General features: G+C 53.4%; 79 protein-coding genes (1 of these 79 running past the window's edge). 38 read left to right on the top strand and 41 right to left on the bottom strand.

Features of this window, described 5'->3' with window-relative positions; translation table 11 throughout:
- From J2I47_RS23230 to J2I47_RS23220, 3 genes are all read left to right on the top strand, one after another.
- A partial coding sequence (locus J2I47_RS23230; protein ID WP_207367007.1) for a hypothetical protein occupies positions 1–1,090 on the top strand: 1,090 nt, incomplete at its 5' end.
- A gap of 97 nt (positions 1,091–1,187) precedes the next feature.
- Positions 1,188–2,144 carry a hypothetical protein gene (locus J2I47_RS23225; protein ID WP_207367006.1) on the top strand — a complete coding sequence of 319 codons (957 nt, stop codon included), beginning with the start codon at positions 1,188–1,190 and terminating at the stop codon, positions 2,142–2,144.
- A gap of 12 nt (positions 2,145–2,156) precedes the next feature.
- Entirely contained in the window at positions 2,157–2,483 is a 327-nt protein-coding gene (locus J2I47_RS23220; RefSeq protein ID WP_207367005.1) for a hypothetical protein, read from the top strand.
- Between the two features lie 22 nt (positions 2,484–2,505).
- On the opposite strand, the gene J2I47_RS23215 is transcribed toward J2I47_RS23220, so the two are convergent.
- Positions 2,506–2,832, bottom strand: coding sequence for an SRPBCC family protein (locus tag J2I47_RS23215; protein ID WP_207367004.1), 327 nt, complete (start codon positions 2,830–2,832; stop codon positions 2,506–2,508).
- Between the two features lie 167 nt (positions 2,833–2,999).
- The gene (metH, locus tag J2I47_RS23210) at positions 3,000–6,806 is read right to left on the bottom strand and encodes a methionine synthase (protein WP_374759927.1); all 3,807 of its coding nucleotides are present in this window, start codon (positions 6,804–6,806) and stop codon (positions 3,000–3,002) included.
- Between the two features lie 274 nt (positions 6,807–7,080).
- Between metH and J2I47_RS23205 the strand changes: the two genes are divergently transcribed.
- On the top strand, positions 7,081–7,953 hold the full coding sequence (locus tag J2I47_RS23205; RefSeq protein ID WP_207367002.1) for a Ppx/GppA phosphatase family protein: 873 nt from the start codon (positions 7,081–7,083) through the stop codon (positions 7,951–7,953).
- A gap of 24 nt (positions 7,954–7,977) precedes the next feature.
- Here the strand turns inward: J2I47_RS23205 and J2I47_RS23200 are convergent, their stop codons facing one another.
- From J2I47_RS23200 to J2I47_RS23190, 3 genes are all read right to left on the bottom strand, one after another.
- Positions 7,978–8,232, bottom strand: coding sequence for a DUF6582 domain-containing protein (locus J2I47_RS23200; RefSeq protein ID WP_207367001.1), 255 nt, complete (start codon positions 8,230–8,232; stop codon positions 7,978–7,980).
- Positions 8,233–8,429: 197 nt separating this feature from the next.
- Positions 8,430–17,342, bottom strand: coding sequence for a PKD domain-containing protein (locus tag J2I47_RS23195; protein ID WP_207367000.1), 8,913 nt, complete (start codon positions 17,340–17,342; stop codon positions 8,430–8,432).
- 443 nt (positions 17,343–17,785) lie between these two features.
- The gene (locus J2I47_RS23190) at positions 17,786–20,104 is read right to left on the bottom strand and encodes an SdrD B-like domain-containing protein (RefSeq protein WP_207366999.1); all 2,319 of its coding nucleotides are present in this window, start codon (positions 20,102–20,104) and stop codon (positions 17,786–17,788) included.
- 243 nt (positions 20,105–20,347) lie between these two features.
- On the opposite strand from J2I47_RS23190, the gene J2I47_RS23185 reads away from it, so the two are divergent.
- Entirely contained in the window at positions 20,348–21,313 is a 966-nt protein-coding gene (locus tag J2I47_RS23185; RefSeq protein ID WP_207366998.1) for a GNAT family N-acetyltransferase, read from the top strand.
- A gap of 48 nt (positions 21,314–21,361) precedes the next feature.
- The gene (locus J2I47_RS23180) at positions 21,362–22,252 is read left to right on the top strand and encodes an NAD-dependent epimerase/dehydratase family protein (RefSeq protein ID WP_207366997.1); all 891 of its coding nucleotides are present in this window, start codon (positions 21,362–21,364) and stop codon (positions 22,250–22,252) included.
- Between the two features lie 12 nt (positions 22,253–22,264).
- Here J2I47_RS23180 and J2I47_RS23175 read toward each other — a convergent pair whose 3' ends face one another.
- Together J2I47_RS23175 and prmC are read right to left on the bottom strand one after the other, a co-directional pair.
- Entirely contained in the window at positions 22,265–23,233 is a 969-nt protein-coding gene (locus J2I47_RS23175; protein WP_374759926.1) for an AAA family ATPase, read from the bottom strand.
- A complete protein-coding gene (gene prmC, locus J2I47_RS23170; protein ID WP_207366996.1) occupies positions 23,230–24,084 on the bottom strand; it encodes a peptide chain release factor N(5)-glutamine methyltransferase in 855 nt (284 codons plus the stop codon). Before prmC ends, J2I47_RS23175 begins: the two co-directional genes overlap by 4 nt.
- Before the next feature lie 329 nt (positions 24,085–24,413).
- Here prmC and J2I47_RS23165 point away from each other — a divergent pair, with 329 nt between their 5' ends.
- Positions 24,414–26,105, top strand: coding sequence for an AMP-binding protein (locus J2I47_RS23165; RefSeq protein ID WP_207366995.1), 1,692 nt, complete (start codon positions 24,414–24,416; stop codon positions 26,103–26,105).
- Positions 26,106–26,195: 90 nt separating this feature from the next.
- On the opposite strand, the gene J2I47_RS23160 is transcribed toward J2I47_RS23165, so the two are convergent.
- The 3 genes from J2I47_RS23160 to J2I47_RS23150 form a co-directional block, all read right to left on the bottom strand.
- Positions 26,196–26,621 (bottom strand): LytR/AlgR family response regulator transcription factor, encoded by a 426-nt coding sequence (locus J2I47_RS23160; RefSeq protein WP_207366994.1) that lies wholly within the window; start codon positions 26,619–26,621, stop codon positions 26,196–26,198.
- A 487-nt stretch (positions 26,622–27,108) separates the two neighbouring features.
- Positions 27,109–27,474, bottom strand: coding sequence for a hypothetical protein (locus J2I47_RS23155; protein WP_207366993.1), 366 nt, complete (start codon positions 27,472–27,474; stop codon positions 27,109–27,111).
- A 3-nt stretch (positions 27,475–27,477) separates the two neighbouring features.
- Positions 27,478–27,705 (bottom strand): HI_0983 family protein, encoded by a 228-nt coding sequence (locus J2I47_RS23150; protein ID WP_207366992.1) that lies wholly within the window; start codon positions 27,703–27,705, stop codon positions 27,478–27,480.
- A gap of 213 nt (positions 27,706–27,918) precedes the next feature.
- Between J2I47_RS23150 and J2I47_RS23145 the strand changes: the two genes are divergently transcribed.
- Positions 27,919–28,413 (top strand): GAF domain-containing protein, encoded by a 495-nt coding sequence (locus tag J2I47_RS23145; RefSeq protein ID WP_207366991.1) that lies wholly within the window; start codon positions 27,919–27,921, stop codon positions 28,411–28,413.
- 272 nt (positions 28,414–28,685) lie between these two features.
- On the opposite strand, the gene J2I47_RS23140 is transcribed toward J2I47_RS23145, so the two are convergent.
- Complete coding sequence (locus J2I47_RS23140; RefSeq protein WP_207366990.1) at positions 28,686–29,378, bottom strand: sulfite oxidase-like oxidoreductase; 693 nt, start codon at positions 29,376–29,378, stop codon at positions 28,686–28,688.
- Positions 29,379–29,536: 158 nt separating this feature from the next.
- Between J2I47_RS23140 and surE the strand changes: the two genes are divergently transcribed.
- Both surE and J2I47_RS23130 read left to right on the top strand, forming a co-directional pair.
- A complete protein-coding gene (surE, locus tag J2I47_RS23135) occupies positions 29,537–30,310 on the top strand; it encodes a 5'/3'-nucleotidase SurE (protein WP_207366989.1) in 774 nt (257 codons plus the stop codon).
- Positions 30,311–30,432: 122 nt separating this feature from the next.
- Complete coding sequence (locus J2I47_RS23130) at positions 30,433–31,989, top strand: GH3 family acyl-acid amido synthetase (protein ID WP_207366988.1); 1,557 nt, start codon at positions 30,433–30,435, stop codon at positions 31,987–31,989.
- An 83-nt stretch (positions 31,990–32,072) separates the two neighbouring features.
- On the opposite strand, the gene J2I47_RS23125 is transcribed toward J2I47_RS23130, so the two are convergent.
- On the bottom strand, positions 32,073–33,656 hold the full coding sequence (locus J2I47_RS23125; RefSeq protein ID WP_207366987.1) for a DHA2 family efflux MFS transporter permease subunit: 1,584 nt from the start codon (positions 33,654–33,656) through the stop codon (positions 32,073–32,075).
- 195 nt (positions 33,657–33,851) lie between these two features.
- Between J2I47_RS23125 and J2I47_RS23120 the strand changes: the two genes are divergently transcribed.
- Positions 33,852–36,353: a family 20 glycosylhydrolase gene (locus J2I47_RS23120; RefSeq protein ID WP_207366986.1), complete on the top strand. Its 2,502-nt coding sequence runs from the start codon at positions 33,852–33,854 to the stop codon at positions 36,351–36,353.
- Positions 36,354–36,448: 95 nt separating this feature from the next.
- Here J2I47_RS23120 and J2I47_RS23115 read toward each other — a convergent pair whose 3' ends face one another.
- The 7 genes from J2I47_RS23115 to J2I47_RS23085 all read right to left on the bottom strand — a co-directional run bounded on the left by J2I47_RS23115 (position 36,449) and on the right by J2I47_RS23085 (position 41,753).
- Positions 36,449–36,850, bottom strand: coding sequence for a hypothetical protein (locus J2I47_RS23115; protein WP_207366985.1), 402 nt, complete (start codon positions 36,848–36,850; stop codon positions 36,449–36,451).
- Positions 36,834–37,601, bottom strand: a complete 768-nt coding sequence (locus tag J2I47_RS23110) for a class I SAM-dependent methyltransferase (RefSeq protein WP_207366984.1) — start codon at positions 37,599–37,601, stop codon at positions 36,834–36,836. The genes J2I47_RS23115 and J2I47_RS23110 overlap by 17 nt, the downstream gene beginning before the upstream one ends.
- Positions 37,589–38,341: a DUF2071 domain-containing protein gene (locus J2I47_RS23105; protein WP_207366983.1), complete on the bottom strand. Its 753-nt coding sequence runs from the start codon at positions 38,339–38,341 to the stop codon at positions 37,589–37,591. The genes J2I47_RS23110 and J2I47_RS23105 overlap by 13 nt, the downstream gene beginning before the upstream one ends.
- Positions 38,342–38,352: 11 nt before the next feature.
- Complete coding sequence (locus J2I47_RS23100) at positions 38,353–38,736, bottom strand: DoxX-like family protein (protein ID WP_207366982.1); 384 nt, start codon at positions 38,734–38,736, stop codon at positions 38,353–38,355.
- Between the two features lie 3 nt (positions 38,737–38,739).
- The gene (locus J2I47_RS23095) at positions 38,740–39,996 is read right to left on the bottom strand and encodes an isochorismate synthase (protein ID WP_207366981.1); all 1,257 of its coding nucleotides are present in this window, start codon (positions 39,994–39,996) and stop codon (positions 38,740–38,742) included.
- 245 nt (positions 39,997–40,241) lie between these two features.
- The gene (locus tag J2I47_RS23090; RefSeq protein WP_207366980.1) at positions 40,242–41,225 is read right to left on the bottom strand and encodes a DUF4349 domain-containing protein; all 984 of its coding nucleotides are present in this window, start codon (positions 41,223–41,225) and stop codon (positions 40,242–40,244) included.
- A gap of 123 nt (positions 41,226–41,348) precedes the next feature.
- On the bottom strand, positions 41,349–41,753 hold the full coding sequence (locus J2I47_RS23085) for a DUF1573 domain-containing protein (protein ID WP_207366979.1): 405 nt from the start codon (positions 41,751–41,753) through the stop codon (positions 41,349–41,351).
- Between the two features lie 293 nt (positions 41,754–42,046).
- On the opposite strand from J2I47_RS23085, the gene J2I47_RS23080 reads away from it, so the two are divergent.
- The 6 genes from J2I47_RS23080 to J2I47_RS23055 all read left to right on the top strand — a co-directional run bounded on the left by J2I47_RS23080 (position 42,047) and on the right by J2I47_RS23055 (position 47,161).
- Positions 42,047–43,357 (top strand): sensor histidine kinase, encoded by a 1,311-nt coding sequence (locus J2I47_RS23080; protein WP_207366978.1) that lies wholly within the window; start codon positions 42,047–42,049, stop codon positions 43,355–43,357.
- A gap of 203 nt (positions 43,358–43,560) precedes the next feature.
- Positions 43,561–44,268: a response regulator transcription factor gene (locus tag J2I47_RS23075; protein WP_207366977.1), complete on the top strand. Its 708-nt coding sequence runs from the start codon at positions 43,561–43,563 to the stop codon at positions 44,266–44,268.
- A 125-nt stretch (positions 44,269–44,393) separates the two neighbouring features.
- On the top strand, positions 44,394–45,668 hold the full coding sequence (locus tag J2I47_RS23070) for a WD40 repeat domain-containing protein (RefSeq protein WP_207366976.1): 1,275 nt from the start codon (positions 44,394–44,396) through the stop codon (positions 45,666–45,668).
- Between the two features lie 198 nt (positions 45,669–45,866).
- The gene (locus J2I47_RS23065) at positions 45,867–46,592 is read left to right on the top strand and encodes a hypothetical protein (protein WP_207366975.1); all 726 of its coding nucleotides are present in this window, start codon (positions 45,867–45,869) and stop codon (positions 46,590–46,592) included.
- Positions 46,593–46,746: 154 nt separating this feature from the next.
- Positions 46,747–46,971 carry a type II toxin-antitoxin system HicB family antitoxin gene (locus J2I47_RS23060; protein WP_207366974.1) on the top strand — a complete coding sequence of 75 codons (225 nt, stop codon included), beginning with the start codon at positions 46,747–46,749 and terminating at the stop codon, positions 46,969–46,971.
- A 10-nt stretch (positions 46,972–46,981) separates the two neighbouring features.
- Positions 46,982–47,161, top strand: a complete 180-nt coding sequence (locus J2I47_RS23055) for a type II toxin-antitoxin system HicA family toxin (protein ID WP_207366973.1) — start codon at positions 46,982–46,984, stop codon at positions 47,159–47,161.
- Between the two features lie 89 nt (positions 47,162–47,250).
- Here the strand turns inward: J2I47_RS23055 and J2I47_RS23050 are convergent, their stop codons facing one another.
- From J2I47_RS23050 to J2I47_RS23040, 3 genes are all read right to left on the bottom strand, one after another.
- The gene (locus J2I47_RS23050) at positions 47,251–49,212 is read right to left on the bottom strand and encodes a glucosamine-6-phosphate deaminase (RefSeq protein WP_207366972.1); all 1,962 of its coding nucleotides are present in this window, start codon (positions 49,210–49,212) and stop codon (positions 47,251–47,253) included.
- A gap of 159 nt (positions 49,213–49,371) precedes the next feature.
- Positions 49,372–50,496: a Gfo/Idh/MocA family protein gene (locus J2I47_RS23045; protein ID WP_207366971.1), complete on the bottom strand. Its 1,125-nt coding sequence runs from the start codon at positions 50,494–50,496 to the stop codon at positions 49,372–49,374.
- Positions 50,497–50,624: 128 nt separating this feature from the next.
- The gene (locus J2I47_RS23040) at positions 50,625–51,164 is read right to left on the bottom strand and encodes a 3'-5' exonuclease (protein WP_207366970.1); all 540 of its coding nucleotides are present in this window, start codon (positions 51,162–51,164) and stop codon (positions 50,625–50,627) included.
- A 110-nt stretch (positions 51,165–51,274) separates the two neighbouring features.
- Here J2I47_RS23040 and J2I47_RS23035 point away from each other — a divergent pair, with 110 nt between their 5' ends.
- The 3 genes from J2I47_RS23035 (at position 51,275) to J2I47_RS23025 (ending at position 54,021) form a co-directional block, all read left to right on the top strand.
- On the top strand, positions 51,275–52,030 hold the full coding sequence (locus tag J2I47_RS23035) for a shikimate dehydrogenase family protein (RefSeq protein ID WP_207366969.1): 756 nt from the start codon (positions 51,275–51,277) through the stop codon (positions 52,028–52,030).
- Between the two features lie 125 nt (positions 52,031–52,155).
- Positions 52,156–53,376, top strand: coding sequence for an N-acetylglucosamine-6-phosphate deacetylase (gene nagA, locus J2I47_RS23030; RefSeq protein WP_207366968.1), 1,221 nt, complete (start codon positions 52,156–52,158; stop codon positions 53,374–53,376).
- A 150-nt stretch (positions 53,377–53,526) separates the two neighbouring features.
- The gene (locus J2I47_RS23025) at positions 53,527–54,021 is read left to right on the top strand and encodes a hypothetical protein (protein WP_207366967.1); all 495 of its coding nucleotides are present in this window, start codon (positions 53,527–53,529) and stop codon (positions 54,019–54,021) included.
- A gap of 171 nt (positions 54,022–54,192) precedes the next feature.
- Here J2I47_RS23025 and ribD read toward each other — a convergent pair whose 3' ends face one another.
- The 3 genes from ribD to J2I47_RS23010 all read right to left on the bottom strand — a co-directional run bounded on the left by ribD (position 54,193) and on the right by J2I47_RS23010 (position 60,422).
- Positions 54,193–55,332, bottom strand: coding sequence for a bifunctional diaminohydroxyphosphoribosylaminopyrimidine deaminase/5-amino-6-(5-phosphoribosylamino)uracil reductase RibD (gene ribD, locus J2I47_RS23020; protein ID WP_207366966.1), 1,140 nt, complete (start codon positions 55,330–55,332; stop codon positions 54,193–54,195).
- Positions 55,329–57,917: a TonB-dependent receptor gene (locus J2I47_RS23015; RefSeq protein ID WP_207366965.1), complete on the bottom strand. Its 2,589-nt coding sequence runs from the start codon at positions 57,915–57,917 to the stop codon at positions 55,329–55,331. Before J2I47_RS23015 ends, ribD begins: the two co-directional genes overlap by 4 nt.
- A 69-nt stretch (positions 57,918–57,986) precedes the next feature.
- Complete coding sequence (locus tag J2I47_RS23010; protein WP_207366964.1) at positions 57,987–60,422, bottom strand: TonB-dependent receptor; 2,436 nt, start codon at positions 60,420–60,422, stop codon at positions 57,987–57,989.
- A 305-nt stretch (positions 60,423–60,727) separates the two neighbouring features.
- On the opposite strand from J2I47_RS23010, the gene J2I47_RS23005 reads away from it, so the two are divergent.
- Entirely contained in the window at positions 60,728–61,549 is an 822-nt protein-coding gene (locus J2I47_RS23005; protein ID WP_207366963.1) for a CHRD domain-containing protein, read from the top strand.
- Positions 61,550–61,641: 92 nt separating this feature from the next.
- Here J2I47_RS23005 and J2I47_RS23000 read toward each other — a convergent pair whose 3' ends face one another.
- From J2I47_RS23000 to atpD, 4 genes are all read right to left on the bottom strand, one after another.
- Positions 61,642–66,816, bottom strand: a complete 5,175-nt coding sequence (locus J2I47_RS23000) for a hypothetical protein (protein WP_207366962.1) — start codon at positions 66,814–66,816, stop codon at positions 61,642–61,644.
- Positions 66,817–66,842: 26 nt separating this feature from the next.
- The gene (gene prmA / locus J2I47_RS22995) at positions 66,843–67,682 is read right to left on the bottom strand and encodes a 50S ribosomal protein L11 methyltransferase (protein ID WP_207366961.1); all 840 of its coding nucleotides are present in this window, start codon (positions 67,680–67,682) and stop codon (positions 66,843–66,845) included.
- A 136-nt stretch (positions 67,683–67,818) separates the two neighbouring features.
- Positions 67,819–68,067: an ATP synthase F1 subunit epsilon gene (gene atpC, locus J2I47_RS22990; RefSeq protein WP_207366960.1), complete on the bottom strand. Its 249-nt coding sequence runs from the start codon at positions 68,065–68,067 to the stop codon at positions 67,819–67,821.
- Positions 68,068–68,167: 100 nt separating this feature from the next.
- Positions 68,168–69,697 (bottom strand): F0F1 ATP synthase subunit beta, encoded by a 1,530-nt coding sequence (gene atpD / locus J2I47_RS22985; RefSeq protein WP_207366959.1) that lies wholly within the window; start codon positions 69,695–69,697, stop codon positions 68,168–68,170.
- Positions 69,698–70,293: 596 nt separating this feature from the next.
- Here atpD and J2I47_RS22980 point away from each other — a divergent pair.
- The 17 genes from J2I47_RS22980 (at position 70,294) to lon (ending at position 86,279) form a co-directional block, all read left to right on the top strand.
- Positions 70,294–71,433, top strand: a complete 1,140-nt coding sequence (locus tag J2I47_RS22980) for a class I SAM-dependent methyltransferase (protein ID WP_207366958.1) — start codon at positions 70,294–70,296, stop codon at positions 71,431–71,433.
- Positions 71,434–71,444: 11 nt separating this feature from the next.
- A complete protein-coding gene (locus J2I47_RS22975; RefSeq protein ID WP_207366957.1) occupies positions 71,445–72,068 on the top strand; it encodes a hypothetical protein in 624 nt (207 codons plus the stop codon).
- A gap of 98 nt (positions 72,069–72,166) precedes the next feature.
- A complete protein-coding gene (locus tag J2I47_RS22970; protein WP_207366956.1) occupies positions 72,167–72,463 on the top strand; it encodes a hypothetical protein in 297 nt (98 codons plus the stop codon).
- Positions 72,460–73,221: an ImmA/IrrE family metallo-endopeptidase gene (locus J2I47_RS22965; protein WP_207366955.1), complete on the top strand. Its 762-nt coding sequence runs from the start codon at positions 72,460–72,462 to the stop codon at positions 73,219–73,221. The genes J2I47_RS22970 and J2I47_RS22965 overlap by 4 nt, the downstream gene beginning before the upstream one ends.
- 82 nt (positions 73,222–73,303) lie before the next feature.
- Positions 73,304–74,491, top strand: coding sequence for a hypothetical protein (locus J2I47_RS22960; RefSeq protein ID WP_207366954.1), 1,188 nt, complete (start codon positions 73,304–73,306; stop codon positions 74,489–74,491).
- 47 nt (positions 74,492–74,538) lie between these two features.
- Complete coding sequence (locus J2I47_RS22955; protein ID WP_207366953.1) at positions 74,539–75,789, top strand: helicase HerA domain-containing protein; 1,251 nt, start codon at positions 74,539–74,541, stop codon at positions 75,787–75,789.
- Entirely contained in the window at positions 75,790–76,380 is a 591-nt protein-coding gene (locus J2I47_RS22950; RefSeq protein WP_207366952.1) for an ATP-binding protein, read from the top strand.
- Between the two features lie 699 nt (positions 76,381–77,079).
- Positions 77,080–77,337 (top strand): hypothetical protein, encoded by a 258-nt coding sequence (locus tag J2I47_RS22945; protein WP_207366951.1) that lies wholly within the window; start codon positions 77,080–77,082, stop codon positions 77,335–77,337.
- Positions 77,334–77,603, top strand: a complete 270-nt coding sequence (locus J2I47_RS22940; protein ID WP_207366950.1) for a hypothetical protein — start codon at positions 77,334–77,336, stop codon at positions 77,601–77,603. The genes J2I47_RS22945 and J2I47_RS22940 overlap by 4 nt, the downstream gene beginning before the upstream one ends.
- Complete coding sequence (locus J2I47_RS22935) at positions 77,594–77,971, top strand: hypothetical protein (RefSeq protein ID WP_207366949.1); 378 nt, start codon at positions 77,594–77,596, stop codon at positions 77,969–77,971. The genes J2I47_RS22940 and J2I47_RS22935 overlap by 10 nt, the downstream gene beginning before the upstream one ends.
- Positions 77,972–78,038: 67 nt before the next feature.
- A complete protein-coding gene (locus tag J2I47_RS22930; RefSeq protein WP_207366948.1) occupies positions 78,039–79,535 on the top strand; it encodes a GH3 auxin-responsive promoter family protein in 1,497 nt (498 codons plus the stop codon).
- Between the two features lie 36 nt (positions 79,536–79,571).
- Positions 79,572–79,886 (top strand): nucleotidyltransferase family protein, encoded by a 315-nt coding sequence (locus J2I47_RS22925; RefSeq protein WP_207366947.1) that lies wholly within the window; start codon positions 79,572–79,574, stop codon positions 79,884–79,886.
- Complete coding sequence (locus J2I47_RS22920; RefSeq protein WP_207366946.1) at positions 79,876–80,313, top strand: HepT-like ribonuclease domain-containing protein; 438 nt, start codon at positions 79,876–79,878, stop codon at positions 80,311–80,313. The genes J2I47_RS22925 and J2I47_RS22920 overlap by 11 nt, the downstream gene beginning before the upstream one ends.
- The gene (locus J2I47_RS22915) at positions 80,303–81,481 is read left to right on the top strand and encodes a 1-deoxy-D-xylulose-5-phosphate reductoisomerase (RefSeq protein ID WP_207366945.1); all 1,179 of its coding nucleotides are present in this window, start codon (positions 80,303–80,305) and stop codon (positions 81,479–81,481) included. Before J2I47_RS22920 ends, J2I47_RS22915 begins: the two co-directional genes overlap by 11 nt.
- 93 nt (positions 81,482–81,574) lie before the next feature.
- The gene (rseP, locus tag J2I47_RS22910; RefSeq protein ID WP_207366944.1) at positions 81,575–82,897 is read left to right on the top strand and encodes an RIP metalloprotease RseP; all 1,323 of its coding nucleotides are present in this window, start codon (positions 81,575–81,577) and stop codon (positions 82,895–82,897) included.
- An 8-nt stretch (positions 82,898–82,905) separates the two neighbouring features.
- A complete protein-coding gene (locus J2I47_RS22905) occupies positions 82,906–83,514 on the top strand; it encodes a DUF6702 family protein (protein WP_229374892.1) in 609 nt (202 codons plus the stop codon).
- A 170-nt stretch (positions 83,515–83,684) separates the two neighbouring features.
- On the top strand, positions 83,685–86,279 hold the full coding sequence (gene lon / locus J2I47_RS22900) for an endopeptidase La (RefSeq protein WP_207366943.1): 2,595 nt from the start codon (positions 83,685–83,687) through the stop codon (positions 86,277–86,279).
- Positions 86,280–86,439: 160 nt separating this feature from the next.
- On the opposite strand, the gene J2I47_RS22895 is transcribed toward lon, so the two are convergent.
- The 12 genes from J2I47_RS22895 to pseB form a co-directional block, all read right to left on the bottom strand.
- Complete coding sequence (locus J2I47_RS22895; protein ID WP_310587718.1) at positions 86,440–88,083, bottom strand: DUF4394 domain-containing protein; 1,644 nt, start codon at positions 88,081–88,083, stop codon at positions 86,440–86,442.
- Positions 88,084–88,258: 175 nt separating this feature from the next.
- Entirely contained in the window at positions 88,259–89,017 is a 759-nt protein-coding gene (locus tag J2I47_RS22890) for a glycosyltransferase family 2 protein (protein ID WP_207366942.1), read from the bottom strand.
- Positions 89,014–90,303 (bottom strand): glycosyltransferase family 4 protein, encoded by a 1,290-nt coding sequence (locus J2I47_RS22885; protein WP_207366941.1) that lies wholly within the window; start codon positions 90,301–90,303, stop codon positions 89,014–89,016. The genes J2I47_RS22890 and J2I47_RS22885 overlap by 4 nt, the downstream gene beginning before the upstream one ends.
- A gap of 52 nt (positions 90,304–90,355) precedes the next feature.
- Positions 90,356–91,834, bottom strand: a complete 1,479-nt coding sequence (locus tag J2I47_RS22880) for a lipopolysaccharide biosynthesis protein (protein WP_207366940.1) — start codon at positions 91,832–91,834, stop codon at positions 90,356–90,358.
- Between the two features lie 112 nt (positions 91,835–91,946).
- Positions 91,947–93,002: a pseudaminic acid synthase gene (gene pseI / locus J2I47_RS22875; RefSeq protein ID WP_207366939.1), complete on the bottom strand. Its 1,056-nt coding sequence runs from the start codon at positions 93,000–93,002 to the stop codon at positions 91,947–91,949.
- Positions 93,003–93,008: 6 nt separating this feature from the next.
- A complete protein-coding gene (locus J2I47_RS22870; RefSeq protein WP_207366938.1) occupies positions 93,009–94,373 on the bottom strand; it encodes a GNAT family N-acetyltransferase in 1,365 nt (454 codons plus the stop codon).
- Positions 94,336–94,683, bottom strand: a complete 348-nt coding sequence (locus tag J2I47_RS22865) for a hypothetical protein (RefSeq protein WP_207366937.1) — start codon at positions 94,681–94,683, stop codon at positions 94,336–94,338. Before J2I47_RS22865 ends, J2I47_RS22870 begins: the two co-directional genes overlap by 38 nt.
- Positions 94,684–94,733: 50 nt before the next feature.
- Positions 94,734–95,708 (bottom strand): UDP-2,4-diacetamido-2,4,6-trideoxy-beta-L-altropyranose hydrolase, encoded by a 975-nt coding sequence (gene pseG, locus J2I47_RS22860; protein ID WP_207366936.1) that lies wholly within the window; start codon positions 95,706–95,708, stop codon positions 94,734–94,736.
- Between the two features lie 103 nt (positions 95,709–95,811).
- Positions 95,812–96,513, bottom strand: a complete 702-nt coding sequence (gene pseF / locus J2I47_RS22855; protein ID WP_207366935.1) for a pseudaminic acid cytidylyltransferase — start codon at positions 96,511–96,513, stop codon at positions 95,812–95,814.
- A gap of 155 nt (positions 96,514–96,668) precedes the next feature.
- On the bottom strand, positions 96,669–98,372 hold the full coding sequence (locus J2I47_RS22850; protein ID WP_229374891.1) for a hypothetical protein: 1,704 nt from the start codon (positions 98,370–98,372) through the stop codon (positions 96,669–96,671).
- Positions 98,369–99,544, bottom strand: coding sequence for a UDP-4-amino-4,6-dideoxy-N-acetyl-beta-L-altrosamine transaminase (gene pseC / locus J2I47_RS22845; protein WP_207366934.1), 1,176 nt, complete (start codon positions 99,542–99,544; stop codon positions 98,369–98,371). The genes J2I47_RS22850 and pseC overlap by 4 nt, the downstream gene beginning before the upstream one ends.
- Positions 99,545–99,627: 83 nt before the next feature.
- Positions 99,628–100,513, bottom strand: partial view of a UDP-N-acetylglucosamine 4,6-dehydratase (inverting) gene (gene pseB, locus J2I47_RS22840; RefSeq protein WP_207366933.1) — the 3' portion only. It continues 131 nt past the right edge of the window; the window shows 886 of its 1,017 coding nt (coding positions 132–1,017); its start codon lies beyond the right edge, outside the window; the stop codon is at positions 99,628–99,630.

Raw genomic sequence — 100,513 nt, 5'->3', positions numbered from 1 at the left:
GTTATTAGATCATCGATATTATAATGGCGCTTTCAGAATTACTATCCTTAAGGCCCTTGATCGACTTAGTAAGCCTGATAATATTAAAGATTTTAGAAAGGAAAATGAGCATTTTAAACATGATATTGATAGCCTAAGCCGAATAAATACGCAAAATAAATCCCTCCTCAGTTCATTTAATGACGACGTTTCAGATGACTTACAAAAGTCGCTTCTTAGTAAAACAGTTTCCGCCTCTGGTACTACGACTGACAAAGACCTCTGCGCTGCATTTATCACTTATTCACAGATTGTATTTAAGCGATTCATTCGAGCTAGTCTTGACGGTCAGCGACGTCGCGACCAAGTACTCGAACTAGCCTATCAATTGTCTGATGAAATCAAAAATGTCGAACATGACGTTGATCAGACCTTTGGCGATGCCGACGGAGGGTATCATGCTCAAAATGCCATTATTTTAGGTCGATACCGAATTACTGATGAGCATATGCACAGTGTCGGCATATTGATCCGGAAACGTGCGTTTAATTTTGAAAATGACCCGCCCACACTTGTCGACACCGACAACCGTATCTATGGTAAAATAAACATTCGCAGTTCCCAGACGTTCATTCCAGAGTTTTCATTAGGTGTGTATTTTACCAATTTCTTTTACCCCATCTTTGGCACAAAAACGCTGACTGCTGAGCAAGCTAACATACTAAATGCGGTGCCCACCACGCCTAAATCAGTTTCGTATATAGCTGGGCAAACCGTGGTTGATGACGTTGTAAATCAGCAGGTGCCTGTTGTGGCTGCCGGTATGCTGAACCTAACCTTGAACGCATTCAATGGACTGGCGCACCCTTTTTTGCAGGTAGGCGTTGGCACGGGGAAAGCGTTGCCCTCCTTTTTGGCAGGCGGTGGCATCCGGCTGCGGTCGAAGGTGCCAATCATGTTGTCGCTAGGTGCAATCTGGAATTGGAAGAAGCAGTTCACTACGTTGGCCGTTAATCAAATCATTGCTGGACAAGCCGAACTGGAACGCGATTTACAAACTATTCTCGACCCAAAGCCCCGCTTCTATATTGGCATACAGATGCACTTATGAGACTAAGTTAAGGCCCCAAATAGTGTCACGCTTACGATAGATAACCGAGACTTTAGAACACTATCTTGTATGGTCAGCAAAATTGGTATCTTGCTTTATGCACCAATCAATATGTTCCTTCCGATTTTTACTGATCTGCCTCCTCCTGTTGTCCATTGCGGCCTGCCAACGGGCATACAAAGCCCCAATCGAGCAACTCCAAAAAAGTACCGCTGCGGCTACCACAGCTATTAGTACGTACTACAATGCGTTGAATCAGCAGGAGCGCGATTTGTATTTTTTAACCTTGCTGCTCAACCCTGGTCAGCGGGTGGAGGAGGTAAATGCGCAGGGAAAGGAAACGCCGCTGATGGCCGATGCCTTCGACCCCGCCGCTGTGCAGGCGCGCATTGCTTTGCTGGCACAGCTGTCCCTCTATGCTGATAACCTCTCGGCCTTGGCTGGCAACGAAGCACCCAAGCAACTCCGTACGAATATGGCCGCGCTGGGTAGCAGTTTGGGGGCTATCCAGACCACCTTTGCCGACTTGCAACGCCAACGCGCCGACGAGCAGGCCGCCGCCTATGTTTCACCTATCGGCACGTTGATTGGTATTGTTGGCGAAGCCGCCCTGGCCAATCAGCGTGATAAGGCTGTACGGCAAGCCATTTTGCAGGGTGAAGCACCCATTAACCAGCTCCTTGACTTTCTGACGAAAGATCTGGATCGCTACGTATTTCTGGCTCAGAAAACCGGCGACGACCAAAAACTGACGCAGCTGATGGTGGCCTACAACAACCTGGCCAACCGTAAAGCTATGCCCCACGAAGAGCTAAAGAAACGCCTTGCAGAGATTCAGCGCGCCGCCGAGCAACTGCGCCTCACCCGCACTAACCACCCCTCTGACGTGCTGCGTGCTCTGAAAAAAGCGCATGTCGCTCTGATCGGCGTGGCCAAGCAGACCAGCACGTTCGAGCAGTTTCAATCTACAGTATTCGCTTACGAAGCGCAGGTTGACACTTTTTTGAAAGCCGCCCAGCGCATCAACGAACTCCGCAAAGCTGATCACCCTTAAGGCCCTTTCCACATGAAAAAAATTGATACCGAGCAGTTAGCCGGGGCAGCGCAAAAGAGCTTTTCAATGGCCCGCGACGGGCGCCTCACGACGGTTCAGCAGACCAACATGCTCACACAGGGCATGCGACTGCGGGCGTCGCTCATTAGCGCCCTCTCGGCTGAATTTGCGGATAGTGTGAAGCAGGTAGATGAAGCCAATCAACAGTTGGCCGACCTCAACACCTGGCTCACCGAAACTAACACCGCCATTACCAAAATCGCCGACACAATAAAGCAAGCCACCACAACCGCTTCGCTGGTCGAGAAGTTATTGAAGAAAGCAGTATCGGTGTTGTAGTAACCCCAAGCGCGGTGTCGACCTAAAGACCTTGTGCGTTCTCGGCAACTTGCTTAATAAGGGAATTACGTTGGCGCAACAGGTTGGTCATGTACCGCTTCAGAAATAGCCAGTCGGCCAATAAGCCCAGAGGACCCAAAGGGGAGGTATAATCGAACATATCAATCATACGGGTGCCAGCACTGTGCGGCTCGAACAGATGCGTATGGTGCATACTGGCAAACGCCCCGCTAAGCATTTGATCTACAAACCGAACGGGTGATTCTATTGCCGTGATCTGCACCGTAAGGGTCTGATAAATACCAAAATACCTAGCCCGCCACGTTACGGTTTCTCCCAAGCTAATCAAACCCGACGTTCGCCCGGCAATCGCTTTCTCGTTCGTATAATGGTATAAGTACCCATCGCCACGCCCCCCGAAAGCATATAAGGAATACCATGCCGCTCCAATGAAGAACAGACATAGGCAAGCAAATCGCCAACACGCATTCTCTGGTCTTCCATTTTTCAAAAGTGTCAATACGCCAGCACCGGGGCGAGCCAGCGTTCGGCATCTTCGAGGGACATGTCTTTGCGGTGGGCGTAGTCGATGAGTTGGTCCTTGTTGAGCTTGCCCGTGGCGAAATACTTGGCTTCGGGGTGACTGAAATAGAACCCACTCACCGACGAAGCCGGGTACATCGCGAAGCTCTCCGTCAGCACAATACCCGCCCGGCCCGCGTCTAGCAGGTCAAAGAGCGTGGCTTTTTCGGTGTGGTCGGGGCAGGCGGGGTAGCCCGGCGCGGGACGGATGCCCTGGTACTTCTCACGGATCAATTCGTCGTTGCTCAGTTGCTCAGACGGCGCGTAGGGCCAGAACTCGGTTCGTACCCGTTTGTGCATCAGTTCGGTAAACGCCTCGGCTAGCCTATCAGCTAAGGCCTTGACCATGATGCTGTTATAGTCGTCATGATCCCGGTCAAACTTCTCCACTAAGGATTCGATGCCGATACCCGCCGTGACGGCAAATGCGCCAATGTAGTCTTCGCGGCCACTCTCCAGCGGGGCTACAAAGTCGGCGAGGCAGAGATTGGGCAGGCCCGCCGCCTTCATGTTTTGCTGCCGTAGGAAGTGGAGCACCGTCTTCGTGTCAAACAGCAACTCCCCCGCGGGCGTCACTGACGATTGCGATTGCGCTCTACTGATCTTGTATTCCGTGTGCAAGTGACTGCCGTGGCGTTCGCAGGGAATCTCACGCGCGAGTTCTTCGTATTCGTGAATGAGTACGTCGTCGTCGGTGGCGTTGGCGGGGAAGAAACCAATGACGGCCTTTGCACCCAGCGACTTGTCGCGGATGATTTCCTGTAAGAGCACGTTGGCATCGTCGTAGAGTTTTTTGGCCTCACTGCCCACCGTGGCATCCTCGAATATGGTGGGGTACTTGCCGCTTAGTTGCCATGTCTGGAAAAACGGTGTCCAGTCAATGAACTTCGCGATCTCATCCAGTGGGTAATCGTCGAAAACCCGGGTGCCGAGGAACGTTGGCCTGGTGGCCTCAAACGCCGACCAGTCGATGGCGACGCGGTTCTTGCGGGCCTGCTCAATTGTCAAGAGGTTTTTCTCTTTCTGCCGCTTGGCGTGGTCGTCGCGGAGCTTGGCGTACTCGGTTTTGATTTCCCCAAAAATCAGGTCGCGCGTTTCAACTTCGTTGCTCGTCAGTCGACCGGCCACAGGTACGCTCCGGCTGGCGTCGAGCACGTGAATCACTGGTCCCGAGTAATGCGGGTCGATCTTCACAGCGGTGTGAATGCGTGAGGTGGTGGCCCCGCCAATCAGCAGCGGAATGGTGAAGCCCTGCCGTTCCATCTCTTTTGCCACACCCACCATTTCATCCAGCGACGGCGTAATCAGGCCGCTGAGGCCAATAATGTCTACGTTGTGTTCGCGGGCGGCGTCCAGGATTTTCTGGGTGGGCACCATCACGCCGAGGTCAATGATCTCGTAGTTGTTGCAACCCAGTACCACACCCACTATGTTTTTGCCAATGTCGTGCACATCGCCTTTCACTGTCGCCAGCAGGATCTTCCCCGCCCCGGCGGCTTCGCCGACGGCCTTTTCAGCCTCAATGTATGGCGTCAGAATAGCGACGGCTTTCTTCATGACCCGCGCCGATTTTACCACCTGGGGCAGAAACATTTTGCCTTCGCCAAAGAGGTCACCCACCACGTTCATGCCATCCATGAGCGGGCCTTCAATCACGTGCAGGGGGCGCTCTACCTGTTGGCGGGCTTCTTCTACGTCCTCGTCAATGAACTCAGTAATGCCTTTGATCAGAGCGTGTTTCAGGCGTTCGCCCACGGTGCCACTGCGCCAGGCGTCGTCCACAACCACTTCCTTTCCTTTGCTTTTCACCGTTTCGGCAAAAGCCACCATGCGTTCGGTGGCGTCGTCGCGGCGGTTCAGCAGCACGTCTTCCACGTGTTCGAGCAGATCTTTCGGAATATCGTCGTAAATGGCGAGTTGACCCGCGTTCACGATACCCATGTCCATGCCGGCACGGATGGCGTGGTACAAAAACGCCGAATGAAACGCCTCGCGCACAGGTTCATTACCCCGAAACGAGAATGACACGTTACTCACGCCCCCGCTTACTTTTGCCAGCGGCAGGTTTTCCTTGATCCAGCGCGTAGCGTTGATGAAGTCGACCGCGTAATTGTTGTGCTCGTCAATACCGGTGGCAACGGTCAGAATATTCGGGTCGAAAATGATATCCTGCGGGTTGAACTGGACCTTATCGACCAGAATCCGGTAAGCGCGTTCACAGATTTCGATGCGCCGTTCGAACGAGTCGGCTTGCCCGACTTCGTCAAACGCCATTACCACCGTAGCCGCGCCGTAGCGTTTCACCAGGTTGGCCCGCTCGATGAAAGCGTCCTCCCCTTCTTTGAGCGAAATCGAGTTCACGATGGCCTTGCCCTGTACGCATTTAAGGCCTGCCTCGATCACCTCCCACTTCGAGGAGTCGATCATGACGGGCACGCGGGCAATGTCGGGTTCGGCAGCAATCAGGTTCAGGAAGGTGGTCATCACCTCCGCCGAATCAAGCATACCCTCGTCGAGGTTGACGTCGATGATTTGCGCACCGTTTTCCACCTGCTGACGTGCCACGGCCAGGGCCGCCTCGTAATCACCCGATTTAATCAGCCGGGCAAAGGCTTTTGAGCCGGTCACGTTGGTCCGTTCACCCACGTTTACGAAGTTGGTTAACTCCGTGATTTTCAACGGCTCCAGCCCGCTTAACTTCTGGTAGGGTTCCTGCTTTGGCTTAGGCCGGGGCTTATACTGCTTCGCCTTCTGGGCAATAGCGCGGATGTGGTCAGGTGTGGAGCCACAACAGCCGCCGATGATGTTGATGAAGCCGTCACGCATAAACCCGTCCACCTGGGCGGCCATCATTTCGGGCGTTTCATCATATTCACCAAATTCGTTGGGCAGGCCCGCGTTGGGGTAGGCCGACACAAAAAACGGAGCTTCCTTCGCTAATGTCTGAATGTAGGGCCGCATGGGTTCTGCGCCCAGAGCGCAGTTCAGGCCTACGCTCAGCAGCGGCAGGTGCGACACCGAATACAAAAACGCCTCGGTCGTTTGCCCCGACAATGTCCGCCCCGACGCATCGGTGATGGTGCCGGAGATCATTATAGGCAAGGAGGAAGGGGGGAAAGAAGGAACGGAGGAAAGGGTAATCGGCTGGTCAGCTCCTGTGGAGCTACCCGTTCCTCCGTTCCTTCTTTCCCCCCTTCCTCCTTCCTTAAAATACTTATCAATAGCAAACAGGGCCGCCTTCGCGTTCAGCGTGTCAAAAATCGTTTCGACCAGCAGAATATCCGAGCCACCATCAACGAGGCCCTCAATCTGTTCGTAGTAGGCATCCACAAGTTCGTCGAAGGTGACGGCGCGGTAGCCAGGGTTGTTCACATCGGGGCTGAGGCTTGCGGTACGGTTGGTGGGTCCCATTGCGCCGGCCACAAACCGGGGCTTGTCGGGGTTGGCACGCGTAAACTCATCGGCCACCTCGCGGGCAATCCGGGCCGACTCGTAATTAAGCTCATACACCAGGTCCTCCATGTGGTAATCGGCCATGGCGATGCGCGTACCGCTAAAGGTATTCGTCTCCACGATGTCGGAACCAGCCTCGAAATATTGCCGGTGAATGTCGGCGATAATGTCGGGGCGGGTCAGCGACAGCAGGTCGTTGTTGCCTTTTACGTCGTGCGGAAAATCGCGGAAGCGCTCGCCCCGGTAATCATCCTCGGTGAGGTTATACCGTTGGATCATGGTGCCCATGGCCCCGTCGAGGACAAGGATGCGCTGCTGGAGAAGGTCGGTGAGCTGTTGCAAAACGAGCCAATTTTTTCGTGGAAAAAGCTAATGACAAAAGGCCATCAACCCGGAAAAATACAAATTTAACGGTTAGCTGGTTGAATAGCTACCAACGCGCAGCCAGTGAGGAAGAATAAGCGTTTCGCTGTAGTTTTGCGCCTTGTTTAACGGAACGTTGCTGTTGCTCCGTTCCGATTTTAACCTCGCTTAGAACGAAGCAACGCTTCGTTGACCATTTATGAAACTTGCCGCTATCGACATCGGTTCCAACGCCGCCCGCCTGCAAATTTCGACTGTGCTGACCAACGACAGTGTGGTGAGTTTCAAGCGCGTAGAATACGTCCGGTTTCCGCTTCGGCTGGGACACGATGTCTTTACGCATGGTGCTTTAACTACCGAAAGTGTGCAGCGGACGGTGAAATTAATGCAGGCCTACAAGTTGCTGATGGAACTGCATGAGGTAGAAGGCTTTATGGCCTGCGCTACCTCTGCCATGCGCGAAGCTACCAACGGCCGCGAAGTAGTTGAATTGGTAAAGGCGCGTTCAGGTATACCGATTCAGATCATCGACGGGCAAAAAGAGGCTCAACTCATCAACAACGTGGTAGTTTTGGCCCTCGATGAGCGGCAAACCATCCACATTGACGTAGGAGGCGGCAGCACCGAACTGAACCTCTACAAGAACCGTATCAAGCTGAATTCCAGATCGTTCAAAATTGGATCGGTACGGCTATTGGAAGGAAAAGAGACCAGGGGAGCCTGGAAGAAAATGGAAGATTGGGTCGAAGAAAACGTCGATCCGTCGCAGCCGATTGTAGCCGTAGGCACAGGCGGCAACATTAGCAAGCTCTTTAACCTGGTGGCCAAAACGTCGGATACCACCACCACGCTGGCCGAAATTCAGCGAATGCACGACTACATTGCGGGTTTCAGCCTCGAGGACCGAATCAACAAACTTCGCCTCAACGCCGACCGTGCCGACGTGATCGTGCCCGCCGCTGAAATCTATCTTTCCGTGATGCACTGGGCGGGTGCCACCGAGATCGCCGTACCCGACCTGGGCCTCAAAGACGGCATCCTGCAAACGGTGTATCAGCAACTAAAAAAATAGCCACCAGAGGGTGGCTATTTCGGGCTAGTCCTGAATGTCGACGTCGTGTTTTTTCGCTGCTTTCCGAATGCGGTCTTTAATGACATCCACTTCGTCGGCGTCGTATTTGGCCGCGTTGTCTTTGTGATTGATATAACTCCACGCGGCCCGAACGTGCTCTGGCGTATCAATCGGGTACTTCTTGTTGGTGGGGTCGGCAAATTCTACATTGCCATATTTATGTTCACCCTCGGCGGGGGTCACGTCGTCGCGCTGGTCAATTTTTGGGTCCGTTTTCATGGTCTTTGAGTAGGTATAACGTGTATACTATTCGATTGGATAACGACTAACCGTAGGTAAGGTTTTCTCCTGTCTAGGCAGCGGGTCAAGGTGTTTTACTGCCTGCTTCCAGGGTTGATTGCCACCTGAAATGCGACGTGCCAATAACCATAAAGAAGCCCCAGCAGCGCTGCTGGGGCTTCTTTATGGTTTATCATTTACCGTTTCCGTCTAAGCACCAAAATTGGCACGCACTTGGGCGGTGGGCATACGCAGGGCGCGTTGGTGAACGAGATTACCTTATCGGCAAAACACCCCGACGCGTTGAATACCCGCACGACGTACGTTTTGGCCGCCCCACGGTCGATGTTCTGGATGATCTTGAGCAGGCCACCGCTGGCAGGTGGTAAAGGCGAGGCGGTCGCATAGCTGAGTGCGCCGGCGTAGATGGCTCCTTCTGTGTAATCGTACCGGTCCGTTAGTGCCACGCCAGCAATGCTCACAAAGCCATTTCCCTGCGAGACGATGCCGACACATTGCGCTTCCTGCACTGATAATGTCCAGGCGTTGGGTAAGGCATATACCGTTCCCTGCACCGAAGTGGTACTGTAGCAGCCTGTTTTGGTGTTGGTGACAGTTACGCTGTAAACGCCGCCGTTGGCCGTTACTGCGGCCGGCATAGTAACCGTTGCCTGCGTACTGGTGAACCCCTGCGGGCCGCTCCAGGCGTAGGTAACCGAACCGGTTTGTGAGTTGGCAATCAACGTCAGGGTTTGCCCCACGCAGGCACTACCCGACTGCGTCATAACGTCGGGCGGGGTAGTGTCGAGCAGCACTTCTGTGGTGGCGACCGATGAGCAGCTATTGCCCTGACTGGTAACGATCAGGGTATAAATGCCTGGCAGACTGACCACTGGATTCTGCTGATTTTTGCTACCCCCGGCAATGCCTGGACCCGACCACGTAAAGGCTACATTGGCGGAGGTCGACGCGCCCAGTAGCGTAACGGTTGGTTGCGAACAGGTAAGGGTGCCCCCAATGGCCGAAGCTCCCGGCAGCCCCTGGTCCTGCGAAACAGCCGCTATGGCCGTGGCCAGACAGCCATTATCATCATTCGTTAGCACCACTGTATACGCACCCGCCAGACCCACCGTTGGGCTGTTTTCGGTTGAACTGTAGTTGTTTGGACCCGTCCACAAGGCCGAATAGGCACCGGCTAAGCTGGGAGTAGCGGTCAGTTTTACGCTCCCGCTGGCGCAGGAAATGGTACCGCCCGTGGCTGTAACCGAAAACGAAGTAACGGTTTGTTGCACCAGCGCCGTAGCCGACTGTACACATCCGTTCGCCGCCGTGATACTCAGCACGTAGGAACCCGGCCCGTTGCTGGGGAAGGTCTGCGTAGCAGCACTCGTCGTGGCTGACTGCGGCCCACCGTTCAGGGCATAGCGATAGGAAGCACCAAACGCTGTCACCGTAGCCGTGAGCATAGCCGCTGGCTGCAGGCAGGTGATCGGTCCGCTATTAGTCAGCGTGACCTGTGGGGCAGCCGTGTTGGTTTCTACCACCGCGCTGGCAATGGCCGAACAGCCCGGTGGCGCATTGAATATATTGACTGTAAGGCTGTATATACCCGCCACCGAGGCGGAAAACGGAATGCTCAACTGCGACGATTTGCCAACTTCGCCCGTACTCCACTGGTAACTATAGGCAGCATTCACGTTGCTGAGCGATGCCGTCAGGCTCACCGTTGGGTCGCTGCAAGTGATAGGGCCGCTGGCTGAAACCGAAATAACAGGAGCCGTAAGCGTTTGCGACACTATGGTTGAGGCCGTAGCAGAGCAACCGTTGGGGGCCGTGACCGTGAGGCTGTAAGGGCCTGGTGTCAGCACCGATTTATAGAAGATACTGGATTCTGTCGTACCAGTCTCACCCGTGCTCCACCGATACTCGTGCATCATGTTCAAATGGCTGTTAATCGTAGCCGTAATCGTGACAAACGTTTGGTCGCAGGTGATGGGCCCGTCGTTGTCGAGCAAGAGTCCGGGAGCCATGGTATCATTTTCCAGCAGGGTAGCGGCCACAGCTGAACAACCGTTGGGGGCCACAATGGTGAGGCTGTACAGCCCCGCCGTGGTCGCAGGCAAGGTCAGCGCCGTAGCCGACGCCGTACCCGTGGTTGCCGTACCCACGGGACTGGTCCACTGGTACGCATAGCTGCCCACAGTACCCACCGTGGCCGACACTACCGCCGACAGCTTCACACAGGTAAGCGGCCCGTTGTTGGCCAGCAGCGCAGTGGGCGTAGTCAGATCATTTGTTACCGTGACCGCGGCCGTGGCCGTACAGCCATTGAGCGAGGTTACCACTACCGAATAGGTCCCTATGGTGCCTACGCTGAGGGTTGACCCAGTTGCGCCCGTACCTGTCGGGCCAGTCCAGCGGTAGGTTGTGCCGGCAGGGCTGGCCGTAGCCGTAAGCGTCGCCTGTGGGCGAGCGCAGGTAATTGGCCCGTTTAGGCTAACTGAAACCGTTGGAGCCACTGTGTTACTGAGTACTGACGTTGTGGCGGTGGCATAGCATCCATTGCTGTTCGTCACTGTGACAGAGTACGTGCCGGCAGCATCAACGGCTGTTGCCTGGGTTGGCGCGCTGCTGTTTCCGGCAAAGCCTGTGCTCCAGCGGTAGCTATAATTGCTTCCCGATATGTTGGTTGGTGCAGCCATCAGGGTCACCATTGTTTTGGTACACGTCAGCGGCCCGTCGCTGCTCAGGCTTACCGTAGGCGTGGTGGTATTGCTCAGCACCGTCGTGACACCGGTGGTTGAGCAACCATTGCTGCCCGTCACAGTGAGTGAATACGTCCCTGCCGCCGCCGTGAACGAGGCAACCGTTTGGCCGCTCGACCAGCGGAAGGTCACCGCCGTTGAGCTGGCCGCTGCCGAAATCAGCACAACTGGGTCGGCACAGCTAACAGGACCGTCGTTGTTGATTGTGATTTGAGGCACATTGGTATCCTGTATAACCGTGGCAGCATCCAATGCCGTACAGCCATTGGGCGCTGTGGCGGTCAGAATATAGGTACCTGCGGCACTTACCGTAGCCGTGGCCGTGTTGGCACCCGATACAATAATACCCCCGTTGTTGGCGGTCCACAAGTAGGTTACGCCTGGTGTACTGCTAGTACCTGTTAACGCGACGGTTGCCAGCGTACAGCTTAGCACTTTGTCAATACTGGCGCTAACATTCGGTATTGCATTATTCAGCGAAACACTCACCACATCCGTGGCTGTGCAGCCGTTGGGCGCTGTCACCGTCAGCAGGTAGGTACCTCCCGCGCTCACAGTGGGACTAGCCGTGTTGCCGCCCGACACAATGACCCCTCCACTGGTAGCACTCCACAGGTAGGTGGCACCGGGGGTGGTGCTACTGCCGTTGAGCTCCACGCTCGTCAGCGTGCAGTTGAGCACCTTGTCAGGGCCGGCATTGGCGTTGGGTAGGGTCAGGTCGCTGTCCACCACCACACTCGCTACCGCCACGCAGCCATTGGGGGCGGTTACACTCACACTGTAGCTCCCCGCCACGCTCACCGACAGGGGCACACTGCCCGGCTGCCCGGCGTTTAGGTTCACTGTGCCGCTGGCCCCGCCCGTCCAGGTATAGCCATAACTGCCCGTGCCGCTGCTGGCCGTGAGGCTGGCCGTCACTGTAGCCGTGGGGCTGGCGCAGCTAATGAGCCGATCGACTGAAGCGGTTGCCACGGGTACCAGCGTGTTGCTGTTGAGGGTTGCTGAGCCTACCACTGAACAGCCATTAGGCCCCGTCACGGTCAGCTGATAAGTACCCGACACGCTCACCACCTGACTCACCACCTGCGAGCCGGCCACACCCAAAGCCAGCGCAGATGTTGAGGTCAGGTTACTCCATTGGTAGACGTAACTGCCGCCCGCTGCCCCCGCCGTAACCGTGGCAGACAGAATAGCCGTGGCTTTGGCGCAAGTTAACGGGCCCGCTTGGCTCATGGTTACTGCAGGCAAACTCAGGTCCTGGCCTACGCTGGTACTAGCCGTGGTCACACACCCATTAGGAGCCGTGACCGTGACGCTAAACGTTCCCGCCGACTGTACAGTCAAACTCAGGCTGGTTACCTGGCTCGCCGTGAGCACTGTGTTTCCGGTGGTGCCAGTGCTCCACTGATACGTATACGTACCTGCCCCACTGCTGCCGGTCAGACTGGCGGCCAAAGTTGCGCTGCCACGGCTACACGTCAGGTCTCCGTTGTTGGTCAAAGACAAGACGGGGGCAACAATACGCTGGTCTACCACCACTGATGCACTGCTGCTGCAGCCATTAGCCGCCGTGATGGTCAGACTGTACGTACCTGAAGCGCTGACGGGGAGCGTCAATGTGCTGGCATTACCGGTACCCGTAACACCCGTGCTCCACCTGTATGTGTAGCTGCCTACATAGCTACTCACTAACGCCGACAAGATCACGCTGGTGCGCGAGCAACTCAGTGGACTGTTGCTCGACAGCGACAAAGCAGGCGTCAGTATGTCCTGGCCGACGGGGGTGCTGGCCTGAGCCGTACAGCCGTTGGGTGCCGTAACAACCAGCGTATAGGTTCCCGGCGTGGTCACACTCAGCGTAGCGCTGCTCGCCCCCCCACTCCAGCGGTAACTCACCGAGCCGGGGCTGGTTGTAGCACTCAACAACACACTGGTCCTGGCACATGTCAGCGGCCCGTCGTTGCTGACCGTCACCGTGGGCAAGCTGTTATCCAGGGTGACCAGGGCCGCATCCGTGGCCACACAGCCGTTAGGACCCGTTACTGTCAGCAGATAGGTACCCTCCGCGCTCACAGTGGGGCTGGGGGTGCCTCCGCCAGAAAGGATCACCCCGTTGGCTGTGCTCCACAGGTAGGTGGCACCGGGGGTAGTACTGCTGCCGTTGAGCACCACACTCGTCAACGTGCAGCTAAGCACTTTATCTACTCCCGCGTTGGCATTAGGGGGGGTGTTATTTAGTGTCACCACCATCACGTCCGTAGCGACACAACCGTTGGCGGCCGTCACCTGAAGCGTATACGTACCCGCCGCGTTGATGGTGGGCGTGGCTGTATTGGCGCCGTTCACAATGATACCCCCGTTGGAGGCCGTCCATGAATACGACACGTTGGACGTGGTGCTGCCACCCGCCAGTTGAATCAGCGTGATGGCGCAGGTCAGTTCACGGTCCGGCCCGGCATTGGCATTGGGTGGGGTATTGTCGGCCTGTATCGTGGTGGTGGTCACTGCGGTACAGCCATTGCTGGCCGCTGTAACCGTCAGGGTGTATATGCCCGCCGTAGTGGTTGTAAAATTCGACGCATTAGAAACGAACCCACCCGGTCCCGTCCAGGTCCAGCTTTGTAGCACCGGCACTGTTTTCGACACCGTCACGGCAGGTTTTAAGCAGGTAATTGGCCCGTCGTTTTGGGCCGAAATAACGGGGGTGATCGTATTTGCATTCACCGACGCCGTAACCCCCAGACTCAAACAACCATTGGCAGTAACCACCAGGGTATACGTACCCGGCGTGCTCACGGCAGGGTTTGCACCCGTCAGCACATTACCACCGGGCGCCGTCCAGCTATAGGTTGGGGTAGGCGAGGTTACTGACGAGGTACCCGTGAGCGATACCGTTGGCGAGGCACAGGTGATGGTTGCACCGGTAGCCGTGGCCACCGGAATGGGCTTCACCGTGACCTGATACACCACCGACGGGCGGCACGATGGGTCAGCAGCCGCGGGGTTCAGTAGCGCATAGATATAATATGTAGTGGGTGTCGTGCCCGCGTTAACTGGTAGCGAATAGCTGCCACCTGCCACAGTAAGGCTGTTGCTCGTGGGCGTACCGGTGCCAACGAGTGTCGTTGTGCCTGTGGGTGCATATGGATTGACCTGCACCACGTCAGACCGGTAAAACGTGATAGACGAAGTGCCGTTAGACGTTAAAGACAAGGTAGGTGTAAGCTGTCCCGAGCAGATCGAGAGGGATGTATTGCTGGTTTGCACCAGCGTGGGGCAGAATGTAAAGCCCACATCAAACGTGTGGTTATTCTGCCCGTATGCACCTGTAGTCAGGTTAATGATGGCATTGCCGCCCGAAATAGTGGCGTCAGAATCGATGTTATCAGTACCGTTGCTGCTCACGTTGGCCGTCGTCAGCGTCAGGTTTGTCAGGCCGGTTTGTACTATCGGAATACGAATCTGGTAGGCTGTAGCTGATGATAGCGGCAGCGTATATTGCGCACTGGGCGACGAATCACGAACCAGCGAACTAAAATAATATTGGCCGTTGGCATTGGTGGTTGCGGTAGCCACCAGGGTACTGCCCTGAAAGAGTTGTACCGTTATACCCGACAGAGCTGGTTCGCAGGGGTCCTGCCTGCCGTTGCCGTTGGTGTCGCGCCAAAGGTAGTTACCAATCTCAATAGGCGGAATAGCACAGAATAACTCCATGTCGCCCAGTCCCGTAGCCTTACCCGACGTGCCTTCCGACTGGCTATATATCTGAAATACACCCGTTTGCCCACCCGTGGTATTGCTCAGGTAAAGCATACCGTTGTTGAAGCAACACTGATACGAGTCCGTTGCTACCGTAATCACATTGCCCGAACCCGGTAGCAAGGCCAATGCACCCTGCGTGGCCTGGTCGTGGTCAATGGTTACGTCGCCCAGGTAGTATTCACCACCACCCGGCCCCTGCGTATTGCTGGCCCCCGCCGTTGTAATCAGTCCCGACGTGCCGTTGTTTTCCAGGGTCCAGTTGGTGAAACTGGCGTTAGGTGCCGACCGCAGAATGTCGCCGTTGGCGTAGCCATTGAAGAGGTCGTTATACCGGGCACCGTAGGTAGCATTGGCGGGGTTGGAGAAATAATAGTTCTGGTATCCCGACTGAAACCCGTTTCGGTCAATGAAGCCCATCAGCAGCGACCCGTCAACGTCGAACTCAATATCACCCAAAATGGGCTGCGACATAATCACTTGATTATTAGCCGCGTTGATCAGGAAATTTTGTTCAGGTGTTGTTTTCCACGAGTACCAGTCGGCCACTTCCGTGGGGTCGCTGTTGCTGCGCCCCCGGGTAAACGTTAAGCTGAACGGTTGCACCACCAGTGTTGGGTTCCCGCCAGCCACCGCCGGGTCGAGGGCATACACGAAGGCCCGTAGGTTAACCCGACTCTGCGACGCCTGCGCGTCACAAACCCAGCCTGAATACAACTTACCCCGCCAGCTTTTCAGACCCCACGGGCGGGCCACCCCCGTTCCGGCGGGGCAGTTGGCATCGGCGTTGATCGAAAACGACTGGTAATTGGCCGACGTAGGATTGATGGTCGGAATCGAATAGATCTTCCGGTCGAAAAGGTTGGTCACAAACAGCCGCGACCCATCGTCGGAAATATCAATATCGCCAAACGACGTTTTGCCGACAGCATCAAAGGCTGTTTCGTCGCGGTAGGTAAGGGTTTTACTGGCCGGGGCACTCGCCGCGTGCGGGTCGGTGCCCACGCTGATGCCAAGGTTGGCAAACTCAACAAACGTCGCGGTAGGGGTAGCTGCACTGGCAAAGTCAGTGACGTAGATGCCGTCAATACCCGCCGGGCCATAGGTAGAATGCCGTTTGGTAACCGACGCCGTGTACAGCTTTTTGCTAAACTTATTATAAGCCACGCCCCATGTTGCCCCAATCTGACTGGCCACGGCAATTTTGGTGGGGCCCGTGTCGGCGTTTCGGGCCAGGGCAGGAAACGTAACCAGGGCAGGTTCGGTACCGGCGGTGCCTCCACCCAGCGCATCGCCGTTTACGTAGCACGGGATAGCCATAATGGGGTTGGGACCACAGTATTCACCAGGGTCGTTCAGCGCCAGATTGGCACAATTGCCCGGCGTTATAAACTGCACCGTGGTACCATTATCGGCCCCCACCACACTAGGCGAGAGGTAAGCAGGAATGCTCGAAAACTCAATCCGGTATTGGGTGCCCGTGGTAAGGCCCGTCAATGTATACGACCCTACGTCAGTGGTGCTGGTGGTGGCTACGGCGGTGCCGTTACAGTCATAGGCCGTTACGGTAACACCCGCTATTCCCACTTCGCCAATGCTCACATTGGCTCCCGAACTGTTGCGCAGCCCGTCTTCACTAAAGTCACGGTACACCTGCCCCGATACCTGCCCGGCGGCCACGGCAGCACAAAGCGGCTGCACGATAGCGCATTTGCCGGCGTTGAAATTCTGACTTACCTCTGCGGCCGAAATGCCCCGGTTGTAGATCGCTGCCAGATAGAGCGTTCCCGACCAGGGGCGGTCATACGATACTTCATTACCAATTGTGAGCAGGTCATCTTCCCAGTTGCTGAATGAGCCGGGGCGTGTACCCGTATAGACCGACACCCCATTCAGGTAAACGGCTTCATTACCCGCCGCATCGCGCGTGAACACCAGGTGCTGCGGCGACGTTGTTGATGCCCCACCCACGTTGATTTGCGGCGAGGTGCCGTTCAGGTCCGGTGACGTGGTGTTAGGGGCAGCATCGGTACGGACCCGGACCACATAGTTACCGTCTTCCTGCGCCAGCATGAAATCACGAACGCCCACGCTCGACGACATGGTCATGATGCGGGCCGGCAGCCCCGGACCTACGTTGGTGATAGCGGCGGGCTGCAGCCAGGCTTCGAGGGTCAGGCCGGTACCCAGCACTGTCGATTTGGTTGCCAGTGCTTTGGCCGTTGATTGAATCGCCACACCCGAAAAATTCTGCACGTTGGTGGCTGTATTGTTGATCGTTAAACCGCACCCCGACGGTACCCAGCTTGTCAGGCCAGGGTTATAAATCTTCAGGTCAAGTGGCTGGCCTGCCCGCGATACATCATAAACCGTATTACCGCTGCCTTCCTGAAAATTGTACAACATAACCTGCCCCGACGTGACCCGTTGCTGCGCCTGAACAGCCACAACAACTAATACAACAGGCAGTATTGCCAGCAGAAAGCGCCGTTTTAATGCCTTCCACGCCAATGAGGTACTGGCATAGTTATTGTCACGCAGAAGGCAACACTTGTCATTATAGTTGGCGAGGAGAGGTATTATCATGGCTGGGCGGGTGTGCGGTTATTTTTACTCAATTCAGCGCCTGTATCTACTCAACTTTTCGGCGCAAAAGGAACACGCTCATACACGGCGATTGCGTTTCCATCAAAGGCAACGAAAATAAACAAATGACTGACGGTCAATGGCTTATCCAGAGAGTGTGTGTAGCTATAGCATAGCCTGTACTAAGCTATGCGTACTGACCAGCCATCAACGTAGTTTACTTACTGTCGTTTGTGTTTATTTGCTCCTTTTTATGGTCTGCTCGAGTGTTTCAGTTAATACTTAGGCAACGGCAAAATTTGTACCCGTTTTTGTACTCATACATTTAACTCAGTCTATTCTCATGGTATGAGCTAATTTTTTGGTGTTTACGAACTACCCCTAACGCAGCAAGGCCCGATGGTTTTCCATCGGGCCTTGCTGCGTTAGGGGTAGTGAAGCTATTATTTAATTCGTCGGCTGCTGATTGGCAGACAGGCAGTACTCTCCCAGCATGGCCCGGTGTCCTGCGCGCCAATGTCGAGCGTGTTGATGATCTGACCGGGTACAGTAAGCACAAAGGGCATCACCGCCAGCCCGTCGAGCGGGGTATTTGTGCCCGACAACAAGAAAGCATCTGAGTCATTGGCAGTTGCATTAGGACCTACACCCAGATTCCAGCCGGTGAGGCCATACATTCGGGCACCCACAACGAGGGACTTCCTGGCTAGCTGAAATTGCAGATTGGCCTGGCCATAACCCGCCACAATGTAGTAGGGCGTATTAAGGGCCAGCGAAAGGCCGTTGCCCGTCTTGAACCGATAAAGGCCATTTTGATCGGTGGTGGTGCTCGCCACCCACTGTCCGCCAGCGGTGTAGATTGCCACCGCCAATCCCGGCAGCGGAGCTTCGCTGGGATCCTGAACACCGTTGCCGTTGGCATCGGTCCAGGCCCGATTACCAATCTCCGACGACGGCGCATCGCACAGAGGTGTCAGCTGACCGGTGCCATTGGCCGTGCCAAACGTAGACCGTGGATGGGTGTACTGCGGCGAATCGGTGGTGGAGGTAGGGTCACTGTATACTTCATAACGGCGGGTACCCTGGCCCGTGTACAGGTCGAAAACAGCCGTCCCCCCCGACCAGGTTGCCAGTGGATTATAGAGCGTCACATAGAGATCGCCCAGGCTGGCGTTACTCATGAGTGAGCCGGTAAATGTCTCTTCGTTCTGCGTCGAATAATTGTCATTGCCGTAGAATTCGCCGCCCATGTCGGCCGGAAAAGCGGGGTCACCAGGGCCTTGTCCGTTCATGCTGCCAGAGCCGGTATTGGCACCTGCCGAACCGTCCATTTCCAGATAATACGTGTCGTTGACCAAAGCAGCCCGCAACAGATCGCCACCGGGGTAGCCGCTGTATACGGTCAACGGCGTGGGTGCAGTCTCGGTGGGTGCGGGCTGGTTACGGCCGGTCTGGTGCCCGGTGCGGTCCATAAAACCCAGGATCATGGCTCCTTCGGCATCGAAACTGATCGACGACAGCATGGGCTGCGGACGAGCCACCCGATGCAGGGCCGGGGTTGTGTTGACATTTAGGGAATTGGTAGCAAAATCGGCCCAATTGTCGCTCCACGGTTCCCAATATTCGCCCAGCGACGGAGTCCCCACTGTAGCCCAGCCTTTGCGATAGGTAAGCGGCACGGTGATAACCGGCGTTGGATCGAAGCTGTTGGTGGTCAGATCAAAAGCATACACGCAGGCCTGAAGATCGGCCCGGAGGTGGCTTTTCGAGGCGTCGTTGACTATACCTACATACAGTTTGCCCTGGTGATAAGTCACAGCCCAGGGCCTGTTTTCGCCTTTGTCGGTGTTTGTTTGAGGTATGGGATAGCTGGTAAATAAGGCCGGCGTAATCAGTGCCGCCGACTTTAGCGGCGAACCCACCGCGATGCTCACCAGCGTTTTTTCGTAGGCGTTGATCACCCAAAGTCGGTCTTCGCGCGGGGTGAATGTGGCCCCACCAAAACCAACTTTGCCCACGCGCGAAAACGCCGCGGCATCTACGCTCGTGGTGCTGTAGGATTGCGGCAACGTGCGTCCCGACAGTATCGACAGATCGGCCGGTGACGCCAGGGTAAGGTATTGCCCCGCGTCGAAGTAAGCGGTTGACGTGGCCGTGCTGGGGTTGGTCAGATAAACACCTCCCAAACCAAGTGGTCCCAGGGCGGCGTGGCGTTTCAGCAGCGAAAACGAAATGAGCTGACTCGACTGCCGCTGCCAGGCCGATCCCCAGACGGCTCCTATATCTGTACCTTTACCGATGGGCTTAGGCTGTTCGGCAGACAAAGTAGGTTGACCTGACGACGTTGCCGCAAATGTGACAAGGGCATTGCTGGTGGGTTGAACACTGCCCTGATAGTAGATGGGTAACGCGAGTTGAGGTACGGCCTGACAATAATCGGCGGGGTCGCTGACCCCGTATAGCACCGTGCTGGTAGGTGCCTGTACAAACTGCACCGACGAACCCGTTGTGGCGGAGGCGTCGTAGACAAATAGCGTAGTTTCAGGGGTAAATTCGAGGCGGACTTTTTTGCCGTAAGCAATTGTACTGGCGGCAAAAATGAAGTTACCATCCCCATCGGTGTTGGTTGACAGGGGCTGGCTCACGCCGTCTACATAAGCCAGCACAACCATGCCCGGCACGCCCGGTTCCTTAGCCGATCCGGTGGCCTGCTGACCGTCGCGGTTATAGTCACGAAAGACAGTACCACTTACCTGAGCCATTGACGCAGAGGCACTTAAGAGTAAGCACAAAATCAATGGATTTAGTAGCTTATGTACGCCGGGCAATGAATTTCCTGGCCGCCGGGTACACCTATACCGGGCAGAACCAACGGGGTCCTGAATCATGGGGATCACATTTACGGGGCTGCACTTGCCCTCAAACGAAAACCGTGCCAACTTGCTAACATATGGGCATTTACACATGTTAACTAATACTCTATCGACTTACCATTTTGAACCAGTATGCATCAATTCGTCACTTATCCATCGCCACTACCAGCATCGCTGCCGCCCTTCAGCGAAGCCGGTTTTTTGGTCAATCAGCCAGCGCAGTTGATGGCTCAGTCGAAGGAGGATTGCTGGCTGGTTTGTGCTGTAAATGAACAGGGTATGGCCGATATCCGTTGCGCCCTGTTTTCCGACAACAACCTGGCTATCAGCCCTTTGCGGCATTCATTCGGTTCTGTCGAATTCATCAATAACCTGCCCGACGACCTACTCACCGACTTTCTGGATGCCTTGGAGCAAGCCGTCAGGAGGGCTGGGCTAATGGGTTTACGGCTGGTGCATTATCCACGTGCCTATGCGCCCCGGCAAACCGATCAATTACTGAGGCAGCTTATTGACCGGGGGTACCGAGTCGTAGACGAACAATGTAATTTTCACCTAGAAATTTCCGGTAAATCGTTTCGCGAAGGACTGCACAGTTCGGCCCGTCGACGACTTGCCAAAAGTCAGCGAGCCGATTTGGTAGCCCGACACTGGCCTACGCCCGACATTGACAGGGTCGTTTCTTTCCTCGAAGCCAGCCGCCGGGCGCAGGGATACGCCCTTACAATGCCTACCGACGCGTTACGCCACTGGCTCAGCACGGCCCCCGAAGATTACCTGGTCTTCGGCGTTTTTGACCAGGACGATACCCCGGCTGCCCTGACGGTGGCCGTGCGCATGCGCACCGATATTCTTTATAATTTCCTCCCCGCCGACAACGCTGATTACCGCCCGCTGAGTCCCGCCATTCTGCTCACCGAGTGTCTCTATCATTACTGTCAGCAACACCAGTTTCGCCTTCTCGACCTCGGCATCTGCGTCGACGAAAACCGCAATCCCAAACCCGATCTCATGCGCTTCAAACGCAACCTCGGCGCCGAAGAATCGGAGAAGGTAACGCTGGAGAAGGTGGAGCAACGTACTAACGAGATAACTTAGCATCTTAAAAAGAAGCAACATCCTGTTCTGATCGTTTTACTGGTGCATATGCGAATCATTCTTACGGGCAGTTCTGGGCGGGTCGGTCGCGCTATTGTCAACGCGCTGGCTCCTCAACATGAGGTAATAGGTATTGATCGGTCACCTTTCTCAACCACCCGGATAACTGCCGATTTCGCCGATGTTGCGTTGCTAACCAAAGCGATGGATGGCGCAGACGCAGTGATACACACAGCAGCCCTTCATGCGCCTCATGTGGGCGTTGTACCAGATAGTGAGTTTAACAGAATCAATGTAGAAGGCACCCGACTGATTATCGAGGCGGCCCAGGCGGCAAAGGTTCGTCGCCTTGTTTTTACCAGCACAACGGCTCTTTTCGGTAAAAGTGTAGAGGACGGTACAGCTGCCTGGGTGACAGACGACACCGTTCCGCAGCCACGTAGTATTTATCACCACACCAAATTAGCCGCCGAAGCATTACTTCAGCAGGCAGCCAATGACGAGCTTGCGGTGCGCGTTATCCGTATGTCGCGCTGTTTTCCAGAAGAAGCAAACCTGATGGCACTTTATCGTATGGCGCGGGGCATAGACGTACGGGATGTGGCCAGCGCGCACATGGCTGCGCTGACCAACAGGGGGCCAGCCTACCAACGGTACATCATATCGGGAGTAACACCCTTTAAGCCCGACGATTGCCAACGCCTCGTCAGTGATCCTGGAGCCGTATTATGGGAGCGTGCGCCTACCTTGATGCGTGCTTTTCAAGATCGTGGCTGGCCGTTGCCGACGTCAATTGATCGGGTTTACGCTGGAACCGAAGCGAGAATACACCTCGGCTGGCAGCCTCATTACGGGTTTGAAGAAGTGTTGGCACAACTAGACCGTGGTAGCTTAGAGGTGCTTCCGGTTGGTGCAATAACCATGCAACGGAACGAATAACAGCTACTTCCCCTACCCTATCGCTACTTTTTTCAGGATCGAATCGATGATCTGGAGGGAAGAGATACCGTCGGCTTCGGCTTCGTAGTTGAGCAGTACGCGGTGATTGAACACATCGGGGGCCACTTCTTTGATGTCGTCGGGCAGGACATAATCGCGCTGATCGAAGTAGGCAATGGCTTTGGCAGCCAGATTCAAATGGATACTGGCCCGGGGCGACACGCCGTACTGAATGTAGCGGGCTTCGTCGCGGAGGCCGTAGTCGAGGGGGCGGCGCGTGGCAAAAACCAGCTCGATGATGTAGCGTTCGAGGCTTTCGGAAATGGCCACCTGGTTGATTTCGTTGCGGATATTGGCAATATCGTCCTTATCGAGCATGGGCTGCACCTCGTAGTCGAAGTTCAGGTTCGACATCCGCCGCATCACCTCCAGTTCTTCATCTTTGGTGAGGTAGTCCACGAACACCTTCATCATAAACCGGTCTACCTGCGCTTCGGGCAGCGGGTAGGTTCCCTCCTGTTCAACGGGGTTTTGGGTGGCTAGTACCAGAAAAGGCCTGTCGAGCACAAAGGTCTCTTCGCCAATGGTCACCTGCTTTTCCTGCATCGCCTCCAGCAACGCCGACTGCACCTTGGCCGGCGACCGGTTGATCTCGTCGGCCAGGATCAGGTTGGCGAAAACGGGGCCTTGTTTCACTTCAAAATCAGACGTGCGCTGATTGAAAATCATGGTCCCGATCAAGTCAGCGGGAAGCAGGTCGGGCGTGAACTGGATACGCTGAAAATCGAGTTGCAGGACCTTCGCCAGCGTATTGATGGTCAGTGTTTTGGCCAGACCGGGCACGCCTTCAAGCAGGATGTGACCACCCGTAAAGAGGCCAATCAGTAACCGGTTTAGCAGCCGGTCCTGCCCCACCACTACGTTGCCGATTTCGGCCCGTACCTGCTTTATCTGGGTATGATACATGGGTGACGTGATCATCGGCTGGCGCGAACGGTACGGTCTTTTCCGTGAATATCTTTATACACCTGCACCTGCGAAAAACCCCGTTCGCTGAACACCGCCTTGGTATCGTCGCCGAAGCGTTCGTTGATTTCTACGTAACACATTCCCTTGTCAGACAAGTGTTTAGCGGCAAAATCGGCCACGGCTTTATAGAAAATCAGCGGATCGGCATCGTCCACAAACAGGGCCATGTCGGGTTCGTAGTCCAGTACATTGCGGTCCATCTGGGCGGCTTCGGAGCGGGTTACGTAAGGGGGGTTGCTCACCACGCAGTCGAACTGCCCCACGCCCCCGGCAGGTACGTTGAGAATATCCTGAATCTGAAAATTCACGTCGGCATTAAGCTTATCGGCGTTGCGGCGAGCCAGGGTCAACGCCTCTTCCGACACGTCCCAGCCCGTCACATCCGACTGCGGCAGGAATCGCGCCAGGGTCACGGCCAGGCAACCGCTACCCGTACCGATGTCCAATACGCTGACGGGCCGTTCCATTTCGTCGCCAAAATCGTGCATGATCAGGCGGATGAGGTCTTCGGTTTCGGGGCGGGGAATGAGCACGTCGGGCGACACTTCAAATTCCAGTCCGCAAAAAATGGTGGTGCCAATGACATGCTGAATAGGCTCCTGCCGGTTCAGCCGTTCAATGACCCGAAACCAATCGGGTTCGGTGCGGTTGGCGGGCAGAGGTTTGTCGGAAAGCACGTCGGCTTTGCGGAGGCCGAAATAATGGTCAAGCAGCATAAAGGCCATTTCCCGCGCCTCTTCGGGCGGGTAGGCGGTGATGTTACGGCTGAGTTGCTGGTAAAGCGGTCGGGCGGTACTGGCCATACGACGAAAAGGAGTTTCGCCAAAAGTAGGGAAAATATGGGGGACGCTGGATGTTGGATGTTGGGTACTGGATGTTAGATATTGGACGCTGGCAAAGCTTGGAGCGAGAAGTCGGCATCCAACCAGCGTCCAGTATCCAGCATCCAACGTCCTTATTTAACCCACAAAAAAAACCTTTCTAGCTTAAATCGTATTTTTGCTGGATAACGTACACTGATTTGGGATTTAGGATTGCGGATTTGGGATTGGATGCTTAGGTCGGAGTACGTTTTCTTCAGCGTAAGCAACCAATCCCAAATCCGCAATCCCAAATCTCAAATCCCTTCTCCATGAACTCACCAACACAAACCCGCCCCTGGACCAAATTCTATCCACAGGGTGTACCTACCGAGATAAACCCCGACGCCTATCCGTCGCTGGCCGCGCTGATTGAAGACGGTTGCCGCCGGTTTGCCAGCCGCCCGGCCTACGCCTGTCTGGGGAAACAGATCACCTTCGCCGAACTTGATGAGCAGTCGAAGCAGTTCGCGTCGTTTTTGCAAAACGACCTCGGCATGCAACCCGGCGACCGGATCGTGATTCAGATGCCTAACCTGCTGCAATACCCCATTGCCATGTTTGGGGCCTTGCGGGCGGGCATGGTGGTGGTGAACACCAACCCACTCTACACGCCGCGCGAGATGCAGCATCAGTTTAAGGATTCGGGTGCGAAGGCCATCGTGATTCTGGCCAACTTCGCCCATAACCTTGAAAAAATCATTGCCCAAACCGACATCAAGCACGTCGTGGTGACAGAACTCGGCGACCGGCTGGGTTTTCCGAAGAAGCAGATCGTGAATGCGGTGGTGAAGTATGTGCGGAAGCTGGTGCCCGCCTACAGCCTGTTTGGCACCGTTTCGTTCAACGACGCCCTAAGCCGGGGCAGCCGCAAACCGATGAAGCCGGTGACGATAAAAAACACCGACCTGGCTTTTGTACAGTACACGGGGGGCACCACGGGGGTATCGAAAGGAGCCGCGTTGACACACCGGAATATCCTGGCCAACGTAGAAGGACAAAATGTCTGGATGGCCCCGGCGGGTGTACCGGCGGGCGAGGGCATCATTGTGGCGGCCCTGCCCCTGTATCACGTCTATGCACTGACAACCAACGCCATGGCCGCCCTGAAGAGTGGCGACATGAACCTGCTCATCACCAACCCCCGCGACCTTGACGCCTTCATTGACGATCTTAAAAAGTATAAGATTACGGCTTTCACGGGCCTCAACACGCTCTACAACGGCCTGCTGAATCATCCCCGCATTAATGAAGTGGACTGGAGTCATCTGAAAGTGACCTCGGCGGGGGGTATGGCGCTGCAAACAAGCGTGGCCGACCGCTGGCAGAAAATGACCGGTAACATCCCTGCTGAAGGCTACGGCCTGTCGGAAACCTCGCCCGTGCTGTGTTCAAATCCCGTTGACGGCACTTCCCGCGTGGGCACCATTGGCGTTCCCTGGCCCAGCACCGACATGAAGTGCATGCAGGAAGACGGCACGGAAGCCCCCATTGGTCAGCCCGGCGAAATCTGGGCGCGTGGCCCGCAGGTGTTCGGCGGCTATTACAATCGCCCCGACGAAACCGCCAACGTGATGGCAGGCGAGTGGTTCAAAACCGGCGACATTGGTGTGGAAGATGCCGACGGTTTCTTCAAAATCGTAGACCGCAAAAAGGACATGATCCTGGTCTCGGGCTTCAACGTGTACCCCAACGAAATTGAAGACGTGGTGTCGCAATGCCCCGGCGTGCTGGAGGTGGCCTGCGTTGGCGTACCGAACGAAAAATCGGGCGAGACGGTGAAAGTGTTCGTGGTCAAAAAAGACCCGTCGCTCACCGAGGAACAGATCCGGAATTACGCCAAGGAGAACCTGACCGCCTATAAAGTGCCCAAATTGGTCGAATTCCGCACCGAACTCCCCAAATCCAACGTCGGCAAAATTTTAAGAAAACCGTTGAGGGATGAGGGGTTGAAGAAAAGTTAATGTACAATGCATAATGGACAATGTACAATGGGCTGACGCGAAAGAGCCTGTGCGTCAGCCCATTGTACATTGTCCATTATGCATTGTACATTAATTCACCAGTTCCTGCACTTTTTGCTGGAAGCCTTCTACCTGCCGGAAGAAGTTGCTGGCTTTGCGGCGCGAGACGTCGATGCGGTCACCGTTGGCCAGCTGCACCGAAAGCTGATGGCGGCTGGGGTGCAGATCTTCCAGATAGAGCATGTTGACAATATTTTTCTTGTGGGGCCGCGCAAATACCGCCGCCGACAACCGGCTCTGCATGGTCTTCAGCGTGAGTGACACAATCAGGCGAGTGCCGTCGGCGAAGTGGAAAATGGTGTAGTTTCCCTCCCCTTCCAGGCGCACGATTTTGTGCATGGGCATGGCCTTCCGGTAGCCCCAGAAAGGCAGCGTCAGGTCCGACATATTGAAGCAGCGGGTAAGGTCTTCCGGTGCGATACCCGCACAGGGAAGAGCAAAGGCATTGGTAGCCATGATACGGTATGATTGATGTGGATGGATAGTTTACTGACCGCTAAGTTGGCGGATAATCAATCATGAGTCAATACCATGATTGCGGTATATTAACCGAATAAGAAAAATACAATGACTTGATAAACAGATAATTACTGGTTCATATGAGGAGACTAGAGCGTGGTAACTACTGTATAAGACGCGAATGCTCATCATAACACAACATACTCGTAGCCAGCCCACTTTTTTAAGATGCACCCCGCCAAGCAAACGCCTTACCACCTTTTACACCGGGCCTTCGTTGAGGTGCGTTATCACGCTCATCAGGCTGACCACCAAGCTGCTTTTGCTCACGCCATGCATAATCTACCCCTACGGTTGCTGTGTATCGAAGCCGATGCAGACTATGAGGCTCTCCTAGCGGAGATAGAGACTGACTGACGAGATGATGCTGGCCTGAGTCGGATGTTAGAGCATGTCAAAAAGAAGCATGGCTGTTAGTGAAGACTTATTGATTTACCTGTGCTATAGTCGGTGTTTTAAACAGCGATAGCGAACTGAGTATCTGTAGACGTTCGGTACAGAATGCACCCAAAAAGGGCACGATCTCATAGCCGTAGGTGCAGCGGCGGTTGCCTATCATCAATACGCCTTTTTGGCCCGCCGGGCTGGTGTATACCTCGAAGCGGTAAGCATTCCATTCAATGACCGGGTTAGTGTCGTCACTGTTGGCACGCCAGACAAAATCGAGGGTGCCGGTTAGGGTGTCTTTCCGCATGCGGTAGTGCACCGTCAGGTCATCCTGCTGAATAGCCATCAGGCGCTTCACCTGCGTCGTCATGGTCTCGTCAACGGATTGGCCGTTGACGATCACCGATCATACAAACAGATTATGGTACCCTTCTATGGGTTCGTCGGCGGGCAAATCCTCCTGCCGGCCGTAGGTGGGAGTGGGCTGTGCTGTGGTGCTAAGCCGAAATGTCTGTCCGTTGAACGCTATCGGACCGGGCAGATGCAGGTGATCAACTGGTTGCGCCGGTGGCACAATTTCGGGGAAATGACCGAAAATAAAGGGCAACAAGAGGCCGAAAAGGAGCGTTTTCATACGTGATTGTGTGCGTTGAGTGGTAACACGGCTCCGGCAAAAGGCCATCCGGACCAGACTCAACACGCAGCAAAGGGATTGCCTTACCAAGCTTATGGTCTGATAATGTGCCTGTTAGCTATTAACTGGCGGCACATGTAACACCCCCGCAAGCTCAGGATTAACGCCATCACCGCTTAATAAACACTACTTGATCTAAAGACTAACTAAATTATGAATACCATCGAAGCCAGAGCTACGGCGCAGATTGCCCTCCAGAAAGCCGTCGAAAAAATTGGTCGTTACCTCGGCGCTGACCGCTGCTTTCTCTACGTCCGTCAACCGAGCCTGCAACAGGGCCGCACGGCGTTTCAGTGGCGGCGCAACGAGACCATTCCCGACGTGATTCAGCCCGACTGGCAACCCGATACCATTAACCTACCTAAAGAAGATCCCCTCATTCGTGCGGGATTGGCCATGCAGCCATCTGTCTACATCTCGGACGTAAACACGGCCAGCCCCGACGTGCTGAACCGCGATTTCGAGCGCCGGACGTTCGGTCACAGCGCATTAGTCCACGCGCATGTCCAGGCCGACGGTGAGCTTTGGGGCATTCTGCAGCCCTGCGTCTTTGGCCGCCCCCGCCAATGGTCGCCCAGCGAGCGGGCCTACATCGAAAAGCAACTCCCCGGCCTGGTGGGACCAATCCGGGCATTTGTAGGGGAATGAAGGGGAGTCCAATGTTTAAAGTACAAGGTTTAACGATGCTTCGCTAGCTGGGCCGGACCGCTTTCGACAGGCTTAGGGTGACAGGCTCAGGATGTTTTTTGTCATCCCGACGACAGGATGGATCTAGCGTCCTAATAGAGAATTGAGTGCCAGGAAGGTAGATCCCTCCTGTCGTCGGGATGACAAAAAACACCCTGAGCCTGTCGAAGGGCACCACGCGCGAAGCCAATCAGCGCGAAGCAACGTTAAACATTGAACGTTAAACTTGAAACTCAACTGTACCGGTCATTGCGCCAGGGGTAGGCGGTGTCGGAGTAGCCGCGTTCTTCCCAGAAGCCCAGCCGGTTGCCCGCCATAAACTCAATCCGCTTGATCCATTTCGAGCCTTTCCAGGCGTAAAGCTGCGGCGTAATCATACGCAACGGACCACCGTGTTCACGGGTGAGTGGCTGACCGTCAGCGGTGTGTACCAACAGTACGTCGGGTTTCAGGGCTTCTTCCAGCGAAACGTTGGTGGCGTAGCCGTCGTAGCCGTAGCACATCACGTGGGTGGCCGTACCCTTGGGGTCGACCAGGGCAGCGAGGTCCATGAAGCGTACACCCACCCACGGCACGTCGAGGCGTGACCAGGTGGTAACGCAGTGAAAATCGCTGGTATCTTCTACCTGTGGCAGGGCCATGAGGTCTTCCCATTTCAGGCGCATGGGGTGGTTCACCTCACCGTCGATGTTTAGTTGCCACTTATCGAGCGGGATATCGGGCTGGTAGCCCAGGTCCAGCACCGGCCATTTGGTGGTAACGGTTTGTCCAATAGGCACCTGCGGCATACCATGGCGGTTGGCCGGGCCTTTGCCACGTGGTTTTTCGTCGGAAAGAGACGGGCTGCTGGCCATTTTTTCGTCGAAACGGCGTTTGAGCTTCATCCGCGCTTCTACGATCCGGTCGAGTTTATCGTTGGCTTCCATAAGGTTGTACTTTACTGACTAACCACATGGCTTCGCTGCTTGTTCAGTTGGGAGCATGCGTATAGTCAGGACAATGTAAAGGCATTGTTACGGGCCAAGGGAGCAAGCGTTCTGGTTGTACCTTTGCGGCCAGCAAAACGCCCCTTTATTACTCCTTTATGAGCGACCACAAACCGCTGATTTTAGTAACCAACGACGACGGCATCACTGCCCGCGGCATCGCTTTTCTGGTCGAATGCATGCAGGAAATTGGCCATGTGGTGGTGGTAGCCCCTAACAGTCCACAGTCGGGCATGGGGCACGCCATTACCATTTCAACGCCCCTGCGGCTTTACCCGACCACTATTTTCCCTGAACTACCGGCCTATGAATGCTCGGGTACTCCCGCCGACTGCGTGAAGCTGGGCAAGCACCACGTGCTGAAAGACCGCGCCCCTGACCTGGTGGTGAGCGGTGTCAACCACGGCAGCAACACGGCCATCAGCGTACTGTATTCGGGCACCATGTCGGCGGCTATCGAAGCAGCCATAGAAGGTATTCCGGCCATCGGTTTTTCGCTGGGCGATTTCAGCCGTGAACCCGATTTTTCGCACATCCGCGCCCATGTGCTCAGCATCACGCGCAATGTGCTGGAGCGGGGCATGCCGAAAGGCGTGGCCCTGAACGTAAACTTCCCCATAAAGGCCGCCGAACCGCTGAAAGGCATCAAAATCTGCCGACAGGCCAACGCCAAATGGCAGGAGATCTTCGACGAACGCCGCGACCCACACGGCCGCCGGTACTTTTGGCTCGACGGTGAATTTGTTAATAACGACGCTGGCACAGACACCGACGAGTATGCGCTTGCCCAAAATTATACTTCCATTGTCCCCTGCCAGTTCGACCTCACCGCGTACAAGGTGATGGACGAGATGGAAAGATGGAACCTTTAAACGTTTACGAATGACGATGTACGAATTACGATTTGTTGCTTGCGCATGAGCAGGCCAGAGTAAGCGTACTCATGCGTCAGCAACAAATCGTAATTCGTACATCGTCATTCGTAAATCAAACCATGGCAATCCTAGGCTCACTACTAAAAAGAGGTATCCGGCTGACGAATGCGGTGCAGCGGCGGAAGAAACTCAACCCGTTTAAGTCGCAGAAAAAGACGCTGCTGAAACTGATTGAAAAGGCTCGGTATACGCAGTTTGGGGTCAAATATGGCTTCGACGAGGTGCTGCGCGAAGGTCATTTTGGGGGTGAACGGGGTGTGTATGAAGCCTACAAACGCCATGTACCCATCTACGATTACAACAAGATCTTTGCCGAGTGGTGGCACCGGTCGCTGGAGGGCGAGAAGAACGTGACCTGGCCGGGGCGGGTAACGTATTTCGCCCTCAGTTCGGGCACCTCGGAGGCGGCGTCGAAGTACATTCCGGTGACGAAGGCTATGAGTAAGGCCATCCAGAAGACAAGCATCCGGCAGATCATCACGCTCGGCAAATACCGCCACCTGCCCGCGTCGCTCTACGAGAAAGGATACCTCATGCTGGGTGGCAGCACACAGCTCAACGCCCGCGAAGGCCATTTCGAGGGTGATTTAAGCGGGATTACGGCGAGTCAGATTCCGTTCTGGTTTCAGCGGTTCTATAAGCCCGGCCCCGAAATTGCCTCCGAGCGCGACTGGGGCACCAAACTCGACGAGATCACGCAGCAGGCCGCCGGCTGGGACATTGGTTACGTGGTGGGCGTACCGGCCTGGATTCAGTTGCTGATGGAAAAGATCATTGCCCACTATAAGGTCAAAACCATCCACGACATCTGGCCCAACCTGGCCGTTTTCTGCCACGGTGGCGTATCGTTCGAGCCCTATAAACACGGGTTTGAGAAACTGCTGGCCCACCCCATCACCTACATCGAAACGTACCTGGCGTCGGAGGGCTTCATTGCCTACCAGACCCACCCCGAAGCCGAGGGCATGCAACTGGTGCTCAACAACGGCATCTTCCACGAGTTTATCCCCTTTACCGAGGCCAATTTCGATGCCGACGGTGTGATGGCAGCCCAGCCCGAAACACTGATGATCGACGAAGTAGAGGAAGGCAAAGAGTACGCCCCGCTGCTCTCTACCTGCTCCGGCGCATGGCGGTACCTGATTGGCGACACGATCAAATTTGTCTCGAAGAAAAAAGCTGAAATTGTCATTACGGGCCGCACGAAGCACTTTTTGAGCCTCTGCGGCGAACACCTCTCCGTCGATAACATGAACAAAGCGGTGGAGCTGTCGGCGCGGGATCTGAACATCGACGTCCGCGAATTTACCGTGGCGGGCATCAACCACGACCCCCTGTTTGCGCACCACTGGTATATCGGCACCGACAACGAATCTGTTGACGCCGACAACCTCCGCGACCACATCGACGCTCATTTAAAAGAGCTAAATGACGACTACGCCACCGAACGTGCCCACGCTTTGAAGAACGTGTTTCTAACCGTACTTCCCGCCCAGCGCTTTTATGACTGGATGGCGGCTAAGGGTAAGATGGGTGGCCAGCATAAATTCCCCCGCGTGTTGAAAAAAGATCAGATTAAGGAATGGGAGGCGTTTGTAGGGGGAAGTCAGGTTTAAGGTTTAAAGTCTAATGTTGCTTCGCGTGCCACCCCACCGCACGCGAAGCAACATTAGACTTTAAACCTTAAACCTGACTTCCATCAGTGCGCTTCAGACATGGCTTTGGCGGCCAGGGCTACTTCTTCGGCTGATTTCTTTTTCGACCGCAAAAACCAGACAAGGGGCAGAATGACGAGGAAAAAGATTCCCACCAACCGAAACGTGTCCAGGTACGACAGCAGGTAAGCCTGTTTATCAACGCTCAGGTCGAGGAGCTTGTAGGCGCGGTCTGTAGCACCGCCCAACTGGTTGAGTCGCTCGGTCAAGAGCGGGTTTTCGGGGGTAAGGTTGCTCACGAGGTCATAGCGGTGCTGGGCATAATCGCGGGTAACAAACGTGTTGGCCAGGGCAATGCCAAACGCCCCGCCCAACTGCCGAATCATGTTATTGAGCGCAATGGCCGACGGAAAATCGTTGGGCGACAATCCTGCAACCGCCTGATTGATAAGGGGTAATTGCAACATCGTGACGCCGAAGACACGCATAATTTGTGCCCAGAAAAAATCCCACTGGTTGGCCTGCCCGTTGAGGGTGCCACTGTAAAAGCCAAATACCACAAACGTACACATGCCGATAATGATAAACGGCAGCGGCGAGGCACCCGCCGACAGGCGTCGGCCAATAAGCGGGAACAACGGAATACCAACCAGCGTGGGCCAGAGCAACGAAATACCCGTCATGGTGGGTGTGAAGCCGTTGATGCGCTGCACCAGTACGGGATACACAAACACCGACGTGAACAGCCCCACCCCCGCCACAAAGCTGAAAATGGTGGTTACGCCGAGTGTGCCCTTGCCCAGCACCCGTAGGTTCACCACGGGGTGGTCGGTGGTGAACTGCCGCCAGATGAAGCCCGCCAGTCCAGCCACTGCCGTGATGGTAAGAACCAGAATGATTTTTGATTCAAACCAATCGTCAGACTGGCCTTTTTCAAGCACGTATTGCAGCGACCCAACCCCCACGGCCAGCAGCCCAATGCCAGCATAATCAATCTTGATCTGGCTTTTACGGGTGCCTTCGCCCGGTTTTTTGGCGATATAGAGTATCGACAGTATCGTGGCCAGAATACCGATGGGCACGTTGACGTAGAAGATGTAGGACCAGTGGTAATTATCGACGATGACGCCACCCAAAAAGGGTCCCAGCGTGGGGCCGAGAATGATGCCCATACCAAAAATGCCGGAGGCAACACCCCGCTTGTCGGGCGGAAAAGCGTCGAAAATGATGCCCTGCGACGTAGACAGCAACGCCCCGCCGCCCATGCCCTGGATGAACCGCCAGAAAACCAGTTGCCACAAACTAGTGGAACTGGCGCAGAAGTAAGAAGCGACGGTGAACAGAATGATGGAAGCGACATAATACTTTTTCCGACCAAAATAATCGGCCAAAAAACCCGTCATGGGAATAATGATAACGTTGGCGATGGCGTAGGACGTAACTACCCAGGCTACGTCTTCGATGGTGGCACCGAGGGCACCGGCAATTTCGTTGAGCGCTACGTTGACGATAGTCACGTCGATCAGTTCCATCACGGCGGCTGAGATGGCCGTGACAACAATAATAGTGCGAATCAGCCCCGTGGGCGTGGGCACGGATACGGCACTGGCGGGAAGAGTAGCCTGCATGGATACGTTAACGGTGAGCAGAAAAGCAGTTGAGTTGATGGGAGAACCGGCAATTAGTCAAGTTAGTTTACTAGTTTCCGCTAAAACGGGAAAGTCGCCTGCCGACGGGGCGCAACTGTGGGGGCGGGGGGTTAAGTTTGCCCGTGGCTAGTCTTAGTACTTACAACATCTTGTCAACCCTTTACCAACCCCTCAATGCGCCCCGTAGTCCTGCTGCTGCTTTGCCTGTTTTCTCTAACCAGCCACGCCCAGAATGGGTCGAAACCGTTGACACTGACATGGGAACTGGTCGATAATAATCATCAGAATCAAGGGCGGTCGCGGTCGGTGCTCACGCTCACCAACACCGGCACTTCAGACCTACCCGCGTCGGGCTGGAAGCTTTTTTTCAACGGCGGTTCCTACGAAAGCGCCGATCCCGCCAAAGCGGGCGTAAACCACTACAACGGCGACTTGTGGTACCTCAGCCCCGGTACCGGTTTTGCGGCGGTGCCTGCCGGGCAATCAGCCCCCCTCACGGTGCTGTCGCGGCGGCTGCGCAACCGAACCGACTTTCCACGTGGCTTCTACATCGTGTTTGACAAAGACCCGGCACGGGCGTTTCCCGTGGCGGTGACTACCCGTTCCGGCACCCTCTTCGACAAATCGGACCGGGCGTTGGCCGAGCGTTTTTTCGTCGAAAATGAACGTATTAAACCCGTTGCGGCCAATGCATTGCCCGCCGTATTTCCTACGCCTGCTACGTACCGGGCCACCGGAAATTCGTTTGTGCTGGATGCCAGCGTCGTGATTGTGTCGCCGGGCGAGTTTGCCAACGAAGCCGGTCTGTTGTCGGCGGGGCTGATGCCGGTAGTGGGCAAAAAACTAACGGTGGCGGCGCAGCATTCGGGCAAAGCCATCACGCTCAAAAAGAACCCGGCCCTGGCGGCAGAGGGGTACGAGCTGGTGGTGAATCAAAACGGCATTCAAGTATCGGCGGCAACCGGGGCGGGTGTTTTTTACGGCATCCAGTCGTTACAAACCATGATTCCGGGGGCGGCGTTGGCGGGCAAAGCCGGGTCGGTGACCCTGCCGGGCGTGGTTGTAACGGACGCCCCCCGCTTTGGCTACCGGGCGTTTATGATGGACATGGCCCGGAATTTCCAGCCCAAGTCGGAAGTGCTTAAAGTGCTGGACGTGATGGCGTTATACAAGCTGAACACCTTTCATTTTCACTTCAGCGAAGACGAAGGCTGGCGGCTCGACATACCATCGCTGCCCGAACTGACCGAGGTGGGTGCCAAACGTGCTCATGCCGTTGATGAATCGAAAAACCTGGTGCCCGCCTACGGGTCCGGCCCCTCAACTGACAACCCCGCCGGTACGGGTTTCTACACCAAAGCCGACTTTATCGAAATCCTGAAATACGCCCACGACCGGCATATCGAGGTGATCCCGGAGATCGAATCGCCGGGGCACGCTCGTGCGGCCATCAAGGCCATGGACGCCCGCTATGCCCGCTTGCTGAAAGCCGGTAACAAGGCCGACGCCGAACGGTATTTGCTCCACGACCTGGCTGACAAGTCGGTCTACCGGTCGGTGCAGGGGTTCAATGACAACGTAATGGACGTGTCGATGCCGTCGGTTTACGCGTTCATGGAGCGCGTTGTCGACGACATTCGAGCAATGTATAAAGAGGCGGGAGTGCCCCTGAAAACGATTCATTTTGGGGGCGATGAAGTGCCCGGTGGTGTGTGGCAAAAATCGCCCTCGGTACAGCAGTTAATGGCGAAAGACCCGGCGGTAAAAACCATCGACGACCTTTGGCCCTATTATTTTGGCAAGGTCAACCAACTGCTGAAAACGCGTGGGCTGTTCCTATCGGCCTGGGAAGAAGTGGGCCAGCGAAAAGTAAAACGCGACGGTCGGTCGGTATGGGTGCCGAACGAACAGCTTGTGGCAGAAGGGTTCCGGCTCAACGTCTGGAACAACACCGCCGGGGCCGAAGACCTGGCTTATCGGCTGGCCAATGCGGGCTACAAGGTTATTTTCAGCGGCGTTACCCATCTGTATCTGGACCTTGCCTACACGCCCGAATACCAGGAACCTGGTCAGTATTGGGGGGGCTATATCGACACCGAAAAGCCGTTTTCGCTCATTCCCTACGACTTTCTGCGCAATATGAAAGACAACAATGGCCAACCCATTAGCCCGTCCATTGCCAAAAGCAAGGTCTCGCTAACTAGCAAAAGCCGGGCCAACATCGTGGGTATCGAGGGCCACCTCTGGTCAGAAACGAACCTGACTCCTACCGATTTCGAGTATAAAATGTTGCCCAAGCTGCTGGCTGTTGCTGAGCGGGCCTGGGCCAAAAGCCCCGCCTGGGCTACGGAAACCGACGCCGCCAAAAGCAATCAACTCTACAACGTGGCCCTGTCTGAGTTCATGAGCACCGTTGGCCGCGAACTACCCCGCCTCGACGTGCTGTCGGGTGGTTTTGCCTACCGGGTATCACCGCCGGGTGCCAAGGTGATCAGCGGCAAGGTAGCCGCCAATGTACCCTTGCCCGGCCTCACCATCCACTACACCACCGACGGCAGCGAACCCACTATCAACAGCCCGGTGTATACCGCCCCGGTTCCGGCGGCGGGTACGGTTAAATTGAAAACTTTCAACGCCACTGGTCGGTCAAGTCACACAATAACAATGGTGAACTGACAGGTTGGGAGGCTCTGCGCAATTTCTTGATTAGGTGAGTAGTTGAGCTACGCGCTTTAGGCCCTTCGACTCACCTAATTAAACAATAAATTGTCTTATCCATTACCCCAATAAATCATAAAAAAGATACAGGTTAAATAAGCCCAGTAACTGGCAAATACAATGTGCATGACTGTCTCAAATGGTTTGCCGCGCCAGAGAGCTGGCGAATAGACAACGAACTGAAAGACAAGGCGAACGCCCCAAAAAATGGCGAGTCCTAATGCCAGTTGTTTGCCGATGCGGGTATGGATAATATCATCCGTTGACGTCAGGCAGAAAATACCCATCAGCAGCACAGTAAATGCCACAAAAAACGTGTGTACGTGCATCATCTGGCGGTTTACCAAGCTCAGCGGTGCCAGATCAGTTTTCCAGTTGAAATAGCGCGGAAAAATGGCATGAACCAGCGCCAGAAGTACAAGCGTTGTGCCAATTAATTCAAGGTGTAATTCCATCATTTTGCAACACAAATACCGAAATAAAAGGCGTTAGTTTCTGCGCTGATTTTACCGAAAGACGAGCACGATTAAATGTACGCAGCCACGTCTTTTTGGCATGAAAATGCAGAAAACCAACCGTATATGCTCCGAAATTGGGCAGGTCGCGGAGTTGCTCAACCACTAGTACCCGGCCATCGGGTTTTAGCGTTCGGCGCACTTCGTTGAAGAACAAAATGCGCTCGGTTTCGTCGCGGATTTCGTGGGCGGCCAGGATCAGGAAAACCACGTCGGCCCAGCCGTCGGGTGTGGGGATATGAGCTGTGGTAATGGCCTCGGTGCCGGGGTAGGCCGGGTAGGCGTTACGGGCGCGTTCGATAGAGATTTCGGTATGTTTGGTGGGGTCGTAAAAGTCATACACGCGCAGGGTAGCCTGTGGAAAACGCCGGGCCAATAAACCACTCGTTTCGTCGAAGCCCGCGTGGATGGTCAGCAGATGCCCGTTTTCGGGAATAGCTAACGCTTCGAGCCAGTCGAGCGCGTACAGCGGCGAGTAATCATAGACGTAATACGATACCCCCAGCGAAATCAGTGTGGGCACCAGAATAGCCGCAACCGCCAGCAAGGCCAACGCGCCAAACGGGGCGGGGGCAAGTACGAAAACAAGCAGTAAGATCACTACCGATAGCCCCGCCAGCGCGTAGAAATGCCAGTTGAACCGCACGATATTGGTCACGCCCTGAAACGGCGTACGGCCTAGGGTTTCCACGGATCGAGACGGCCTTTTTTCCACGAGTAAGGGATGTTTTGCACGGTGAACGCACTGGCCAGGAGGGGCGTTTCTAGACCCGATTCAGCCCAAAAGCTGGTTTTGTGCTGTTGCACCACAACGGGATGGGGTGTCCAGTTTTCGCGCCGCCCTTCAATAATCAGCACCTCCTGGGTGGTGGGGTAATACGTGAATGTAAACGGCAGCGGACCAGCGTAGCGGCGGGCGGTTTTCCAATCGGTAAAGGTTGAACCGGCGGGCAACGGCACTTCGCCGATGGGTTGTTCAACGCTGATGTCGAGGCCAGACCGACGGGATACGATATGATGCGACGAACCGTTGTCACTTACCGATAGGTCGATGTGGGTATAGTTGTAGTGCGTAAAAATGTTGCCTAACAAACTCATTGTCAGCTTATCGGTTTCCGATTTCAGAATATACAGTCCCCGCAAACGCTTGCCCATGCTGGTGGTGTAGGTGACAAAAATGCGGTAGCCGACCAGGAAAAAATCGTTGCCCAGCCAGGCGGGAAAACCGGCTGGCCGGAGGTGGTTGGTCTGCACCATCGCCACCGCCACAAACGCCCAGTCGCGTCCCTGCGCATCACGAAACGTATCGAGCTGCAGACAGGGCGGAATGCGGTCGGCGAGTTGGTTTGCCGGGAAAGCGTAGGTCAGCACGGTTGACCGGCTGAAAAAAGCGGTAACGGCAAAAGGATGGTTTTTCAGGCTAAAGGCCATGCGGTTACACGCTAAAACGAAGGCAGGTAGGTCTTTGCCGGGATACGGTCGGCAAGGTAAACCACCGTCACGAATACCAGGGCAACCAGCAGATTGATTCGCCCAAAAAGCAGCAGGTCGGGGGTCAGCGTAAACTCGATCAGGTTCATCAGCAGCACCACACCAATCTGGCACCAGTCGCACCAGCGGGGTTTGATCCCGCTAATAATCCAGACAGCCATCCCAATTTCGGCCAGGCCAATTAGGGTCGTAAGGGAAGCGACGTGGGGCGCACCCAATATGCGGGCCACAATTTGGCGGTGGCGGGGTACACCGTTCAATACCTTGCAATACAGGCCATTGATTAGCCAAACCAGCGTAAATAGAACCGTGAAAATGGTTTTGGTCAGGCGCATAAATCACCCGTTCATACCGCGCAACAGGGTCTGGCATTTCATCTCGGTTTCGAGCCATTCTTTTTGCGGGTCCGAGTCTTCCGTAAGGCCCGCGCCGGCGTAGAGCGTGGCCCGCTGTCCTTCCAGTTTCAGGCAGCGGATATGCACAAACAGGCTACTGGCCGAGTCGATATTGACGGGGCCGAGGAAACCCGCATAGAACCCGCGATTGTGGCGCTCGTGGGTTTGAATAAACGACAGGGCTTCGGGGCGGGGCATGCCACACACCGCCGATGTAGGATGCAACAGCCGCAGCATAACCGTGCCCAACTGCGGGAAATTAACCGCCTTCGTGTCGACGCTATACTGCGTACAAAGGTGCATCAGATTGCCCGCCTGTGCCGTTTTTGGCCCTTCTTCGAGGTATTCGCGCAACCGGATTTTCTTGAAACAGCCAATGATATACCGGCTCACAATGGCCTGCTCTTCAATCTCTTTCTGCGACCAAAGCGCGTCGGCGGTGCGTTTCAGCGTGCCGTCGGGGTAATAGGCCGACTGGGTTCCGGCCAGTGCTACGGTCTTGAACAGGCCGTTGCCATCTACGCTCACGAGGCGTTCGGGCGTGGCCGACAGCCAGATTTGCGCGGGAGCATTGTTGGTACCTTCGGGCAAAAACACTGCCGACACAAACGCCGCCGGGTAAGCCGCGCAAAGCCGGTCGAAGAGAACGGTAACGTCGGGTTGTTGACTAAAGTCGAGGGTTTTTGTGCGCGAAATGACTACTTTCCAGAAGTTACCCGCCTGCATTTCTCTGGTAGCTTCGGCCACGGTTGCCTCAAAATTGGCCCGCGCATCGGGGTCGGGAACTTCGGTAAACGAAATAACCGCCGGGGTGGTCTGGCGCCGCTGCATCACCTGCTGCACGGCCTGTTCAAAGGCCTCATCCTGTACAGCATGACGAAGCTGTACCGCGTCTGATGCGTCGTCACCCTGTCCGAAAACATAATGCTGATCTGCCTGCAGGTAGTAGGCGCAGGCTTCATTATGGATAGCGCTGGCCGAATTAAACAGGCCAATAGCGAACCCAGGGGGACGCTCGTCGAGGTCGGTGGGTTGTTCAACGAGCGTATCGCCGAGGTGAACGATCAGGTGCTTTTCGGTTTGGTGGGGCAACCGCCACAGGGCCGCCGGATGGCCCGTTTCGTGGGCAGTCTGCCAAACCTGGCTGGGTGACGGAGCAAATAAACGGACAGCAGTGGTTAGTTCGGATGAAGCGGTCATGGCGGAAAGCACCTTGTTCATCTGAATAACATGGCTGGGGGGGTAAAGAGTTTTTTACTGGCAAATGGTCTCGTATACTTTCGTCAGACGCAGCCAGGTTTTTTGATTAGGACCAAAAGGATTTCGTTGTCGTTTGGCCGTCGTTGTGGCTTGGCTGGTGCTGTTGTCGTTGTCGCTTGGCTCCAGCCGAGTGACAACGACAACAGCACCAGCCAAGCCACAACGACGGCCAAACGACAACGGTTTTACGCCTTCGCCAGCCGCCACCGCCGAATGCCGAACTTGGCGAGAACAAACACCAGCAGGCTAAACAACAGCAAACCCCAGCCTCTGAGCAAAAACAGGACAAAGCCTTCCAGTACGCCGGCCCCGGCAGCAAGTGCATCAGCAGCCTGCGTGAAGAAACCCGGCTCATACACCCGCACGTCGGTAGTGTTGGGTAGCATCGTGCGCAGGATGGTCTGACGCTGGTAGAGATTCAACGTGACAGTGCTATACTGAATCTGGTCGGCCAGCGAGAAGTCGTTAATTTGGGCTTCGTCGCTTTCGCGCTGACCGTTGAGGCGCGATTCTTCCGCTTCGGTCGTCTCACCCAGCTTGCGGCCCCGCCCGTCGATGGCCCGGCGCAGGCGGGCATCGTGCGCGGCAATGCGGCGGCGGGCCTGGCCGGCGGCAAGGCGTTGCAGGGCCACGTCGTCGGACTTTATTTCGCGGATATCCAGGTAGTTACCCAGCGACGCAATAGCCTGGAGTGTGGTGTCGAGGCGGGCGTTGGGTACGCGCAGGGTCATGGTGTTGCTGACGGTGTAGCGCGTCGTTTCAAGCAGCGAGTCGGCGCTGATCGGCACCGTTTCTTTGTCGTCGATCTGGCTGTCGAGCTTCGTAAAGGTCACAAAACCAACCTGTTGCTTCGTAATTGTTTCAATCTGACTGGTGGCCTTAGCTACATTATCGACCTGGAATTTTACATTGGCAGTGCGGATAAACTGGCGGGCAGGCAGTGTGGCTTGCTCGTCGGGCGAAAACGAGGCTGGGGCAGCCTGGGGGGTTATTGCCTCGGCCTCCGATTGGTCAGCCGTTGCTATTGCCGTTGCGGCTGGTTGCGCCTGTTCTGATTGGGCATGTTCAGTCTGAATTTCGTCGGCTGAGGTTTGCTTTGCTTCGTGTCTGGCATCGCAGGCACCAAGCCAAAGAACAGATAGACAGAGGGCTACGCGGATAAGTTGCATGACGAATAGGGTTTTGGGCTGTTGATGACATGGACCTGGGGAATGCATAAAAGGACACTGGATACTGGACGCTGGCTATTGGACATTGGGTACAGGATGTCCAATAGCCAACGTCAAACATCCCTACCGCCCGTTTACGGCTGCTTTTTCGCCGGCCACAACTTCGCCTTTGAACACCAGCGACACCATACCGCCGTCGGCGTTAGATTCAACGGTTACGGTTTTGTTGAACGCCCCCAGGGCAGCGGCGTTGAACGTGGCTTTGATCTCGCCGGTGGCACCGGGCAGGATGGCTTCTTTGGGCCACTCAACGCCCGTGCAGCCACACGAACCTTTGGCGTAGGTCACCACCAGCGGGGTTTCGCCCTTGTTGGTAAAGGTGTAATGGATACTGACCGGCCTACCCTGCCGGATGCGGCCCAGGTCCTGAGTGGTGTTAGCCCAGCCAAACGCGGCGGCAAGGGCGTGGGCGAAAACAGTACCGGCCAGCAACAGCAGGGCCATGAGTGAAAGCAGTGTCCGTTTCATCGGAAACAAAGGATTTTGGTTTATTACGAACCCGACGGGCCTTCCGCCAGAAGTCGACACAAACGTACCCGCAGCCTTCGCCTACCCTTGTTAATGACTAGTTATCAGTTGTTAATGATATGTTAAAGAGGGGGAGTAACGGGGAAAGGGAAGAAAGAAGGAAAGGGAAAGGCCGTATTTTTAGACCAACAAAATGGTTGAATTGCTACCGTTATATCGATGCCATCACTTCGAGTGATGGCATCGCGACCCTTCTTTTCTCCATTCCTCCCTCCTCCTTTTCTCCTTTGAAAATGTCCCGCTCCCTTATTCGCGTCCTGGTCGTGCTCTCTGTTATTGCCATCGTGGGCATTCTCACGGTGCAGGCGGTATGGTTGCGGCGGGCCTATGCGCTGGGTGAACGGCAGTTTCGGCAAACGGCTTTCGTGGCCTTGCAGGAGGTGGCCGACGCGGTGGCGCGGCTGAACAAAATCAGGCAGACGCGCTCGGCCGTGACTCAGCTCTCGCCCGATTATTTCGTGGTCCGCACCGACGCGCCCATCGACCCAATTTTGCTGGAACACTACCTCCAGGATGCCTTCCGGCGACACCGACTACTAACCGATTTTGAGTACGGCATCTACAATTGCGACAACGAGCAAATGGTGTACGGGGCCTATGTAAGCACACAGGTGACGCAGCCGGGTAAGGCCACGGGCAAGCGGGTGAGTAAAGCGCGAACGCACCCCAAGTTTCCGGGCTATACGTATTACTTCGAAATACGCTTTCCGGGGCAGGGTAGCCTGGTGGCCGGGCAACTCGACGGCTGGATCGTGTCGACGGCGGCGGTGGGGCTGGTGGTGCTGCTTTTTGGCTACACACTCTGGGTCGTATTGCGGCAACGGCGACTCACCGAAATTCAGCGCGATTTTATCAATAACATCACCCACGAGCTGCAAACGCCCGTTTCTACCCTCCGCATTGCCGCCGACGTGCTGCAGCAACCCAACATCGGCGTGCAGCCCGACCGGCTACGGCAGTATGCCCGCGTGGTAGATGAAGAGAGCAAACGCCTGCAAAAGCAGGTCCAAAGCGTGTTGCAGGTGGCCCGCAATCCCCGCACCAGCCTTGCCAGCAACCGCACCGTGGTAGACCTCAACGCCATTATGACTGACCTTGCTGACGTGCATGCGCCGCACATTCGGCTGAATCTGCAAGCTGACCCTGCCTTACTGCTCGCAGATAAGTATGCGCTGGAAACGATGCTCAACAACCTCATCGACAATGCCCGGAAGTACTGCCAAACTACGCCCTGCATCACGCTAAGCACCCGTACCGAGGGTCAAAAGTTAATCTGGTCGGTAGCCGATAATGGCGTTGGCATGGCCCCTGAGCATCACAGGGTTATTTTTCGGCAGTTTTACCGCATCCCCACCGGCGACGTCCATAATGTGAAAGGCTTTGGCCTGGGACTGTATTACGTTGGGCAGGTGGTCTGCGCCCACGGCTGGAAAATCAAGCTGGCCAGTGCCGTTGGGGAAGGGAGTACATTTACGATAACGAGTGAAAGAGTGGCTTCTTGTATGGTCCCGGACGTGGGACTGCCTTCGGTAGGCTCAGGGTGACAGAAAACACCGTTGTCGCTTGGCTCCCGCCGAGTGACTAGTATTCAAAGGGCCTCCGGCCCGTACTCGAACTTGGCAGGAGTTAGTCATTTGTCTCAACGTCATGCTACGGGCCGGAGGCCCTTTGAATACTAGTCACTCGGCAGGAGCCAAGCGACAACGGCGGACCTTTTCGCTCTTTCACCCCACCCCACACCACACCTATGCCCACCCTTCTCTACGTCGAAGATGATATCAACCTGAGCTTCGTCACGCGCGACAACCTCAGCGCGGCAGGGTTTGCGGTGGTGCATTGTGCCTCAGGTGCCGAAGCGTGGACGTTGTTTCAAACACACAATCAGTCGTTTGATCTTTGTTTACTCGACGTCATGCTGCCCGAAACGGACGGTTTTACCCTGGCCCGAAACATCCGCGCTGCTGATCCCGACATTCCTATTCTCTTCCTAAGTGCCCGCGCCGACCATACCGACCGGCTTACGGGTCTGCGCCTCGGCGGCGACGATTACCTCACGAAGCCCTACCGTATGGATGAACTGCTGCTGAAAATTGAGGTGTTTCTAAAGCGCAGCAAAATCAACCGGCACGACCCGAAACTGCCTGTTTCAGCCCCAACCCGTTTCGTAATTGGTCACTATCAGTTCGACCCGGCCAACCTCAGTCTGCACTCGGCAAACCAAACGCATGCCCTCACCCAGCGCGAAGCTGACGTGCTGGCTTACCTGCTGACCCGCGCCAACACCGTGGTTCGCCGCGACGAGTTGCTCCGTAGTCTCTGGGGCGACGACGATTATTTCATGGGCCGCAGCCTCGACGTGTTTATTTCGCGCCTCCGCAAACGCCTGGCCGATGACCCGACCATTCGCATTGACGGGGTGCATGGCGTGGGGTTTCGGTTACAGCTTGAGCGCTAAAAAAGTGGCCGTATGCGCATTAAAGAGCGATACCACCTGCCCGGGTCGGTTCGTTAGGTTATCTGACCACGCGGTTTATCTTTGTGGAGTATCCCTAAAAAACCAATCCATTTTCCGCTTACCCCATGAAAAAAAGCACCTTTCTGGCCGCTTGGCTGATGCTGTCTGGCACTGCCTTCGCCCAGGCCCCAATTACCTTCAATGCCAAAGGTTTAGTAGCTATTTCTGACGCTGACCTGTCGGCCTCAGCCATGGTCGATGGCAACCGGTATACCACCCCCGGCACCCGTGACCAGCTTACCTACGTGATGTTCCCACTGAACCGTAACGGCCAAAGCATCGGCACCGCCAACCTGTCAAACTCGATGGCGCTGACCGACAAAGTACTGGCGGTCAACAACAACGGTCGACTGGGTTTTGTGATCGAAGGCCGCGGCCAGCTGTCAGACAGCCTCGGCACCATCAAAGGCATGGCTGATTTCCCCGTTACCAACACCATGTTCATTCTGGACATGAGCAACCCGCAAAAGCCCGCTGTGAAATACAAATTTCCAACCGGCACGGGTGGCCTTTCGGCTGTTACCATAGCCCCCAACGGCACCAGCCTGATTCTGGCTTCGAGCGAGGCGGGTAAGGAACTGAAACTGATTGACATCGACGCCACGGGCAAACCGACGCGTGTGCTGACAGCCGCTTCACCCGTGCCGGGCGTAGGCATTACCGACGTGACCTTCCACCCCGGCGGACAATTTGCCGCCTATACCACGGCGGCGGGTGAAGTGGGTTTGATGAAGTACGTGATCGACGAAAAATCGAAGAAGCCCTATGTCGTGGCGCACGGCAAGCCTGTGAAAGTAGGCACCATGCCCGGCTCAGGCAAGTTCACCGCAGACGGTAAGTACTATATCATTGCCGATGGCAAAAAGGCCCCCGGTACCGGGGGTGCGGGTGCCGGTGAGGTGTTTGTCATCCAGTTCAGCACGGACGACACCCCCGCCGACGCCAAAATTGTGTCGCAGCTAGCCACGGGCGAAAGCCCCGAAGCCGTGGCTATTAGCCCCGATGGGTCGATGGTGGCGGTGGTAAATGCCGGGCAGTCATACCAGCCGTTTACCAATGCGGCGGCTGGCAAAAGTGAGGTAGCCCTGTTTGGCCTGAAAGATGGTAAACTGACTGCTGGCGGCAAAGCCACGATCGACGGTATCGCCCCCCAGGCCGTTGAGTTCGACCGCACAGGCGATAACCTGGCCGTGGGTGTGGCCGAGTACCTCGACTATGGTATCCGCACGGGCGGTATCGAATTCTACAAAGTCACCAAAGGCGACCAGCCCAGCCTCGCCAAACAGCCGGGCCGCATCAGCGTTACGCGTGGCGTCCACGCTATGCGCGTTGTGAACTAATTGGTTTCGATCAACTTGTTTTCCACGAAAAAGGGGCAACGCCAATGGCGTTGCCCCTTTTTCGTATAGATTGATCTGGCCAGGTTATGAGGTTAGCTGTAAGCAGATATAGGTCAAGCGCTTTACTAGGATAACCGAACATTCGGACGGGGGAATGGTTCGGTGAGTAGTCAATCACGTACTCAACGAATCCCGATTATGGCACAGTCTTATCCGCAGACGATTCTGCAAAATACCCTCCACACACTGGCAAAAAGTGACGCGCAACCCAGCAGTGGGGCCGATTTAATCAAAGAATGGCAGTCAGCACTGAAAAACGCTGACGGTGCCGATGAGGTAAACAAGCAACTCGCCGACCTCTACGACGAACTGCTGAACCCCACGCCCGACGCCCATCGCGTGAAGAATTTCCTGAACCAGTTGGCGGGACAAACCCAGACCATTGCCCGCGGCGTGGAAGGCGAAACCGGCGAAAACCTCACCAAACTGGCTGACTCACTACGCTCGTTCGCTACAGATATCAACCGCGTTGGTGATGACAGCCAATTGGCCGAAAACCAACCCTCTGAAGGCACCATCTACGACCTTTATAACCCCGCCGATCGTGCCCAGATGATGTTTAACAACACGCTGGAAACGCTGGCCGGTGGTACCTCAGCCGCCTCACCCGAACAGGGTGCCGTAATGGTGGAAGACTGGATCACCGTGGTTCGTTCGGAGGTGAGCACGCAATGGCTCGAAGCCTCGCTGATGCAACTCCGCGACGCGCTCAACGAGGGCGACATGCGCACCACCGAGCGCCTCATGCGCGAACTGGCCGGCACCGTGCAGGACTACGCCAACAACACCCCCGACGGCCCCTTCAGCACCGACCTAACCAACCTCGCCACTGCCCTGACCAGCTTCGCCGGGCCATTGAGCTGAAGTTTGTTAAGGTAGTTTTTAGAACGTACTTATAGGAAGGGCGGGCCAATGTTAATCATTGATGCCCGCCCTTTTTAATGCATAATCATTCGTATATTCGTCTGACTTCAATAACCCTGTAGCGAGTATTTATAGTCCTCAATTAACTGAATGCATGACATACAACGTTAATGTGATTTACGAGAAAGACGAAAATGGCTATTATGTCTACTGTCCACAATTAAAAGGCTGTCAGTCGCAGGGCGACACCTTTGAAGAAGCTCGTGACAATATTCAGGAGGCGATTGAATTGTATTTAGAAACGATGCCACCCGATGACGTTGTTGAGCTGCTTGGACATGAGATTATCACCTCAACTATTGAAGTAGCCCTTGCCTAAGCTACCCGTCATGGAGGCCAAAGAAGCCGAGCGGCTTCTCCTCCAACATGGTTTCGTACTGATCCGTACTAAAGGAAGCCATCGCATCTACCTGAAAGATAAGACGAGAATTGTCATTCCATTTCACAGTGGTAAAAGCCTGCACCCCAAAGTTGTAAAAGAGGTGCTCGACGCCGTGGGACAACTATAAGCCGACAGATTTATCAAGGGCAACATCACAAAAATGGCTCCGCAAGATTAGTCTCGCGGAGCCATTCTTCATTTTACATTTTTCATTCTCTATCCCTTCCACCTCACAAACGCTTCCATGGCTTCGTATTCGGCCAGGCCGAGGCGGTTGTAGCGGCTGGCGGTGGTGCGGTTGCGCTCTTCGGCGCGTTGCCAGAACTCGCGGGCATCCGTACCCTGGTATACTACCCCGTCTTTCTGCGACTGGTGCTTGAAAATGCCCAGCCGCTTCTTCATCACCTGATCGGGCGACATCGGTACGGCCATCTCGATCTCGTGGATGTCCCACTCGGCCCAGGCACCCCGGTAGAGCCACACCCAGCAGTCATTCATGAAGTTGGCGGGCGTGGGGTCGGCGCGGCGCAGGCGTTTCACAGCCTCCAGAACAGCGTCCAGACACACTTTATGCGTACCGTGCGGATCAGCCAGATCGCCAGCAGCGTAGATCTGGTGCGGCTTGATTTTCTCGATTAGCTCCATCGTGATCCGGATATCGTCTTCGCCCAGCGGCTTCTTTTCCACCTTGCCTGTTTCATAGAACGGCAGGTTCATAAAGTGCGCGTTTTCCACGGGAATACCCACGAACCGGCAGGTTGACTTGGCCTCGCCCCGCCGAATTACGCCTTTCACGTAGCGTAGTTCGTCGATGTCCATATCCGAGTCTTTTTTGGTCCGCAAGAAGGCCGCTGCATCCTGGAAAACATGCGTGGCTTCGGGACTTTCGATGCCGAACTGTTTGTTGAAATCGACCACAAAGTCCGTGAAGCGTAGCGCTTCATCATCGGCCACGGCAATGTTGCCGGAAGTCTGATAGCCCACGTGCACGTCGTGTCCCTGATCAACAAGACGCTGGAACGTACCCCCCATCGAGATGATGTCATCATCGGGGTGGGGGCTAAAGATGAGTACCCGTTTCCGTTCGGGCAGGGCGCGTTCGGGACGGTTGGTGTCGTCGGCGTTGGGTTTGCCACCAGGCCAGCCCGTAATGGTGTGCTGAAGCTGGTTGAACACGTCGATATTGATATCGTAGGCCTGACCGTATTGCGCCAGTAAATCGCTGACACCGTTGTCGTTATAATCGCGGTCGGTCAGTTTCAGAATCGGCTTTTGTAACGTCATCGACAGGTACGTGACCGCCTTTTTCTTCATCGCATTGTCCCACGTCACCGAATCTACCAGCCAGGGCGTACGCATCCGGGTTAGGTCCGACGCCGCCGCTTCGTCGATCACGAACAGGGCGTTGGGGTGCGTTTGCAGATACGAGGCGGGGTTCGTCTCGGTTACGGTGCCTTCCACAGCACTGGCAATAACGGGGGCTTTGCGCTCACCCCATGCCAATAATACTATCCGTTTGGCCGCCAAAATACTGGCTACACCCATCGTGATCGCCTTGCGCGGGGTGCGGGGCAACCCACCAAAATCGACCGACGCGGCAGCCCGCGTCGAGTGGTCAAGCATCATCAGGCGCGTGTGGCTGTTGATAAGCGAACCCGGTTCGTTGAAACCGATATGACCGTTGCCGCCAATGCCTAATAGTTGAAAATCAAGCCCGCCTGCGTCAGTAATTTGCTGATCATATTGCTTGGCAAACTGAGCTACTTTGTCGGGCGGCAAAGTACCATCAGGTACATGATAATTACCCGCCGGAATATCGACGTGGTCAAACAGTTGCTCCCGCATGAACCGCCAATAGCTTTGCAGCGAGTCGGGTTCCATCGGGAAATATTCGTCGAGGTTGAACGACACCACGTTCCGAAAGCTCAGCCCCTCCTCGCGGTGCATCCTGATCAGTTCGGCATACACCGTTTTCGGCGACGACCCCGTGGCAAGGCCTAGGATGCAGGGTTTGCCTTCGCCCTGCTTCTGCCGGATAAGGTCAGCAATCTCGTGGGCTACTGCCCGTGATGCTGCCTTGGCGTCGGCGTAGATGTTGGTGGGAATTTTTTCATACGTTATTGCCGACTGGAGGGGGCCACTGAAGGGCGCGTCGGTATGAGCAGGCTCAGCAATCATACTGTGTTGGCGGTTGATTGAGCCGCAAAGGTAGATTGAAGGGAGGAAGGAGGAAAGGAAGAGTGGAGGAAAGGGGCGGTTTGTGAGGCAGTTATTACCTGTTTGTGCCAACGTTAGCGCAGTAGGGGCGGCCCATAACCGAATCGGTCGTGGCCGCCCCTACATGCGCGCCATCTGATCGGCAACAAACGCCGTTTCCAGGCTGCTGAGGCCGTTTTCCTCCGAAATAATGCGGTGCACGCCGGGTTGTTTGATGGCCGCTACCTGATCGCGGAACATAAGCCGGAGTAGTTCACTATAGCGGTGTTGCTTCTCCACATCGAAGCCAAATTTGATCTCAATTTGTTGGTAAACGGAGAACGTTTTGTGGCGTCCGCCAATGGGTTTCCTGGGGTCGATGTTGGCGGTCACGTTTAGTTGGGCATCGGGGAAAAGGTCCATTAGAGCGCGGGTGGTGGCCTCGTCGGCTACGCAGCGGAGCACCATACGGGTGGGTACCCATTCATAGAGCGTAATGTCGCCCCGCTCAAAAACGAGTCTCATTTCCTGCCGGTCCATGCGCCCGGTTTGGGTGAATCCGTGGTAGAAATTGACCAGTTTATGGCCCGTCTCTTCCGTGCCATACCGTACTGTGGCCTGCACCTGATCTTCTATATCCGCGCTGTTGGGACGCTTGATTACCTGTGCTGAAACAACCTCACCTTTGCCAAGCCACCCGGCAAAAAGGTCGAAAAAATGGACGCCGTGTTCAATGAAAATACCGCCCGACTGCTCCCTGTTCCAGAACCAGTGTTCCGGTTTCAGGCCCTCGTCGCCGGCGTAGTTTTCGAAGTAGCCGTGCAGAAAATCGCCCAGCAGGTTTTTGTCGATGAGCGTTTTGATTCGGGCAAAGAGGGGGTTGTAACGCTGCATCAGGTTCGTCACCATCAGTAAGCCTTTCTCTTCGGCTTTCGCCAGCATTTCGCGGCCCTGCTCGGGGTTCATGGCCAGCGGCTTTTCGCAGATAACGTGCTTCCCAGCCTCCAGAGCGAGCATTGCCTGTTCGTAATGCAAAAACGGCGGAGTAGCAATATAGACCAGGTCCACAGCGGGATGGGCTACCAATTCGTCGATGGTAGCCAGTTGATCGGCTCCAAAACGCTCGGCCGTACGGATGGCCTCTTCACGCCGTGACCCGGCAATGGCCACTAATCTGGTGTGGGGATGTTGCAAGAATTGCTGCACGGCAAACAGCCCGAAGCCGCCCATGCCAATCACGCCAATACCCAGTTCTTTATCTTCCATAACAGTTTACAGCGAGTATGCCCATTGATAAAACAGGCGGCTGTACGTGTTAGGATAACACCAAACGGAGGGCGATGTTAGAATCGACTAATGTGTCGGCTCACGTTAAGCTGACAGCATAGCAACCCTTAGACAGTCACCAATGCCGCCTTTGGCCTTGGAATATGACCGTGGCGGTCGTTTTGCAGGAGCAATTCAAATAGTTTCACGGTAGCAGCGGCATCGCCATAGGCGCGATGGCGGGCCGAGACGGGGATATCCAATGACCGGCAAAGCTTACCAAGGCTGTAGGACGGAAGACCTGGAATGATCTTGCGGCTGGAACGTACCGTACACAAGGTGCGCCGGTGAAAATCACGGTCGAGCCACCGCATCTCTTTTTGCAGGAAGCCAAAGTCGAACATCACGTTGTGGGCCACAAAAATGGCACCCTCGGTGATTTCATAAACCCGGTCGGCTACCTGATCGAAGGTAGGCGCACTGGCCACCATCGCATCGGTAATACGGGTGAGTTGGCTAATAAAAGGGGGAATGGGATGGCCCGGATTAAGCAGCGTCTGAAATTCGTCCACAATTTGATGGCCGTCATGACGAATCAGGGCAATTTCGGTAAGGCGGGCGGGACCTTTTACGCCCCCGGTCGTTTCAACATCGACGATACAATACACGCAGTCAATAGCAGTTGGATGGCAACCGAATTGGCTGCGATTATGGATAGATAAAGATACAACGTTTCGTGGAAGCGGCCAATTCCCGAAGCACCCGTACTTTTACATATATGACACGCTACGGACTCATTGGCCACCCACTCACGCATTCATTTTCTCAGAAATATTTCTCCGAAAAATTCGCCCGCGAAGGCATCACCAATGCCCGCTATGATTTGTTCGACATGCCCGACATTGCGCAGGCGCTACCTGCTCTGTTTACCCTGGCGGGATTGCAGGGATTGAACGTAACCATTCCCCACAAAACGGCAGTCCTGCCTTTCTTAGACCAGCTCGATAGTTCAGCCAAAAAAGTAGGTGCCGTCAACGTTATTCGGCTTGAAAAAGACGGCACCAAAACTGGATTTAATTCAGATTATTACGGTTTCCGGCAATCGTTGGAGGAGGCCTGGAGCAAAGCGCGAAGCCTAACAGATTTGGCAACGATGAAGGCGTTAGTACTGGGTACGGGCGGGGCCTCGAAAGCGGTGGTAGCCGCGCTGGATGACCTGGGCATTTCTTACAAAATAGTATCGCGCAAGCCCGATGCCAACGGAATTGTATACGCTGATATCTCCACGCTGATTTCTGACTATTATTTGGTTATCAATTGCTCACCAGTAGGTATGTATCCTGCTGTAAACGCTGCACCTGATCTACCCTACGAATTAATAACGGCCCACCACTTTTTGTATGACCTGATCTACAACCCCGCCGAGACCGAGTTTATGCGTCGCGGGCAGGCACAGGGAGCTACCGTTATGAATGGCTATCAAATGCTGGTTCTGCAAGCCGAAAAAGCCTGGGCTATCTGGCAGGAAAAATAAAGTCAAGGTCTAACGGTCAAGGTTTGACGTCATTTTGTCGTGATTTTTGCCTCAGTTAAGTAGCAAACTGGTTGTCTGGCATTAATCAGTAGCAACAGAAAACATTAAACGTTAACCATTGAACCTTGGACTCACATCAGCTTCTTTTCAAAAACGCTACGGTCTTCACCGGCGGTAGTCTCCAGCCCAATACCGATGTACTCGTCAACGAAGGGCTCATTTCGGCCGTTGGGCAGGGATTAGTGAATAATTCAGCCACGGTCATCGATTTTGGCGGCGACTACCTGATACCGGGTCTTATCGATCTCCAGCTATACGGAGGGGTACAGGAGTTTCTGAACGAAAACCCCACCCCTGAGGCTGTAAGGCACATCTGGCTTAGTCATGCCCGTCGCGGTAGCACAACCATATTGCCTACCATGCATTCCACATCGCTGGAGGAAATGCAGCGGGCAATGGCCGCGGTGAAAGTGGTTCGTGACGAACAACCGCTGCAGGTACCAGGCATTCATCTGGAAGGCCCGTATTTCAACCCAATCAAACGCGGGGCGCATCGGGCGGCTTTTGTGAGACCGCCTGCCGAGGGCGAACTGGAAGCCCTGTTTAGTACCAACGCCGACGTGATTTCAATTCTTACGCTGGCCCCCGAAATACTGTCTTCTGCACAGCGGGAAGCGCTTTACAGACTCAAACACCCTCGCACACGCCTGTCGCTTGGGCACAGCAATGCCACTTACGCCGAAGCGATGCAGGCTTTTGATGAAGCCGACGTTACGGGCGCAGGATTTCCACTGGCCACGCATCTGTATAACGCCATGCGAGGCTTTGAAAGCCGCGAACCCGGTATTGTAGGGGCTATTTTTGATCATGCCACTGCCATCACCAGTATGGTGGCCGACGGCTACCACTGCGACCCGGCCGCGATCCGGCTCGCGCATCGTGTGCTGGGGCCAGACCGCCTTTTTCTGATATCAGACGCGCTTTTTGTTCCTCCTGCGGGTGTTACAACGGGGCCACGGGCCAGGTTTGCACTCGGCGAATTTGTTGTCCAGTATTTGCGCGGTACGGGTGAACCGGGTCAGCCAGCGTATGGACGATACGGAAATGACGAAGGAAAATTGGCCGGCACAGCCATTTCCCTTTCCGACTGCCTTCAGTTTTGCGTAAAAACAGTGGGCTTACCATTGCTGGATGTATTACGAATGACAACCGAAATACCCGCAAAACAAATTGGTCTATCGCACGAGATTGGTAAAATTGACGTAGGATACACGGCTAATTTAGTACGACTTAATAGTCCATTAAGTGTGCAGAGTGTATGGGTAAATGGCAAGCCTTTGGTCTGATTAATAATTTATTTCAATTATTTCTATTGATAATTGACATGGAATATTCTCAAATTAATAGATTTGCAATATGTATATGATAAACCGGTATTTTTCACCTGTGTTCATCTGGTACATAAACACAAGACAGACCGCAAAACATTGAAGCACATGAAAGAGAAAAGCATTCGTTTTTTTACGTCTCAGGACAATCAGAAGGCCCGAAAGAAATCGGACAAGCCCAGAAAATCGAAAAAACAGCCTACGCTGACGGGTACTATCTCGGCTAAGGGAATCATTGTGTTCCCCGTAAAAACAGCGGCGGCTCTTGACCTGGGGTCTTCGCCAATGCGCTTTAAAGTAGGTGTTCAGGAAGGCAAGCGGAAGATATCTTCCCTATACTTGGTGCAAACAGATGCACAGGCCGATGGTTTTGATCTGGTAAAAGCCGGACGTAGCTATGGCATCGAATTAGCCGGTGTATTAACTAATAATGGCTTGGATTATAAAGGAGCCAAGCATGCTTTTGTTGTGAAAGAATTTAGCCAGGATGGAATGAATGGCTACGAGTTGCAACTGAAAGACAGCGAACCAAAAGTAAAGGCTGCCGTTTCAGCAACGGGTAAAAAACGTGGTCGGCCCAGAAAAACAGAAGTCGCCGCCTAATACATAACGCGGCAAGTCGAGTGCGAATAATTTATCTAGTAGTATTGTTCTAATCGACTTATTTTAAAAACCGGTTTATAGCTACCAAACATGTTTGGTAGCTATAAACCGGTTTTTTAGTGAAAAGCTCATGTTCACTAATCTAGTTTACGTGAAGTAAAAACAACTCACTTAAACTGGTCGATTATCGTGTAGACGGGACAGGTAGTAATAAAGTTGATCATTGCCAACCCAGTTGGTCGAATAATCAGACTGAATGTGGTTCGGCAACAACGGGGCAGTTGTACCAGTATTTACTAGTTGAGTGCTTTTAAATTGCCTTATTTCGTCCCATAATCCCTGATTTAAGAAGCTGGAATGCACCCGGTTACCTCCTTCAACCAGCACAGACTGTATGCTGCGCCCATGTAGATCGTGCAACATAGCCTGTATGCTCAGACCCGAAGAACAAGCTGTATTTTCAGTTGATTCTTCAGGCAGCGGGGCGAAGGTCAAGTTTGTCCCATCAGGAGGCGAAGGCATTGTGTTGGTGTGATACACAAGCGTAGGTTGTGATCCATCAAAGAGGTGCAAGTGCCGGGGCAGCGTCAGCATACGGTCCAGCACAATACGCAGGGGTTGTCGCACGAGCCGTTTTGCATCATGGTAGAGACGCACATTAAGTCGGGGGTTATCATGTCGGGCGGTACCGCTACCCACCAGAATTGCCGGTTCCTCGGCTCGCCAGCGGTGGACCAGTGCATTGGCCTCAGGACCGGTGATGGCCATTGGCGCTCCCGCCGGCCCACTGATGAAGCCATTGGCGGTTTCGGCCCATTTCAGTATGATATAGGGCCTTTTCTGTTCCATAAACGTAAAGAACCGTGCATTCAGCAAGCGGCCTTCCGGAGCCAGCACGCCCGTCTCTACCTGAATACCGGCTTCGCGAAGCATCTGGAAGCCCCGCCCCGACACCAGCGGATTAGGGTCATCATTGCAGCACACCACCCGGCCAATCTGCCGCTCAATCAGCAACTTGGCGCAGGGAGGTGTTTTACCCCAGTGTGAGCAAGGTTCCAGCGTCACATAGGCCGTAGACTGGGGCAGTAGCGCTTCATCGGCGGGGGCAACGGCGCGGATGGCGTTTACCTCAGCGTGGGGGCCGCCATATTGTTCGTGCCAGCCTTCGGCCAGTACGCGCCCGGTAGCATCTGGTCCCAGGTCATGGACAATTACGCAGCCCACCATGGGGTTGGGGCTAACATGCCCCCTCCCCCGTTCGGCCAGTTCCAACGCCCGGCGCATGTGATTTTCGGCGGGTGAGCTGTTCATTTCGTCAGTTCCCAAATCAAATTTGTGTAGTAGAAACCGCCCACTAGCGGGCCGCCAATGAAGCTGTAGTACGGACGGTTCAGCACGTTGGTACCGCCCAGCTTAAGTAGTAATCCCGCTTTTACAAAGCGGTAGCTCACCTGCGCATCGACGTTATTAATGGGCTGCACTGTGCCCGTAGCCAGTTCCGACTGCCACAGAAACGCACTCTGGTACTTGTAATTGACCGAAAAGCCAATGCCGTTCCAGACGTCAGCGTTTGATACGCTGGCGTTGGTAATCCAGGTTGGGGTATTGAAGGCACTCTCGAGGCCGTCACCGTTTTCGGCACGGTCCAGCCGGGCAAATGAGGCATTACCCCCCACCGACCAATGGCGCGTGAGACCGTAACGCAGGCCAAGGCTAGCTCCATAGTTGTACACGCGCGACTGTGAATTGGTCCAGAGCCGGTAGCGGTTTTGCCCGTTGCTGTTGGCAAAATAATAACCCAGCGAATCAGGATTGGTGCCTTTAGGCACGTTGGCGTTAACCTGCGCTATAAAGTTTCGGTAGGCTGTGTAATAAAAATCAACGTCGACGAAGAGCCGTTGTTGCACCAGCAACCCCTTATAACCCAACTCAATACTGTTTACCTGCTCTGGTTGCAGGTAGGTATAGGGGCTGGCTTTCAGGAGTCCTTTGTTCTTCTGAATGGCCTGATTGGTGGTGAGTTTATTAAGGTTTACGTCGACGTTGATAGCCGCCTGAAATGCGTCGATAGACGTGCGGAGGTAAGCCCGCTCGAAGATTCGCTGATTCTGCGACAATACCGGCAGCCCGCCCACCCGCTTTACCCCGCCCGAATTGACATTGGAAAACGCCTCGAACAACGACGGAAACCGGTAACCGTTCTGATAGGATAGCCGAAAATTATGCGCTTCGGTGGGCGAATACACCACCGCCAGCCGGGGATTCAGCCGGGCGGCGAAATAGTCGTTTTTGTCGAGTCGTAGTGAGCCGGTCAGTTTTAGTTTATCGTCGAAGAATTGGCGGGTAACCTGTAAAAAGCCTCCTATTTTGCCATAGATGAGGTTTTGGCCCGGTTCGGTGGGATTAACAAAGTAGTTGCCGTCGGGGAAAACCACGTACCGGCGCATGTCGAAACCAGCCAGGATATCAACGCCGGTACGCTGGCGAAACCCTGCCCACAGCGCCTTGGTGGGTTCTACCTGTGCCTCGGCATGATACAGCCACGATTGCACTCGCAGGGCCGCACCAATATCCCAGTTGTTAATGGCGCGGAGCTTCGCAACCTGCTCAGCAAAGGCTGCCGATCCCGGCACCGGGCGGCCCTTGTCGGCGGTAGCGCGGGCATCGCGGAGGGCGTCGGTTACAGAGCGACTGGCCTGTATATCGGCGTTAAACTGGTTCGTAAAATCACTGTACCACTGACTGTCCGACTTAAAACCCTTGTCTATGTTCTCGGCCATCGACCGGATGTTGTACGAATCGCCGGTGGTTTCGTGGGTACGGTAGGCCCGCGCCTGCACCGACGGTGAAGAAAACGAGAGGCTATGCTGATCGAGATAGTAATTGTCGAGCCGGAAGCGGTTGGTGCGCTGATACACATTGTCGAGCGTGGCCCCCTGGTAGGTATAAGCCAGTTCGGTGTTTGGGCGAAACCGGTAATGGACCGACAGGTCGCCACGCAGGTTCTGGAGGCGATAGTCGGTGGCGTCAGCTTCGTAATAACCCGTGCGGGCCACCACATAGTTGGAGCCGCCCAGCGTGAGGGTGCGGCGGTTGGCGGCTTCGTTACCATAGCCATTGACGGCGTCGATAGCGGGGTTTTCGGCCCCAAACAGGCCCAATGAAGCGTTGGCATTGGGTGTAAGATCGGTTCGGTTTCCAGCTATCCAATCATAGCCGCGCTGATAGACCACGTTGAGTTTAACGGCCCACCGCTGCCCCAGTCGCCGGGCGTAGCGCAGGCTGCTCTCGGAATACAGCCTGGGAGCAGCATTAGTCATGCCCACGTAATTAGTACCCTCTGCCAACGGTTGGGCCAGTGATCCCGGCCAGGTCAAACCCGTCTTTTGCCCAATGCTCAGGCCCGGCGAATCGAACGGGTTGCGGGTGATCAGGGTGACGAGGCCGTTGAGCGCATTGAGTCCGTAGAGTGCCGACGCCACACCAGGCACTACCTCAACGCGCTCGATATCAAGGTCTGAGGGGGCCAGCGCGTTGGCAATGGGGGCGCCAATATGGGGAGCCTGGTTGTCACGCCCATCTACCAGTTGCACAAACCGCACGTTGGTGGTATTGGCAAAACCCCGCGTGTTATAGACTTTAAACCCCAGGCTCGATGTAAGCAACTGCACTCCTTTGAGGTTCTCGATAGCATCGAAATAGGACGGTTGGGCCGACTGCCGAATACGTCTGGCGTCGATAACTTCCACGCTCACGGGCGATCGCAGCACCGATTCGGCCACCCGCGAAGCCGACACTACGATGCCCGGCAACTGTACGGCCCGGAGCGAATCGGGCCTGGGCAGGCTATCGGCACGGCAGGTTAACGTAGCTACTAGCAGGTACACATTGAGCATGGGACAAAAATAAGGGTTTCACGGGGAGCATAGCCCCATGAAACCCTATCCTTATACCCAGATTACCTCTTACCAATTCCACGACAACGTAGCCGATACCTGACGCGGTGCAATGGGGTTGATGCTGTTGTCGTCGTGAACATTGTAGCTCAGCACATCAAACAGGTTAGTCATATTAGCCCGAATGGCATACCGGGGTCGTACATACCCCACCGAGGCGTTTAATTGGGAATAGGCAGGCAGCGGGATCAGGCGAAACGCGTCGTTAGCCACGGTAGTACGGGTAGACCGCCCCGCCATGCGTTCGCCCATGTAGAAGGCGGTGAGGCCCAGTTGCACCCCCTGACCAAAGCCCGACCGCTGCACGGTGTAGAACACGCTGGCGTTGGCGGTATGGTTAGGGTTGTAGCGTAGCAGGCTACCTACTATATACGTGTTGCTTTGGGTATAGCGCGTTTCGTTGTAGCTGTAGCCCGCCAGAAACGAGATACCACGCATAGTCTTGCTTTTCACATCGACCTCCACACCCCGGCTGGTCACCTCTCCGGCCAGTTCCTTAATGTTTGTGTTGGTATTGCCGTTCTGGAGGCTGGTTTGAGCCAGATTGCTGTTTTTGATCTGGTAGACCGTGGCGTTGGCCGACAAAAAGCCGTTGAACAAATCGTTCTTGATACCGGCTTCATACTGGTTGATAAACGAAGGCGGCAGGGCATTACCCGCCACGTCGACACCCGTGTTGACAGCAAACGAGTTGGCGTAGCTCACAAACAGAGCCGTGGTCTGCCGGGGCTGATATACCAGTCCCAAACGCGGTGTGAAAGCGTCATCGAACGTAGTAACGGTGCTGGCCTTACTGTCGGCCAGGGTAGTGACGGTGCTGCCCGTTTGCTGGTAGCTCCAGCGCAGGCCGGCCAGCACTTTCCATTTTTCAGACAGCGCAATCAGGTCCTGTACATATACCCCGGCGCGGTTGATCGGTGCCTGTGTGAGTTGGCGGGCTGTCAGCGTGGGGATGTCGTTGCGAAGGCGGAATTTGGCAGGGTTAAACACATTAATCGTGTCATACACGGCCAGGTTGGTGTAGGCTGTGGTATTGGTGCGGTACTGATCGGCGTCGGCACCAATCAGGAGCGTGTGCTTGATGCCACCCGTGCTGAAAATCCCCGTTAGGTCAACCTGACCAATCCAGTAAGTTTCGTTGATGCCGGTCCGTTGCAGGCCCCGCACCCAATCGCCATTGGTTTTAATAAACTGATTGTTGCCGTTAGGCCGTAGAATACCGAAGAGATCACTGGTAAAATTTTGCATCCCGCCCGTGGCCCGCACCTGCCAAACGTCGTTCAGGCGGTGGGTTAGCGTGGCGGTAGTGCTCGCCTGTTCAATGCGATTGTAGCCCCAGGACGTACCAAGAAAGCGGTCTCTGGGTATATTGGGTATAGTGTAATTAATAGCGCCGATGCCAAAATCAAGCGTACGGCTGTCTTTCAGATAGTCAGCCTCGAGCAACAATTCGGTGCGGTTGCCCAGCTTCACCAACAGCGACGGGTTCACGTAGATACGTTCGCCTTTTACCTCATCGCGGAAGCTGCGGCTGTTCTCGTAGGTACCATTCAGCCGGAGCGCCACGTTCTGGCTGATGCCACCATACACGTCGAACGAGGGTTTGTAGAAACCGAAACTGCCTACCCGCATAGCCACCTGCCCCCCCGACTCGAAACGGGGCTTTTTGGTAACCAGATTCAAAATCCCACCCGCTGCCACATTGCCAAATAAAATAGCTGCCGACCCCTTCAGTACCTCTACGCGCTCCAGCGACGAGATTTCGGGCATGACACCGTTGTTATACCGAACGCCATTTTTGAAGGTGTTGCTGCTGTTGAAGGCAAATCCGCGCCCGGCAATTTCTTCCTGATAGCCGCCCGTAGCCCCCATTACATAGACCCCATTGGTGTTCATCAGCACGTCGCTAAGCCGCAACGTCTGCTGCCGATCCAGCACGTCGCGATCAATGACGGCCACGCTTTGGGGCAGATCCAGGGGTTTTATAGCCACTTTACCTACGCTCACCGGCACCTGGTTGGCCGATTTATAGCCTCTTACCTGCACCTCGCCCAACTGCTGGGCAGTTTCCTGGAGCGTGAGGTCAAGTTGCGTGGTCTGTCCGGGTTGAACCGTAACGGTTTGCTTCTGCGTCTGTAACCCAACAAATGACATGACCAAGGTGTGTTCACCAATGGTCAGGTGGCGAAGCTGGTAGCTGCCATCGTCGGATGTGGTCGTGCCTTTGGCGGTGCCTTTCACCGAGATAGTCACAAATGCCGCTGGCTGTCCGTCCTGCGTAATGATGCGTCCTTTTACAGAGCCATGCTGCTGGTCGTCATCATCGTTGTCGACAAAAAAGGAGCCGCATGTGGAAGAGGAAGCAATGTTACTGGCAAAGGTGACGCCGGATGAAGCGAAGAAAAGCGCGAAAAGAGGTGCTATCAGGTGTATGCGTTGGTTCATGGCACTGCGATTCTTTGTTTAGAATCTTTATTGATAACACAAAGGTTGTCCTTATTTAGATTAAATCAAAATTAGCTGTCCTATTTTATTCCAACCTTATCGGCTGCTTGTGCTGCCGCCCAATAAACAACAGGAAATAAACCCGCTCGGCCACGCATCCAATTGGAACTGTTCGTCGTAGTTGGCTGTGGTGCACACAAGGATGTTCCACCCGTTTACATGTAATGTGTCTGCCCTTGCCTACAGACATAGTGGGTTCTTATCCCTCAGACGGTCAACTTTTTAACAAATCCCAATAGTCAATTATGTCACTACGATCTATCTACCTTACTGCCGTGGCCGCTGCCGCCATTGGTTCATTGCTCACCGCCTGCGACCACCGGGAAATATCTGCCGGGCTGGCGTCTGACGCGAAAGTCATGCTGGTATCGACCCTGAGCGGTTCGGCTGAACGCCCAACGCCCGTTTCATCGCCCGGTACGGGTACGTTTGTTGGTATGTTCGACCGTTCTACGCGCGTGCTAAGCTATACGGTCACCTACTCAGGCATTACACCCGTGGCGGGTCACCTGCACCGGATCACGCCTAACTCAGCTACAGGCACCGGACCGGTTGAGATTCCGTTCGCGGCACTTGGTTCGCCTATCATTGGCACGGCTACACTGGCTTCACAGGGCCGGGCCGACAGTCTGATCAACGGATTCTATTATGCTAACCTGCACACAACAGCTAATCCTGGCGGTGAGATTCGGGGCAACATTCGCCTGGCAGGACCTGTTCGGTTACGGGCTACCATGAATGGTGCTTCTGAGCGGCCTGCTACGCCATCGCTGGCTACGGGTACGTTTGCGGGTGTAGTTGATCCGGCCACGCGCGTGTTGAGCTATACGGTAACGTATTCGGGACTATCACCCACGGCGGGTCACCTGCACCGGATCAACAACGCAACCACGGGCAATGGCCCCGTTGAAATACCGTTCGCCGCACTGGCATCGCCCATCATCGGTACGGCTACGCTGACCACGGCCACCCGCGTCGATAGTTTGCTGAACGGGTTCTACTATTCTAACCTGCATACTCCGGCTTATCCCGGCGGCGAAATCCGGGGCGACATCAGGCCCTACTAACTTTGTTTTGCTCTAACAAAAAAGCGCCCTCGGCATGGCTGAGGGCGCTTTTTTGTTGCTGACAGGACCAATAAGAGCAGCAGACGTGCAGCCTAGAAGCCTTCTTTCTCGTCCTCCTTGTCTTTCTTTTCTTCTTTCTTGACGGGTTCTTTCTTCGCTACTTTAGCAGGCTCCCCTTTAGCTGGTTTTCCTTTGGCGGCTTTTGCTTTGGTCGTTTCTTTCGCAACAGGGGTCGTTTCGGCCGATACAGATTCCGTTTCTTCGGGCGTGGTTTCGGCAGCGCTCGTTAGGCGTTCGGGCTTGGTTTTGGCCGACTTACCCTTTCCTTTTGTGGGTTTGACGGGGGCAGCTTCTTCCGCACCAAAGCCCGAATCAGCCGCAGCCGGTTCGGCTTCTTTCGCAATGGTTGGTTCGGCTTTTGGCGCTGGTTTTGCCTTCGGCGCGGTCTTGGTTGGGCGAACCCGCACGCGGTATTGCGCCTCGTACCGTTCCACAAACAGCGACTTCTCATCTTCCGTACCCGGCACTACTTCCAGTGGCGACTTACCCTTGTTGTTGCTTAGCAGAGCTGTGATGCGGTCATTGATGTCCTGCTCAGACGTCACAATGGCCAGTTGACCGCCACCTTTGCCGCCGGGTTTGTAATCATAGAATGCCCACACTTCGGGCGACGACTCGATATAGACGCTTAACTCATCGCCGTTACCACTTTTGCGAATTTCCAGCAGACCGGTCATCTGCGCGTTGATATCCGTGGCCTGAATGTTCGACACGCCCAGTTTGCCTACCGTGTAGAATGCGCTGAATTTCTCTGACCAACGCAGATTAGTGTTGGCGAGCACCAGGGTGGTATTCAGCTTTGGCGACGCCAGCGCCAGCGACACATGCTGGTTTTGCGCCTTGTTGCGGTAGTCATCCACCGCTTTCTGACCAATCAGCGGCAGCAGCTTATCCGAGAGGCGGTTCAGGTCATCGTCGGCAGGCTCATCGTTTTTCTCCTCCAGATTCCCTTCTACCAACTTGGTGGCAATAGCCTGATTGATTGGTTCGGGCAACGCAAACGTGAGAGCCAGCAAGGCGTTGATCCGGTATTGTGCGCTATCGACGTTGACACGGGCCGACCCGCTGGCCAGCATATACTGATTAGGGCGAGCGTTGAGCAGGTTCATCGCCCCCCGGAAGGTCATGATGCCTTTGTCGTCGTTAAACAGAAAATTACCTTCAAACGCATCACTCAACCCTTCTGAACCAACTTTCGGACCAATGACAAAGGTTTTTTCTTTCTCATCATAGTGCATGACGCCCGAAGCCCGGAAGATATCATCGTCGCGGCTGTCTTCTTTCGGCGACAAAAACGAGGGGTAAATGCCGGGGCTACCATAGCGTGAGTGGATACCTGCCACCAGTATCTGATCACCTTCATTTTTGAGCTTGTCGTTAACGGGTACTTCAATGGTTTCGAGTACTTTTTCCTTGAATGGAATCCAGCCGCTTACCAGATCAGGCCGTTTTTTCAGCAGGGGTTTAATGAACCCATCCAGTGACAGGTCTTTCTCCGGTGCTTTCATCAATACGTCACCCTTAAATTGAATTTTGGGGGCTAGCATCAGCCGGTCAGCTTCTTGAATATCAGCGCGGGCTACCGTATAATAGGTGGCCAGAGGCTGCGACGTTACAGATGCCCCACCCCGCTTTTTGCGATCACGACTGGCCACGGCACGGGTAGGCGTAGCGGCGGTTTTTTCGGCTTCTTTCAGCTCAAAACTGCCCATTTTGATGGCCGACGTATCGCCTTTAGCCGTGGTAAACAGGTACGTAGCATCACCTGAAAAGCGGGTTCGTGACTGAACCTGAATATTACCATTACGCAGACGGTGGTGCAGGCTTGTTGTGTCCAGTTCCAGCCGTGCGTTTGTAAAGGGCAGCATATCACCATTCCGACGAACCGTTACCAGCCCCTTGTTAGGATAGATTCGGGCATCGGCAGCCGTTACGTAAGGAACGCCGCTGATGTTGAGCGTCATCTTGTCGATGTCATACAGGGCTGCCCCCGCGTTGAAGGTCAACCCCTCCTGCTCGTCGGCGGTGGCGGTGAAATTGGATGTTTTTACGTCGCCTTTCATGGCAATCGTCTTGCCCTTCATGTTCCAGGTAGCCCGGTTGATGTTCGTTTTGTAGGCCGCATACGGAAACTCCATGCTTGAACTGAGCGTGTCGTCTACGCTCCGGTTGTCGCGGTTTATCGACAGGTCAACAATGCCTTTAGCCTGGTCAAAATCAACATCGATATCGGTTCCCAGCAGTACAGGCTTGTTAGCCACCCCGCGCACTTCGCCCGCTGACAACACCTTCAGCTTGGCATTATCAGCCAAGAAACCGTCTTTATTAAATTTGATGCTCCCCGATTCCACTTCGGCATCGCTGCGGGTAAGCATCCCATTGCCATACAAACCCGATGCCCGCACCAGCAGATTGCCTTCCAGTTTGGTGGTGCCGTTGAAAAAATTAAAGCTGTTTTTCTGGGTGGCAATTACCATGCTATCGGCCTGCGGCCACCACTTCATGGTGTAATTGTTCAGCGCCACGTTGGGGTAGTAGGTCGCCGTAGTGGCAGCAGCCCGTTGCCCTTTTTTAGTTGGTGTTGTAGCCACTTTGGTGGCCTGCGATTCCAGGATCTGCCCGGTTTCACCCGAAGCCATCACCGAATCGGGCATAAACGTTAACTGTTTGGCGTTGAGCGTAGCGGCCAGATGGGTCAGCGTGCCGGTGGTATGCAGGCCGGTTTTGTCCATCACCAGCTCGCTCGTGGTCTTTACCGTTGATTTACTGTTATAAACCGGATAGGTTCCCGACGTGGGCGGCGTGTGGGTGAAGCCCAGCGTATGATCGGGCATTGTTTTCAACTCAGCCTTGAACGGCGGGAAGATGCCGTCGGAGTGGAACGTGCCGATGAATGAGATGTCGCCTTTACCTACACTATCATTGTCAATGGCCGGAATCTTGAAATATACCTTCCGGTTGTAGCGATAGCTACCGCGCTCCTGCTGGTCGAAATACACCGTCATGCCTTCGGGCATCACCAGCCGCTGGGTGGTCTTCTTGCCTTTTACTTTGCCCGACCGGTTATCGGCGGTGGCAAAGAGCACCGAACCGGGCTTCTCGTATTTGATATCGCCGCCAATTTCATCGGTACGACCCTGAGCAGCCAGTTTTTCGGGCGTGAACGTGATCGACTCAATCTTGTTCATGTTCAGCGCAAACTTGTCGTAATCGAAGGCCAGGTCGGCACCATTGTAGCGCATATTGCCCGACTTCATCTGCCCCGTAAATACCAGCGAACGCCCCTTACCAATGTAGATCGTTTTGTTGGTCGGCAGCCCAAAAATCTTGAGCGAGTCGCTGATCACAAACCGGTCTACACCTCTTACAATCAGTACTTTACCTTTGTTGTTCAGGTCAATCGTGGCATTTTTGGTTGAATCGTTGCTTCCGAAGTACGAGTTGATCTGGAAGTTATCAAAGTCCTTTTTCTCGTTGTACGCCAGCACATACAGAATACCTTTCCGGCTTAGACGCATCTGCTGCGTGCGATCGTCCCGGTCAATGTAGCCCTCCAGAACCATCCGGCTCAGGGCCCCGCGCAATACCTGCGGATTTATGTTGGGCGCAAACCGTGTGATATCGTCATCGAGAAACGACTGTTGTTTGGTTTTGGTGATGTAGTTACCGATGATCTGCAAGGGGTGGAAACCATAGTCGGTGGCAATGTCGGAGTAACGTTGGGGCTGGAAATAATCAAACGACTCCATCCGTACGGGCACCTCACGCTTGGCCCCAATCTGGTAAAAATCAATCTTTTTGCGGGGCACATCCCAGCGAGCTACTTCGGGCTGGATATAGAATTTGTGGTAGGTATCGGAGAAGGGCACCCGGCCATACTCAAGCCGGTCTACCTTGTTGAACCAGGCCACCCGCGTTTCCTTGTCAAACTTAAATTGCACCGCAGGGTGCGTGATCGAATCGGCCACGTCGATATAGCCCGTGAACTGCGCTACTGGGGCCGTAATGAGTGAATCACGGAACTCAAACTTGCGGCTCTTCACCCGAAACACCGTTTTACCCTCACGGTCGGCCACAGTTAGCAGGGCTGGCTGCCCACTCGCCGAGGCGCCAATCAATTGTTTCCCCGCCAGCGCCAGGCCACCCCGATAGGTCAGCCCGCTACCTAATCCCGGAATGGATTCGGCATTTTGGTACGAGGCAAACCGCGGATATTGATCAGGCACGTTGCTGAACCGCTTTTTGCTTTGGTACTCGAAGATCCCGCGAATAGGCTTGGCTCCCTTCTGCATTGTCAGGGTTACGTCGTCGGCCAGCAGGCGCGGGTTCATAACCGCCATACTGTAGTCGGTCAGCGTTACGTAGCGGTCGGCCAGACCCTGCAACGCCCACGAAAACGTGCCGCCTTTACCTACCCAAATGCCATCGCGCAGCAGAAAATCACCCGCCGTATTGTCGACCATAACCGAATCGCCATTAGCCACAATAGCCAGGATAGCGTTGGTGATGGTGATAACAGGCCCTGACACAGTAGGAATAGGCCGACGAATGATGGGCCTGTTAGCAACGCCAATTTCTCTGGGCTGCGTTGTGTCAATGCCAACGGGCGCGTCCCACCCATCAAAATTCGACTTCGATGGAGCGGCCACGGCCGTAGCACTCGTAGCCGACGTCGATTCTGTAGCCGTAGTTGTCTGCCCGTTTTCTACGTAGCGGAAAGCAAAGGTGCCGCCCAGCAGATAGGTTTTGTTGAATTTGGCACCGTATAATTCGCGCTGCTCCAGAAACGCCCGTGCAGCGTCCATAGTCCGGGCAAAGGCTTTGGCGTCATTGGTCTCGAACTGTTTTTCGGCAATTAACAGCAGGTTGTCAATGTCGGGGGCCGTTACGGCGGGCTTGGCCGTATAAATAGCATGGTACAGGGACTCGAACAGCGGGGCGAAATGCGCGACGGGCTGGTAACGTTTCTGATTCATTTTCCGGCAAAGCACCATCAGCCGCTCGCGCTGCCTGGCCTCTAACCGCGACTCGGCCAGTACAGCCGTAAGGTCGTTGGCAGCTTTCACAGCCACCGGCCCACCCGTTGCCATTAGCTTCTGCACATCAGCCGTAAACTGCTCCGGATTGTCGGACAGCTTCACCACCTGACCCATTGCCAACGACACCGCCAGCAGACTCATCACCAAACTACTCAGTATATACCTCATTATCAGTTGACTGAAAAGCAATTCATCTATTTCTGATACACCACCGACGCCCATTGGTTGCGCGTCAGGTAGCCTACTTTTGTTAATCCCACCGCCCCGGCTGTTTGCTGAATATCAGGCGAATCGGTCTCATAGAAGCCACTCACCAGCAGTTGTCCACCCGGTTTCAGATGACGCACATACGTTGGAATTTCGGCCAGCAGTACGTTCCGGTTAATGTTCGCCAGGATAATATCAAACTGTTCGGCAGCGTCGACGCCTGCGATGGTACCCTGAAAAACACGCATCTGCTGGCAGTCATTCAGGGAGGCGTTTTCAATTGCGTTTTCCACGGCCCACTCCTCAATATCAAACGCCAGCGCGTTGGCAGCACCTAGTTTCAACCCCAAAATAGCCAGGATCCCGGTGCCACTGCCCACGTCGAGAATGGCTTTTCCTACATGGTCCAGTCCCAGTTGGTGCTGCATCATCATGTGGGTCGTTTCGTGGTGCCCCGTCCCAAACGACATCTTCGGATTAATTACCAGATCATAGGTAAATGCTCCGTCGGGTGCGTGAAACGAAGCACGCACCCGTGCTGACATACCGCCTTCCGTAACTACCTCAATAGGTTGATAATTCTGTTCCCACTCGGCGTTCCAGTTCGTCTTTTCTAACGAATTGACGACATACCCTATTGCCGTTTGCCCGGAATATCGAGCCACCACCTCGGCCACGGCTTCCGCGTCAAAATCGGGTTCTGGAATATAGGCGTTGATACCTTCGTCGGTTTCGGTAAACGATTCAAAACCAAGCTCCGCCAGCTCGGCGGTGAGGATATCCGCAAAGTCAGGATCAAGCGTGAGTTGCAGTTCGGTGTAATTCATGTAGCAAAGGTACGACACACGAAAAACCCGTAAGACTTTAACGGGTCCGCCCAGGCATTGTAGGTTTAGTGTCAGCTTATAACAAAAAAGGCAGACCCATCGCTGAGCCTGCCTTTTGCAAAAATCTATTGGTCTGCTAAGCTGCCAAAACAGCTTCGGCCAAAACCAGCACCTTGTTGCGGAGCACTTCCACCACGCCTCCATCCACGGTAAACATTTGCTGACCCGTTGCTGTAACAACAGTTACCGGCCCGCGAGCCAGCGTACTCACCAGCGGAGCATGGTCATTGAGCACCTGAAATTGCCCTTCTGAACCCGGAAACGTCACCGACGAAGCCTCGCCAGAGAACACTTTCCGATCTGGGGTAATGATGTCGAGTTGCATTACGATTTTGGATTTGGGATTGCGGATTTCGGATTGGCCGACGCCGGAGTAGGCTCGCGTCAGCCAATCCGAAATCCGCAATCCCAAATCCGAAATCCGTTTACTGTCCTGCTTCTTTAATCAGACGTTCGCCCTTCACGACGGCATCGTCAATAGTGCCAACGAGGTTGAAGGCAGCTTCGGGCAGGTGGTCATACTTGCCGTCGATGATCTCGTTGAAGCCTTTAATCGTGTCTTCAATGTCAACCAGTACCCCCTTCAAACCAGTAAACTGCTCGGCCACGAAGAACGGCTGCGACAGGAAACGCTGCACCCGGCGGGCACGGCTTACTACCAGTTTGTCATCTTCCGAGAGTTCTTCCAGACCCAAAATGGCAATGATATCCTGCAGTTCTTTGTAACGTTGCAGAATCTCTTTCACGCGCTGGGCCGTGCCATAGTGCTTCTCGCCAAGCACTTCAGCGCTCAGGATACGCGAGGTAGAGTCGAGCGGGTCAACGGCGGGGTAGATACCTAACTCAGCCACTTTCCGGCTCAATACTGTTGTGGCATCAAGGTGAGCAAACGTTGTGGCAGGGGCGGGGTCAGTCAAGTCATCGGCAGGTACGTAAACGGCTTGTACCGAGGTAATTGACCCGCGTTTGGTTGACGTGATACGCTCCTGCATGGCACCCATTTCGGTAGCCAGCGTGGGCTGGTAACCTACCGCCGATGGCATCCGGCCCAACAGGGCGGACACTTCAGAACCGGCCTGGGTGAACCGGAAAATGTTGTCAATAAAGAACAGGATATCGCGACCCTGACCTTCGGCATCATCACCACCGTCGCGGAAATATTCGGCAATCGTCAGCCCCGACAGGGCTACACGGGCACGTGCTCCGGGCGGCTCGTTCATCTGACCGAACACAAACGTAGCCTGCGATTTCTTTAGCTCTTCAAAGTCTACTTTGCTCAGATCCCAGCCGCCTTCTTCCATGCTGTGCTTGAAGTCGTCGCCGTATTTGATGATACCGGCTTCGATCATTTCGCGCATCAGGTCATTGCCTTCGCGGGTACGCTCGCCCACTCCGGCAAACACCGACAGCCCTTCGTAGGCCTTAGCGATGTTGTTGATGAGTTCCTGAATCAATACAGTTTTACCTACACCAGCACCACCAAAGAGACCAATCTTACCTCCTTTTACGTAAGGAGCCAGCAGGTCAATTACCTTGATACCCGTGTAGAGTACTTCCGTTGAGGTAGCGAGGTCTTCAAAACGGGGGGCAGCCCGGTGAATAGACGAACGGCTGGCGTTGGGCAGGGCACCCAGGCCATCGATAGCCTCACCCACCACATTGAACAGACGGCCTTTAATACCGTCGCCGATGGGCATGGTGATGGGGCCGCCGAGGTCAACGACGTCCATGCCCCGTTGCAGGCCTTCAGTAGAATCCATGGCGATGGCGCGAACGCGGTCTTCGCCAAGGTGCTGCTGGCACTCCATAATAACAACCTGGCCATTGGCGCGGGTTACTTGCAGGGCATCGAGAATGGCCGGGATGCGAGAGCCTTCGGCCTCGAAACTCACGTCCACCACTGGTCCAATCACCTGGGTGATTTTACCTGTATTGACTGCCGTTTCCGTAATCATTTTATATGACGAGCTAAGAAATTGTGTACTTATTTAGGCCGCAAAAGTAGGAATAAAACCGCGAAAATACAACCGCTTCAAAAAGGTTATCAGGACCACTTATGCCCTAAACCGCTTGTGTGCAAGGTTTTTAGCCTACGACAGGCCAATCAACAGAACCGGGGCATTTTGGACAAAACGTAGAGACCGATCTATCGGTACGGCAATCCTTTGCATCTCAGCCTAGGAAGCAACCATACCCCACAGTGCTTATTAACCTGTTTTGATACTAACGTGATTGTGCGCACAAGAGGCACAAAGGTTTGTATGGATTGAGATGCAAGGGCTCACGTCTCTACATTTGCCGAATGGGAATTCGTTCGATATTCAATAAACCGCTGGCGCGGTGAGTACGGATGCGGCAGCAAGAGGATTGCCATACGGGCAGTTGTTGTAAACGAATGGGCGCGTAGAGCAAGGACAGGTGTGGGATAGAGTAATGTTTTTGTTATACAGATTTTATAGTACTTTTAATAGATCGTGTCTATAATTTACAAAAAATCGCAACTGTCTTTATGCAATTCGGTATAAGAACTATACACCCTTTTCCGGCTCGGATGGCCCCTGAAATTGCTTTTCAGCATCTAGAGCGTATTCCTAAAAACTCCCTCGTCTTGGATCCTATGGTTGGTTCTGGGACTACCATGAAGGTTGCGGGTTCGTTAGGATGCAGGGGTATTGGCTTCGACGTAGATCCGATGGCTTTACTGATAGCAACCGTTTGGAACAGAAAGGTTGACCTGACTGAAGTTATAAAAACAGGATATAAAGTACTCGACTGTGCTGTTCAAGTAGACATTCCGGGCTTGCCTTGGATTGACACAGACACAGAGACGCTGGCTTTCATCAAATTCTGGTTTGCCGAAGAGCAAGAGATGCAGCTCAGAAAATTAAGTTATTTATTAGCTCAGTACGAAAATGAGATTGGTGACGTACTAAGGGTAGCACTCAGCCGGATTATTATTACTAAGAACAGGGGGGCATCTCTAGGGAGAGACATTTCACATAGTCGTCCTCATAAAGTGAATAACGTCAATGATTTTAACGTGTTCGCTGGTTTTGAACGTTCATTTCAACAGGTATGTAAAATACTTAAAACCTGCCCAGGCAATAATTTATCAGATATTCGATTAGGTGATGCTAAAGATATAGAACATTTGAGAGACGAAACAGTTGACTATATTTTAACATCGCCTCCGTATCTAACGGCTGTAGATTACTTTCGAGGACATCGGATATCATTAGTTTGGTTAGGCTACACATTGAAAGAGTTACGAGGCCTACGAAGCGCGAGTGTAGGTTTAGATAAAAAACCTGATTCAACTCCAGACAATAAACTTCTATATCAATTACTTAAAGGAGTAGGCGAAACAGAACAATTTACACCTTCTATTCAAAAAGCTTTACCGCGTTACGCCTTGGATTTGTACGATATTTCTAAAGAATATTTCCGAGTCTTGAAGCCAGGTCAAAAGGCTACCGTTGTATTGGCCGACTCTTACTCGAATGGTAAATTAGTTAGCAGTACTCAACTGTTTGAAAACGCGGCCATGATGAATGGTTTCAAATTGCTTCAAACAATTGAACGTCCCATCTTAGCATCTAAACGCTATCTGCCCCCCCCCATGTCAACGGCTAACAATAGCTTGGACAAGCGTATGAAAACTGAGGCAATCATGACCTTTCTTAAACCTTAAGAAGAGATAGTATGAAGGCGACCGTCGAAGAGTTGACGCTGCTCAGGCAGTTAGCAGCTGAACAGACAGACCCAACAACATCAGCTATTCTATTTGAAAAGTACTATCCAGTGACAGTAGATAAGCTGCGTAAAAAGTACAGAGATGTTGACGAGGACGTGGTGCGAGATGTAGTGTTTGAGGTTTTAACTGGTTTGATTGAGAACCCATCCAAGTATGATCCTGAACGTGCTACTCTAGCTGCTTATTTGGCAATGGACGCTCAAGGAGATCTACTCAACAAGCTTAAAAAGGGTGACCAAGAAAAAAAATCTGTCAAGTTTGTCGAAGATTGGGAGTTATACGGGAATATAATAGAGGAAGTCGCAACAAATAGCGACGAAAAACAAGTGTTGAGCCTCATACAGGAGAAGCTCCAAGAAATATTTTGGGAGCCACGAGATGCTGATTTAGCCAAAATGATTATCCGTGGGGATAGAAACACTGCTGATTACGTAGGTTTATTAGGGCTAAGTGAACGGCCCTTTGATGAACAACAAGCCCTTGTGAAACAGCACAAAGATCGTATCAAACGAGTTTTGGAACGTAAGGGTTGGTACACATTCGAGGAAAAATTGAAGCAGCGTTTCTTATGAATACTTTATCGGAATACCAAGACTTCCTGTTGAAACGGGCTAGCCAGAATCACACATATATAGCGTACTCGCTGATGTCATTCGTCGTAAAGAATAACATGAAAGTGAATAATTTACAGGATGAATTAGCTTGCGACAGTGATAGCCTGCTTAAACTTGCTCTATGTCGTCGGCTTGCTTTTGGTGATTCTAATTTTCAACAGGGTATACAACAAATTGCTGGTTACACGGGCATTGATGCGACTAAACTTGCTTCTTTGCTTAAGCGTATTGCTATGCAGTCGTCTTTCTCTCAGGTTAGCAAAGGCTCTACCCTAACTCTATACAGTTTTGTGGCAGCAGCGCGTGAGAGGAAAGCGCCTACGGACTCTTCCCAACTATCGGATGACAAATGACAGTTTCTCTTGTTCCTTTACTGCTTGAAGAAACGGCATCTAACTTTTGGGGGCCATTACTTGCATACAAAGTATTTCCCATTGATATTGATCGTGTTGTAGCGTTTAGTGATCTGCCAATCATCATTGTTCAACTTTCCAACCTGACAATCAGAGGGATTCAACTGTGGATTGTTCAAAATAATTACCCTGTTACATTCTCCGCTGAAGATAGATTACTACACGGTTTCCTCTTGGCCTATGAGGGAAGAGGGGTAATTTTTGTTAATGGAACTGATCCGCCGGAGGAACGGCGTTATACTGTTGCGCACGAGGTTGCTCATTTCTTGCTTGATCACCAGATACCTCGTCAGCGGATGATTCGTGCCTTCGGCCAATCAATTATAGAGGTGTTAGATGGAAAAAGACCACCCAGTCTTTCCGAGCGAATTCAATTTGTTACGACTGATCTGCCCTCATTATTTTCGGCTCATCATCTTGATAATAGTAGCCTTACTGCTTACGACAGACACTTAGTTTGGCAGGCTGAACAGCGCGTTGACGCTTTAGCTACCGAAATATTGGCACCTCACAAAGAAGTAGTACGAAGGCTTCATTTAGAAGATGGCGCTCAATGGGGGCCCTGTCTTGCCCCAATACGTAAATTATTGTCTGAAACATTCGGATTGCCGCAGCTTGTCAGTCAATCATACGCCAAACACATTGATAAGCACATCACGGGCGGCAATGGATTAGCAAAAGAATGGGGTATGAATTGACCAAGACAGCACAAAAAATTTTACAAAAAAGCTGTCGAACTTTTGCCTTTGAGCTGGAAATAGTAGTAAAAGCTTGACTAATATGAACGCATCTAATCAAAAGCTCACTGACCTTATCACCGCTCCCACAAGCGGGCAACAAGAGTTCGAGAATGCTATCTTGGCTTCTTTAGATATGAGAGCTTGGGAAATTGATTTAGATCAGTCCGGCTTTTACGAACAGATTGGTCAGCGGGTATATGACGCTGTCAAGCAAGAGGTCGACATATCATCCACAATACGAGACAGAATTTTACCTGAACTTAATTGTGATAAACTTCCATTTACCGGCGTAAAGGAGTTTGCCATTGAGCAGATTCGCAAAGCGCATAACGGTTTGCTTTTTAATGGTGGAGTGACTGCTGTTGACGGGACCAGAATCACGCACGACACTTTGCCGATGACTATTACTCAGATCGGAATCTGCCTCGTCAATTATAACGGCAACTACGGGTCATACATGCATCGGGTATTCCAGCGCGATCTACAATTCAAAGGAGACGACCCGGTTGAGGAGTTAATGGATATGCTTCAGATTCGTAAGAAGCGTTCAGGGCAAGGAATTGACGATGACATGGGCAGGTTCAGTGAAATGGCTCAGCGCGGTCTTATGGCTTACGCGGAACGGAAAATATTAATGGAACGAGCGGGTTCACTCTGGCGAATTGGGCACGGAAATCCTTTTCCGTATGAGATGTTAGTCAACTTTTGGGCTAGCAAGCCCGAAGTAGTTAAAGAAGCATTAAATCTGTTTACTCAAATCGCCAAATATGAGAGGTTTGTCTTTGTACCCAGCAGCCCTGGCAGGCATCTGATTACAATTGGCAATGCGCTTCAGCCTCGAGAATATGTACTAATCGATACGGTTAGAACCGGACTAACAGAAGTAATCGATTACGGTCACGCCAGTATCGCGACCAAGGCGTTGCAAAAGCAATTTGTTGAAGAGTATGGCGATCAAGTGGTTATTGGCTTATTCAAATGTTCCGACATGTCCCCTGCGCATGTCTTCTACGCTCATCGGGATCATGCCCATACGGCAGCCCTCATCGCAATCGCTGACGGTATTCTCCAAGAGCACCGTGGCTTTCCCATGCTTATCGATTTGGCTGATCAAATCTGCCATTCAACATTTCACCCCGAAACCTTCTTCGCCAGTGTTCGTCAAGCATACGCGGACGCTGGGCAACCGTTCCGATTCTTAGGTGAGCGCGAAACTCGCAACCGATAATCATGAATGTTTCTTTACATGAACAGTAACTGACAAATACTTTTACAATGATACCGCAACACAACCAAAACGGTAAACAAATCTCTTTCGACTCGCATCTCGAAGATGAAATCGCCAAAGCAGGTGGGGCTTTTGAGTCGCCTGCGGACGCCGACGGACGAGTAGGCGTAACAATGTTCGATGTGTTAGGCAGTGAGGATAACTTGGTTGCCGTTGTCGTTCCTAAACACCGTTTGAAGGATTTACCTGCTCAAGCTTTGGTAAAAATTAATAGTACTGAAGACAAACGGGTGTACCAAGGCATTGTTGTAAAAGGTCCACTTTATGAGCCGGACGGAATCCGTGCGGATTCAGCAGTGATTGTGACTACTGCCTCGAATGGAGTAATGTTTATGCCCAAATATCATGGGCGAGTTTGGGTCGAAATTTTAGGTGAACTAATCGACGATGCATTAATACCTCCCCGTTATAGACCATTACCAAATAGCCCCGTCTTTCCGCTCAGTTCTGAAGAATCAAAAACAGTGCTAAACCTTACTGGAAACATTGTTTTGGGACGAGCTATAGGTCATGAGGATATGGAAGTGAAAGTACCCGCTGACAGCAAGTCGGTGCTACCACGTCATTTAGGTGTTCTTGGTACCACTGGTGGGGGGAAATCAACTACAGTCTCTGGTTTAGTTAATCAATTTCAAAAGAATAAACTGGCAACTATTCTCATTGATACAGAAGGAGAGTACACTCATATTAATGAGCCTACAACAGCGCACAACATGATAAATGCTTTGGAGCGTCGTGGTTTATCTCCTGAAGGGGTTAACGAGACACACGTTTATAGACTAGTCGGTAGAGAGACATCAAACCCTAAGCATCCTCGTGTACAAAATTTTACGTTAAAATTTGACCAGTTGTCACCATACGCAGTGATGGAGATTTTGAGTTTTTCAGAAGCTCAACAGCAGCGGTATCTTAAGGCAGTTGACATTGGCCGAATAGTGCTGCGTAAGCTTAAAATCTTTCCTGTCACAAAAGATCAGGAGGAGCAACTTTACGAACTGGATGAGTTAGTCTCAGGCTATCCAAAGCTTACATTAGAAATAATGTACGATATAGTGAGTCTATGCGCAAAGAGAGTAGGAAAGGAAAAACTTCATGATGAAGATGGGAAACCAACCTACTTTTTAAGATCTCAGATTCTTCGCAATAACGATGAGGAGTTTTTGAAAATAATTAATACTCAAGAAGATATACCTACCAGTGTAGCGAGTTGGAGGGCAGTACAAGGTTTATTAAGCTAGTTGCTAAGGCTTAAAATTTTTGACAATTCTACTGCTAAAGAATTTGATTTTGGTGAGCTAACTACACCCGGAAGAGTGTCAATCATTGATATGAGTGATACAGAAAGCCCTAAAATTCGCAATTTAGTAATTGCGGAACTGCTCAAAGGCTTAATGGAAAAGCAAAATGATTACTACGGTGCAACTAAGACGGTTACTGATGACACTCCACGGGTTATGGTAGTAATAGAAGAAGCACATGAGTTTCTGTCTTCTCAGCGTATAGCCCAGATGCCAGTTTTGTATGATCAAGTTGCTCGTATAGCCAAAAGAGGTCGTAAACGTTGGTTGGGCTTAACATTCGTCACACAGCTACCACAGCATTTACCTGATGAGGTGTTAGCATTGCTCAACAACTACATTCTCCATAAGATTAGCGACGCCAATGTCGTTGCCCGTCTAAAGAGAACCATTGGTAGTGTTGACGAGGGACTGTGGAGTAAGCTGAAAAATCTTTCCGCTGGCCAGGCCGTTGTTTCCTTTTCTCATATGCGTCGAGGTATGCTGGTCGCAATTGATCCTACACCATGTAAATTATTGATGATTGATTAACTTTTTTCTTCGAGAGAGTAACGGAATTCTGTTATTCCCTCGAAGACGATCTTTTCGTCTGTGTTCGACCTACTTGCTTACATGCAGGAAACGGTTAGCTTGGTAGGTAGCGAGCAGGCGCATAACCAACAGAGGTTGGCGGACATTGCTGCATGCCGGAATCTAACCGACAATTGGGACGAAGACGGAGCTAAAGCCCCCGACCATCAAACCATTGTTGTCACCCTCGATATTGCTTTTTTGCTCATTGCTCACGGACAGACTATCTTTCTGAGTGCTGGACATGGCCGAAAAAGCTGCCTATTTGAGATCCGAAATTGGACAAAAAGGACCGGTTTCGAGCCTGATTTTGACCCCAATTTTGAGCCATGTCCAGCAATCAGACTATCCATCATACGTCGCCGAGACCTGTCGGCGAGATTATGATAAACCTGCGGCAGGGTGATCGTTCGGTTGAATTTTTGATTTACCCGAACGATATACGGAAGATCGTGCAGATTGGTGCCCCAGATGTTCCGTGGCAGGGATCACTTACGCCCGAAACGCTTTGGGAAACCTTGCAATGGCTTACTTCATAATGTACCTATGCCTGTATCCTCCGCCCCTTCCAATCTCATCGGTTGGTATAAGACGTACCTGCGCCATCTCATTTGAAACTTCCTGTACGTATCTTATCTTTAGGTAGTAAAGTAGACAGTTATGGCAACGGCACGTAGAACCCGCTCGGACAAAAAGGTAGGCACCATTGAGAAAGAACTGGGCATCCAGATCTATGGTGCCAATGGCCGCAAAATCAGGAAAGACAAAACGCTGGGTGAGGTTCGCAAACAACAAGGCGTTTCCCTAACCAACGACCAGAAAATAGCAGCTAAGATCGAGATAAAGATTCCCCCCAAGGCCAACCTGAAACGGGTAAATAGCGTATCGAAGGTAGTGAAGAAGCTAAACCAGAAATGACCGAATCTGCCGAATACCAAGATAACGTCTTTATCAACTGCCCATTCGACAAGCACTATCAGCCCTTATTCAGGGCTGTTGTTTTTACTATACAGCACTGCGGTTTCAATGCACGTTGTGCACTCGAAGAAGACAGCACCGGCGACATTCGCATCAACAAGATCATCAGCATCATCAACGAGTGCCAGTACGGTGTACACGACATCTCGAAAGCTGACTTAGATGAGCAGTCTGGGTTAGCCCGTTTCAATATCCATTGGAGTTAGGCATCTTCATCGGTGCCCATCGATTTGCGCCAAGCAAAAGCCATAATAGCCGCAAGAAGTACATTGTGATGGATTCTGAACCATACCGCTATCAACGATTTATATCTGATCTGGGTGGGCAGGATATTAGAGCTTACGGAACAAATAAAGACGGACAAGTAGAAGCCGTTATTCAGCAGGTCCGTGACTTTCTGCGAACGAGTTCACGACGCAAACTGCCCGGTCCTGATTTTTTTCATTCACGCTATATTGATTTTATGACTGAGTTACCTATTATCTGTGATGCGGAACATCTCGATATACAAAAGCTTACGTACCGAGACTACCTTGATTGTGTACTTGGTTGGTTAGTAGGTAGTGGTGAATAAGTCATACGATACCTCCTGTAAATACTGACTCTATCGGTAACGGCACGCGGCGTGTACCTTTGCCCATATGGGAATCCGTTCGATTTTTAGCAAACCGCTGGCCCGGTGGGTGCGGCAACGGCAGCAGCCCTGGCGCGAACAGCCCGGCGAGGCGCAACAACGCTGGCTGCACCACCTGGTGAGCCGCGCTAAAAACACGCAGTTTAGCCGCGATCATCACTTCGCCGACATCCAGACCGTGGCCGATTTTCGGCAGGCCGTGCCCATCCGGGATTATGAACTGCTGAAGCCCTACGTGGAGCGCGTAGTGCATGGCGAACCCGACATTCTCTGGCCAGGTAAGCCCGCTTATTTTGCCAAAACGTCGGGCACTACGTCGGGCACTAAATACATTCCACTGACGAAAGAATCACTGCCCAACCATATCAACTCGGCCCGCGACGCGCTACTGTGCTACATCGATGAAACAGGCAAATCGGCCTTTCTGGACCAGAAACTGATCTTTTTGTCGGGTAGTCCCGAACTGGAACAGAAAGCGGGCATCTACACTGGCCGACTCTCTGGCATTGTGAATCACCACGTCCCGGCCTATCTGCGCTCGAACCAGCTACCGAGCTACGAGACCAACACGATTGACGACTGGGAGACTAAACTCGACCGTATCATCGACGAAACCATCGACCAGCCGATGTCGCTCATTTCAGGGATTCCACCCTGGGTGCAGATGTATTTCGACCGGATCCAGGCGCGGACGGGCAAAGCCATCAAAGACGTGTTTCCGCAATTTTCGCTATTCGTGTATGGCGGTGTGAATTTCGAGCCTTACCGGGCGCGGCTGTTCGAGAGCATCGGCAAGCGCATCGACAGCATCGAAACCTACCCCGCCTCCGAAGGCTTCATTGCCTACCAGGATTCGCAGGAAGCCAAGGGACTGCTCTTATTGGTAGACAGCGGCATCTTTTTCGAGTTCATCCCTGCCGAGCAGTATTTCTCCGAAAACCCGTCTCGCCTCACCGTCGATGAGGTGGAACTGGGCGTGAACTACGCCGTCGTCATCAACAACAACGCGGGTCTCTGGGGTTACTCCCTGGGCGATACTGTGAAGTTTGTCAGTCGAAACCCGCACCGGATTGTGGTAACGGGTCGCATCAAGCATTTTATCTCGGCCTTTGGCGAACATGTCATTGGCGAAGAAGTGGAGAAAGCGTTGCAATACGCCATGCAGCAGCAGCCCGGCACCGAAGTAATCGAATTTACCGTGGCCCCGATGGTGTCGCCCACCGAAGGCCTCCCCTACCACGAGTGGCTGATTGAGTTTGCCCAGCCCCCCACCGATGCCGCCCGTTTTGCCCACGACCTCAACAGCCACCTCGCCAAACTGAACGTGTATTACGACGACCTCATGCAGGGTAACATCCTGCGCCCACTAGTCATGACCCCCCTGCCACGCGGCGCTTTCCAGCAGTACATGAAAGCGCAGGGTAAACTGGGCGGCCAAAACAAAGTCCCCCGCCTCAGCAACGACCGCGCCCTGGCCGACGGGTTGTTGGCTGTAATGCGTTAGCTTTGAGTTATAGAAGCGCAGCTTGCCTTTATCAAAATGGAAACGACCGCAATTGATTCGGACTTTATTCTGACTACACTTAAAAGTCTCAACCAACGGCTTCGTGACGAGTTTGCGATTAGCCAGATCGGACTTTATGGCAGCTTCGCCCGCAATGAGCAAACACCCAGCAGCGACATCGATCTGGTCTTTTCTGTTGCAGACAGCCATTTTTTATCTATTTCCGAGCGGGAGCGGTTACAGCGAATTCTTCGTCGTCGGTTAGGGCGCAAGTTAGATCTGGCCAACGAAAAGATGATGAATCCATTCGTCAAGTACGCAATGCAAAAAGACGTGATTTATGTACAGTAGTAAAAATCTGACTTACATCTGTACTATACTAGAATGTATTGAGAAGATAAGCATCTATACGCAAGACTATTATACTGCTGACGACTTTGCCTGGGCAAATGACCAACTCAATTATAATGCAACCTGGAGTTTACTCTTGGTAATAGGCGAAGAGGCAAAAAAGATTGATAAAGACCTTAAAGCTACTTACCCCGTCATCCCTTGGCGACAGCTAGCAGGAATGCGTAATTACTTGGCGCATGACTACAGAGGAGTCGATGCCGAACTTGTTTTCAATATCAGTAAACACGAACTCCAACTCCTTAAGTCTGTATTACTATTGATGCTGAACGATGTTGAGTACGAATCAGATGCGCTAAGAACAGCCTTGGACTCACCTTACTATAGTCATATTCAGTATTTGCGTGAACGACTAAATGACAAATAATCCTAAACGCCGCATTGCCATTTTGGGGTCTACGGGTTCCATTGGGACGCAGGCCATTGACGTGGTGCTGGCGCATCCCGATCAGTTTCAGATCGAGGTGCTGACGGCCAACCAAAACGCCGATTTGCTAATTGAACAGGCGCGGCTAGTACAGCCCAACGTGGTCGTTATCTGCGACGAATCCCGCTACGACCAGGTGTTTGCGGCTCTTGACCCGCTGGATATCAAAGTCTACGCCGGGCTGGCTTCTATCGCGTCGGTGGTGCAGATGGACAGTATCGACATGGTGCTCACGGCGATGGTGGGCTATGCGGGGCTGCTGCCAACGATTAAGGCCATTGAAGCGGGCAAGCACATTGCGCTGGCTAACAAAGAGACGCTGGTGGTGGCGGGCGAGCTGATTACGCAGATGGCCGCCGCCAAAGGCGTGAACATCTACCCCGTCGATTCCGAACATTCGGCTATTTTTCAGTGCCTGGTGGGCGAGTTTCATAACCCCATCGAGAAGATCATCCTGACCGCGTCGGGGGGGCCATTTCGGGGGAAAGACCGGGCGTTTCTGGCGGGCGTGACCAAAGCGCAGGCCCTGAAACACCCCAACTGGACCATGGGCGCGAAGATTACCATCGACTCGGCCACGCTGATGAACAAGGGGCTGGAGGTAATCGAAGCCAAATGGCTCTTTGCGCTCCGGCCCGATCAGATCGATGTGGTGGTGCATCCGCAGAGCATTGTGCATTCGCTGGTGCAGTTTGAAGATGGTAGCCTGAAAGCGCAGATGGGCCTGCCCGACATGAAATTGCCTATCCAGTTTGCCCTCGGCTACCCCAACCGGCTCAAATCAGATTTTCCGCGATTTAACTTCGCTAACTATCCCTCGCTGACCTTCGAGCAGCCCGACCCAAAGACATTTCGGAACCTGCAACTGGCTTACGACGCGCTGGAACAGGGAGGAAACATGCCGTGCATCGTGAACGCGGCCAACGAAATAGCCGTCGACGCCTTCCTGCATGACCGCGTTAGCTTCCTTGGCATTTCCGATGTGATTGACGATGCCATGCAGCGGGCCACGTTTGTAGCCAAGCCTACGTATGACGATTACGTGGCTACGGATAGAGAAACCCGTCGGTTGGCGACCGAAAAGATTGGTACTTTTGTTGTAAAGTAGACGTTAGACACTGGATGTTGAATGCCGGATCTTGGTCTTCGCCCGTTGGCATGGTAGGCTAAAGCCCAGTGTTTATTATCTAAATACCTTTAGATGGAAACAGTAATCATGGTTGGTCAGCTGTTGCTGGCTTTGTCAATTTTAGTAGGTCTCCACGAGTTGGGGCACCTGGTAGCCGCCCGGATGTTTGGCATGCGGGTGGAGCAGTATTTCATTGGCTTCCCGCCGAAGGTATTCAGCTTCCGCAAAGGCGAAACCGAATACGGCCTCGGCGCTATCCCATTGGGGGGGTTCGTGAAAATATCGGGCATGATCGACGAGTCGCTGGATACCGAGGCGATGGCTCAGGAACCGAAGCCTTATGAATTCCGGGCTAAGCCCGCCTGGCAACGCCTGGTGGTTATGATGGGTGGCATCATTGTCAACATCGTCACGGGTATTGTCATCTTCGTGTCGCTGATGTACAGCCTTGGCAGCACCTACATTGCTTCACGCGATGCCAAATTTGGTATTGTGGCCTTGGAATATGGCAAGCAGATTGGCTTGAAAACCGGCGACCGGATTGTGGAAATCAACGGTAAGCCGTTTGATAATATCGCCGATGTAACGAGTCCCGATGTGCTGCTGGGCAACAACAGCTACTATACGGTGGAACGGCCAACGGCCAGCGGCAGCCTGGAACGTGTGCGGGTCGACGTGCCCAACGACATGGCTGAGAAGTTCTCGAGTAAAGAAAGTGCCGGTCAGTTCATCCAACCCATTTTTCCGTTTAACATTGGCGAGGTGCAGCCCGGATCACCTGCCGAAAAAGCGGGCCTGAAAGCCGGGGACCGCATTACGAGTGTGAACGGACAACCCACCGCGTTTTTCCATGAAGTGCAGGAGGCAGTGCGGGCCAACAAGGGTAAGCCCATAACGGTTAGCATTCAACGGGGCAATCAAACGCTGACGATCCGCCCTACGGTTACCAGCGAGGGAACTATTGGCTTCTTTCCAAACTCGTTATTGAAAGAAACCCACGTCGACTACACGTTTGATGAGGCCCTGAGCAAAGGAACCGAACGGGCTTTCGGCGTGATTTACGACAACATCCGCGGGTTTGGTAAGATCTTCAAGGGCGAAGTGTCGGCCTCGAAAGCAATCAGTGGCCCCGTGGGCATCGCCAAAATGTTTGGCGGCGTCTGGGACTGGACCCGGTTCTGGTCTTTGGCCGGATTACTATCGATGGCCCTTGCGTTTATGAACGCTTTGCCAATCCCGGCTCTCGACGGTGGACACGCCACCATGTTGCTTTATGAAATGGTATCAGGTCGTAAGCCGTCCGACAAGTTTGTGGAGGGTGCTCAACGCGTGGGTATGGTGCTGTTGCTGGGGCTGATGGCGTTTGCCTTCCTGAATGATATTTTCTTTAAATAAGGAGAGGAATGGAGCAATGGAAGAAAGGAGGAAAGAGATATGCCAGCTGCCTGGCTGAATGGCTAATCGATTTAGCGAAGACAGCACGGTTAAGTCCGTTGTATCGCGTCGGCAGGCCCGTTCTGTTTTGGTTACTGTTTGTTCTTCCTTTCTTTCTTTTCTCCTTTTCACCCTCCATTATTCACCCCTTTCACACCAGTCTGACGCAGATGGAGTTTGATCCCCAACGCCAGACGTTTGAGATCAGCCTACGCCTGTTTACGGATGATTTCGAGACAGCTCTGACCAAAGAAAACGGGGGCAAATCGGTCCACCTTAATACGAGTCAGAAGCAGGATAAACTTGTGGAGCAGTATGTACGAAAGCATTTTGCCGTAGCCAACGCCGACCGTAAGCTTAACCCGATAACCTACGTTGGCTACGAGCAGGAGGCCGATGCACAATGGATTTATCTGGAAATGCCCTATTCGGCCAAAACGCAAAACATATTTATAAAGCAAGATATACTCATAGAACTATTCACGGATCAGGTTAACTTGGTGACGATTCAACTTAATCAAGTCAAGAAAACAGTTGTGTTCCGAAACAATCAGCCCGTTCAGGCAGTAACGATTTAATGTTACCTTTCACTACATACATTCGTCAATAAACGCGGTAAGCTTATTTCTTTGGTCTTGTCAGCCATATCTTGGTCTGGCACGCTCCTTGACGGTCTTACCTATCCTTGCCCTCTCATCACAATTTTCCTCTCTCAATGTATTTACACTGCCAACTTGGCAGTCGTACCATGACGTTCCCCCAAAATTTGGCTTCAGATTTATTTCTGGCCGAGAATGATTTAGATAGTATTGAAATGATTCCGCTTGGTGGCCCTGAAGGCGATGATGCGGATTACGAAATACCTGAAAACCTGCCCATTCTGCCAGTTCGTAATACCGTACTGTTTCCCGGTATGGTTGTGCCCGTTACCGTTGGTCGGCAGAAGTCGGTTCGCCTGGTGAAAAAAGCGTACAAAGGCAACCGCATTATTGGCGTGGTAGCCCAGGCCAATCAGCAAAAAGACGAACCTACGCCCGACGACCTGTATCGGTTGGGTACAGTGGCCTACATTATTAAAATGATCACCCTGCCCGACGGCAACATCACGATTATTATACAGGGCAAAAAGCGGTTCGAAATTGGCAAGATTACGCAGGAAGACCCGTTTATGACGGCCAACGTGCGGCCCATCGACGATGTGTTTCTGAACTCAGGCAAGAAAGAAGGCAAAGCCCTGATTCAGACGCTGAAAGAAGCTGCCTATAAGATTCTGCGGCTTAATCCGGAGATTCCGCAGGAGGCCCGCATTGCGCTTGATAACATCGAAAGCCCCATGTTTCTGGTGCATTTCCTGTCGTCGAACATTAATGCCGACGTGGCCGACAAACAGCGGCTGCTTGAAAAAACCGAGGGTGCGCAACAGGCACAACTGCTGCTTGAATACATGCTGAAGGAAGTGCAGTTGCTTGAACTGAAACGTGAGATTCAGAGCAAAGCCAGCCTCGATCTGGATCAGCAACAGCGCGACTATTACCTGCGGCAGCAGATGAAAGTGCTGCAGGATGAGCTTGGCATGGACACGCCCGACCGTGAACTGGATGAACTCCGGGCCAAAGCCGCCAAGAAAAACTGGTCGAAGCCCATCCGCGATCATTTCGATAAAGAGCTGGCCAAGTTGCAGCGCAGTAACCCCATGGCTCCTGATTACCCCATCACGATGAACTACATCGAACTGATGGTTGACCTGCCCTGGAACGAGTACACGAAAGATAATTTCGACCTGAAGCGGGCGCAGAAAATTCTGGACGGTGATCATTTCGGGCTGGAGAAAGTAAAAGAGCGCATTATTGAATACCTCGCTGTGCTAAAGCTCAAGACAGAGCGTATAGCCGAGGCAACGGCTGCTCAGGAAGCCGCCCACGAAGCCGCTGGCACCGTTGCATTGAACGGACGCAGCCGGGATGCTAAAAACAAAGCACATTCGTCGGAAGCTATGAAAGCACCAATTCTGTGTCTGTATGGTCCTCCGGGGGTAGGCAAAACGTCGCTGGGGCGCTCAATAGCCAAAGCGCTGGGTCGCAAGTACAGCCGGATGGCTCTGGGGGGCGTACATGACGAAGCCGAAATTCGCGGGCACCGCAAGACATACATCGGCGCTATGCCGGGTAAAATTATCCAGAACATCCGCAAAACGGGTGCGTCGAACCCCGTATTTATTCTGGACGAAATTGACAAAGTAAGCAGCGATTTCCGAGGCGACCCCTCGTCGGCGTTGCTGGAAGTGCTTGATCCTGAGCAGAATTCAACGTTTGTGGATAACTACCTCGATGTGGAGTTTGACCTTTCGAAGGTGCTGTTTATTGCTACTGCCAATTCGCTCGACACCATCCACCCCGCCCTGCGCGACCGGATGGAGATCATCGACATCACGGGCTACACCGTAGAGGAGAAAGTGCAGATTGCCAAGAAGTACCTGGTACCCAAACAGCGCAAAGAGCACGGCCTGAAAACGAAAGATCTGCAGATCGACGATAAGGCGGTGGTGAAGATTGTGGAGGGCTACACGCGGGAATCGGGTGTGCGGAATCTGGAGCAGAAGATTGGTGCCATGGTACGGAAAATTGCCAAATCCATTGCCATGGATGAGCCCTACGAGCACCACATTCGCCCAACCGACGTAACGCGCCTGCTGGGTACGGAAATTTTCGACAAAGACATCTATTCCGACGACGACATTGCGGGCATCGTAACAGGCCTTGCCTGGACGCAGGTGGGTGGCGAAATTCTGCTCATCGAAAGCAGCCTGAGCCGGGGCAAAGGTGCCCTAACGCTTTCTGGCCAACTCGGCGACGTGATGAAGGAGTCGGCGATGACGGCTCTCTCCTACCTCAAAGCCCATGCCGATGACCTGGGCATCGACTACCGGATCTTCAACCACTATGACCTGCACGTACACGTACCCGCGGGAGCCGTACCCAAAGATGGCCCCTCGGCGGGTATCACGATGGTGACGTCGATGGCGTCGATCTTCACGCAACGCAAGATCCGTCCTTTCCTGGCTATGACCGGCGAGGTAACGTTGCGTGGTAAGGTATTGCCCGTAGGTGGTATCAAAGAGAAGATTCTGGCGGCCAACCGGGCGGGGGTGAAAGAGATTATTCTCTGCACCAAGAACCGCAAGGACATCGAAGAAATTAATTCGGCCTACATCAAAGATTTAACCTTCCATTACGCCGATACGGTAGGTCAGGTGTTGGACATAGCCCTGCTTCCCCAAACTGTCAGCCGCCCCCTAAAATTCATCTTACCCGAAGAAAAACAAGAGGCAGAGAAGGTGTATTGAATGGCAGTTGTTAGTCACTAAAACTAAAAGGAGACCGGCTCATAAGTCGGTCTCCTTTTTATTGGAAGAGGATATATTTATATCACCTGATGAACACTAGTAAAGGAACAAGTAACCATTATTAGATGTACATCAGTGGCTATGCGACTATTTATAGCCCTTAAAAACCTGGACCTACAGCGAAGCCACGAAAAACAGTAAACTGGTTGTTACCAAAACCAAAACCAGGAAGCAGGCTGGCCTTTCCAGTACTAAGGTTAATGGTTTGCAGATTTGACAGGCCGTTTGCACGCAGTATTGCATAGCTTGTTCCAGTTACGCCGCCAATGTCAAAATCGGCGGCAGATTCAAAATTCGGTATACCCAAAGAACCGACCAGTGTCTGCGTACCATTGTTTGGTGGGTTCTGGATGTATAAACTGCCTGTTGAACTATCAATGTTATATAACGAAGTAGAAAAAGCTCCCAAGAAGTTATTTGTATAAGCAGACGCTGTAGCCTTATTTGTAGCACCATTCAAGGGAGTATCAACCGTAACAGTCGCATCGTTTGGATTAACTCGCAAATTTTGCCCTGTGTTACTTACAATACGGATACGGTCAGCGATAGGGTTAAAATCGAAACCAAAGCTAGTACCATCGAGTGGTACATTCAAAGTGCCAACGAGAGTTACTAGCGGTTGTGAAGGTACATATTCAAGTCCTAGGTTGACCGTATATAGGTGACTTTTGCTTCCTAATGCGTATAACCGCCCATCAACCGGTCGGAAATCAATGCCTACCAATATTTCGCCGGGTTCTGTACCAATAACACCTTGCACAATACAATTGAAACAGCCACCTTGCGTTGGATCATCAAGGAATGGATTTGGACTAATTGATCTATTAAAATTGTTATCGTCAATTGAATAAGCTACAAACCACGTAGGTATAGCTAGCCCCATTATATTACCCGGCAAATCACCTAATTTTTGCATCCGGCCCGTTCGTACATTAACCTGTTGCAATTCGGAACGGCCTGCATAAGTTACGGCTGCTATACCTGAGAGCCTCTGGTCATAGCTTGGAGCAATATCAAATCCGCTTACAGCAGAGATATCCAAACCTAGTGGTCCAACATCACTAACCTTTCCATCGCTAACCCTACCATCAATAGGTGAGTTTTGAATATATAACCGGTCTGAAACAGGGTCAATATCGTACAACTTAGTTTCTGCGCTACCCACCACATTATTGGAATAAGCAATTGCCGTAACTGTCGGATTACTGATATTTGAGCTATTTATCTTACCATCGATAGCCTGAACAACACCCGTCTCTGGGTTAATACGCAGGTTTTGCCCTTTGTTAGTCACAACACGAATACGGTCACCAAAAGGACTGAAATCAATACCGATAGCGGTACCATCTAAGCCGGGTGAAAACGAACTACCCACTGCCTTGACGCTCCCGGTCTTTATGTTGATGAAATATATGCGGCTTTGATTGGAAATGCCATACAGTTGCCCAGTGGCTGGCCGAAAGTCAATATCCAGTATTTTTTCGCCTACCTGCAAACCAGCTAGGCCGACAGTGGCGGTTTGGGTACTAGGATTACGGGCATTCGTCTGAATAAGTTGGTTCTGATCATTCAACAGATAAATTGTTACGTCGGGAACAAGAGCAGGATTTGGGACTTCACGATGGTCGCAAGCATTTAATGTTACAAGCATTCCTGCCAAAAACAAGCCGACTATTTTGCGTAAGAATGGAGCGTTGAGCATGTTGAAATATTTTATTTTCCGACAATCAACTTTTGATTGCACATTTGTTTACTAAAGAAGGAGAAGTTTAGGCTTGAAAGTAATTATAATAAATTCAGTGATTCAAAAAATTGAGTGTATGGTATGGATAACCCTCATACCACATTTACAACACAAGTATTACAGTCGCTTGCCTCGCCTATGGCATAAAAAGAACTGATACACATCGCTTGTTTTTTCACCGCCGCCCTACGGCCCGCGCCACAATCCGTGCATGATTCCATAGTGTAGGAAGCAACCCAAAATGCGTTGCCAGCACCCTGAAGCGGTCCATTAATGAACGGCGGTGTTGCTGCACAGAGAGGCCACCGACAAGGTATTTGCACAACGCAAACGGCAGATATTGAACATATTGCGCGGCTTTGAGGCAGCGAATTTCCCAGTCGAGGTCGGCGCTGAGGTTGGTGATGGCGTAGTCGGGGGCGATGGCGCGGCGGGCTACGAAGGCCTGATGACTCACCTTCATGCCCAGGGCCATGTCCTGCCAGCGGAGGTTTGTTGGCAATGTGTGCGGCGTGACTTCGCTGCGTAGGCCCACGGGCGGGCCGGAGTGGGTGGTGCCGTTGTCGCTTACAAACAGAGCATCGCTGTAATAGATGTCGGCGTGGGTGGTCCGTATGGCCGTCAGCAGTTTCGACAGCACGGCAGGGTCGTGGATTTCGTCGCCGGCGTTCATGAACCAGACATAGTCACCGGTGGCCAGGTACAGGCCTTTGTTCATGGCGTCGTAGAGACCGCGGTCGGGTTCAGACACCCAGCGCGTGAGCTGTTTTTCGTGCTGCCGAATGATGCTCAGCGTGCTGTCTTTCGAGGCTCCGTCTACTATAATATACTCATAATCAACCCCCAACACACACCTCTCCTGCCCCGCGATGCTGCTGATCGTGCGTTCCAGAAATCGTTCGGCGTTATAGGTGATAGTGATGATGGAAATCATTCGCTCTTTAACAGTTGCTCATACAAACTCGCATACTGCCCCGCCACCACGGCTTCGTCGTAGTGGGTGAGCACGTGCTGGCGGGCGGCGTGAGCAATGGCGGCGTAGTCGTTGGGGGGGAGTTGCAGGAGCCACTGCATGCCCGCGCTCAGGTCCTCAGCCGATTTGTATTGCGCCAGATACCCCGATTCGCGGTGCTGTATCATTTCGGGAATCCCCCCCACCGAAAACCCCACGGCGGGCGTACCACAAGTCATCGCCTCCATGATGGTGTTTGGCAGGTTTTCGGCCAGCGACGGGATCACAAACATATCCGCGGCATTGTAGGCCTGACTAATCCTGGTCATATCGCTCAGCGGACCGAGGAAATGGTACTGAAACGGCAGTTCGTGCAACAGCCCCTTATCACCCGCCCCGAAGATGAGCAGTTCCACCTCGCGGGGGTTTTCCAGCTGGCTATGTAGCTGATGCAGCGCCCGTTGGAAGTAGACAAACCCCTTGCCCGCCGTGCTTACTTTGGCCGCCGCAAACAGAATCAGCCGCTTGTTGGTGGGCAAACCCAGCGCCTGCCGCGCTTCGGCTTTATCTACGGGCCTAAACTGGTTGGTATCAATGGCATTGGGAATGCTCAGCACCGAAAACGGCTGGAACAACCGGCTTTGGCGGGCGCGGTGCGTAAGCCAGTCGCTGCACCCCACCGGCACCAGATGCGCCATTTCGTAGGCCTTCTGCTTCCGTTGCCATACCGAATGCGACAGGTCGTTGGGGCCGGGATTGCGCAGAAAGGGGACGCAATTGCCGCATTCGCGCTGATAATTCTCACAGGTGCCGCTATGATGACAGCCACCAGTAAAGGGCCACATGTCGTGCATGGTCCAGACCACAGGCTTGCCCAGGCGCATAAGACTACCCAGCCCTTCCACCGAAAAAAAGCCGAAGTTGACCCAGTGCAGGTGTATGACGTCGGCCTGCATGATGAGCGAGTTGTAAGTAAGGTCGACACCCGTCACGGCGGGCGAAAACTGGAACCGTACGGCCTTGTCTTTCTCGAACGGCAGGAACGCCAGTCGCTCGGCACCGAAGCGGGCAAAGGCCATCTTTTTGGCCAAAAAGCTTGTCGCCAGCGCTTCTACGCCCGCTTCAGGGAGCATCCACTCCGGACGATTTTCTTCCTGCACGAGCAATGTGCTTTCCACACCCTGTTTTTGCAACGCCCGGTTCAATCGCCCGGCCGCAACAGCCGCCCCGCCGGTAGTATGGTAAGTATTTAGATGAACAACGCGCATGAACGATTGGCAGTAAGCAGCAGTTGGCAGTGGCTTTGGCGTAGTGCCGCAACTAGTTGCGGTACTTGCCAACCATCAAATTTAAGTCAGGATAAATGCGGAAGGCGAAGACAAGACCCATGTAAAGGGCCACAATGCCCGCCGACCGGATAGCCATATCGGCCAGGGTAGCGAGCTTGGTGCCCGTGGCATAGGGCGGCAAAACGGCGAGGCCCCACACCAGCAATGCAATGCCTATCACGGCCAGATTTCGCCAGGTAAAGGGCTGTAAACCAAACCGATACCAAACAAATAATGTGCGCGACAGGTTGAACAGGCCAATGGTAATAGCCGCGCCAATGGCCGCGCCTTCCAGTCCGTAGATGCGTAGCAGCACAGGTGTGATTACAATGGTCAGCACTACCATGATCAGGTTGAAGAGCGAATCCCAGGCGTAGTGCTTCGAGGTGGTGATGATCTGCCCGTTTACGCCCGTGGCCATGTCGAACAGTTTACTCAGGCCTACCCACAAAATGACGTTGTATCCTGCCTCATACCCTTTTGGCAAAAAGGTAAACACGCCGGGTAAGTTGGCTGCGATACCCACAAACACCAGCGCGCCAATGATAAGCTGGCTCAGGCAGCTTTTTTCGTAAACCAGTTGAATGTTAGCCAGATCGTTATTTTTCCACGAATCGGCAATGACGATACCAGACACTTTGTAGAGAATCAGGGCTGGTGCCACAATAACCGCCCCAAAATTGGCACTGATGCCGTAGATACCGGTATTGTCGAGGTTGGTGGCCTTGAACACCAGCAGTTTGTCGATGTGCAAAATCAGTTGAGTCGATAAACCCGTTAGCAAAGTCAGGCCGGCGTACCGGGCCATAGATCGGCGCAAATCGGGCGAGATGGCGAGATTAACGGGGTTGAGCGTGAAATGTCCCTGCCGGGCAATGCTGCCGATCATCAGTAACATAGCCAGTAAATAGGACCCTAACCAGCCGCACAGCAGTCCGTAGAAACCAATATAGCCCAGATAATAGGCAACGACCGCCGCCAGGAAAAAGACCCGCTGTCCCACATCGCGCAGGAACGTGCCAGTTACGCTATCATAAAGCAGGCGTGCATATGTGTCGAAAAGGTTAAAGAAGAGCGTGAACAGAGTTAAGGGCAGCAGCAGATAAAAATACCGCTCGAACAGGCCGGAACGGTCGTTGTTTTGGGCTACCAGCCAGTCATGGGCAACCCACAGGAGGCCCGCACAGCCCAGAAAGCCAATACCAGCCACCGAAACGGCCACCAGCAGAAACCCGCTGTGGCCTCGTTCGTAGTCGCGGAAGTACGGGAAAAACCGCCCCCCAGCCCCGTTAATGCCCAGATTGGCAAACTGCGTCAGAATAATAGACAGACTTCCCAGCAACTGAATCAACCCAATCTGATCTTTGAACAGCAAATTAGGCAATAGAAAACCCGTCGTCAGCAGCCCGATAATAATACCGACATACGTAACTACCGTGCCCTGAAGTGTCTGTTTCTGAATAAGGCCCATGGAAAAGAAAGGGAGAAAGGAGAAAAGAATAAGGGAGGAAAGGGATTGTTTGCACATGGTGCTCTAGCGTCAGCAAACCCTTTTCTCCATTCTCCCTTTCCTCCCTTTCTCCTTAGTTGATTAGCTCCCACGCCAAGGCCGTACCCGCCTGAATGGGTCGGGTGGCGGTTTTGGTGAGGATTTCGTCGTAATGGCGGGTGTGGAGACCGTTAGCGGGTCGGATACTGCGAACGTTTTCGGGCGTGAACGGTTCGCCCGCCGCCATGTCCTTCACAACATAGAGTGACCGCTTGAATTGCAGGCTTTTCATTTCTTTGGGCGTGGGTGTGTAGCTCACCTGGCCCAACGCCAAAAACGCCCGTTCCGACTCCACAACGAGGTTTTTAAGCTCGTCGGGTTCCAGCGAAAAGGCCGAATCGACGCCGCCATCGGCCCGGCGGAGGGTGAAATGTTTTTCCAGCACCACCGCCCCCAACGCCGTAGCCGCCACCGACGCGCCAATGCCCATGGTATGATCAGAGAGGCCCACGGGCACGTTGAAGAGCGTACTCATGTGCGGAATCGTCAGCAGATTGGTGCTTTCGGGCGTGGCGGGGTACGTACTGGTGCATTTAAGCAAAATCAACTGTTCACAGCCATGATCCCGCAGCACCTTCACTGACTCGGCAATGTCGGCCACGGTAGCCACGCCGGTGCTCATAATGACGGGCTTACCCGTTCGGGCTACCTTTTTGAGCAGGATGTGATCGGTGTTTTCAAACGAAGCAATCTTGTAGAGCGGCACGTTTAGCGACTCCAGAAAATCGACCGCGGTGGTATCGAACGGGGAGCTAAAGGCAACCATACCGTGTGCTGATGCCCGGTTGAAAATGGGGCCGTGCCATTCCCAGGGTGTATAGGCATCCTGGTAGAGTTTGTACAGGTTCTTGTCGGCCCACAGCGATTGGTTGTCGCGAATAAAAAACTCGTCGCTTTGCCCATTAAAGGTAATCGTGTCGGGTGTATAAGTCTGGAGCTTCAGGGCATGGGCACCAGCCTCTGCCGCCGCATCAACCAGCGCCAGCGCCCGGTCGAGCGACTGATTATGATTCCCCGACATCTCGGCGATGACGAAGGGTTTATGCTGCGGGGAAATTATATGGTTGGCAACCTGAATGGGTTGGAACATGCTAATCTAAATCTGTTCAATGTTGAACGTCAAACACAGTGCGTTTACCCCAAATTTACGGCTTTCGTGGTCGAAATGGAATCCGGCCCGCTCGAAGGCACGGATGGAGGCCACGTTTTCAGGCTTGATATAGGCTGATATAGGGATAGCATGCCCCGCCGTGGCGGGGCTACCCCAACGCTCCCGACATACGCCCACTCCTGCCCGGATCAGGGTTGACGCCAGCCCTTTTCCCCGAAAAAACGCGTCGAGCGAAATGCCGATGATGACTTCACCATCAGGCCGTTTCTCAAACCGTACCTGTCCGATTGGATCACCACTTGGCACCTCAAACACCAGCAACAGGGCATTGGGATCGGCTAGTTTTCGGGTGAACCAGGTCACATGGTTTTCCCATGTAATGGGCTCCGAATTGAACGATTGCTGGCGGGTGGCGGGGTCATTAGCCCACTCAAAGTAGAGTTGCGCATCGTCGGCAGTAGCTAACCGGGCGTGATAATCGGGCGGATTTACGGTGGCCAAAAACCCATCGATAAACGGTTGGCTAGCTCCGCGTAAGGTCATTCGTTCAAGCAGTTTTTCTGTAACATACTTATGCTCAGTCTGTTCTATTTCAGTTAGCTTCCGTTCGCGGTAGTTTTTGAGCCTGACTAACGCCTCCGGTTGGGCCTGCCATTCGCCAGCTATGCCTGTGTTGCTGTAAAGCTCTTCTGGTACGCCACTCCCTTTCGGGCGGGCATAAAGATGAATCTGGTCAACCACTAACTGTTGTTGAAACAAGGCTAGATTTTGGGGGATTTCGTTAAAAACACGGTTGTGCGTTTCCATACCTACCCACCGGCCGGCCCCCTTGATAGTCAGTTGGTCTTCGTACCGTCTGTATATACCCAACCGACTTTGTTCAGCAGGCACGGCCAACACGCTCACCTGGATGGTATATCCTGCGCTACGAAGCCGTTTCATCGTAGCCAAAATTGGTGCCGGATTTCCCCCCAACGTGCCGTCTAACAACAAGTTACGTTTGTTACCAACAGCTGCATTAATCAGTTTCTGTTGCCAGATGACCGTGTCGGGATTAACCAAAAAAGACGCCCGGTCGGCGTCTGTTCGTTGTAAATTCGCAAAAGCCGGGTGGTATTCCCGGAGAGCATCCGAGTTGATTAATACCACCCCACCCCTATCGGCAAACTGTTTCAACTGATACTGCGCTAACCCTGACTTTCCGCTACCCGGCTGACCACCCAGAAATAAAGCTGTTGGATTCGTGACGGAAGTGGAATTGCGTAATGAGCGGGGACTAATGTACCGGTCAAATATGATCTGATTATCAATTTCAGATAGCAGAAACTGGTCTTGGGTTAGCTGAGGCATTCGTGGTTTGGCCGTTTGATTCCAGACTGGTGTTGGCTCTGTATTCCGCAGTCAGGTCGCTGATGAGCTGTTCAAGAAAAGCGAGGTCGCTCCAATCGTTTGTATGGATTATTTCCTGTAGATGATCTGCTCTGTTGTTCCACTCGGCTATGGCAGCTACATCTGGCTCAGGGCTCTTTTCTTCTGAAAAACTTAATCGGGCATAGATACCCGTAAGGCTGGTAATGAGGTCATAAGCCGACTCAGTCAGCGCGAATCGTTGATAGCCCAGCGGGTCATTGGTGGCGGGATCGGGTGCTGCGTTCATCATAGCTTCGTTGCGGTTGCTTATTAAAGGTACAAAAAATGTACCCAGTTGGTTTACGCGCACAACTGCGTGAACACCTGCCTATAACGGTCGGCGGCCTTACCGTCGAAGACGAGACGCTGCTTAAAAACGGAGGGCGTGAGACGGGCTTTTTTCACAGCCAGAGCTAATTGTTCAGCATTGATCGGCAACGTCAGGGCACCCACCGCCAAATGCCGATCACGCATGAACGAAATCATACGACCTTGATTATCAGCCGTCTGAACAACAATCATTGGACGGCTAATTGATGCCACTTCATACGCTATCGTGCTGGCGGCTACTACGCTGAGGCCACTGCCGCCAATAGCACGGGCCATTTGCTTGGCACTCAAGTTTTGCTGTATACTCAACTGCTCTTTCGGAAAATCGGCGAACGTGTCGGCGTGTGGGTTGGCCGCACCCAGGGCCAGCGTAATCCGCAGGTTAGGGTTAATGCTCAGCAGCAGGTCAACCACCTGATGACTGACGTTGTGTAGATCAGCCCCCCCCATGTTCACAAACGCCTTGTTTTCGCCGTCTTTCGGCTGCGTTTTTTGCACAAATGCAGGGTTGACCAGTGCGTAATGCGTACCAAGCAGCAGGGTTGTGTAAGGTTCAGTCTCATACTCGGTGGCAGTGACGTCGCCAGCATGATTGATAACTACATCGGCCACCTGATGTCCCTGTATTAGGTCGTCGATAAAGACAAGCTTATGGGCTTTTTCGCGCACGGCCCGTTGGAAGGCCTCATCAAAATCATACCCGTCCAGCACCACAACATCGTTGTCTGAAACGTGTGTCAGCAGTTCGGCTATGTTATTTGACCCAAGCGCAATCACCGGTAAACTCTGCTTAGCCAGCAACTTCAGCACGGCATCAGACGGGTTCTGTATGGCAAACCGCCGGTCAAAAGATTCGCCGAGCATTTCGGCGAGGGCCAAGCTACGCATAATGTGGCCCAGGCCGGTTTGGGTGGTGCCGTCGGCGCGGAAGAGTAACTTTTTCATGAGGAGGCTGGAAGTAACGGTGTCGATACAATAAAGCGTATGGACAAAGCTACTACAGGAACGGTGTTCTACTCACCAGCGTGTAGACTTGTGATAAACCGGTCTACTTACTGGTCCGTTGCTGCCACAAAAGGCGGTATTTCAGTTCGGCCAGGTCCCAATCAGCAGGGGTATCAATGTCCTGCGCCTCCAATTCCGACAGTTCAACGCCACCCGTGTTGGCTGTAATGAGTTGACCGTTTTCCAAAAACCGGGGTACGTTGAAGAAATAAAACTGCCCCGCATCGTGGAAAACGGGCTGCAAATCCTGCGAACGGGTCAGGGCGTGTTCAGGCTGTAACCAGGTGAGTCGATCCTGTTGGAACGTAACAGCACGCTGCACCGGAAAGCCGTAGCGCACCACTGGAAATACGGTATCGAACCCGCCCGTTTCCAGTTTGCCGAATGCTTCACGAAGCCGCTCAGTTGTCACGAGCGGGGCAGTAGCATAGAGGCAGCAGGCCCGGTCGAAGGTGTGGCCGTGATGGGCATAGGTGGTTAGCACTTCGGTCAGCACGGCGGCGGTGGTGGCGTGATCAGTAGCCGCATCGGCAGAACGGACAAACGGCACCGAAGCACCGTAGAACTGCGCCATCTGCGCAATTTCGGCATCATCGGTTGACACCATAACTTCATCAAACAAACCCGATTCCTGTGCCGCCCGAATGGAATAGGCAATGATAGGGGTACCCAAAAACGCCCGAATATTCTTCCGGGGAATGCGCTTGCTGCCCCCACGGGCAGGAATAATGCAGATGGTTGGCATATAAATTGACCGCAGATTGAGCGGATTTTTTGGACAGGATCGGCAGGATTTCAGGATGCACAGGATTCGTCTGATCCATTTTCAGGAAAAAGCAGGAAGATCCTGTGCGTCCTGAAAACCCCTCTGATCCTGCCCGAAAAAGGCCTGCCAATCCCTTATTGTTTTATCAATCTCCCCGCCGAAAAACGGCCTGATTTCACGAATAGGGACATTTTAGGCGTTTTACTCTGATAGGAAATAATGGCTATAAAGCCGGTGTCTTTGTCGTTGGCCGAATCCGCTTTCTCAAGGCGTTGGTGGAACAGCGTGGTGTAATACTGCCAGCCATTGGGGGTTTCTATACCAACGAAGGTGTCATTAAAATTCGCCTTTCGTCGGGCCACTTTCGCCCATCCGCTGATCACTACAAATCCGTCGCGCTCAACGTATTGATCAATCCCGTATTGCAGCGAATCGCCGGGTGTATTGACGGGCGTGACGGAAACAGGTCGACTCTGCAACGCTGCCAGTGACTCTTCTTTTGGTTTGAACGTCATCCGTTCCGCCATAATACCCAATTGTTGCACCGGGTTATACTGCGGCGCACTACCCCGTACCTGCCCTACTTGCCGCCAGAGTAGATTATCAGTCTGTTTCAACTCCCGGAACCGGACAATTTTGCTGTGATACGTCCAGTTCGAAACAAGCCAAAGTCCAGCCGTAGCAACGGTAGCCAGGCGGATAACGATGGTTTGCATGTCTGGCGGAGCGTTGCTCCGCCGTATTAATCGCCCACGGCGGAGCAACGCTCCGCTAGACAGTGCCTCAACCACTGTCAGATAAACCGCAGCTATATGCAGGGCCGTGATGTTGCGGTAGCGCGAAGCAAAGACAATGCTGGTGTCATTCTGGATGCGGTTTACGGCCAGCATGAGGCCCGACAAATGCAGGAAAACAAGCAACCAAAACAAGGTGGGATTGGTCTGATCGTAGCGGATCAGCAGCAAATAAAAAGTCCAGCCGATAGTGAAACTGCCGAGCAAAACAGGTAACCAGGGAACGGCGGGATGGTACACCAGCGCACCCAGAAACGCGGTATCCAACGCCAGCAGATGGCCTACTGTCGACGGGCTTAAACGTGCTGAAACAGCCCCCCCTGAAGGGTTTTGGTAGTTTTGAAAATAGAAAGCAAGTGCCACAACGGCCACGGCAACTGTGCTCAACATCCACCGCCAGCGTTGTTGAAACGCCCAGCAAAGTACCAGCAAGGGCAGCACGACAATACCATTTCCGTTGGTGAACAGGGCTACAAGCCCCATCAGGATAGCCCAGCCTTCGCGTTGCCGATTAGCCAGATAAAACGCCAGCAATGCCAACGCCGGAGCACCCACGTTTGACACCGCCACAATGCTCCAAAACGCAATGTTCCAACCCTGAAACTGGAAGAGAAGAAAGAGGACGGGCAGGAAAAGTAGGGCAGACAGCATACCATCTTCTTTGTCAGCAACTTCGTCAAGTGGCGTTTGACTTCGTGCCGGTCGCCCTTTAACTCCAGTTTGCCAAAGCACCCAGGCCGTAAGCAGCAGAAAAAATAGCCCCACGTACTGCAACACGCGAAAGTCGACGGAGCCAGTGAGGAGCACATTGGCCCAGGCAATACCCTTAGCCAGCACAAGCCGGTGGAAATTGTTCTGCTCCATCAGCAGGGCCACCTTCTCTCCCACTGTTGTGGCAGCGGGCAGTTTATTCAGAAAATCGACCACCACGGGGTAGTCGTCCATGTACGGAAAATCATAGGCGTACCAAAGCACTGTACCAATGTAATACAGCACCGGCAGGGCCATCAGAGCCAGACTGAGCCAGCGCAGGCCCCGTTTCATCGACCCACGAATGCCAACACGGCATCGATCACATACTGCTGCTCGTCGTCGGTGAGTGTGGGGTACATGGGCAAGCTTAGACAACGACTGTAGTAGCATTCGGCCAGCGGGAAATCGCCGGGACGGTTGCCCTGCTGTTGGTAATAAGGCATGGTATGCACTGGAATGTAATGCACCTGCGCAAAGATGTTTTTGGCCCGCAGGTGATCGTACAGCCCTTTCCGATTGTCGGTTTGAATCACATACAGATGATAAGCGTGGCCCACGTTTTGGGTTGGACGTATAGTTGCCACGGCTGTTCCGGCAAAGGCGTTGTCATAACGAGCGGCGATCTCACGACGACGGGCCAGCATGGCGTCGGCGCGTTGTAACTGGCTAAGGCCCAGTGCCGCCTGCATGTCGGTAAGGCGGTAATTGTAGCCTAGTTCCCGCAACTGCATATACCAGCCGCCGCGTTCGGGTTCGCCGTCGTAGGGGGGCGTAAAATCACCGGGTTTGTTCGTGATACCGTGGGTACGCAGGCGCATCAGGTGATTGTACAGCGCTTCGGTGCCTGCCGTAATCATGCCCCCTTCGCCGCAGGCAATGTGCTTCACCGGGTGAAAACTAAAGATGGCCAGATCAGCCAGTGACGAGTCGCCACAACGGTGTGAACCACCGTTGGCATCTACGAATGACCCGCCCGGCGAGTGGCAGCTGTCTTCCAGCAGCCACAGTCCATGCTCATCGGCCAGGGCACGGAACGCGGCCATATCGACGGGATACCCGGCGAAATCGACGGGGATTATTCCCGAAAAATAGCCACGTGGGTGCGCTTCGATCAGTTTACGGACGGCGTTGATGTCCAGCAAAACCGTGTCGGGATCAATGTCGGCAAAGACCACTTCACCACCGCAATAACGTATGCAGTTGGCTGATGCAGAGAAGGTTATAGATGTCGTGATCACCCGTGTACCTGGCCCAACGCCCAATGCCATAGCGCACAAATGCAGGGCAGCAGTACCATTGGAAACGGCCACGGCATAGGGTGCGCCAATGTATTCGGCAAACGCTTTTTCAAACGCACCAATGCTGGGGCCCTGCGTGAGCATGGGTCCGCGCAGCACATGAGCCACGGCGGCAATGTCTTCCTCCGTGATGTGCTGCCTGCCGTAGGGGATGGGGTTGTTCATAGAAGACATTAGCTATTGGACGTTGGACATTGGACATTGGATACTAGACATTTGGTGGTCCAACATCCAATGTCCAATATCATTTACGCAGTAAACTCAGCATCTACATGCTCCCGAATCTGTTCGCGGATCTGTTCCACGTTGAGCCATTCGTCGTTGGTGCCGGAGTTGTATTTGAAGCCCTCGACCACGCGCTTGCCATTAAACGCCTTCAGGTAATCATCCACATCCCAGGTGGGGGTTGAGGGCGTAATGACGTAATACCGATCCGTCTCGACGGTGTTGAGTGAATCGGTTTCAGTGATCATTTCCTCATGAAGTTTCTCGCCGGGACGAACGCCCACCAGTTTCTGTTCGCAATTGGGGCCAATGGCCGTAGCGAGTTCGGTAATGCGGTACGACGGAATTTTGGGTACGTATATCTCACCACCCCAGGCATGTTCCAACGCATAGAGCACCATCTCAACGCCATCTTCGAGCGAGATGTTGAAACGCGTCATGTCGGGGTGAGTGATGGGCAGCACACCTTCTTTACGCTTTTCCAGAAAAAACGGCACCACCGATCCCCGCGAACCAATGACGTTACCGTAACGCACTACCGAGAAGGTCAGGTTACGGCTGCCTTTCATATTGTTGGCGGCCACAAAAAGCTTATCTGAGCACAGCTTGGTGGCACCGTAGAGGTTGATGGGGGCGGCAGCTTTGTCGGTCGAGAGTGCCACCACGCGTTGTACACCATTGTCGAGAGCGGCGTTGATCACGTTTTCAGCCCCGAAAACGTTGGTCTTGATGCACTCCATCGGGTTGTATTCGGCAGCGGGCACCTGTTTCAGTGCGGCGGCATGAATAATGACGTCGATACCCTCGCAGGCCCGTTTCAGGCGTTCTCCGTCGCGCACGTCGCCGATGAAGTAGCGCATGGCTTTGTACTTACTGGTCGGAAACGTCTGACTCATTTCAAACTGCTTC

The sequence above is a fragment of the Fibrella rubiginis genome (genome assembly GCF_017353185.1).
GTDB lineage: Bacteria > Bacteroidota > Bacteroidia > Cytophagales > Spirosomataceae > Fibrella > Fibrella rubiginis.
This window is presented reverse-complemented; position numbering and strand designations above follow the sequence as displayed.

Excerpts from the sequence above, each read along its gene's own strand:
- J2I47_RS23225 (WP_207367006.1), top strand. The coding sequence starts at position 1,188 with ATGCACCAATCAATATGTTCCTTCCGATTTTTACTGATCTGCCTCCTC.
- J2I47_RS23220 (WP_207367005.1), top strand. The coding sequence starts at position 2,157 with ATGAAAAAAATTGATACCGAGCAGTTAGCCGGGGCAGCGCAAAAGAGC.
- metH (WP_374759927.1), bottom strand. The coding sequence starts at position 6,806 with ATGGGCACCATGATCCAACGGTATAACCTCACCGAGGATGATTACCGG.
- J2I47_RS23205 (WP_207367002.1), top strand. The coding sequence starts at position 7,081 with ATGAAACTTGCCGCTATCGACATCGGTTCCAACGCCGCCCGCCTGCAA.
- J2I47_RS23200 (WP_207367001.1), bottom strand. The coding sequence starts at position 8,232 with ATGAAAACGGACCCAAAAATTGACCAGCGCGACGACGTGACCCCCGCC.
- J2I47_RS23195 (WP_207367000.1), bottom strand. The coding sequence starts at position 17,342 with ATGATAATACCTCTCCTCGCCAACTATAATGACAAGTGTTGCCTTCTG.
- J2I47_RS23190 (WP_207366999.1), bottom strand. The coding sequence starts at position 20,104 with ATGGCTCAGGTAAGTGGTACTGTCTTTCGTGACTATAACCGCGACGGT.
- J2I47_RS23185 (WP_207366998.1), top strand. The coding sequence starts at position 20,348 with ATGCATCAATTCGTCACTTATCCATCGCCACTACCAGCATCGCTGCCG.
- J2I47_RS23180 (WP_207366997.1), top strand. The coding sequence starts at position 21,362 with ATGCGAATCATTCTTACGGGCAGTTCTGGGCGGGTCGGTCGCGCTATT.
- J2I47_RS23175 (WP_374759926.1), bottom strand. The coding sequence starts at position 23,233 with ATGATCACGTCACCCATGTATCATACCCAGATAAAGCAGGTACGGGCC.
- prmC (WP_207366996.1), bottom strand. The coding sequence starts at position 24,084 with ATGGCCAGTACCGCCCGACCGCTTTACCAGCAACTCAGCCGTAACATC.
- J2I47_RS23165 (WP_207366995.1), top strand. The coding sequence starts at position 24,414 with ATGAACTCACCAACACAAACCCGCCCCTGGACCAAATTCTATCCACAG.
- J2I47_RS23160 (WP_207366994.1), bottom strand. The coding sequence starts at position 26,621 with ATGGCTACCAATGCCTTTGCTCTTCCCTGTGCGGGTATCGCACCGGAA.
- J2I47_RS23150 (WP_207366992.1), bottom strand. The coding sequence starts at position 27,705 with ATGAAAACGCTCCTTTTCGGCCTCTTGTTGCCCTTTATTTTCGGTCAT.
- J2I47_RS23145 (WP_207366991.1), top strand. The coding sequence starts at position 27,919 with ATGAATACCATCGAAGCCAGAGCTACGGCGCAGATTGCCCTCCAGAAA.
- J2I47_RS23140 (WP_207366990.1), bottom strand. The coding sequence starts at position 29,378 with ATGGAAGCCAACGATAAACTCGACCGGATCGTAGAAGCGCGGATGAAG.
- surE (WP_207366989.1), top strand. The coding sequence starts at position 29,537 with ATGAGCGACCACAAACCGCTGATTTTAGTAACCAACGACGACGGCATC.
- J2I47_RS23130 (WP_207366988.1), top strand. The coding sequence starts at position 30,433 with ATGGCAATCCTAGGCTCACTACTAAAAAGAGGTATCCGGCTGACGAAT.
- J2I47_RS23125 (WP_207366987.1), bottom strand. The coding sequence starts at position 33,656 with ATGCAGGCTACTCTTCCCGCCAGTGCCGTATCCGTGCCCACGCCCACG.
- J2I47_RS23120 (WP_207366986.1), top strand. The coding sequence starts at position 33,852 with ATGCGCCCCGTAGTCCTGCTGCTGCTTTGCCTGTTTTCTCTAACCAGC.
- J2I47_RS23115 (WP_207366985.1), bottom strand. The coding sequence starts at position 36,850 with ATGGAATTACACCTTGAATTAATTGGCACAACGCTTGTACTTCTGGCG.
- J2I47_RS23105 (WP_207366983.1), bottom strand. The coding sequence starts at position 38,341 with ATGGCCTTTAGCCTGAAAAACCATCCTTTTGCCGTTACCGCTTTTTTC.
- J2I47_RS23100 (WP_207366982.1), bottom strand. The coding sequence starts at position 38,736 with ATGCGCCTGACCAAAACCATTTTCACGGTTCTATTTACGCTGGTTTGG.
- J2I47_RS23095 (WP_207366981.1), bottom strand. The coding sequence starts at position 39,996 with ATGACCGCTTCATCCGAACTAACCACTGCTGTCCGTTTATTTGCTCCG.
- J2I47_RS23090 (WP_207366980.1), bottom strand. The coding sequence starts at position 41,225 with ATGCAACTTATCCGCGTAGCCCTCTGTCTATCTGTTCTTTGGCTTGGT.
- J2I47_RS23085 (WP_207366979.1), bottom strand. The coding sequence starts at position 41,753 with ATGAAACGGACACTGCTTTCACTCATGGCCCTGCTGTTGCTGGCCGGT.
- J2I47_RS23080 (WP_207366978.1), top strand. The coding sequence starts at position 42,047 with ATGTCCCGCTCCCTTATTCGCGTCCTGGTCGTGCTCTCTGTTATTGCC.
- J2I47_RS23075 (WP_207366977.1), top strand. The coding sequence starts at position 43,561 with ATGCCCACCCTTCTCTACGTCGAAGATGATATCAACCTGAGCTTCGTC.
- J2I47_RS23070 (WP_207366976.1), top strand. The coding sequence starts at position 44,394 with ATGAAAAAAAGCACCTTTCTGGCCGCTTGGCTGATGCTGTCTGGCACT.
- J2I47_RS23065 (WP_207366975.1), top strand. The coding sequence starts at position 45,867 with ATGGCACAGTCTTATCCGCAGACGATTCTGCAAAATACCCTCCACACA.
- J2I47_RS23060 (WP_207366974.1), top strand. The coding sequence starts at position 46,747 with ATGACATACAACGTTAATGTGATTTACGAGAAAGACGAAAATGGCTAT.
- J2I47_RS23055 (WP_207366973.1), top strand. The coding sequence starts at position 46,982 with ATGGAGGCCAAAGAAGCCGAGCGGCTTCTCCTCCAACATGGTTTCGTA.
- J2I47_RS23050 (WP_207366972.1), bottom strand. The coding sequence starts at position 49,212 with ATGATTGCTGAGCCTGCTCATACCGACGCGCCCTTCAGTGGCCCCCTC.
- J2I47_RS23045 (WP_207366971.1), bottom strand. The coding sequence starts at position 50,496 with ATGGAAGATAAAGAACTGGGTATTGGCGTGATTGGCATGGGCGGCTTC.
- J2I47_RS23035 (WP_207366969.1), top strand. The coding sequence starts at position 51,275 with ATGACACGCTACGGACTCATTGGCCACCCACTCACGCATTCATTTTCT.
- J2I47_RS23025 (WP_207366967.1), top strand. The coding sequence starts at position 53,527 with ATGAAAGAGAAAAGCATTCGTTTTTTTACGTCTCAGGACAATCAGAAG.
- ribD (WP_207366966.1), bottom strand. The coding sequence starts at position 55,332 with ATGAACAGCTCACCCGCCGAAAATCACATGCGCCGGGCGTTGGAACTG.
- J2I47_RS23015 (WP_207366965.1), bottom strand. The coding sequence starts at position 57,917 with ATGCTCAATGTGTACCTGCTAGTAGCTACGTTAACCTGCCGTGCCGAT.
- J2I47_RS23010 (WP_207366964.1), bottom strand. The coding sequence starts at position 60,422 with ATGAACCAACGCATACACCTGATAGCACCTCTTTTCGCGCTTTTCTTC.
- J2I47_RS23005 (WP_207366963.1), top strand. The coding sequence starts at position 60,728 with ATGTCACTACGATCTATCTACCTTACTGCCGTGGCCGCTGCCGCCATT.
- J2I47_RS23000 (WP_207366962.1), bottom strand. The coding sequence starts at position 66,816 with ATGAGGTATATACTGAGTAGTTTGGTGATGAGTCTGCTGGCGGTGTCG.
- prmA (WP_207366961.1), bottom strand. The coding sequence starts at position 67,682 with ATGAATTACACCGAACTGCAACTCACGCTTGATCCTGACTTTGCGGAT.
- atpC (WP_207366960.1), bottom strand. The coding sequence starts at position 68,067 with ATGCAACTCGACATCATTACCCCAGATCGGAAAGTGTTCTCTGGCGAG.
- atpD (WP_207366959.1), bottom strand. The coding sequence starts at position 69,697 with ATGATTACGGAAACGGCAGTCAATACAGGTAAAATCACCCAGGTGATT.
- J2I47_RS22980 (WP_207366958.1), top strand. The coding sequence starts at position 70,294 with ATGGCCCCTGAAATTGCTTTTCAGCATCTAGAGCGTATTCCTAAAAAC.
- J2I47_RS22975 (WP_207366957.1), top strand. The coding sequence starts at position 71,445 with ATGAAGGCGACCGTCGAAGAGTTGACGCTGCTCAGGCAGTTAGCAGCT.
- J2I47_RS22970 (WP_207366956.1), top strand. The coding sequence starts at position 72,167 with ATGAAAGTGAATAATTTACAGGATGAATTAGCTTGCGACAGTGATAGC.
- J2I47_RS22965 (WP_207366955.1), top strand. The coding sequence starts at position 72,460 with ATGACAGTTTCTCTTGTTCCTTTACTGCTTGAAGAAACGGCATCTAAC.
- J2I47_RS22960 (WP_207366954.1), top strand. The coding sequence starts at position 73,304 with ATGAACGCATCTAATCAAAAGCTCACTGACCTTATCACCGCTCCCACA.
- J2I47_RS22955 (WP_207366953.1), top strand. The coding sequence starts at position 74,539 with ATGATACCGCAACACAACCAAAACGGTAAACAAATCTCTTTCGACTCG.
- J2I47_RS22945 (WP_207366951.1), top strand. The coding sequence starts at position 77,080 with ATGGCAACGGCACGTAGAACCCGCTCGGACAAAAAGGTAGGCACCATT.
- J2I47_RS22940 (WP_207366950.1), top strand. The coding sequence starts at position 77,334 with ATGACCGAATCTGCCGAATACCAAGATAACGTCTTTATCAACTGCCCA.
- J2I47_RS22930 (WP_207366948.1), top strand. The coding sequence starts at position 78,039 with ATGGGAATCCGTTCGATTTTTAGCAAACCGCTGGCCCGGTGGGTGCGG.
- J2I47_RS22925 (WP_207366947.1), top strand. The coding sequence starts at position 79,572 with ATGGAAACGACCGCAATTGATTCGGACTTTATTCTGACTACACTTAAA.
- J2I47_RS22920 (WP_207366946.1), top strand. The coding sequence starts at position 79,876 with ATGTACAGTAGTAAAAATCTGACTTACATCTGTACTATACTAGAATGT.
- J2I47_RS22915 (WP_207366945.1), top strand. The coding sequence starts at position 80,303 with ATGACAAATAATCCTAAACGCCGCATTGCCATTTTGGGGTCTACGGGT.
- rseP (WP_207366944.1), top strand. The coding sequence starts at position 81,575 with ATGGAAACAGTAATCATGGTTGGTCAGCTGTTGCTGGCTTTGTCAATT.
- J2I47_RS22905 (WP_229374892.1), top strand. The coding sequence starts at position 82,906 with ATGGAGCAATGGAAGAAAGGAGGAAAGAGATATGCCAGCTGCCTGGCT.
- lon (WP_207366943.1), top strand. The coding sequence starts at position 83,685 with ATGACGTTCCCCCAAAATTTGGCTTCAGATTTATTTCTGGCCGAGAAT.
- J2I47_RS22890 (WP_207366942.1), bottom strand. The coding sequence starts at position 89,017 with ATGATTTCCATCATCACTATCACCTATAACGCCGAACGATTTCTGGAA.
- J2I47_RS22885 (WP_207366941.1), bottom strand. The coding sequence starts at position 90,303 with ATGCGCGTTGTTCATCTAAATACTTACCATACTACCGGCGGGGCGGCT.
- J2I47_RS22880 (WP_207366940.1), bottom strand. The coding sequence starts at position 91,834 with ATGGGCCTTATTCAGAAACAGACACTTCAGGGCACGGTAGTTACGTAT.
- pseI (WP_207366939.1), bottom strand. The coding sequence starts at position 93,002 with ATGTTCCAACCCATTCAGGTTGCCAACCATATAATTTCCCCGCAGCAT.
- J2I47_RS22870 (WP_207366938.1), bottom strand. The coding sequence starts at position 94,373 with ATGCCTCAGCTAACCCAAGACCAGTTTCTGCTATCTGAAATTGATAAT.
- J2I47_RS22865 (WP_207366937.1), bottom strand. The coding sequence starts at position 94,683 with ATGATGAACGCAGCACCCGATCCCGCCACCAATGACCCGCTGGGCTAT.
- pseG (WP_207366936.1), bottom strand. The coding sequence starts at position 95,708 with ATGAAAAAGTTACTCTTCCGCGCCGACGGCACCACCCAAACCGGCCTG.
- pseF (WP_207366935.1), bottom strand. The coding sequence starts at position 96,513 with ATGCCAACCATCTGCATTATTCCTGCCCGTGGGGGCAGCAAGCGCATT.
- J2I47_RS22850 (WP_229374891.1), bottom strand. The coding sequence starts at position 98,372 with ATGAAACGGGGCCTGCGCTGGCTCAGTCTGGCTCTGATGGCCCTGCCG.
- pseC (WP_207366934.1), bottom strand. The coding sequence starts at position 99,544 with ATGAACAACCCCATCCCCTACGGCAGGCAGCACATCACGGAGGAAGAC.